The organism is Cronobacter turicensis, assembly GCF_041222865.1.
GTDB classification, from domain to species: Bacteria; Pseudomonadota; Gammaproteobacteria; order Enterobacterales; family Enterobacteriaceae; genus Cronobacter; species Cronobacter turicensis.
The window spans coordinates 1,779,022-1,894,364 of sequence record NZ_CP165997.1 but is presented as its reverse complement, the minus strand read 5'-3'; the positions used below and the strand labels follow the sequence as shown (position 1 = coordinate 1,894,364).

101 protein-coding genes, 2 tRNA genes, 3 other RNA genes and 1 pseudogene (1 of these 107 running past the window's edge) are annotated in these 115,343 nt (G+C 58.2%); 49 read left to right on the top strand and 58 right to left on the bottom strand.

The genetic code is table 11. From position 1 onward, the window contains the following. A protein-coding gene (ompW, locus tag AB8W27_RS09110; protein WP_007761963.1) for an outer membrane protein OmpW crosses the window boundary here: on the bottom strand, positions 1 to 572 show its 5' portion. The gene continues 61 nt to the left of window position 1, outside the view; 572 of the gene's 633 nt are visible here — the first part of the coding sequence; the start codon lies at positions 570 to 572; its stop codon lies off the left edge, out of view. 282 nt (positions 573 to 854) lie between these two features. Here ompW and AB8W27_RS09105 point away from each other — a divergent pair, with 282 nt between their 5' ends. From AB8W27_RS09105 to yciA, 5 genes are all read left to right on the top strand, one after another. Then, a complete protein-coding gene (locus AB8W27_RS09105) occupies positions 855 to 1,262 on the top strand; it encodes a YkgJ family cysteine cluster protein (RefSeq protein WP_041923623.1) in 408 nt (135 codons plus the stop codon). 24 nt (positions 1,263 to 1,286) lie between these two features. Continuing rightward, a complete protein-coding gene (locus tag AB8W27_RS09100; protein WP_015741466.1) occupies positions 1,287 to 2,030 on the top strand; it encodes a YciC family protein in 744 nt (247 codons plus the stop codon). Between the two features lie 52 nt (positions 2,031 to 2,082). Continuing rightward, on the top strand, positions 2,083 to 2,619 hold the full coding sequence (locus AB8W27_RS09095; protein WP_007761970.1) for a septation protein A: 537 nt from the start codon (positions 2,083 to 2,085) through the stop codon (positions 2,617 to 2,619). Positions 2,620 to 2,861: 242 nt separating this feature from the next. Beyond that, positions 2,862 to 5,051, top strand: a complete 2,190-nt coding sequence (locus tag AB8W27_RS09090; RefSeq protein ID WP_041923624.1) for a TonB-dependent siderophore receptor — start codon at positions 2,862 to 2,864, stop codon at positions 5,049 to 5,051. Between the two features lie 163 nt (positions 5,052 to 5,214). Then, positions 5,215 to 5,616, top strand: a complete 402-nt coding sequence (yciA, locus tag AB8W27_RS09085; RefSeq protein WP_015741468.1) for an acyl-CoA thioester hydrolase YciA — start codon at positions 5,215 to 5,217, stop codon at positions 5,614 to 5,616. 50 nt (positions 5,617 to 5,666) lie between these two features. On the opposite strand, the gene tonB is transcribed toward yciA, so the two are convergent. Beyond that, entirely contained in the window at positions 5,667 to 6,410 is a 744-nt protein-coding gene (tonB, locus tag AB8W27_RS09080; protein WP_015741469.1) for a TonB system transport protein TonB, read from the bottom strand. 214 nt (positions 6,411 to 6,624) lie between these two features. Here tonB and AB8W27_RS09075 point away from each other — a divergent pair, with 214 nt between their 5' ends. Next, positions 6,625 to 6,921: a YciI family protein gene (locus tag AB8W27_RS09075; protein WP_007698412.1), complete on the top strand. Its 297-nt coding sequence runs from the start codon at positions 6,625 to 6,627 to the stop codon at positions 6,919 to 6,921. An 84-nt stretch (positions 6,922 to 7,005) separates the two neighbouring features. On the opposite strand, the gene AB8W27_RS09070 is transcribed toward AB8W27_RS09075, so the two are convergent. Together AB8W27_RS09070 and AB8W27_RS09065 are read right to left on the bottom strand one after the other, a co-directional pair. Further along, positions 7,006 to 7,275 carry a hypothetical protein gene (locus tag AB8W27_RS09070; protein WP_007761991.1) on the bottom strand — a complete coding sequence of 90 codons (270 nt, stop codon included), beginning with the start codon at positions 7,273 to 7,275 and terminating at the stop codon, positions 7,006 to 7,008. Between the two features lie 498 nt (positions 7,276 to 7,773). After that, a complete protein-coding gene (locus AB8W27_RS09065) occupies positions 7,774 to 7,947 on the bottom strand; it encodes a YciY family protein (protein WP_100207185.1) in 174 nt (57 codons plus the stop codon). Positions 7,948 to 8,091: 144 nt separating this feature from the next. Here AB8W27_RS09065 and cls point away from each other — a divergent pair, with 144 nt between their 5' ends. Together cls and AB8W27_RS09055 are read left to right on the top strand one after the other, a co-directional pair. Beyond that, entirely contained in the window at positions 8,092 to 9,552 is a 1,461-nt protein-coding gene (gene cls / locus AB8W27_RS09060) for a cardiolipin synthase (protein WP_015741472.1), read from the top strand. A gap of 34 nt (positions 9,553 to 9,586) precedes the next feature. Beyond that, positions 9,587 to 9,916 (top strand): HI1450 family dsDNA-mimic protein, encoded by a 330-nt coding sequence (locus tag AB8W27_RS09055; protein ID WP_015741473.1) that lies wholly within the window; start codon positions 9,587 to 9,589, stop codon positions 9,914 to 9,916. 26 nt (positions 9,917 to 9,942) lie between these two features. On the opposite strand, the gene AB8W27_RS09050 is transcribed toward AB8W27_RS09055, so the two are convergent. The 6 genes from AB8W27_RS09050 to oppA form a co-directional block, all read right to left on the bottom strand. Further along, on the bottom strand, positions 9,943 to 10,782 hold the full coding sequence (locus tag AB8W27_RS09050) for an ion transporter (RefSeq protein ID WP_041923625.1): 840 nt from the start codon (positions 10,780 to 10,782) through the stop codon (positions 9,943 to 9,945). A 46-nt stretch (positions 10,783 to 10,828) separates the two neighbouring features. Continuing rightward, positions 10,829 to 11,833 (bottom strand): murein tripeptide/oligopeptide ABC transporter ATP binding protein OppF, encoded by a 1,005-nt coding sequence (oppF, locus tag AB8W27_RS09045; protein WP_015741475.1) that lies wholly within the window; start codon positions 11,831 to 11,833, stop codon positions 10,829 to 10,831. Next, complete coding sequence (locus AB8W27_RS09040; protein ID WP_041923626.1) at positions 11,830 to 12,843, bottom strand: ABC transporter ATP-binding protein; 1,014 nt, start codon at positions 12,841 to 12,843, stop codon at positions 11,830 to 11,832. The genes oppF and AB8W27_RS09040 overlap by 4 nt, the downstream gene beginning before the upstream one ends. Positions 12,844 to 12,854: 11 nt before the next feature. Further along, positions 12,855 to 13,763, bottom strand: coding sequence for an oligopeptide ABC transporter permease OppC (gene oppC, locus AB8W27_RS09035; protein WP_007762018.1), 909 nt, complete (start codon positions 13,761 to 13,763; stop codon positions 12,855 to 12,857). Between the two features lie 14 nt (positions 13,764 to 13,777). Beyond that, a complete protein-coding gene (oppB, locus tag AB8W27_RS09030) occupies positions 13,778 to 14,698 on the bottom strand; it encodes an oligopeptide ABC transporter permease OppB (protein WP_007673995.1) in 921 nt (306 codons plus the stop codon). An 83-nt stretch (positions 14,699 to 14,781) separates the two neighbouring features. Then, on the bottom strand, positions 14,782 to 16,410 hold the full coding sequence (gene oppA, locus AB8W27_RS09025; RefSeq protein WP_041923627.1) for an oligopeptide ABC transporter substrate-binding protein OppA: 1,629 nt from the start codon (positions 16,408 to 16,410) through the stop codon (positions 14,782 to 14,784). 301 nt (positions 16,411 to 16,711) lie between these two features. On the opposite strand from oppA, the gene AB8W27_RS09020 reads away from it, so the two are divergent. Then, positions 16,712 to 16,915, top strand: coding sequence for a hypothetical protein (locus tag AB8W27_RS09020; RefSeq protein ID WP_015741479.1), 204 nt, complete (start codon positions 16,712 to 16,714; stop codon positions 16,913 to 16,915). A gap of 286 nt (positions 16,916 to 17,201) precedes the next feature. Here AB8W27_RS09020 and AB8W27_RS09015 read toward each other — a convergent pair whose 3' ends face one another. Next, positions 17,202 to 17,840, bottom strand: a complete 639-nt coding sequence (locus tag AB8W27_RS09015; protein WP_007762025.1) for a YchE family NAAT transporter — start codon at positions 17,838 to 17,840, stop codon at positions 17,202 to 17,204. Between the two features lie 480 nt (positions 17,841 to 18,320). On the opposite strand from AB8W27_RS09015, the gene adhE reads away from it, so the two are divergent. Then, complete coding sequence (gene adhE / locus AB8W27_RS09010; protein ID WP_015741481.1) at positions 18,321 to 20,999, top strand: bifunctional acetaldehyde-CoA/alcohol dehydrogenase; 2,679 nt, start codon at positions 18,321 to 18,323, stop codon at positions 20,997 to 20,999. A 283-nt stretch (positions 21,000 to 21,282) separates the two neighbouring features. Here the strand turns inward: adhE and tdk are convergent, their stop codons facing one another. Further along, the gene (tdk, locus tag AB8W27_RS09005) at positions 21,283 to 21,888 is read right to left on the bottom strand and encodes a thymidine kinase (RefSeq protein WP_015741482.1); all 606 of its coding nucleotides are present in this window, start codon (positions 21,886 to 21,888) and stop codon (positions 21,283 to 21,285) included. A 540-nt stretch (positions 21,889 to 22,428) separates the two neighbouring features. Between tdk and hns the strand changes: the two genes are divergently transcribed. After that, entirely contained in the window at positions 22,429 to 22,842 is a 414-nt protein-coding gene (hns, locus tag AB8W27_RS09000) for a histone-like nucleoid-structuring protein H-NS (RefSeq protein WP_007679581.1), read from the top strand. A gap of 112 nt (positions 22,843 to 22,954) precedes the next feature. Here hns and AB8W27_RS08995 read toward each other — a convergent pair whose 3' ends face one another. The 4 genes from AB8W27_RS08995 to rssB form a co-directional block, all read right to left on the bottom strand. After that, entirely contained in the window at positions 22,955 to 23,968 is a 1,014-nt protein-coding gene (locus AB8W27_RS08995) for an NAD-dependent epimerase (protein ID WP_015741483.1), read from the bottom strand. Between the two features lie 14 nt (positions 23,969 to 23,982). Further along, a complete protein-coding gene (locus tag AB8W27_RS08990) occupies positions 23,983 to 25,323 on the bottom strand; it encodes a UDP-glucose/GDP-mannose dehydrogenase family protein (protein ID WP_015741484.1) in 1,341 nt (446 codons plus the stop codon). A 21-nt stretch (positions 25,324 to 25,344) separates the two neighbouring features. Continuing rightward, positions 25,345 to 26,253: a UTP--glucose-1-phosphate uridylyltransferase GalU gene (galU, locus tag AB8W27_RS08985; RefSeq protein WP_007762037.1), complete on the bottom strand. Its 909-nt coding sequence runs from the start codon at positions 26,251 to 26,253 to the stop codon at positions 25,345 to 25,347. Between the two features lie 201 nt (positions 26,254 to 26,454). Then, positions 26,455 to 27,468, bottom strand: a complete 1,014-nt coding sequence (gene rssB, locus AB8W27_RS08980; protein ID WP_015741486.1) for a two-component system response regulator RssB — start codon at positions 27,466 to 27,468, stop codon at positions 26,455 to 26,457. Between the two features lie 355 nt (positions 27,469 to 27,823). Here rssB and AB8W27_RS08975 point away from each other — a divergent pair, with 355 nt between their 5' ends. The 7 genes from AB8W27_RS08975 to AB8W27_RS08945 all read left to right on the top strand — a co-directional run bounded on the left by AB8W27_RS08975 (position 27,824) and on the right by AB8W27_RS08945 (position 30,069). Further along, positions 27,824 to 28,282, top strand: coding sequence for a YchJ family protein (locus AB8W27_RS08975; protein ID WP_071820297.1), 459 nt, complete (start codon positions 27,824 to 27,826; stop codon positions 28,280 to 28,282). 51 nt (positions 28,283 to 28,333) lie between these two features. Next, positions 28,334 to 29,176, top strand: a complete 843-nt coding sequence (gene purU, locus AB8W27_RS08970; RefSeq protein ID WP_015741488.1) for a formyltetrahydrofolate deformylase — start codon at positions 28,334 to 28,336, stop codon at positions 29,174 to 29,176. Positions 29,177 to 29,342: 166 nt separating this feature from the next. Further along, a non-coding RNA gene (locus AB8W27_RS08965) (RtT sRNA) lies at positions 29,343 to 29,487 on the top strand. 26 nt (positions 29,488 to 29,513) lie between these two features. Next, positions 29,514 to 29,598 (top strand) — tRNA-Tyr (locus AB8W27_RS08960). Positions 29,599 to 29,642: 44 nt separating this feature from the next. Further along, positions 29,643 to 29,773: non-coding RNA, RtT sRNA (locus tag AB8W27_RS08955), on the top strand. A gap of 36 nt (positions 29,774 to 29,809) precedes the next feature. Further along, positions 29,810 to 29,894 (top strand) — tRNA-Tyr (locus AB8W27_RS08950). Between the two features lie 44 nt (positions 29,895 to 29,938). Beyond that, positions 29,939 to 30,069, top strand: a non-coding RNA gene (locus AB8W27_RS08945) — RtT sRNA. Positions 30,070 to 30,460: 391 nt separating this feature from the next. Here the strand turns inward: AB8W27_RS08945 and AB8W27_RS08940 are convergent. Then, a complete protein-coding gene (locus tag AB8W27_RS08940; RefSeq protein ID WP_015741489.1) occupies positions 30,461 to 31,915 on the bottom strand; it encodes an MFS transporter in 1,455 nt (484 codons plus the stop codon). 103 nt (positions 31,916 to 32,018) lie between these two features. Between AB8W27_RS08940 and AB8W27_RS08935 the strand changes: the two genes are divergently transcribed. Beyond that, complete coding sequence (locus AB8W27_RS08935) at positions 32,019 to 32,816, top strand: helix-turn-helix transcriptional regulator (RefSeq protein ID WP_015741490.1); 798 nt, start codon at positions 32,019 to 32,021, stop codon at positions 32,814 to 32,816. 75 nt (positions 32,817 to 32,891) lie between these two features. Here AB8W27_RS08935 and AB8W27_RS08930 read toward each other — a convergent pair whose 3' ends face one another. After that, positions 32,892 to 33,662: an SDR family oxidoreductase gene (locus AB8W27_RS08930; RefSeq protein ID WP_015741491.1), complete on the bottom strand. Its 771-nt coding sequence runs from the start codon at positions 33,660 to 33,662 to the stop codon at positions 32,892 to 32,894. A gap of 94 nt (positions 33,663 to 33,756) precedes the next feature. Here AB8W27_RS08930 and AB8W27_RS08925 point away from each other — a divergent pair, with 94 nt between their 5' ends. Continuing rightward, entirely contained in the window at positions 33,757 to 34,701 is a 945-nt protein-coding gene (locus tag AB8W27_RS08925) for an AraC family transcriptional regulator (protein WP_041923629.1), read from the top strand. A 28-nt stretch (positions 34,702 to 34,729) separates the two neighbouring features. On the opposite strand, the gene AB8W27_RS08920 is transcribed toward AB8W27_RS08925, so the two are convergent. The 6 genes from AB8W27_RS08920 to AB8W27_RS08895 all read right to left on the bottom strand — a co-directional run bounded on the left by AB8W27_RS08920 (position 34,730) and on the right by AB8W27_RS08895 (position 44,431). Beyond that, on the bottom strand, positions 34,730 to 35,620 hold the full coding sequence (locus AB8W27_RS08920; protein ID WP_015741493.1) for an oxidoreductase: 891 nt from the start codon (positions 35,618 to 35,620) through the stop codon (positions 34,730 to 34,732). A gap of 339 nt (positions 35,621 to 35,959) precedes the next feature. Further along, positions 35,960 to 36,637, bottom strand: a complete 678-nt coding sequence (gene narI, locus AB8W27_RS08915; RefSeq protein WP_041923630.1) for a respiratory nitrate reductase subunit gamma — start codon at positions 36,635 to 36,637, stop codon at positions 35,960 to 35,962. Then, the gene (gene narJ, locus AB8W27_RS08910; protein WP_015741495.1) at positions 36,637 to 37,347 is read right to left on the bottom strand and encodes a nitrate reductase molybdenum cofactor assembly chaperone; all 711 of its coding nucleotides are present in this window, start codon (positions 37,345 to 37,347) and stop codon (positions 36,637 to 36,639) included. The genes narI and narJ overlap by 1 nt, the downstream gene beginning before the upstream one ends. After that, the gene (gene narH / locus AB8W27_RS08905; RefSeq protein WP_015741496.1) at positions 37,344 to 38,879 is read right to left on the bottom strand and encodes a nitrate reductase subunit beta; all 1,536 of its coding nucleotides are present in this window, start codon (positions 38,877 to 38,879) and stop codon (positions 37,344 to 37,346) included. Before narH ends, narJ begins: the two co-directional genes overlap by 4 nt. Next, a complete protein-coding gene (locus tag AB8W27_RS08900; protein ID WP_015741497.1) occupies positions 38,876 to 42,622 on the bottom strand; it encodes a nitrate reductase subunit alpha in 3,747 nt (1,248 codons plus the stop codon). Before AB8W27_RS08900 ends, narH begins: the two co-directional genes overlap by 4 nt. Positions 42,623 to 43,039: 417 nt before the next feature. Next, positions 43,040 to 44,431 (bottom strand): NarK family nitrate/nitrite MFS transporter, encoded by a 1,392-nt coding sequence (locus AB8W27_RS08895; protein WP_105538684.1) that lies wholly within the window; start codon positions 44,429 to 44,431, stop codon positions 43,040 to 43,042. A 312-nt stretch (positions 44,432 to 44,743) separates the two neighbouring features. On the opposite strand from AB8W27_RS08895, the gene narX reads away from it, so the two are divergent. Both narX and narL read left to right on the top strand, forming a co-directional pair. Next, entirely contained in the window at positions 44,744 to 46,552 is a 1,809-nt protein-coding gene (narX, locus tag AB8W27_RS08890; RefSeq protein ID WP_041923632.1) for a nitrate/nitrite two-component system sensor histidine kinase NarX, read from the top strand. Beyond that, entirely contained in the window at positions 46,545 to 47,195 is a 651-nt protein-coding gene (gene narL, locus AB8W27_RS08885; RefSeq protein WP_007698510.1) for a two-component system response regulator NarL, read from the top strand. The genes narX and narL overlap by 8 nt, the downstream gene beginning before the upstream one ends. Here the strand turns inward: narL and AB8W27_RS08880 are convergent. Further along, positions 47,192 to 48,607 carry a YchO/YchP family invasin gene (locus AB8W27_RS08880; protein ID WP_282913963.1) on the bottom strand — a complete coding sequence of 472 codons (1,416 nt, stop codon included), beginning with the start codon at positions 48,605 to 48,607 and terminating at the stop codon, positions 47,192 to 47,194. The two genes, narL and AB8W27_RS08880, sit on opposite strands and share 4 nt — an antisense overlap. 178 nt (positions 48,608 to 48,785) lie before the next feature. Between AB8W27_RS08880 and AB8W27_RS08875 the strand changes: the two genes are divergently transcribed. Continuing rightward, positions 48,786 to 49,340: a YbhB/YbcL family Raf kinase inhibitor-like protein gene (locus AB8W27_RS08875; protein ID WP_041923634.1), complete on the top strand. Its 555-nt coding sequence runs from the start codon at positions 48,786 to 48,788 to the stop codon at positions 49,338 to 49,340. On the opposite strand, the gene AB8W27_RS08870 is transcribed toward AB8W27_RS08875, so the two are convergent. The 6 genes from AB8W27_RS08870 to AB8W27_RS08845 all read right to left on the bottom strand — a co-directional run bounded on the left by AB8W27_RS08870 (position 49,236) and on the right by AB8W27_RS08845 (position 60,744). Then, a complete protein-coding gene (locus AB8W27_RS08870) occupies positions 49,236 to 51,938 on the bottom strand; it encodes a nitrate reductase (protein WP_015741503.1) in 2,703 nt (900 codons plus the stop codon). The genes AB8W27_RS08875 and AB8W27_RS08870 overlap by 105 nt on opposite strands. Next, complete coding sequence (gene nirB, locus AB8W27_RS08865) at positions 51,935 to 56,002, bottom strand: nitrite reductase large subunit NirB (protein ID WP_015741504.1); 4,068 nt, start codon at positions 56,000 to 56,002, stop codon at positions 51,935 to 51,937. The genes AB8W27_RS08870 and nirB overlap by 4 nt, the downstream gene beginning before the upstream one ends. 9 nt (positions 56,003 to 56,011) lie before the next feature. Beyond that, on the bottom strand, positions 56,012 to 56,800 hold the full coding sequence (locus AB8W27_RS08860; RefSeq protein ID WP_015741505.1) for an ABC transporter ATP-binding protein: 789 nt from the start codon (positions 56,798 to 56,800) through the stop codon (positions 56,012 to 56,014). 9 nt (positions 56,801 to 56,809) lie between these two features. After that, a complete protein-coding gene (gene ntrB, locus AB8W27_RS08855; RefSeq protein ID WP_015741506.1) occupies positions 56,810 to 57,691 on the bottom strand; it encodes a nitrate ABC transporter permease in 882 nt (293 codons plus the stop codon). Positions 57,692 to 57,700: 9 nt separating this feature from the next. Further along, the gene (locus AB8W27_RS08850; protein WP_041923635.1) at positions 57,701 to 58,951 is read right to left on the bottom strand and encodes a CmpA/NrtA family ABC transporter substrate-binding protein; all 1,251 of its coding nucleotides are present in this window, start codon (positions 58,949 to 58,951) and stop codon (positions 57,701 to 57,703) included. 587 nt (positions 58,952 to 59,538) lie between these two features. Next, the gene (locus AB8W27_RS08845) at positions 59,539 to 60,744 is read right to left on the bottom strand and encodes a nitrate regulatory protein (RefSeq protein WP_015741508.1); all 1,206 of its coding nucleotides are present in this window, start codon (positions 60,742 to 60,744) and stop codon (positions 59,539 to 59,541) included. Between the two features lie 71 nt (positions 60,745 to 60,815). Between AB8W27_RS08845 and AB8W27_RS08840 the strand changes: the two genes are divergently transcribed. The 3 genes from AB8W27_RS08840 (at position 60,816) to AB8W27_RS08830 (ending at position 63,561) form a co-directional block, all read left to right on the top strand. Continuing rightward, entirely contained in the window at positions 60,816 to 61,169 is a 354-nt protein-coding gene (locus AB8W27_RS08840) for a DsrE/DsrF/TusD sulfur relay family protein (protein ID WP_015741509.1), read from the top strand. 148 nt (positions 61,170 to 61,317) lie between these two features. Next, positions 61,318 to 63,105 carry a methyl-accepting chemotaxis protein gene (locus AB8W27_RS08835; RefSeq protein ID WP_015741510.1) on the top strand — a complete coding sequence of 596 codons (1,788 nt, stop codon included), beginning with the start codon at positions 61,318 to 61,320 and terminating at the stop codon, positions 63,103 to 63,105. A 210-nt stretch (positions 63,106 to 63,315) separates the two neighbouring features. Then, positions 63,316 to 63,561 carry a DUF1883 domain-containing protein gene (locus tag AB8W27_RS08830; RefSeq protein WP_007698561.1) on the top strand — a complete coding sequence of 82 codons (246 nt, stop codon included), beginning with the start codon at positions 63,316 to 63,318 and terminating at the stop codon, positions 63,559 to 63,561. A gap of 30 nt (positions 63,562 to 63,591) precedes the next feature. Here AB8W27_RS08830 and AB8W27_RS08825 read toward each other — a convergent pair whose 3' ends face one another. Continuing rightward, entirely contained in the window at positions 63,592 to 64,290 is a 699-nt protein-coding gene (locus AB8W27_RS08825; protein ID WP_015741511.1) for a gamma-glutamylcyclotransferase, read from the bottom strand. Positions 64,291 to 64,507: 217 nt separating this feature from the next. Next, positions 64,508 to 64,738: a putative cation transport regulator ChaB gene (gene chaB, locus AB8W27_RS08820; RefSeq protein ID WP_004388054.1), complete on the bottom strand. Its 231-nt coding sequence runs from the start codon at positions 64,736 to 64,738 to the stop codon at positions 64,508 to 64,510. Between the two features lie 272 nt (positions 64,739 to 65,010). Between chaB and chaA the strand changes: the two genes are divergently transcribed. Continuing rightward, a complete protein-coding gene (chaA, locus tag AB8W27_RS08815) occupies positions 65,011 to 66,108 on the top strand; it encodes a sodium-potassium/proton antiporter ChaA (protein WP_015741512.1) in 1,098 nt (365 codons plus the stop codon). 147 nt (positions 66,109 to 66,255) lie between these two features. Here the strand turns inward: chaA and kdsA are convergent, their stop codons facing one another. Genes kdsA through hemA form a run of 6 tightly spaced genes read right to left on the bottom strand, consistent with a single transcriptional unit; the run spans position 66,256 to position 71,577 of the window. Next, entirely contained in the window at positions 66,256 to 67,110 is an 855-nt protein-coding gene (gene kdsA / locus AB8W27_RS08810; RefSeq protein WP_015741513.1) for a 3-deoxy-8-phosphooctulonate synthase, read from the bottom strand. A 40-nt stretch (positions 67,111 to 67,150) separates the two neighbouring features. Next, positions 67,151 to 67,960, bottom strand: a complete 810-nt coding sequence (gene sirB1 / locus AB8W27_RS08805) for an invasion regulator SirB1 (protein WP_015741514.1) — start codon at positions 67,958 to 67,960, stop codon at positions 67,151 to 67,153. Beyond that, the gene (gene sirB2, locus AB8W27_RS08800) at positions 67,957 to 68,352 is read right to left on the bottom strand and encodes an invasion regulator SirB2 (protein ID WP_007762110.1); all 396 of its coding nucleotides are present in this window, start codon (positions 68,350 to 68,352) and stop codon (positions 67,957 to 67,959) included. Before sirB2 ends, sirB1 begins: the two co-directional genes overlap by 4 nt. A gap of 6 nt (positions 68,353 to 68,358) precedes the next feature. After that, positions 68,359 to 69,201, bottom strand: coding sequence for a peptide chain release factor N(5)-glutamine methyltransferase (gene prmC / locus AB8W27_RS08795; protein ID WP_015741515.1), 843 nt, complete (start codon positions 69,199 to 69,201; stop codon positions 68,359 to 68,361). Continuing rightward, on the bottom strand, positions 69,201 to 70,283 hold the full coding sequence (gene prfA, locus AB8W27_RS08790) for a peptide chain release factor 1 (protein ID WP_007762113.1): 1,083 nt from the start codon (positions 70,281 to 70,283) through the stop codon (positions 69,201 to 69,203). The genes prmC and prfA overlap by 1 nt, the downstream gene beginning before the upstream one ends. A 37-nt stretch (positions 70,284 to 70,320) precedes the next feature. After that, positions 70,321 to 71,577: a glutamyl-tRNA reductase gene (gene hemA, locus AB8W27_RS08785; RefSeq protein WP_041924179.1), complete on the bottom strand. Its 1,257-nt coding sequence runs from the start codon at positions 71,575 to 71,577 to the stop codon at positions 70,321 to 70,323. Positions 71,578 to 71,776: 199 nt separating this feature from the next. Between hemA and lolB the strand changes: the two genes are divergently transcribed. The 4 genes from lolB (at position 71,777) to dauA (ending at position 76,142) form a co-directional block, all read left to right on the top strand. Continuing rightward, a complete protein-coding gene (gene lolB / locus AB8W27_RS08780; RefSeq protein ID WP_007762116.1) occupies positions 71,777 to 72,400 on the top strand; it encodes a lipoprotein insertase outer membrane protein LolB in 624 nt (207 codons plus the stop codon). Further along, positions 72,397 to 73,266, top strand: a complete 870-nt coding sequence (gene ispE / locus AB8W27_RS08775; protein ID WP_041923636.1) for a 4-(cytidine 5'-diphospho)-2-C-methyl-D-erythritol kinase — start codon at positions 72,397 to 72,399, stop codon at positions 73,264 to 73,266. Before lolB ends, ispE begins: the two co-directional genes overlap by 4 nt. A gap of 127 nt (positions 73,267 to 73,393) precedes the next feature. Beyond that, entirely contained in the window at positions 73,394 to 74,341 is a 948-nt protein-coding gene (gene prs / locus AB8W27_RS08770; protein WP_007762118.1) for a ribose-phosphate diphosphokinase, read from the top strand. Between the two features lie 121 nt (positions 74,342 to 74,462). Then, on the top strand, positions 74,463 to 76,142 hold the full coding sequence (gene dauA, locus AB8W27_RS08765) for a C4-dicarboxylic acid transporter DauA (protein WP_015741519.1): 1,680 nt from the start codon (positions 74,463 to 74,465) through the stop codon (positions 76,140 to 76,142). Between the two features lies 1 nt (position 76,143). On the opposite strand, the gene AB8W27_RS08760 is transcribed toward dauA, so the two are convergent. After that, a complete protein-coding gene (locus AB8W27_RS08760; RefSeq protein WP_015741520.1) occupies positions 76,144 to 77,190 on the bottom strand; it encodes a MerR family transcriptional regulator in 1,047 nt (348 codons plus the stop codon). A gap of 117 nt (positions 77,191 to 77,307) precedes the next feature. After that, positions 77,308 to 77,579, bottom strand: a pseudogene (ychH, locus tag AB8W27_RS08755) (stress-induced protein YchH). Positions 77,580 to 77,846: 267 nt separating this feature from the next. On the opposite strand from ychH, the gene pth reads away from it, so the two are divergent. From pth to AB8W27_RS08740, 3 genes are all read left to right on the top strand, one after another. Beyond that, positions 77,847 to 78,431 (top strand): aminoacyl-tRNA hydrolase, encoded by a 585-nt coding sequence (gene pth, locus AB8W27_RS08750; protein WP_041923637.1) that lies wholly within the window; start codon positions 77,847 to 77,849, stop codon positions 78,429 to 78,431. A 139-nt stretch (positions 78,432 to 78,570) separates the two neighbouring features. Beyond that, entirely contained in the window at positions 78,571 to 79,662 is a 1,092-nt protein-coding gene (gene ychF, locus AB8W27_RS08745) for a redox-regulated ATPase YchF (RefSeq protein ID WP_007762127.1), read from the top strand. 220 nt (positions 79,663 to 79,882) lie between these two features. Continuing rightward, positions 79,883 to 80,551 (top strand): YecA family protein, encoded by a 669-nt coding sequence (locus tag AB8W27_RS08740; protein WP_015741523.1) that lies wholly within the window; start codon positions 79,883 to 79,885, stop codon positions 80,549 to 80,551. A 128-nt stretch (positions 80,552 to 80,679) separates the two neighbouring features. Here AB8W27_RS08740 and AB8W27_RS08735 read toward each other — a convergent pair whose 3' ends face one another. Both AB8W27_RS08735 and AB8W27_RS08730 read right to left on the bottom strand, forming a co-directional pair. After that, positions 80,680 to 81,462, bottom strand: a complete 783-nt coding sequence (locus tag AB8W27_RS08735) for a DUF3750 domain-containing protein (RefSeq protein WP_015741524.1) — start codon at positions 81,460 to 81,462, stop codon at positions 80,680 to 80,682. Between the two features lie 164 nt (positions 81,463 to 81,626). Continuing rightward, positions 81,627 to 82,214, bottom strand: a complete 588-nt coding sequence (locus tag AB8W27_RS08730; protein WP_041923638.1) for a TetR/AcrR family transcriptional regulator — start codon at positions 82,212 to 82,214, stop codon at positions 81,627 to 81,629. Between the two features lie 113 nt (positions 82,215 to 82,327). Between AB8W27_RS08730 and AB8W27_RS08725 the strand changes: the two genes are divergently transcribed. Continuing rightward, complete coding sequence (locus AB8W27_RS08725; protein ID WP_015741526.1) at positions 82,328 to 82,924, top strand: NAD(P)H-dependent oxidoreductase; 597 nt, start codon at positions 82,328 to 82,330, stop codon at positions 82,922 to 82,924. A 159-nt stretch (positions 82,925 to 83,083) separates the two neighbouring features. Here AB8W27_RS08725 and AB8W27_RS08720 read toward each other — a convergent pair whose 3' ends face one another. Both AB8W27_RS08720 and AB8W27_RS08715 read right to left on the bottom strand, forming a co-directional pair. Continuing rightward, complete coding sequence (locus tag AB8W27_RS08720; RefSeq protein ID WP_041923639.1) at positions 83,084 to 83,791, bottom strand: phage antirepressor KilAC domain-containing protein; 708 nt, start codon at positions 83,789 to 83,791, stop codon at positions 83,084 to 83,086. A 255-nt stretch (positions 83,792 to 84,046) separates the two neighbouring features. Further along, entirely contained in the window at positions 84,047 to 84,526 is a 480-nt protein-coding gene (locus AB8W27_RS08715; protein ID WP_015741528.1) for a carboxymuconolactone decarboxylase family protein, read from the bottom strand. Positions 84,527 to 84,650: 124 nt separating this feature from the next. Between AB8W27_RS08715 and AB8W27_RS08710 the strand changes: the two genes are divergently transcribed. Continuing rightward, entirely contained in the window at positions 84,651 to 86,048 is a 1,398-nt protein-coding gene (locus AB8W27_RS08710; protein WP_041923640.1) for a PLP-dependent aminotransferase family protein, read from the top strand. 3 nt (positions 86,049 to 86,051) lie between these two features. Here AB8W27_RS08710 and AB8W27_RS08705 read toward each other — a convergent pair whose 3' ends face one another. Genes AB8W27_RS08705 through AB8W27_RS08690 form a run of 4 tightly spaced genes read right to left on the bottom strand, consistent with a single transcriptional unit; the run spans position 86,052 to position 89,945 of the window. Next, entirely contained in the window at positions 86,052 to 86,903 is an 852-nt protein-coding gene (locus AB8W27_RS08705; RefSeq protein ID WP_369833010.1) for an ABC transporter permease, read from the bottom strand. Between the two features lie 5 nt (positions 86,904 to 86,908). Further along, positions 86,909 to 87,742, bottom strand: a complete 834-nt coding sequence (locus AB8W27_RS08700) for an ABC transporter permease (RefSeq protein WP_041923641.1) — start codon at positions 87,740 to 87,742, stop codon at positions 86,909 to 86,911. Between the two features lie 56 nt (positions 87,743 to 87,798). Beyond that, the gene (locus AB8W27_RS08695; RefSeq protein ID WP_015741532.1) at positions 87,799 to 88,944 is read right to left on the bottom strand and encodes an extracellular solute-binding protein; all 1,146 of its coding nucleotides are present in this window, start codon (positions 88,942 to 88,944) and stop codon (positions 87,799 to 87,801) included. Positions 88,945 to 88,973: 29 nt separating this feature from the next. After that, positions 88,974 to 89,945, bottom strand: coding sequence for an ABC transporter ATP-binding protein (locus AB8W27_RS08690; protein ID WP_041923642.1), 972 nt, complete (start codon positions 89,943 to 89,945; stop codon positions 88,974 to 88,976). Between the two features lie 153 nt (positions 89,946 to 90,098). Between AB8W27_RS08690 and AB8W27_RS08685 the strand changes: the two genes are divergently transcribed. From AB8W27_RS08685 to AB8W27_RS08670, 4 genes are all read left to right on the top strand, one after another. Further along, the gene (locus AB8W27_RS08685; RefSeq protein ID WP_015741534.1) at positions 90,099 to 90,836 is read left to right on the top strand and encodes an MBL fold metallo-hydrolase; all 738 of its coding nucleotides are present in this window, start codon (positions 90,099 to 90,101) and stop codon (positions 90,834 to 90,836) included. Beyond that, complete coding sequence (locus tag AB8W27_RS08680; RefSeq protein WP_041923643.1) at positions 90,833 to 91,852, top strand: LacI family DNA-binding transcriptional regulator; 1,020 nt, start codon at positions 90,833 to 90,835, stop codon at positions 91,850 to 91,852. The genes AB8W27_RS08685 and AB8W27_RS08680 overlap by 4 nt, the downstream gene beginning before the upstream one ends. Before the next feature lie 132 nt (positions 91,853 to 91,984). Further along, complete coding sequence (locus tag AB8W27_RS08675; RefSeq protein ID WP_015741536.1) at positions 91,985 to 93,886, top strand: alpha,alpha-trehalase; 1,902 nt, start codon at positions 91,985 to 91,987, stop codon at positions 93,884 to 93,886. A 195-nt stretch (positions 93,887 to 94,081) separates the two neighbouring features. Next, entirely contained in the window at positions 94,082 to 96,199 is a 2,118-nt protein-coding gene (locus AB8W27_RS08670) for a TonB-dependent siderophore receptor (RefSeq protein WP_041923644.1), read from the top strand. A 72-nt stretch (positions 96,200 to 96,271) separates the two neighbouring features. Here AB8W27_RS08670 and AB8W27_RS08665 read toward each other — a convergent pair whose 3' ends face one another. Further along, positions 96,272 to 96,526 (bottom strand): GlsB/YeaQ/YmgE family stress response membrane protein, encoded by a 255-nt coding sequence (locus AB8W27_RS08665; protein WP_007698637.1) that lies wholly within the window; start codon positions 96,524 to 96,526, stop codon positions 96,272 to 96,274. A 217-nt stretch (positions 96,527 to 96,743) separates the two neighbouring features. On the opposite strand from AB8W27_RS08665, the gene AB8W27_RS08660 reads away from it, so the two are divergent. Next, positions 96,744 to 97,475: a flagellar brake protein gene (locus tag AB8W27_RS08660; RefSeq protein WP_015741539.1), complete on the top strand. Its 732-nt coding sequence runs from the start codon at positions 96,744 to 96,746 to the stop codon at positions 97,473 to 97,475. Here AB8W27_RS08660 and emtA read toward each other — a convergent pair whose 3' ends face one another. Continuing rightward, entirely contained in the window at positions 97,476 to 98,087 is a 612-nt protein-coding gene (gene emtA / locus AB8W27_RS08655) for a membrane-bound lytic murein transglycosylase EmtA (protein WP_041923645.1), read from the bottom strand. Between the two features lie 129 nt (positions 98,088 to 98,216). On the opposite strand from emtA, the gene ldcA reads away from it, so the two are divergent. Further along, positions 98,217 to 99,155, top strand: coding sequence for a muramoyltetrapeptide carboxypeptidase (ldcA, locus tag AB8W27_RS08650; protein WP_041923646.1), 939 nt, complete (start codon positions 98,217 to 98,219; stop codon positions 99,153 to 99,155). Positions 99,156 to 99,303: 148 nt separating this feature from the next. On the opposite strand, the gene AB8W27_RS08645 is transcribed toward ldcA, so the two are convergent. Then, entirely contained in the window at positions 99,304 to 99,840 is a 537-nt protein-coding gene (locus AB8W27_RS08645; protein WP_015741542.1) for a hypothetical protein, read from the bottom strand. Between the two features lie 141 nt (positions 99,841 to 99,981). After that, positions 99,982 to 100,461 (bottom strand): GNAT family N-acetyltransferase, encoded by a 480-nt coding sequence (locus tag AB8W27_RS08640; protein WP_041923647.1) that lies wholly within the window; start codon positions 100,459 to 100,461, stop codon positions 99,982 to 99,984. Between the two features lie 871 nt (positions 100,462 to 101,332). Between AB8W27_RS08640 and AB8W27_RS08635 the strand changes: the two genes are divergently transcribed. Then, positions 101,333 to 102,883, top strand: a complete 1,551-nt coding sequence (locus tag AB8W27_RS08635) for a methyl-accepting chemotaxis protein (protein WP_015741544.1) — start codon at positions 101,333 to 101,335, stop codon at positions 102,881 to 102,883. 64 nt (positions 102,884 to 102,947) lie between these two features. On the opposite strand, the gene AB8W27_RS08630 is transcribed toward AB8W27_RS08635, so the two are convergent. Both AB8W27_RS08630 and AB8W27_RS08625 read right to left on the bottom strand, forming a co-directional pair. Continuing rightward, entirely contained in the window at positions 102,948 to 103,241 is a 294-nt protein-coding gene (locus AB8W27_RS08630; RefSeq protein ID WP_015741545.1) for a DUF1330 domain-containing protein, read from the bottom strand. Between the two features lie 55 nt (positions 103,242 to 103,296). Continuing rightward, the gene (locus AB8W27_RS08625) at positions 103,297 to 104,355 is read right to left on the bottom strand and encodes an aldo/keto reductase (protein WP_015741546.1); all 1,059 of its coding nucleotides are present in this window, start codon (positions 104,353 to 104,355) and stop codon (positions 103,297 to 103,299) included. Positions 104,356 to 104,481: 126 nt separating this feature from the next. Here AB8W27_RS08625 and AB8W27_RS08620 point away from each other — a divergent pair, with 126 nt between their 5' ends. Next, positions 104,482 to 105,387 (top strand): LysR substrate-binding domain-containing protein, encoded by a 906-nt coding sequence (locus AB8W27_RS08620; protein WP_015741547.1) that lies wholly within the window; start codon positions 104,482 to 104,484, stop codon positions 105,385 to 105,387. Positions 105,388 to 105,650: 263 nt separating this feature from the next. Beyond that, on the top strand, positions 105,651 to 107,381 hold the full coding sequence (locus AB8W27_RS08615; RefSeq protein ID WP_015741548.1) for a potassium/proton antiporter: 1,731 nt from the start codon (positions 105,651 to 105,653) through the stop codon (positions 107,379 to 107,381). Between the two features lie 72 nt (positions 107,382 to 107,453). Here the strand turns inward: AB8W27_RS08615 and dadX are convergent, their stop codons facing one another. Further along, positions 107,454 to 108,524 (bottom strand): catabolic alanine racemase DadX, encoded by a 1,071-nt coding sequence (gene dadX / locus AB8W27_RS08610; RefSeq protein ID WP_015741549.1) that lies wholly within the window; start codon positions 108,522 to 108,524, stop codon positions 107,454 to 107,456. Between the two features lie 12 nt (positions 108,525 to 108,536). Further along, entirely contained in the window at positions 108,537 to 109,835 is a 1,299-nt protein-coding gene (locus tag AB8W27_RS08605) for a D-amino acid dehydrogenase (protein WP_041923648.1), read from the bottom strand. Between the two features lie 323 nt (positions 109,836 to 110,158). On the opposite strand from AB8W27_RS08605, the gene AB8W27_RS08600 reads away from it, so the two are divergent. Further along, a complete protein-coding gene (locus AB8W27_RS08600; RefSeq protein WP_032807413.1) occupies positions 110,159 to 111,694 on the top strand; it encodes a SpoVR family protein in 1,536 nt (511 codons plus the stop codon). A gap of 61 nt (positions 111,695 to 111,755) precedes the next feature. On the opposite strand, the gene fadR is transcribed toward AB8W27_RS08600, so the two are convergent. Further along, complete coding sequence (fadR, locus tag AB8W27_RS08595; RefSeq protein ID WP_007762197.1) at positions 111,756 to 112,475, bottom strand: fatty acid metabolism transcriptional regulator FadR; 720 nt, start codon at positions 112,473 to 112,475, stop codon at positions 111,756 to 111,758. A 210-nt stretch (positions 112,476 to 112,685) separates the two neighbouring features. On the opposite strand from fadR, the gene nhaB reads away from it, so the two are divergent. The 3 genes from nhaB to AB8W27_RS08580 all read left to right on the top strand — a co-directional run bounded on the left by nhaB (position 112,686) and on the right by AB8W27_RS08580 (position 115,159). Then, complete coding sequence (gene nhaB, locus AB8W27_RS08590; protein WP_015741552.1) at positions 112,686 to 114,248, top strand: sodium/proton antiporter NhaB; 1,563 nt, start codon at positions 112,686 to 112,688, stop codon at positions 114,246 to 114,248. Between the two features lie 135 nt (positions 114,249 to 114,383). Continuing rightward, positions 114,384 to 114,917 (top strand): disulfide bond formation protein DsbB, encoded by a 534-nt coding sequence (gene dsbB / locus AB8W27_RS08585; protein ID WP_015741553.1) that lies wholly within the window; start codon positions 114,384 to 114,386, stop codon positions 114,915 to 114,917. Between the two features lie 152 nt (positions 114,918 to 115,069). Continuing rightward, positions 115,070 to 115,159: a hypothetical protein gene (locus AB8W27_RS08580; protein WP_085958866.1), complete on the top strand. Its 90-nt coding sequence runs from the start codon at positions 115,070 to 115,072 to the stop codon at positions 115,157 to 115,159. Positions 115,160 to 115,343 lie beyond the last annotated feature (184 nt).

Here is a 115,343-nt window from a genome sequence, read left to right as displayed (position 1 = left end):
TGCTGCTGACCGTTCGCTTTGAATTTCACGGTAGTGTCGATATCCATGTACCAGACGGACATGTTAATCAGCCAGTCTTTATTCACCATGTAATCCAGACCCACCTGACCTGCCGCGCCCCAGGAATCGTCAACGCTCAAATCGCTTAAGCCGCTTTTTTTACCGGTATCGTTAAAATCTTCGTCAAAGAAGGTGGTGTAGTTAATACCCGCACCGATATAAGGACGCACTTTGCTTTGCGAATCGCCAAAATACCACTGCGCCATTAAGGTGGGCGGCAGTTGGTGCACGGTCGCGAGATCGCCCGTCGGCCCGAGGCCCACTTTATGACGGAACGGCGTCGCCGCCAGCAGTTCCACGCCAATATTGTCGGTCGCCATATACGTAAAGGTCAGGCCGAGCTGCGTGTTGTTGTTGACCTTAAAGCCGCCCATACCCAGCACGTTGTCCGAGCCCTCTGACGGACGCACGGTCGCCGTACCCGCGCGCATAAAGAAATCACCAGCTTCATGCGCAGACGCCATACCCGAAAAACAACCCGCTAACGCCACCGCCACGATGAGTTTTTTCATTCCCGTTTCCCTTTTGTGGTTTTATTTGCCGGGTGAATATACTCACTACGAGTTAAGAAGTGATCCAACATAGATCACATTCGCGCTGCTAATTTAACATTCATTGATCTGAATTAATTTTTGCCAGCCTTGCATCGTCGATGAAATTGATTTCAGGTCAATTTTTCCCTTTCCGCAGCCCCAAAATATATCTCGCATGCCCTCTTGCAAGTCCTTCCAGGCGGGAATAATTTAGTTTCTTCACAATTTTGAAACGATACGTTGTTTAGTTGCAGGTGAATGATGAGCGATCTCAATCCGTGCATGACGTGCGGTGCCTGTTGTGCTTATTTTCGTGTCTCTTTTTACTGGGCCGAGGCGGATGACGCGGGCGGCCTTGTCCCGGCGGCGCTTACCGAACCGCTCACCCCTTTTCTGCGCTGCATGAGCGGCACCAACCAGAAACAGTGCCGCTGCGTGGCGCTGGAAGGTACGCCCGGCGAGGCGGTGCGCTGCACAGTGTATGAAAACCGGCCGTCGCCGTGTCGTGAGTTCGCCATGTCCGGCGAAGGCGGCGTGATTAACGAGGCGTGCAATCGCGCCCGCGCCCGCTACGGCCTGCCGCCGCTTCCTGACAATTCCTTACCTGCCGCGCCGCTTTACAGCGCTGCCACTGCGCCATCATCCAGGGTACAATTGCCGGCGGAATAATATCTGCCAACCCAAGGAGAGTGCATGTCTATCACGGCAAAATCCGTTTACCGTGACACGGGTAATTTTTTCCGCAATCAGCTGGTCACCATCCTGCTGATTGCGCTGCTTTGCGCCTTTATTTCCATGATCCTCGGCCACGCTTTTACGCCTGGCGCGGATCAACTGGCGATTCTTAGCGAGGGCGACGCGATGAGCAACAGCGCCAGCCTGTTCGAACTGGTGCAAAATATGACGCCGGAGCAGCAGCAGGTCCTGCTGAAAGCGTCGGCGGCGTCGACCTTTTCCGGCATGTTCGGCAATACGTTGCTGGTGGGCGGCGTGCTGCTGCTCATTCAGGCGGTGTCCGCCGGGCAGAACGTCAGCGCGCTGCGCGCCATCGGCGCCTCAGCCCCGCTGCTGCCGCGCCTGTTTATCCTTATTTTCCTGACAACCTTCCTGGTGCAAATGGGGATTTTGCTGGTGGTAGTGCCGGGCGTGATCCTCGCGATTCTGCTCTCGCTGGCGCCGGTGATGATGGCGCAGGATAAAGCCGGGATATTTGGCGCGATGCGCAACAGTATGCGTCTGGCGTGGCGCAATATGCGCCTGGTCGCCCCTGCGGTACTGGTATGGTTACTGGCCCGCACCGCCCTGCTGCTGTTTGCGCCCGCCTTTGCCGCGCTGACGCCGCAAATCGGCGCCGTGGTCGCGGGTACGCTGAGCAACCTGCTGACCGCGCTGCTCCTTATTTATCTATTCCGGTTGTATATGCTTATCCGGGAATAACCCTTCTGCCCGCGGCGATAGTCGCTCGCGGGCCTTCTTACGGAACCGATGTATGAAGCAGTTACTCGATTTTTTGCCGCTGATCGTCTTTTTTGTCTTTTATAAATTACATGACATTTTCTGGGCGACCGGGGCGCTGATCGTCGCTACCGCGCTGGCGGTGATTTTTAGCTGGTACAAATACCGCAAGGTCGAAAAAATGACCCTGGTGACTTTTGTGCTGGTCGCGGTGTTCGGCGGGCTGACTATCTATTTCCACAATGCGGAATTCATCAAGTGGAAAGTCACCATCATTTACGCGCTGTTTGCGGGTGCGCTGCTGATTGGCCAGTGGGTAATGAAAAAGCCGCTGATCCAGAGCATGCTGGGCAAAGAGATAACGCTGCCGCCACACGCCTGGTCCCGGCTTAACATCGCCTGGGCGCTCTTTTTCATCTTCTGCGGTCTGCTGAATATCTACGTCGCGTTCTGGCTTCCGGAAGCGGTATGGATGAATTTCAAAGTGTTCGCTATTCCCGGCCTGACGCTGGTCTTTACGCTGCTGAGCGGCGTTTACATCTACCGTCATATGCCGCAAGAAGAGAAGTAATCCTCCTGCTGTTTTGCTGAAAAAACGCCCCTGCGGTTAGCGCCCGGGGGCGTTTTTTTATGCGCGATTTCCCCCTCGCTCTAGTTATCCCACTTTTTTGTAAGCCATTACAGTCACATGCGCAATGATGAAGCAATTGTGGAGAAATCATGGAGAATTCCAGCTTTATATTGTAATGATAATTATTATCATTATCATGCGGACCAATGATTACATTTCTACACATAATGGAATAATTGATAATGTTTGAAAAAAAGCACGGGATTCGCACACCGCTGGCGCTGGCGGTAGCCTCACTTCTCGGTAGCGGCGCGACAGCGGCGCAGGCGGCTGACGTGGACGACGGCGATGTCATGGTGGTTCAGGCGACGGCTGAACAGGCGCTGAAACAGCAGCCCGGCGTCTCCATTATTACGGCGGATGACATCGAGAAAGATCCGCCGGTAAACGACCTTTCAGACATTATTCGTAAAATGCCCGGCGTCAACCTGACCGGCAACAGCGCCAGCGGCAGTCGCGGCAACAACCGCCAGATTGACATTCGCGGCATGGGCCCGGAAAACACGTTGATTCTGGTCAACGGCGTCCCGGTCAGCTCACGCAACGCGGTACGCTACAGCTGGCGCGGCGAGCGCGACACGCGCGGCGACACCAACTGGGTGCCTGCGGAAATGGTTGAGCGCATCGAAGTGCTGCGCGGCCCGGCGGCCGCGCGTTACGGCAGCGGCGCCGCGGGCGGTGTGGTAAATATCATCACCAAACGCCCGACCCGTGACTGGCACGGCTCCCTTTCGCTTTTCACCAACCAGCCGGAAAATGACAAAGAAGGCGCCACCCGACGCGCTAACTTCAGCCTGAGCGGCCCGCTGGCGGGCGATGCGCTGACGATGCGCCTGTACGGCAATTTCAACAAAACCGACGCTGACGATGACGATATCAATACCGCGCAGAACGGCTCTTACGCCGCCGGACGCGAAGGCGTGCGCAATAAAGACATCAACAGCGTTATCTCCTGGAAAATGACGCCGGAGCAGATCCTCGATTTTGAATATGGCTACAGCCGCCAGGGCAATATCTACGCAGGCGACACGCAGAACAGCAACAGTAACGCCAGCCCGAACGGTCTCATTCCTTTGCTTTACGGCCACGAAACCAACCGGATGTATCGCCAGAGCTATGGCATTACCCATAACGGCATCTGGGACTGGGGCCAGTCGAAAACCGGCTTCTATTATGAGAAAACCAATAATACCCGTCTTCAGGAGGGCACCACTGGCCGCGTCGAAGGCATGATAACCAATGAGAAATACACTACCAGCCGCCTGGAAAACTATCGCGCCAGCAGCGAAATCAACGTGCCGCTGACGTGGCTTGTGGATCAAACCGTCACGCTCGGCGCCGAATGGGATCGTGAGGAGCTTGACGATCCGGCCTCCATGCAGTCCACCAATGCCAGTAACATCACCATTGGCGATATTTCCGGCGACGCCGCCTCGCGCAGCAGTAAAAACAGCGCCACCACGGGCGCGGTCTGGCTTGAAGATAATATCGACGTGCTGCCCGGCACCGCCGTTATTCCGGGGCTGCGTTACGATCACCACAACCAGTTTGGCGGCAACTGGAGCCCGAGCCTGAACCTGTCTCAGGAGCTTGGCGATAACGTGAAGCTGAAAGCCGGTATCGCGCGCGCGTTTAAAGCGCCAAACCTGTATCAGTCAAGCAAAGGCTATTTGCTCGCCACGCGCGGAAACGGCTGCCCGATTGGCGTGAGCGGCAGTTGCTATCTCCTTGGCAATGACGAGCTCAAGCCGGAAATCAGCATCAATAAAGAGATTGGGCTGGAATACACCCAGGATAGTTTTGACGCGGGCCTGACCTGGTTCCGTAATGACTACCGCAACAAAATCGTCTCCGGCGAGCGCGTGGTGGGATTTGCGTCTAACGGCAACAATATTCTGCGCTGGGAAAACGGCGGTAAAGCTGTGGTGGAAGGTCTTGAAGGCAACCTGACCATTCCGGTAATGAAAGACACGCTGAGCTGGCGCACCAACGCGACGTATATGATTAAGTCGGAGATGAAAAAGAACGGCAACCCGCTGTCGGTTATCCCGAAATATACCGTTAATACGATGCTCGACTGGCAGGTGAATGACAAATTCTCCACCAACCTGAACTGGACCTTCTACGGCCGCCAGAAACCGCGCCAGGCCGCTGAAATTCGTGTTGAAGGCGACGGCAATCTTTCCCGTAAAGAAGTGGGCGCCTATTCCATCGTCGGCGTGGGCGTTAACTATGCGCTGACGAAAGATCTGCGCCTGAACGGCGGAGTCAGCAATCTGTTCGACAAAACGCTGTACCGCGAAAACGAAGGCGCCTCCACGTATAACGAACCGGGCCGCGCGTACTACGCCGGTGTAACGATGTCGTTCTGATAAATGCAGGGGGAGGTTCGCGCCTCCCCTTTCACCACAGCAAGATAGCCCCGCTTTCCCCGTTTTTTCCAGCCTTTACCCGCCCGCAACCGATGTTATTATACCGTCGCTTCGCGCTCTTCGGGCGCAAGCCATTCACTGATAACACTAGCTGAGAAGCCCCATGACGACAGAGCAAACCACGCCTCAAGGTGAACTGGTTTTACGTACCCTGGCGATGCCCGCCGATACCAACGCCAATGGCGATATTTTTGGCGGCTGGCTGATGGCCCAGATGGACATTGGCGGCGCGATCCTTGCCAAAGAGATAGCCCATGGCCGCGTGGTGACGGTACGCGTTGACGGCATGACGTTCCTGCGCCCGGTCGCGGTTGGCGATGTGGTGTGCTGTTATGCCCGTTGCGTGAAGCGCGGCAATACATCGGTGACGATTAATATTGAAGTGTGGGTGAAGAAGGTTTCTTCCGAGCCGCTTGGCCAGCGCTACCGCGCGACCGAGGCGCTGTTCATTTATGTTGCGGTCGATGACAACGGCAAACCGCGCCCGCTGCCGCCTGTGGCGTGACGACGTAAAAAAGCCAGAGACAATGCTCTGGCTTTTTTTCACATGCAGCGTTACTGCATGGTGGCGCCGCCATTGATGCGGAACACGATATTCACAATCAGGCCCGTGCCGGGCTTACCGGCTTCGTAGCGCCATTTGCGCATCGCCTGTTTCACTTCGCGCTCAAACATATTGGCGGGTTTAGCGGACAGGATCTGTACATTTTCCACGCTGCCATCCGCCGCCACATCAAACTTCACGCGCACCTGCCCTTCCATACGCAGCGCATAGGCGCGCGCCGGGTATTGCGGCTGGTTGCGGCTTAACGCGCGCGGGCCAGCGGGCGCGACATTCGCAGGCGCGGCCGGTGCCGGGCGCGACGCCGTCGCGGTAGTGCGCGTCGGCGTATTATTCTCAAACGGCGACGCCGGGCGAGGTTCGGCCGGTTTCACTTCCCGCTTCGCGGGCTCCTCCACCTTTTTCACCGGTTTAGGTTTCGGCTTAGGCTTCGGTTTCGGCTTCGGTTTTTCGATAACAACCGGCGCCGCTTTCGGCGGCTCCGGCACCACCTCGGGTTCCGGCTCAGGCTCTGCCACAGGCTCCGGCGGCGGCGTTACGACTTCAGGCTTCGGCGGCTCCAGCGATTCAGGCGCGACCATCGTTACTGAAATCGGCTGCGATGGCGCAGGCATTTCAACCACCTGATTTGCCGAGGTATAAAGCACGGCCGCCGCCACGATGGCGCCGTGGATCGCGACGGACAGTAGCGTCGGCCACGGAAAACGGCGAGGCATATCAAGGGTCATGGAAGTCATAGTCGTTTCACTGAATGAATGAGAGCTTAATTTTAAATGCAAATAGCAATCATATTCAACAAGTCAGCCCGGTTCCGTGCGGTTTCTCTGGCGAGTCGCTGAAAAAACCCGCTTGAATGTTAAGGATTTAACAGCCCGTTCAACTTTGCGTTGCACACCTGCTGGCTTTCACCTACCGTTATTTACCTTGCCGTTTCATAAAAAGGAGTGCGACATGCTTTATGTCATTTACGCGGAAGATGTGGCTGATTCACTGGACAAGCGTCAGTCGGTGCGCCCTGCGCATCTGGCGCGTTTGCAGCTGTTACGGGATGAGGGTCGTCTGCTGACCGCAGGGCCAATGCCTGCGGTTGACAGCAACGATCCGGGTGCGGCGGGTTTTACCGGCTCAACGGTAATTGCGGAGTTCGCCTCGCTGGAGGAGGCGCAGGCCTGGGCTGAGGCAGACCCGTACATCGCCGCGGGCGTTTATAAAACCGTCGCGGTGAAGCCTTATAAAAAAGTATTCTGACCGCGGCCGACAGGCTGCGTAGTGCAAAGGGCATTAACCTTCGGTGTGCCCTTTTTTTGCGCGGTCATTTTACCTGATAGCGTGTTACTTGCCGCCCTGCACCAGTTGCAGCACCGTTGCCGGGGCGTGGTTTCGTGCGCTATGACATTTATGGGACGTCACGAACTGACGCGCCGCCTCGCAGGCGGAGACGCTCTCAGGCAGGCGCTGGCTGACGGTCACGGCCTCTTTAGCAAAGCCGAAAATTCCACTCGTTAATGTTCTGTCTTCAACGGTTCTGGGTCTTGCGCCGCAGGCTCCCTTGCGTAACAAAAATTTATGGATTTCTGTCAGAAATTCCTCTTGCTTAGTCATAAACGCTCCAGCAGTCACGGATGTAAGTTGTACCTGTAGGAATACAAGCTGTCGATAACCTTAATCTACCCTGGCCTGACCAGAAACAATCGCCGGAAATAACATTAAAAATGCTTCATTTTACATAAGAGCAATTATCACCGGCGGGAATACACCATATATTACAAATTGTGAATTTACGTTAAGTTTCGAAAAGTATTTTAAACTCATGATTTAAATAATGTTCTTTTGGTTTACTCAGCATATTCCCAGATTAAAAATATTTAAAATTCTCACTTTCAGGCTGTCGATTTCTTATACCAGAATATTCCTAATTTTATTTAAATCCATTAGCGCGACGCGGGAAGTCGCGTCGTCAAATTTATCTTATTGCCATGAAGAGTAATGAGGTGAAAAAAGGAGGAATTTGCCGTAATTCGCGCGGCGAAAATGCAGGTGAAAACAGGGGCCGTTGCGGGGGTATTTCGGGGCACCGCAGGCGGTGCCCTTTCACTACGTTTAGCGATCGTGGATGGCGAACAGCAACGAATTGCGCTGACGATTCACAAGACATTTTCTGATAGCGTGAATTCGCATATTGCGTCGGGATTGTGCTTCCAGCCAGCGAGCTTTACGCCGTTGAGACTGCCGCTGCATGCGCCAGCGCCCAACTTCGGTTCTACTACGCCTCATTTCTGATACTCTTGACTGAAACAGAACCGTCATTATAGCCCCTTCCCGCCCGCAGACCAGCCCTTTTCTGACAGGTTCTGATTGGAGCGCGACAGGGTTGTGCGTAAACTCTTAACGATACGCTTTTTAAAGGATTTTTAAACTATGACCACCTTCTACACGGTAGTGAGTTGGCTGATCATTCTGGGATACTGGCTACTCATCGCAGGCGTCACGTTACGTATTCTGATGAAACGCCGCGCCGTCCCTTCCGCCATGGCCTGGCTGCTGGTCATTTATATTCTGCCGCTGGTCGGGATAGTCGCGTATCTGTCGGTCGGCGAGCTGCATCTGGGCAAACGCCGCGCCGAGCGCGCCCGCGCCATGTGGCCCTCGACGGCCAAATGGCTTAGCGATCTTAAAGCCTGTAAACATATCTTCGCCGAAGAAAACAGCGCGGTGGCGAGCGCCCTGTTTCAGCTATGCGAGCGCCGTCAGGGCATCGCAGGCGTTAAAGGCAATCAGCTGCAACTGCTGACCTCCTCCGACGACGTGATGCAGGCGCTGATCCGCGATATCCAGCTCTCCCGCCATAATATCGAGATGGTCTTTTATATCTGGCAGCCCGGCGGGATGGCCGATCAGGTCGCGGAATCGCTGATGGCGGCGGCCCGGCGCGGCGTGCACTGCCGCCTGATGCTGGACTCCGCAGGTAGCGTCGCGTTCTTTCGCAGCCCCTGGGCGGGCATGATGCGTAACGCAGGCATCGAAGTGGTTGAGGCGCTGAAGGTCAACCTGATGCGTGTATTCCTGCGCCGTATGGACCTGCGCCAGCACCGCAAAATGATCATGATCGACAACTATATTGCCTACACCGGCAGTATGAATATGGTCGACCCGCGCTTTTTCAAACAGGACGCGGGCGTCGGCCAGTGGGTGGATCTGATGGCGCGCATGGAAGGCCCCGTCGCCACCGCGATGGGCATCGTCTACTCCTGCGACTGGGAGATTGAAACCGGCAAACGCCTGCTGCCGCCCCCGCCGGATGCCAATATCATGCCGTTTGAGCAGGCCAGCGGGCACACGATCCATACCATCGCCTCCGGGCCGGGCTTCCCGGAAGATCTCATTCACCAGGCACTGCTGACCTCGGTGTATGCGGCGCGCGAATATCTGATTATGACCACGCCCTACTTCGTGCCAAGCGACGACCTGTTGCACGCCATCTGTACGGCGGCGCAGCGCGGCGTGGATGTCAGCATTATTCTGCCGCGTAAAAATGACTCCGTGCTGGTAGGCTGGGCGAGCCGCGCCTTCTTCAGCGAGCTGCTGGCGGCGGGCGTGAAGATTTATCAGTTTGAAGGCGGGCTGCTGCATACCAAAAGCGTGCTGGTCGATGGCGAGCTGAGCCTGGTCGGCACCGTCAATCTGGATATGCGCAGTCTGTGGCTTAACTTTGAAATTACGCTGGTCATTGACGACGCCGGTTTTGGCGCCGATCTGGCCGAGGTGCAGGATGATTATATCTCCCGCTCGCGCCTGCTGGATGCACGCCTGTGGGTGAAACGTCCATTCTGGCAGCGTGTGGTGGAGCGACTGTTTTACTTCTTCAGCCCGTTGCTGTAAAACGTGCCCAACATCATTTACTGGGGTAGTCACGATGGAAATGGATCTGAATAACCGCCTGACGGAAGACGAAACGCTCGAACAGGCTTACGATATTTTTCTGGAGCTGGCGCCGGATAATCTCGACCCGGCCGATATCATTCTGTTTAATTTACAGTTTGAAGAGCGCGGCGGCGCGGAGTTGTTCGATCCGTCTGAAGAGTGGCTTTCGCATGTCGATTACGATCTGAACCCGGATTTCTTCTCGGAAGTGGTTATCGGCCTTGCGGAGAATGACGGCGACGAAATTACCGACGTCTTCGCCCGCGTGCTGCTGTGCCGCGAAAAAGACCACAAGCTGTGCCATATTCTGTGGCGTGAGTAATCGCCAGCGGCGCGGCTTTCGCCGCGCTATGGCTTCCTGCCCGTCACTTTCACTCCGCACGCCTGACAATAATTCGCCTGCTTTTGATATTTCGCGCCGCAGGCCGGGCAGCGCTGCGCCTCTTTTTTCTCCGCCAGCGCGTTGGTCATTTGCGAGGTAATAATGCCGGTCGGAATGGCAATCACCGAATAGCCAATCAGAATGAGCAGCGAGGCCACCGCGCGCCCGCCTGCGGTATGCGGCGTGATATCTCCGTAACCGACCGTCGTCACCGTCACCACCGCCCAGTAGACCGACGTGCCCAGCGTATTGAAACCGCTCGCCGCGCCTTCGATGCCATACATCAGCGCGCCCGCAATCACCATGACGATGGAAATAAACGCATAGAACGCGATGAGCTGATGACGCGCATTGACTATCGCCTGCCAGAGCACGCTGGTGGACGACATCATGCGCAGCAGCTTCAGGATCCTCAACACACGCACAGCGCGTAAGGCTCGCCAGATAAAGAGATAGTTAATGCCCAGTTCCGGCCAGAGCCACAACACGTAGAGCGGGAGCACGGTCGCCAGATCGATAAGGCCCCAGAAGCTCAGCGCATAGCGCGCCGGATTCGGCCAGACCAGCAGGCGCAGCAGATATTCCACCGTAAAGACGCCCGTAATGCCTATCTCCAGCAGGACGAAGATATGCCATTCGTCATAAGAGAGATGATACTGCGTGCCGATGCCGGACTCGATAAAAACGACAATGACGCTGAAGAGCGCGAACAGCCCGCACAACGCTTCAAAGCGTCGGCCGCTGCGTTGATGCTGATCGAAAAGGAAGTGGTAGGCGCGCTGACGATATTCGGTTATCCGTGACACGTTGTCCTCGCAAAAGAAAAGGGCTGGCACCTGCCAGCCCTTGCGATTATAACGGGTCCACCTTCAGACAGGAAACCGCATGGCGGAAACTGCCTTCCAGCACCGGACGCGTCTGGGCGCATTCCGGGCCGGCCATCGGGCAACGTGTGCGGAAAACGCAGCCCGACGGTGGATTGATAGGCGACGGCAGCTCGCCCTCAAGCAACTGAATGGTTTTATTCTTTTCGAGATCCGGGTCCGGGATTGGCACCGCCGACATCAGCGCGCGGGTATAAGGGTGCAGCGGATGATGATAAACCTCATCGTAGGTGCCAAGCTCCACGGCATGCCCCAGATACATCACCAGAACGCGATCGGAAATGTGCTTCACCACGGCGAGATCGTGGGCGATAAAAATCAGCGACAGTCCCATTTCACGCTGCAGTTTCTGCAGCAGGTTCACCACCTGCGCCTGAATGGATACGTCGAGCGCGGAGACCGGTTCGTCGCAGATAATCAGCTTCGGCTCAAGGATCAGCGCGCGGGCGATGCCGATACGCTGGCACTGGCCGCCGGAAAACTCATGCGGATAGCGGTTAACCAGGTTTGGCAGCAGGCCCACTTTCATCATCATCGCTTTGACGCGGTCACGCACTTCCTGACGCGGCATTTTCGGATGATAGGTGCGCAGCGGCTCGGCGATGATATCGCCAATCGTCATACGCGGGTTCAGTGACGCCAGCGGATCCTGGAAAATCATCTGGATGTCGCTGCGTACATCGCGCCACTCTTCCTGCTTCATGCCCAGCAGATCTTTGCCAAGCCACGCCACGCGGCCGCTGGTGGCTTTCACCAGACCAATAATCGCGCGCGCGAACGTGGATTTTCCGCAGCCGGATTCCCCTACCACGCCCAGCGTTTCGCCCTCATACAGGCGCAGCGTGACGCCGTCGACCGCTTTTAACGTTTTGGACGGCTGCCAGAACCACTGTTTGCCGTCTTTAATGTCGAAATGCACCTTGAGATCGGCCACTTCGAGCAGAACTTTTCTCTCTTCAGCTACGGTGCTCATTTCAGCTCCTCCACCGGTTTAAAGCAGGCGCGCAGGCGGCCAGGGGCGAACGCTTCCAGCGGCGGCGTCGTGCTGCAAATTTCCATCGCGTGCGGACAGCGCGGCTGGAACGGACACCCTTTCGGCAGTCGCAGCAGGTTCGGCGGGTTACCCGGAATAGTGAGCAGAGATTCGCCTTCCGCGTCGAGGCGCGGGACGGCGTTGAGCAGACCGATGGAATACGGGTGCGCCGGATCGTAGAACACGTCGCGCGCTGCGCCATATTCCATGGTGCGGCCCGCATACATCACCAGCACTTTATTACAGATGCCCGCGACCACGCCGAGGTCGTGGGTGATCATAATAATAGCGGTGTTGAATTCACGCTTAAGCTCATTCAGCAGCGTCATGATCTGCGCCTGAACGGTCACGTCGAGCGCGGTGGTCGGCTCATCGGCAATCAGGAGCTTAGGACGACACAGCAGCGCCATGGCGATCATCACGCGCTGGCGCATACCGCCGGAGAATTCATGCGGATACATGCGCATGCGCTTACGCGCTTCCGGCATTTTAACCGCGTCCAGCATTCGGACCGATTCCTCAAACGCTTCGGCTTTGCTCATGCTCTTATGCAGCATCAACACTTCCATCAGCTGCTCGCCAACACGCATATACGGGTTCAGCGAGGTCATCGGATCCTGGAAAATCATCGAAATCTGCTCGGCGCGCAGGCGGTTTAACTCGCGCTCCGGCAGGTTGAGGATTTCACGGCCGTTGAACTTCGCCGACCCGCCGATGCGGCCGTTGGCGGCAAGCAGGCCCATCAGCGCGAACGCCGTCTGAGATTTGCCGGAGCCGGATTCGCCGACGATGCCAAGCGTTTCCCCGGCGCGCAGGCTGAAGTTCAGGTCGTTGACGGCGGTGACATCGCCATCCGGAGTTTCAAATGTGACGCGTAAATCTTTAACGTCAAGCAGCGTCGCTTGAGACGCCGCGGTCTGTTGCGGCGCAGAGAGTTCAATGGTGCTCATGGCGGCACTCCTTAACGATCTTTCGGGTCGAGGGCATCACGCAGGCCATCGCCGATAAAGTTAAAACAAAACAGGGTGACCACCAGGAAACCCGCCGGGAAGAGCAGCAGCCAGGGCGATACTTCCATCGAGTTGGCGCCATCGCTCAGCAGCGCGCCCCAGGAGCTAAGCGGCTCCTGCGTACCGAGGCCGAGGAAGCTTAAGAAAGATTCAAAAAGGATCATGCTTGGCACCAGCAGGGAGGCGTAAACCACCACCACGCCCAGCACGTTTGGTACGATATGACGCACCACGATATTTGCCGTCGACACGCCGCCCACCTGGGCTGCCTCGATGAACTCTTTACGTTTCAGGCTCAGCGTCTGACCGCGAACGATACGCGCCATATCAAGCCAGGAAACCATCCCGATAGCGACGAAAATCAGCAGGATATTTTGACCAAAAAAGGTCACCAGCAGAATCACGAAGAACATGAACGGGAAGGAGTTGAGGATCTCCAGCAGACGCATCATGACCGAATCCACTTTGCCGCCGAGATAGCCGGAAAGCGAACCGTAAAGCGTGCCGACAATCACCGCCACCAGCGCCGCCGCGACGCCGACCATCAGCGAGATACGCCCGCCAATCGCGACGCGCACCAGCAGATCGCGCCCGGAAGAGTCGGTGCCGAACCAGTGGCCGGATTCGGTATCCGGCGGGCTCGACATCATGCCCCAGTCGGTATCGAAGTAACTGAACTGCGACAGCATCGGCGCAAGGGTCACGAACAGCGCAATCAGCACCAGAACAATCAAACTCGCGACCGCCGCGCGGTTATGCATAAAGCGACGGCGGGCGTCCTGCCACAGGCTACGTCCTTCTACTTCCAGTTTTTCACTGAAGTTTTCCAGCGCCTCGCTGTTTTTCTTACTCAACATCATGGCGTGCTCCAGTGTCAGTAACGAATTTTCGGATCGATAACGGCATACAGCACATCGACGATCGCGTTAAACAGAATGGTCAGCGCGCCGACCAGAATCGTCAGGCTCAGTACCAGCGAGTAGTCGCGGTTCAGCGCGCCGTTCACGAACAGCTGGCCGATGCCCGGCAGGCCGTAGATGGTTTCGATTACCATCGAACCGGTGATGATCCCGACAAATGCCGGCCCCAGATAGGAGAGCACCGGCAGCAGCGCAGGCTTCAGCGCGTGACGCAGTATAATGCGGCGCATCGGCAGCCCTTTGGCGCGGGCGGTACGAATAAAGTTGGAGTGCAACACTTCGATCATCGAACCGCGGGTGATACGCGCGATACTGGCGATGTAAGCCAGCGACAGCGCGACCATCGGCAGGATCATGAATTTCAGCGCCCCGCCGTTCCAGCCGCCGCCCGGCAACCAGTGCAGCGTAATGGCAAAGATCATGACCAGCAGCGGCGCGACCACGAAGCTCGGTATGACCACGCCCGTCATCGCCACCCCCATGACGGCGAAATCCCATTTCGTGTTTTGCTTGAGCGCGGCCATAACACCTGCCGCTACGCCTAAAATAACGGCCAGTAAAAACGCCGCAGCCCCTAATTTCGCAGAAACCGGGAAACTGGAAGCCACCAGATCGTTAACCGAATAGTCCTTATATTTAAAGGACGGACCGAAATCACCTTTCGCCAGTTGCTTCAGATAATTGAAGTACTGGGTCATGATGGGGTCATTAAGATGATATTTTGCCTCGATATTCGCCATCACTTCCGGCGGCAAATTACGTTCGCCGGTAAAAGGACTCCCCGGCGCGAGACGCATCATAAAGAAGGAAATAGTAATAAGGATAAACAGCGTCGGAATCGCTTCCAGACAGCGACGTAAAATAAATTTCAACATTGCCCGTACCTTCTGGCGTGTGCCTTTGACTCACGGAAAAATAAGACACAGTGGGGCAGAAGATCCTGCCCCACGAATTGCCATTAATGTTTGATAATATACAGGTTTTTAACGTAGACATTATCCAGCGGGTCTTTACCGGTATAACCACCTACCCACGGTTTCACCAGACGGGCGTTCACGTAGTAATAGACCGGCACGATGACGGAATCTTTATCCAGTTGCTGCTCCGCTTTATTGTAGAGTTCGCTGCGCTGGCTTTCGTCGCTCACCTGCAGCGTTTCCTGCATCACTTTATCGAACGCTTCGCTCTTGTAATGCGAGGTATTGTTTGAGCTGTTGGACAGCATGGTGTTCAGGAAGGACGTCGGTTCGTTGTAATCCGCACACCAGCCCGCACGCGCCACGTCAAAGTTGCCCTGATGACGGGTATCCAGGAAGGTTTTCCACTCCTGGTTTTCCAGTTTCACGTTCACGCCCAGGTTTTTCTTCCAGATGGACGCAGCCGCAATCGCCAGTTTTTTGTGCAGATCGGAGGTGTTGTAAAGCAGATCGAATGTCAGCGGCTTGTCGGCGGTATAGCCCGCTTCGGCCAGCAGTTTTTTCGCTTCGGCGTTACGTTGTTCCTGGGTCATTTTGAACCAGGCCGGTTCGGTGAATTTCGCACCGTCGGTGTAAGGCGGGGTGTAACCATAGGCTGGCAGGTCGCCCTGGTTTTTCACTTTATGGACGATGATATCGCGATCCAGACCCAGCTTCAGCGCGGTACGTACGCGCGGATCGTTAAACGGCGCTTTCTGGTTGTTGATTTCGTAATAGTAAGTGCACAGATACGGGTCGACGTGCACTTCTTTCGGGATCTCTTTTTTCAGCTTCTGGAACAGTTCAATCGGCATGTTGTTATAGGTCATGTCGATTTCGCCGCTGCGGTAGCGGTTAACGTCGGTGACTTCAGAAGAGATAGGCAGATAGGTCACTTCGTTGATAACGGTTTTCGCGTTATCCCAGTAGTTGGTGTTGCGCTCAAGCACGATGCGCTCGTTCACCACCCAGGATTTCAGTTTGTACGCGCCGTTAGACACGATGTTCACCGGCTGGGTCCATTTCTCGCCAAATTTCTCAACGGTGGCTTTAGGCACCGGAGACATTGAAGAGTGCACCAGCAGTTTGTAGAAATACGGGACCGGCTCGCTGAGGGTCACTTCCAGCGTATGGTCGTCGATCGCTTTTACGCCAAGATCGGTGGCAGGTTTTTTACCGGCGATGATGTCGTCGATATTGGTAATATGACCGTATTGCAGATAGCTTTCATACGGAGAAGCGGTTTTCGGGTCAGCCAGGCGCTGCCAGCTGTAGACGAAATCCTGTGCCGTAACCGGCTCGCCGTTGGACCATTTGGCGTCTTTACGCAGATGGAAGGTCCAGACTTTAAAATCTTTGTTTTCCCACTTTTCGGCAACGCCCGCGCTCGGGTGGCCTTCCACATCCGTTACCAGCAGGCCTTCGAACAGGTCGCGGTTGATGTTGGACTCAGGCACGCCTTCAATTTTATGCGGGTCAAGCGACTGCACTTCTGAACCGTTGTTGCGCACCAGCGTTTGTTTTTCCGCCAGTTGCACACCCGCAGGAATATTCGCAGCCATTGCGTTTCCCGCGATTAGCGCAGAAAGAATTCCCGCTGCTACCAGACTTTTTTTTGTGATGATGGACATTGTGTTGGTACTCCACTCATTATTATTACTGACGAAAGTCAGCCCGTTCTCCCCTGATGGGGACCTGTGCAGCGCAGGAGCTTTCGCGTCCGCCAGGTGGTTTTTCTTTTTTACTACGTGCTATCACCGACTTTATTTATCACGGCTGCTCTCTGGCAGCCTGGCGTCGATTCTTTTGCTGCCCTTCCCTGTTTAAGGACAGTCTCTTTTCGCGCTACCTGTTGAGAGAAAGCGCTTTCATACGAAAATCATTCTCGTCTGCTGATAATTCGCAGGCAAATGTTTTGCCGGAAAGTATCAAATGCGTGAATTGTGCGCCAATACAATTTACAAATTTGTTAACCGCTTCTCTTTTGTCGCGAAAGATGTCGTCGCGGCAACCCATCAAGAAACCGCGATTTTTGCCTTTTTTACAATTATTATCAGTCAGTTAACCCAATTCTACGCTGAAGGTGCGGCGTGTCACTTCGCTCACAGCGCATCACAACATAAAATTAACAATTGAACAAAAATTAGCACATTTATCTGCAGTGGTGATGAATTTACTAATATCATTTCGTTAAACCCGCATCAATACTCAAAGTATCATGTGATAAAAATAACAGACTGATTGCTTTATTTATGAACGCACAAGAGGTTACTGATACTGTAATTCATTGTTTTAATAATGCTTTGCGAGATATCAGATAAAGTTATGAAGAAAAAAGCGTGATGAGGAAGGTTATAGGAAATGCTAATACTAAAAGAAAAAAGCGAAGCTTCCGCTCCGCTTTTCTTAAGAAATAAAATGACTAACTTACCAGGCCCGGAAAGAGCGCTTTAATCCCCGTCACAATAAATTCAATGCCCAGGGCCATCAGCAACAGGCCCATGATACGGGTGATGACGTTGATGCCAGTCTGACCCAGCAGACGAACCAGCCATGGCGCCAGGCGGAACACGCCCCAGCAACAGGCGGCGAAAAGCGCAATCGCTAGGGTAAAGCCCAGCATATACTGCCAGCTGTGAAAGCGAGTGCCCCAGACGATCGTCGAGCTAATAGCCCCTGGCCCCGCCATGAGCGGCAACGCCAGCGGCACCACGCCAATGCTTTCGCGAATCGCGGTTTCTGACTTCTCCTGCTTATTCTGTTTATCCTCGCCGAGTTTTCCGCTAATCATCGACATCGCGATGGTAACGACCAGAATCCCGCCTGCGATCCGGAAGGAGTCAATCGAGATGCCGAACACCTGCAAGATGGCGTCGCCCAAAAAAAGTGACGTCCAGAGAATAATGGCGACCGAGAGGTTGGCAGTCAGGTTGGTTTTATTGCGCGCGGCCGCCGTCTGATAGCTGGTCATACTAATAAAGACAGGAATGATGCCCACCGGGTTTACCAGCGCGAACAAACCGATAAAAAATTTAAAAAATGTAGGCAAATCAAACAGCATAGAATTCAAGGGAAGCTCCGCAGATTGGTAGGGCGACGGCGTGCGTAATGTAATCCAAAACCCCAGGCTACGCTACGGCATTACACCTTTATACATTCCTGATCTCGCGCCCGTTTGACCGCGTCGACCTGTGTTATTATTTTGTTGAGTTTATGGCAGTTTTCATTTCCACAACTGTAGCAAATATATTAATCACCGCTGAATTGCCGTCATAAGGCCTGCTGAAAGGAGTCAGCATCGGGTTAAATTGATTTAGATCACGCTTTTGATAACCAGAAGTGAGTATCTTGATGATGCCGCCAGGGAGTAAAACATTTTCCAGAAAAATGTATTCAGGTAAGGCTCTTTTAGTAAATCAGCGGGGGTTTAGGGTCGTCGTACTGGTAAACCTGTCTGTAACGCACGCTGTTTGGGGCTGACTATACTGTGGTTTCGAGCAGATGATTTACTAAAAGAGTTTAACATTATCAGGAGAGCATTATGGCTGTTACTAATGTCGCTGAACTAAACGCCCTCGTAGAGCGCGTCAAGAAAGCCCAGCGTGAATATGCCAACTTCACCCAAGAACAGGTTGACAAAATCTTCCGCGCCGCCGCTCTGGCCGCTGCAGATGCTCGAATCCCCCTCGCTAAAATGGCCGTTGCCGAATCCGGAATGGGTATCGTCGAAGATAAAGTGATCAAAAACCACTTTGCTTCTGAATATATCTACAACGCCTATAAAGATGAGAAGACCTGCGGCATCCTCGATGAAGATGATACCTTCGGTACTATCACCATCGCTGAACCTATCGGTATTATCTGCGGTATCGTTCCGACGACTAACCCGACCTCTACCGCCATTTTTAAATCGCTGATCAGCCTCAAAACCCGTAACGCGATCATTTTCTCCCCGCATCCACGTGCGAAAGACGCAACCAATAAAGCTGCGGATATCGTACTGCAAGCGGCTATCGCAGCCGGCGCGCCGAAAGATCTGATCGGCTGGATTGACCAGCCTTCCGTTGAGCTGTCTAACGCGCTCATGCATCACCCGGATATCAACCTGATCCTGGCCACCGGTGGCCCAGGCATGGTGAAAGCAGCATACAGCTCCGGTAAACCGGCTATCGGTGTAGGCGCCGGTAACACCCCGGTGGTTATCGACGAAACTGCCGATATCAAACGTGCGGTCGCGTCTATCCTGATGTCCAAAACCTTCGACAACGGCGTTATCTGTGCATCAGAACAGTCCGTCATTGTTGTCGACTCTGCTTATGACGCGGTGCGCGAACGTTTTGCGAGCCACGGCGGCTACCTGCTGCAGGGCGCTGAACTGAAAGCCGTTCAAAATATCATCCTGAAAAATGGCGGTCTGAACGCAGCTATCGTTGGTCAACCGGCCGTTAAAATCGCGGAAATGGCAGGCATTACTGTGCCGTCCAGCACCAAGATTCTGATTGGTGAAGTTTCTCTGGTTGATGAAAGCGAGCCGTTCGCTCACGAGAAACTCTCCCCTACTCTTGCAATGTACCGCGCGAAAGATTTTGAAGATGCGGTAGAAAAAGCGGAAAAACTGGTAGCGATGGGCGGTATCGGTCACACCTCCTGCCTGTATACCGATCAGGATAACCAGCCAGCTCGCGTCTCCTTCTTCGGCGACAAAATGAAAACCGCGCGTATCCTTATCAACACGCCGGCTTCTCAGGGTGGTATCGGGGATCTCTACAACTTCAAGCTGGCACCGTCTCTGACGCTGGGTTGCGGCTCATGGGGTGGTAACTCCATCTCTGAAAACGTTGGTCCGAAACACCTGATCAACAAGAAAACCGTTGCTAAGCGAGCTGAAAACATGTTGTGGCATAAACTTCCGAAATCTATCTACTTCCGTCGCGGCTCACTGCCGATTGCGCTGGATGAAGTGATTACTGATGGTCACAAACGCGCCATGATCGTGACTGACCGCTTCCTGTTTAACAACGGCTACGCCGATCAGATCACCTCTGTGCTGAAAGCTGCTGGCGTTGAAACTGAAGTGTTCTTTGAAGTCGAAGCTGACCCGACCCTGAGCGTAGTTCGCAAAGGCGCCGAGCTGATGAACTCCTTTAAACCGGACGTTATCATCGCGCTGGGCGGCGGCTCCCCGATGGATGCTGCGAAAATCATGTGGGTCATGTATGAGCACCCGGAAACCCACTTCGAAGAACTGGCGCTGCGCTTTATGGATATCCGTAAACGTATCTACAAGTTCCCGAAAATGGGCGTGAAAGCGAAAATGATCGCTGTTACCACCACCTCCGGTACCGGTTCTGAAGTGACCCCGTTTGCGGTGGTTACCGACGACGAAACCGGCCAGAAATATCCGCTGGCGGACTACGCGCTGACCCCGGATATGGCGATTGTCGACGCCAACCTGGTGATGGATATGCCGAAATCGCTCTGCGCGTTCGGTGGTCTGGATGCGGTAACCCACGCGCTGGAAGCTTACGTTTCTGTACTGGCGTCTGAATTCTCCGATGGCCAGGCGCTGCAGGCTCTGAAACTGCTGAAAGAAAACCTGCCGGCGTCCTACCATGAAGGTTCGAAAAACCCGGTTGCGCGTGAACGTGTTCACAGTGCCGCGACCATCGCCGGTATCGCGTTTGCGAACGCCTTCCTGGGCGTGTGCCACTCCATGGCGCATAAACTGGGTTCGCAGTTCCATATTCCGCACGGTCTGGCGAACGCCCTGCTGATCTCCAACGTTATCCGCTATAACGCGAACGATAACCCGACCAAGCAGACCGCTTTCAGCCAGTACGACCGTCCGCAAGCGCGCCGTCGTTATGCTGAAGTTGCCGACCACCTGGGTCTCTCTGCTCCGGGCGACCGTACCGCCGCGAAAATTGAGAAACTGCTGGCATGGCTGGAAAGCATCAAAGCAGAGCTGGGTATTCCGAAATCTATCCGCGAAGCAGGCGTTCAGGAAGCTGACTTCCTGGCCAATGTCGATAAGCTGTCTGAAGATGCCTTCGATGACCAGTGTACTGGCGCTAACCCGCGCTATCCGCTGATTTCCGAGCTGAAACAGATCCTGCTGGATAGCTTCTACGGCCGTGAGTACAAAGAAGGCGTTGAAACAGTTCAGGCCGAAGCCGCACCTGCTGTAAAAGCTGACAAAAAAGCGAAGAAAACCGTTTAAGATTATTATCTGAACGTAAAAACCCGCCGCCTGGCGGGTTTTTTTTGCCCTGCGAAAATCAGTCAGGCGCGCTGCGCAGCGCGCGTATCAGAAACGCGGCTAATCAATGCCGCACAACCTGTCCTTTGTAGCACCTCAGCTTTTATATACCCACGCAGCCTGATATACGTCGTACCGACCTGTAGACCACTACGCGAACACGCCAGCCTCTACTCCATAAAAAAGCCTCAGCGCGTCTCTGAGGCTTTTTCTGACAGGGTCCCAGGGGAATAACGTTAACGTGTTAATGCCCCTGTACGGCCTTTAAAGAGCCCTTCTCAAGCGCTTCTTTATAATGCTTACGACACACCGACACATAACGTTCATTCCCGCCAATGACGACTTGTTCACCTTCATTATAAGGCCGGCCTTCATGGTCAAGACGAAGCACCATGCCCGCCTTACGACCGCAAAAACAGACGGTTTTCAGTTCCACCAGTTTATCCGACCACGCCAGCAGATACTGACTGCCTCCAAAGAGTTCGCCACGAAAATCAGTACGCAGGCCATAACAGAGCACGGGAATATCCAGCTTATCGACCACTTCAGACAGCGCATAAACCTGCTCACGCGTTAAAAACTGGCTTTCATCCACCAGTACGCAATGAACCGGGGCCTCCTGGTGGGCGTCGCGAATATCTTCGAATAAAGATGTCTGAGCATTATAAAGCCGCGCGGGCGAGGATAATCCTATACGGGAACTCACCTTCCCGGCGCCAAAACGATCGTCAATTTCCGCCGTATAAACCAGCGTGCGCATTCCCCTTTCCTGGTAGTTATATGACGACTGGAGTAATGCTGTCGATTTACCAGCATTCATTGCTGAATAGTAAAAATAAAGTTGCGCCATCTGCTCGATAACCCTGGCTAAAGTGTTGATACGTTGCCGCCAGTGTATCATATTCTCTGCGCCAGGCATCCCGCCGCCCAGACCCGGCGCAGACATATCTTATATAGTGATACGCGAAAGGAACAACGCTCCACACTTTGAAACAAATTGCCTCTCATATTGTGGATAAAGTGTGGAGAGAGCAGCCATTTTAGCCAGTTAATCAAATAGGCATTGCTTGCTGACTATTCTAATAAAAGCCTGTCCTGGGCTACTGGAGGAACCACTAATACATAGGCAGGATATTTTTCTGGACCGATAATAATCCCTTAAAAAATGGTGTTTCTCTGGAGAATTGGAGCCTGACGCCGCGCAGGACGGCGCATTTTACCCCATCAACTTTGTGCGTCAGTTCAAGAAAAATTTAAGTGTCGCTTTTTTAAATGCGCACAAATAATCCGATATTTTGACTTCCTTACATTTCGGCCTATTGCAGAACTGAATTTAAGGCTCTATTATTACCTCAACACACCACCCCATTATAAGTTTGAGATTACTACAATGAGCGAAGCACTTAAAATTCTGAACAACATCCGTACTCTTCGTGCACAGGCGAGAGAATGTACTCTGGAAACTCTGGAAGAGATGCTGGAGAAATTAGAAGTGGTTGTAAATGAGCGCCGTGAAGAAGAAAGCGCCGCCGCTGCGGAAATCGAAGAACGTACCCGTAAATTACAGCAGTACCGTGAAATGCTGATTGCTGACGGTATTGACCCGAATGAATTGCTGAACAGCATGTCTGCCGCTAAAACCGGTACTAAAGCTAAACGTGCTGCACGCCCGGCTAAATATCGTTATACCGACGAAAACGGCGAAAGCAAAACCTGGACTGGCCAGGGCCGTACGCCTGCTGTGATCAAAAAAGCGATCGACGAGCAGGGTAAACAGCTGGACGATTTCCTGATCAAGGATTAATTCCGTTCAGGCAGTGCTTTTGGTGCTGTAAAAAATCCCGCCTCGGCGGGATTTTTGTTTTTTAGGCCTCTCACAGTAAGCAAGAGGCGCTCAGCGGCAATAGCTGCAGGGTTTACCCTTCAACGTTATAAAACCCTTTATACCACTCTACAAAGCGTTTAACGCCCTCTTCTACCGAGGTCTGCGGCTTAAAGCCAATAACTTTATACAGCGCGGACGTATCAGCACTCGTTTCGAGCACATCACCCGGCTGCATCGGCAGCATATTTTTCTGCGCTTCTTTGCCAAGGGCTTTTTCGAGAGCGGAAATATAATCCATTAACGCAACGGGAGAACTGTTGCCGATATTATAAACACGATATGGTGCTGAGCTGGTGGCCGGAGAGCCGTTTTCCACCGTCCATTGCGGATCAGCCTGCGGAATGACATCCTGCAAACGGACAATCGCCTCAGCAATATCGTCGATATAAGTAAAATCGCGTCGCATCTGGCCGTGATTATAAACGTCAATGCTGCTGCCTTTGACAATTGCCTGGGTAAATTTAAACAACGCCATATCCGGACGACCCCAGGGGCCATATACGGTGAAAAAGCGCAGCCCTGTTGTCGGCAGACCATACAAATGCGAATAAGTATGCGACATCAGCTCATTGGCTTTTTTCGTAGCCGCATATAAAGAGACCGGATGATCGACAGAATCGTCGGTGGAAAAAGGCATTTTACGGTTCAGCCCGTAAACGGAACTGGAAGACGCGTATAATAAATGCTCAACTTTATGGTGACGACACCCTTCCAGCACGTTTAAATGCCCCGTCAGGTTGGCATCCGCATAAGCGTGAGGATTTTCCAGCGAATAACGCACGCCTGCCTGCGCAGCCAGATGAATGACGCGTTGCGGCTGGTGCTGAGCAAATAACGTTTCCATCGCCTGGCGATCTGCCAGATCAATTTTTTCGAAATGAAAGGCGCTATGTTGTTTAAGAAGATTGAGGCGGGCGAGTTTGAGGTTGACGTCATAATAATCATTCAGGTTATCGATACCGATAACCTGGTGACCGGCTGCCAGCAGACGTTCGCTAACATGAAAACCAATAAAGCCTGCTGCGCCGGTAACCAGAAATTTCATACGATCCTCATTAATTATGCAATGTTAATGGACGCTCCACGGCCGATTGCATAATAAACAAAGCCGCGTTTGCTGAGCCTTGCCGGATCATACAGGTTACGGCCATCAAAGATAACCGGTTCTTTCAGGGAATTTTTGATGAAATCAAAATCCGGCGCGCGGAATGCCTGCCACTCGGTGCAGATAATCAACGCGTCCGCGCCCTGCAGCGCCGCTTCTTTAGTGCCCATCAAACGCAGATCTGCACGATGACCGTAAATACGCTGGGTTTCATCCATCGCTTCCGGATCGTAAGCCTGGACGGTCGCGCCATGTTTCCACAGCTCTTCCATCAGCACGCGGCTGGAGGCTTCGCGCATGTCATCGGTATTCGGTTTGAAAGAGAGACCCCACAGCGCGAAGGTTTTGCCTTCCAGATTTTCGCCGAAATGACGGCGGATAAACTCCGGCAGCTTCATCTTCTGATCGTTGTTGACGTCTTCTACCGCTTTCAGCAGACGCGGCACATAACCGATATGCTCAGAGGTACGGATCAGCGCCTGAACGTCTTTCGGGAAGCAAGAGCCGCCGTAGCCGCAGCCTGGATAAATAAAGTGATAGCCGATACGGGGATCGGAGCCGATACCCTGGCGCACTTTCTCGATATCCGCACCCAGGCGTTCCGCCAGGTTTGAGATCTCGTTCATAAAGCTGATTTTGGTCGCCAGCATGCAGTTGGCGGCATATTTGGTCAGCTCGGCGCTACGAATATCCATCAGGATCATACGATCGTGATTGCGGTTGAACGGCTCATAGAGCTCGCGCAGCAGTTCGACAACATCATCGTTGTCGGTACCCACCACGATACGCTCAGGACGCATGCAGTCAGCGACTGCCGCCCCTTCTTTGAGGAATTCCGGGTTGGAAACCACATCGAACGGGAAATCCGCGCCGCGCGCTTTCAGCGTTTCGCTCATCACCTGACGCACTTTATCGGCGGTACCGACCGGAACGGTGGATTTATCCAGCACGACTTTATGGCTGGTCATATGCTGAGCGATAGTGCGCGCCACAGCCGTGACATATTTCAGGTCAGCTGAGCCATCTTCATCCGGCGGCGTACCCACGGCGATAAACTGCATTACGCCGTGGTTAACCCCTTCCGCAGCGTCGGTGCTGAAATGCAGACGCCCTTCTTCGTAGTTTTTCTTCACCAGCGGCGTCAGGCCGGGCTCATAGATCGGGATAATCCCTTTCTTCAGGTTTTCAACCTTGTTGGCGTCAACGTCGATACACATGACGTCATGCCCAACTTCCGCCAGCACAGCGGCCTGTACCAGCCCTACGTAGCCAATACCAAATACGGTTACTTTCATTACGTTGTCCCGGGTGATTAATTACTTCTTGTCGCCGACGGTGTCGTTAAGCCAGGTTTTGAACTCTTCACCCAGCGTATTGTGGCGAATTCCGTATTCCACGAAGGCCTGCATGTAACCCAGTTTGTTGCCGCAGTCGTGGCTTTTGCCTTTCATGTGGTAGGCCTCGACGGTTTCTTTATCCATCAGCATCGCGATGGAGTCGGTCAGCTGGATCTCATCACCCGCTCCCGGAGGGGTTTTCGCCAGCAGAGGCCAGATGTCAGCGCCAAGCACGTAACGGCCGACAACCGCGAGGTTAGACGGCGCCACATCGGCTTTCGGTTTCTCAACGATGCCAACCATCGGCACGCTGTCGCCTGCCTGCAGCTGCGCGCCCTGGCAATCCACCACGCCGTACGCGGTCACGTCAGCCACCGGCTCAACCATGATTTGGCTGCGGCCTGTTTCGTCGAAACGCTTAATCATTTCCGCCAGGTTGTCCTGGGAGAGATCGGATTCAAACTCATCGAGGATAACGTCCGGCAGGATCACGGCCACCGGCTCGTTGCCGACCACCGGATGCGCGCACATTACCGCGTGACCCAGGCCTTTCGCGAGACCCTGACGCACCTGCATGATAGTCACGTGCGGCGGGCAGATGGACTGTACTTCTTCCAGCAGCTGGCGCTTAACGCGTTTTTCCAGCATCGCTTCAAGTTCAAAGCTGGTATCGAAGTGGTTTTCGATGGAGTTTTTTGAGGAGTGAGTGACCAGAACAATCTCAGTAATGCCAGCGGCAATACACTCATTAACGACATACTGAATTAACGGTTTATCCACCAGCGGCAGCATCTCTTTTGGAATCGCCTTCGTGGCCGGCAACATCCTGGTTCCTAATCCCGCAACCGGGATTACTGCTTTTTTCACTTTCGAATTAATGGCAGCCATTGAATATTCTCCTGGACTGTTCAAGTTTCACACTTGTTCGTCAATTAAAAACGCGTTCGAGTATATCAGTTAAAAAATGGGGAAAGAGTCTGAATACCCTTGTGTCATGGCAATTTAGGACAAATACGAAGAAAACTGACGCGATATTACCACCTGCGCAGATAGCCAAGAAAAGCTATCTGCATCAGATAAATCAAATGCTCATTCTGCAGACAACATGAGTCTTAAACGACCGCCAGCGCCCCAGACCTGACACTGCCAGGACTCGCAGCGCTGGCTGATTTGATTTAAGTAAGTATTGCCCAAAGTGCCCAAAGGAACACCGTTGCTGAGCTGAATTTGGTTATCTCCGGTATTTAACGTTGCGTTAAGACCGGCGGAGACTAATATGAGATTTTTTAATTCGCTGTGGTAATAACCCACCAGCAAAGGAAACTGTCCGTACAAATTCGCCTGGCGCAACAATTGATTTACCTGCTTAAGTAAAGCCCCAAGCTCAGGTAAACGCTGACGCTGTTGTGACAGTTGTTCCTGAAGTAATCCATTAAACAGCGCGCGTAATAACAGCGCGGCCAGCACGCCGTTGTCGCCGGCGCGCGTAACGTCGAGACAATAAAACGCCAGGTCGTTGTCGGAAATGGGCGCAATATCGAGCACCAGCCCCAGTTCGTCGGCGGCAACCAGCTGGCGATAATTGACGCGGCAGTGCGACATCACCTGTTGCACCGGCGGCTGTAACTCTTTGAGCAACTTCGCGGCGGCGTGAGGGTTGTTCACCAGCGCATCCCAGTCCTGAAACAGGCGCTCTTCTTCCTCGACGCGCGAGTTGAACATAGTGGGATAGAGACACGCGTAAACGGTTTCACGCAGCCGGTTAAAATCTTTGACGGGTTTTAGCAGCACATCCTGCACGCCAAGACGCAGCGCTTTGGCGATATCAGACATATTGTCGGTCGCGGAAATGACCAGAATGGGGATTTGATTGCCGTCGTTGCGCAGACGCTCAATGAGCTTCAGTCCATTCATTCGCGGCATTTCCAGATCGCAGATCAGCAGATCTGCCGCGGCGTCGTGCATTTTCTCCAGCGCGTCAACGCCATCTTCAGCAAGATGCGTCTCTGCGCCCAGCGATGAAAGCCATGCGTCAAGCATTGAACGAAAAACGGCTTCATCTTCAACGATGAGGATCTGTTTGCCGGCTAATGGTTGCGTCATCTCTCCCCCCCTGAATGACTTGTTGCCAAGTTTGGCATGCTGAGGCGGGCTGTGCCTGTCAGAATTGCCCGAAGAATGTCAACGCAACAGGAAGAAACATAACGCTTTTGCGCCTGGTGCAATGAAGCGGGGGTAATCGTGCCCTGTGACCAAAAGATAAACTGCAGCATGTGGATACTTTATTTTATACCTTTATGTAAGGCTAAGCCTTGCTGTGTGTTGGTTCGCCCCGGCATCAGGCGCCACGGGCGTAAAAGTCTGCATATCAGCGGCGGCGTGGCATCAAGGCCGTCGCTCGGTTAACATAGTGCCGCTGTGGCGTTTAACGCCTTAATTTTGTCCTCAAGGAGAAATCGTGTCGCAACTTTGTCCTTGCGGTAGCGCTCTGGAGTATAGCCTATGTTGCCAGCCTTATCTTTCTGGTAACAAGAGCGCAGCCCTCGCATCACAACTTATGCGCTCCCGATACTGCGCTTTCGTGATGAAAAATGCGCAATATCTGATAAAGACCTGGCATCCCGCCTGTGAGGCAGACCGCTTCCGCGCCGATATCGAAGCGGGCTTCGCTCATACGCAGTGGCTTGGCCTGACGATATTTGAAGAAGCGCCGGGTCATACCGAAAGCGAAGCGTACGTCAGTTTCGTGGCGCGTTTCCAGGAAAATGGCAAATCCGGCGCGATTATCGAGCGTTCGCGTTTTCTGAACGAAGAGGGCCGCTGGTACTATATCGACGGCACCCGCCCGGTGTTTGGACGCAACGATCCATGCCCCTGCGGCTCCGGGAAAAAATTTAAAAAGTGTTGCGGGCAATAACACCGCTGACTGACAACACACTGGCAAACCATCAACAGGATCACCCCTGCAATGCAAGCATTACAACGTAAAGTACTGCGCACCATCTGTCCGGATCAGAAAGGGCTCATCGCGCGCATCACCAATATTTGCTACAAGCACGAGCTGAATATCGTGCAGAACAATGAATTCGTCGATCACCGCACCGGCCGCTTCTTTATGCGCACCGAACTGGAAGGCATTTTCAACGACGCCACACTGCTGGCCGATCTCGACAGCGCGCTGCCTGCGGGCTCCGTACGCGAGCTGAATCCGGCCGGACGTCGCCGCATCGTCATTCTGGTGACCAAAGAAGCGCACTGCCTCGGCGATTTACTGATGAAAGCCAATTACGGCGGTCTGGATGTCGACATCGCTGCGGTTATCGGCAACCACGAGACGTTACGTTCGCTGGTTGAGCGTTTCGACATTCCGTTTGAGCTGGTCAGTCACGAGGGCCTCACCCGCGAGGCGCACGATAAGCTGATGGCGGACGCCATCGAGGCGCATCAGCCGGATTACGTCGTGCTGGCGAAGTATATGCGTGTCCTGACGCCGGATTTTGTCGCCCGCTTCCCGAACAAGATTATCAACATTCACCACTCGTTCCTGCCGGCGTTTATCGGCGCGCGTCCTTATCATCAGGCGTACGAGCGCGGCGTGAAAATTATCGGCGCGACCGCGCACTATGTGAATGATAATCTGGATGAAGGTCCGATCATCATGCAGGACGTGATTCATGTGGATCACACGTATACCGCGGAAGATATGATGCGCGCGGGCCGCGACGTTGAGAAAAATGTTCTCAGCCGCGCGTTGTACCAGGTACTGGCCCAGCGCGTGTTTGTTTACGGCAACCGCACGATTATTCTGTAAGCCATTGCCCGTTTCTGTTTAGCTTTAAAACGTTACGGGCAAAAAGTACGCAAACAATCGTTATTGGCTAACGGAAGACTTTACAGGGGCGCGACATTTGATATGATGCGCCCCGCTTCCCGCAGTGGAGGCAGGCCAGTAAAAAGCATTACCCCGTGGTGGGGTTTCCGAGCGTACATCAGGGAGCTGACTGCAAATCTGCCGTCATCGACTTCGAAGGTTCGACTCGAGCGTAGTGAGAGAACGTTGCCGAAGGCAACGGCCCGAAGGGTGAGTCGCGAAGCGACGAATAATCCTTCCTTACAACGTCAATGCGAAGTAAAGCGTTTTACCCCGTGGTGGGGTTCCCGAGCGGCCAAAGGGAGCAGACTGTAAATCTGCCGTCATCGACTTCGAAGGTTCGAATCCTTCCCCCACCACCATCTTCAACCACAGCACTGTGGTTACCCAGTTAAGTTGACCTGAAGGGAAAACTTACCGGGGAAGGGTGAGAACCTTTGATAAGGTTCGAGTCGAGCGACAGCGAGACAACGTTGCCGAAGGCAACGGCCCGAAGGGTGAGGAGCGGAGCGACGAATAATCCTTCACCCACCACCCTCTCACGCAGTATCTCTACAATATGAATTACCCCGTGGTGGGGTTCCCGAGCGGCCAAAGGGAGCAGACTGTAAATCTGCCGTCACAGACTTCGAAGGTTCGAATCCTTCCCCCACCACCATCTCCTTTGAATACCCCTCACGCTGATACACTCTCCCGTTTCCCTATAGCATTGACCGGGGAAGGATGAGAAGCTTCGACAAGGTTCGAGTCGAGCGACAGCGAGACAACGTTGCCGCAGGCAACGGCCCGAAGGGTGAGGAGCGGAGCGACGAATAATCCTTCCCCCACCACCATCTCCTTTGAATACTCCTCTCGCTGATACACTCTCCCGTTCCCATATGTTATTGACCGGGGAAGGATGAGAAGCTTCGACAAGGTTCGAGGCGAGCGACTGAGAAATCGCATTTCACGCCATCTGCTTTCGGTGGATGCGCTTCGCTTATCCACCCTACATTTATTTGCCACGTCCTGTATGCCATTGACCGGCGAAGAATGAGATCCTTCGACTAAGGTTCGGGACGAGCGACAGAGAAATCGCATTTCGCATCATCGGCTTTCGGTGGATGCGCTTCGCTTATCCACCCTACATTTACTTCCCATATGCCATTGACCGGCGAAGGATGATGCTTCCGGCATCCGCTGATACCGGAAAGGCAAACCACAACTGTCAGTGATGACGCGCGATCAGCATGTTGCCCGCTGCGTTTTTACCAGAATCAGCAACAGCAGGCAGGTAGCGACAGCCGCTCCGAGGTTGTACAGCATCCCGGACACAAACGCAGAGGCATACTGTCCGGCTTGTGGCAGAGACGTCGCCTCTGAAAGCGCGCCATGAAACAGGATGCCAACAACAGCGACGCCCAGCGCCGCGCCAACCTGCTGCACGGTCGATATCACGCCGGATGCCATGCCCGATTCCGCTTCGTCGACGAAACCCAGCACCAGGTTCAGTAAGGGCGTCATAATGTAACCCTGACCGGCGCCGATCATCATCAGCGCCGGGATCAGCGTCGCGAGTTTAAGCTCAGCGCCAGATATTCCGACCTGCGCCATTAACACCCCGATAAAAACCGCATAGATGAGGCCGCCCCAAAACAGGGTCCGGGTTCCCTTTCTCGCCACCAGACGCGGCGCCGCCAGCGATGCGAGCACAAACCCCACGCTACAGGGCGCAAACAGGCTGCCCGCAAGGAAAGGATCCAGCCCCAATCCCGTCTGCGCGAGTAAGGCAAAGCAGAGGAAAAATGAACTGGAGGTCGAGTAGACCAGCAGCACCAGTAACGTGCCCAGCGCAAACTGGCGCTTCGACATCAGACGCATATCAACCAGCAGCCACTTCCCTGCTCTGCGGCGTCGTTCCTGTTGCCGGTAAAAAAGCGCGAGCAACACCAGCGCCACACCCGGTGACCACAAGCTCCACGCAGGCCAGCCCTGCACCGCCCCCTCAATTAGCGGAACCAGTAACAGCGTCAGCCCGATGCTGACCAGCACCACGCCCATCCAGTCCAGCTGAGGCCTCTGCGGGGCGGTGGATTCGGGAATAGCGCGTGCCGCGAGAATGGCGATCGCCCCCACCGGTATATTGATGAGAAAAATGTTACGCCAGCTCAGCCCGAACAGATCGACATGTACCAGCCAACCGCCCAACACCTGACCGGCAATCGCGGCCAGGCCCAGCGTCATCCCCAGCAGGCCAAAGGCTCTGCGTCTGTCATTGCCCTCAAAATTAACCCGAATGGAGGCATACACCTGCGGGAACAGCAGCGCTGCCGCCAGCCCCTGCAAGACACGGGCGCTAATAAGATAACCGATGCCGGGCGCCAGGCCGCAACACGCTGATGCCAGGGTAAAGCCCGCCATACCGACAATGAACAGCTGGCGGCGGCCAAAGCGGTCGCCCAGCCGCCCGCCAGTAATCAGCAACACGCCAAAAGCGAGTTCATATCCGGCGACGACGAGACTAATCTGGGCGAAATCCGCGCGCAGACCACTCTGAATGCCGGGAATGGCGACATTGACGACAAACAGATCGAAAATGGTGACGAACCCCGCGAGGAGGAGTACGGACAAGCCTGTCCACGGCGGCGCGGCGCGGGAGGCGCGTTTGGTCGGCATCGTAAAGGAGTGGGGTAATTTCATATCGCGTATCCATTGTCAGAAGAATATGCGACGATTCTCACCGTCCTTTTAAACCATTACAATTTAACAGTTTATGCTATTACTAAAAGCAATGAGATAAGCGATGCGAACACTGAATCGAACGCGTACCGATCTGGCCGCCTTTTTAAGGACGCAGCGGGAGCGCCTGTCACCCGCCGATGTCGGCCTTCCCAGCGGAACGCGGCGCCGGACGCCAGGGCTTCGGCGTGAAGAGGTCGCGGCGCTGGCGGGCGTCGGCCTTACCTGGTACACCTGGCTTGAACAGGGCCGGGATATCGGGGTGTCGTCCACCTTTCTGGATAATCTGGCCAGGGTGCTGAAACTGGATGCCGCCGAACGTCGCCACCTGTTTATGCTGGCGCATGAGCGCCCACCGGCCGAGCCAGGTAAAACCTGGTGCGTGCTGCCCCCCCTGGTGCGACGCCTGATGCATGATCTGCCACACCCCGCGTTTGTGCTCAATCTGCGCTGGGACGTTCTGGGTTTTAACGCCTCCGCCGATGCGCTGTTTCATTTCGCGCGCCACCAACCCGAGCGGCGTAACCTTCTCTGGCTCCTGTTCACCGATCCCGCCCTTCGGATGCGGGTGGTTGACTGGGAGGAACAGGCCCCGCTGATGCTCTCAAGTTTTCGCCGGGACTTCACGCGCGCCAGCCAAAGTACGGATATTCAGGAACTGGTCGATGAACTGGAACATGTCTCGCCAGAGTTCAAAACCTGGTGGCGACAACATCATGTTCACGCGCCATGCAACGGCGTTCGCCGTTTGCTGATAGAAGAAAACCCCGTGCCGTTCGAATTTACGTCTCTGACCGTGGATGAAGACCGGCATCTGAGGCTGGTGGTCTATGCGCGACAACACGAAGCGACGACTCCGTGAGCCGTAAGCGCGCTCGCCGCGTGGCTACGAAACAGAGAGAGGGGCTCCCCTCTCTTCAGAGCTTCACCTGGACTATCAGTAAGCAAACGGGGAATGTTGCTGTGCTTCTGTAAGAAATTGCCGGGCATCTTCACCCGCAGCGGTGTACAGCGGCGCGTTTTGATCGCGAGCGACGGCAAAAATGGCATTCGCCACATCGTCTGCGTGCGTCACCGGCGAGTCGGCATTGCCCGCCTGGCGGATAAACTCATTCACCATCTCGCCGTACACCCGATCGTCCTGTCCGCCAAAATACGCCCGCGCATTCTCGCCAAACTTCGTTTCGGGCGAGCGCCCCGGTAACACCACATGCACGCGAATACCAAAAGGCCGGGCTTCGATGGCCAGTGACTCGCTCCAGGCATTCAGCGCCGCTTTACTGGCACGATAAACCCCAATCAGCGGCATCGCTTTGGTGGTGACGGACGACGAAACATTAATGATCACCCCTGATTTTTTCTCTCTCATCAGCGGGAGAAACGCCTGGGTTAATAACAGCGTGCCCAGAACATTGGTGTTCATTAATTGTTGCGCGGTGGCCAGCGGCGTCAGTTCAACGGGCACCGGCGCGCCGACGCCTGCATTATTCACCAGCAGATCAATCGCGCCCGCTTTTTTCACCACCTCATTAATGCTCGCCTGCGACGTGATATCCAGCGGCAAAATAGTCAGCTTATCGCTTTCAGGAAAAAGCGACGGGTCTGGCGTTCGCATGGTGGCGATCACGTTCCAGCCTTTGGCTAAAAAAAGGGTGGCTGTTGCCAGCCCAAAACCTGAAGAGCATCCGGTAATCAGTGCAGTTGACATGGTTAATCCTCTCTGTTGGCAAGAGCGGTAATCATAGCCGCCGCCAGTTGGACAATATATAATCAAAAATCCACTTAACTTGAGAGAGCGTCCAGTGGCAGATCCCTTAACCGATATTGTTGCGTTACTCAATCCCAGGCCCACACGTGCAAAACTCGTTGAGGGAGCAGGTCAGTGGCGAATTCTCCGCGAGTCTGGCGGAGAGGCGTTTTACTGCGCCGTGCTGCAGGGCGAATGCCTGATGAGCGTTAACGGTAAAGCGCCGAGGCGACTGGTTGCCGGTGATTTCATTCTGATCCCCGCCACTTACGCCTTTGAGACCACCAGTGCGGGCGCCGCCCCTCCCGTTGACTTCTCGCAGCCCACCGTCCTTGGCGACGGACACGTGAGGATTGGCTCAACAACGGGGCCGGCTGAGCTTCTGATGAATGTGGGTCATTGTGAATTCGACACGCCGGACAAAGCGCTTATCGTCGCGTTACTCCCCAGTGAGATCCTGATACAAGGGCAACGCCGTTTTATCACGCTGTTTGAACTCCTGCTGGATGAAAGCCGGGCCCGGCGGCCGGGGCGTGACGTGGTCATGATGCATCTTTTGCAACTGTTGCTGGTGGAATCATTGCGAAGCGATCCGGCGCTGTCGAAAACCGCAGGTATCCTGCGAGGGTTACAACACGACAGGGTAGCCACCGCGCTGCATCTTATTCATGAAAAACCCGGCGCTGACTGGCAAATCGCGCAGCTCGCCCGTGAGTGCGCCATGTCCCGCTCCTCTTTTTTCGCCGTGTTCAGCGAGACCGTCGGCATGTCTCCCATGCAATACCTGTTCTTCTGGCGCATGTCGCTGGCCAGAAAAGCCCTGATAAGCGGCCAGGATAACATCGAACAGATTGCCTTGCGGACAGGCTACCAGTCGGCGAGCGCGTTTAGCGTCGCCTTCGCGAAACACGCCGGCATGCCGCCGGGTGAATTTCGCCGCCGGAGCAGAACAGCGCGGCCGGTTCAGCCCGCCCTGCACGAGGAGGAGCTATTGACCTGATGAGTACCGCGGATGACCGTATGGTTTTTTAGCCCGGCCCTTCGCTGGCGGCCGCCAGCAGCGGAACGACGATATCGCTGATGGGCGTGGGGATCCCGCATGCCGCCCCATAGCGCCGGATAACCCCGTTACGGATATCCCACTCCAGCGGGCGGTTAGCTTGTCTGTCGGCAAGGATAGACGTGCTTAAATCTGGCGGCGAGCGATGAAAACCCTCCACGATCGCCTGCACCACGCTGTCGTCCAGCATCGCGCCTTTCGCCCGGCCAACCGCGAGGCACTCGCGCAGATATGCCAGCGCCAGGCCGGTGATATCCGCGCGCGCAAACATCCCCGCGCGGCGATTGGCCAGCACCATCAGTCCTGCCAGCGCGTTTTGCAGCAATTTACGCCAGGCGATGGAGGTAAAATCCTCCGCCAGCTCAACGGCGCAGCGTGTGCCGTCGAGCGCGTCCACGACGCGTCGGGCTGCCGGGAGATCCGGCAGCGTCAGGCGCGGTTTCGCGCGTAGCCATACCGATGCATCCGGCTCGCGCTGCGCCGGGAACCACACCACCGACGCCAGCACCGTGGCACCGTTAACATACGGCGCCAGCAGGGCCGGTTGCTCCACCCCGTTTTGCAGCGCGCATACCACCGTACTTTCATCGCACAGCGCCGCCAGCCACCCGGCGCTGTCCGCAATCTGGGTGGTTTTCACCGCCACGAAGACCAGATCACACGGCGCGCTGATAGCGGCCGGATCGTTCAGGACCGGCCCCGGCACGATGATTTCGCCTTCGTCATCGCGCACAATTAACTGTGCATGCGCGGTGCGGCCGCAAAGCACTGGCGTGCGGCCCGCCTCATGGAGCGCCGCGGCAACCGTGGCGCCGATGGCCCCTGGCCCAACAAGGGCTATCGCAGGACGATGGGACATAGCGTGTTCTCCGTCGTTGAGTAATCTGTCAACCTGGCGCCAGTCAGAAAATGCCTGTTTTGCACGCGCCAGCGCTCATTTCACCATAGCCGGAAATAGCGCAAAAGATACCGGTTTTGTGTGGCATCTCAGACCACTGGCAATCGTCTTTTAACCGGCGTGCTTTTGATCATCAGCGTATTGCGCGGGGCGTCGTATGCAGGCGGCGCGTTAATACGGCTGGCGGTGGGGGGAAACATCGGGGAAGGAAAAAGCGGGCAACATCGTTACCCGCTGGCAAGGCCGTAAAAAAACGCCAGACCCGACGGGACTGGCGTTTGGTGTTGCGGAACAAAACGCTTAGCGACGCGCGCGTACCACCTGGTATCTGCGGGTCAGATATTCGACCGGCGCGCTCCAGACGTGCACCAGGCGGGTAAACGGGAACACCAGGAACAGCGTCATGCCCAGCACCAGATGCACGCGGTAGATAAACGCCACGCCATCAAGATGCTCAGCCGCGCCGCTGCGGAACGTCACAATACTCTGCGCCCAGCCCACCAGTTTCATCATCTCGCTGCCGTCCATATGCTGCGCGGAGAACGGAATGGTGATAAGGCCGAGCGAACACTGCGTCAGCAGCAGCGCCAGGATCAGAATATCAGCGCCGGTAGAGGTCGCGCGAACGCGCGGGCTGAACAGACGGCGTTTGAGCAGCAGCAGGCCGCCAATAAGCGTCATCGCGCCGAAGATCCCGCCTGCGATCATCGCCAGCTGCTGTTTCACGGCAATCGGCAGGAACGACTCATACATCCAGTGCGGGGTCAGCATCCCGAACAGGTGGCCGAAGAAAATGCCGAGAATACCGAAATGAAACAGGTTTGAGGCCATGTTCATCCCTTTACGGTCCAGCATCTGGCTGGAGGCGGCGCGCCAGGTGTACTGCCCATAGTCGTAACGCAGCCAGCTGCCCACCAGGAATACCGTACCGGCAATGTACGGGTAGATACTAAAGAAGAACATATTCAGGAAGTGCATTATTGCTGTCCTCCGGCAGAGATATTCAGATATTGCGGAGCGACCGCTCCGGCGAAGCGGCGCTGGTGCGCGGCGATGTCAGACTCGCCGCAGCCCTGGTCGGCGAAGAATTTCACCTGTTCTTCTTCCCAGACGGCGTCCAGCGCCTGCGGCGTGTCGTCGCGCGCCTCATCGGCGATTTTCTCGTGCACGTTGCGGGTATCCACCTGCGTATCGGAAAGCGCAATCAGCAGATCAAACAGCACCGCGTAGCGGCTTTCGCGCTGCTGAAGACGCGCGCCGAGCAGCGCCAGGATCGGCGCGATATCCCGCAGGCCGTTAATGGCGTCCTGCGCCGGAAGCTGCGCCAGGTACTCCAGATAGAGCGGCAGATGGTCCGGCAGCTCGCGGCTGTCCAGCATAAGTCCGGCGCGCTCATACTGCGCCAGCAGATCCACCATCGCCTGGCCGCGATCGCGCGATTCGCCATGCACATGCTCGAACAGCAGCAGCGAGGTGGCGCGGCCGCGGTCGAACAGCTCGCCGTAAGCCGCCTGCGCATCCAGCAAATCTTCCTGCAGCAGATCGCGGATAAAGACGCCCAGGTGATGGGCGTTTTGCAGCGATAAATGTTGCGTATCGGTCAGCGCGTCGAACAGCTCCTGCTGATGCTGCCACAGGGCAGCATCCGGATACTCCAGCAGGCGGGAGATAATCAGCAGCTCAGTCATTGGCGCGGCTCCGTTTTCACCGTCACGTCGATAGCGTCGATGCGGCGGCTGTTGAACAGGTTGAATTTGGTATCCGAACCGTGGCAGCCATCGCCAAAGCTGAAGCCGCAACCGTTACGTTCCGGGAATGCGTCGTGCGCCAGTTCACGGTGGCTTGACGGCACCACGAAGCGGTCTTCGTAGTTCGCAATCGCCAGATAACGGTACATCTCCTGCGCCTGCGCTTCGGTCAGCCCCACTTCTTCCAGCGCGCGGGTATCGTTAACGCCGTCAACGGTTTGCGCACGTTTGTAGTGACGCATCGCGAGCATACGTTTCAGCGCCAGCAGCACCGGGGCGGTATCGCCCGCGGTCAGCAGGTTCGCCAGGTACTGCACCGGAATGCGCAGGCTGTCGACATCCGGCAGAATGCCGTTGCGACCCAGCTCGCCCGCATCAGCGGCAGACTGAATCGGTGACAGAGGCGGCACGTACCAGACCATCGGTAACGTGCGGTATTCCGGGTGCAGCGGCAGCGCCAGCTTCCAGTCCATCGCCAGTTTCCACACCGGCGACTGCTGCGCCGCGTCAATCACGCTCTGCGGCACGCCATCTTTCAGCGCCTGTTCAATAACCGCCGGATCGTTCGGGTCGAGGAACACATCCAGCTGGCGCTGATAGAGATCGGTTTCGTGCTCGGTGCTTGCCGCCTGCTCGATGGCGTCTGCGTCATACAGCAGCACGCCGAGGTAACGGATGCGGCCCACGCAGGTTTCGGAACAGACCGTCGGCATCCCCGCTTCGATACGCGGATAGCAGAAGATGCACTTCTCGGATTTCCCGCTCTTCCAGTTGAAGTAGATTTTTTTGTACGGGCAACCGGTGATGCACATGCGCCAGCCGCGGCATTTGTCCTGGTCAATCAGCACAATGCCGTCTTCTTCGCGCTTGTAAATCGCGCCGCTCGGGCAGGTCGCCACGCACGCCGGGTTCAGGCAGTGCTCGCACAGGCGCGGCAGATACATCATGAAGGTGTTTTCGAACTGGCCGTACATCGCCTTCTGCATGTTCTCGAAGTTCTTGTCCTGCGAACGCTTTTCGAACTCGCCGCCCAGGATCTCCTCCCAGTTCGGGCCGGTTTCGATTTTGTTCATCCGCTGGCCGGTGATTTTCGAGCGCGGGCGGGCAATCGGCTGATGTTTGCCTTCCGGCGCGTTATGCAGATGCTGATAGTCGAAGTCGAACGGCTCGTAGTAATCGTCAATGCCCGGCAGATGCGGGTTGGCGAAAATTTTGCCGAGCAGCATCCCGCGGCCGCCCATGCGCGGCTGCAGTTTGCCGTTGATTTTGCGTATCCAGCCGCCCTTCCACTTCTCCTGGTTTTCCCAGTCGTTCGGGAAGCCGACGCCCGGCTTGCTTTCGACGTTGTTGAACCACGCGTACTCCATCCCTTCGCGGCTGGTCCAGACGTTTTTACAGGTCACCGAACAGGTGTGGCAGCCGATGCACTTATCAAGGTTCAGCACCATGCCGACTTGTGAACGAATTTTCATTTTACGCTCTCCTGTTTCTGGTCGTTGCCTTCGCCGTCCAACCAGTCAATGTTCTTCATCTTACGTACCACCACAAACTCATCGCGGTTAGAGCCGACGGTGCCGTAGTAGTTAAAGCCGTAGGCCAGTTGCGCATAGCCGCCAATCATGTGAGTCGGTTTCGGGCTGATGCGGGTTACCGAGTTATGAATACCGCCGCGCTGGCCGGTGATTTCCGAGCCCGGAATATTCACGATGCGTTCCTGCGCGTGGTACATCATGGTCATCCCGGCAGGCACGCGCTGGCTCACGACCGCACGGGCGGTCAGCGCGCCGTTGGCGTTAAACACTTCAATCCAGTCGTTATCCGCAATGCCGAGATCTTTCGCGTCGTCTTCGCTCATCCAGACAATCGGGCCGCCGCGCGACAGCGTCAGCATCAGCAGGTTGTCGCTGTAGGTGGAGTGAATGCCCCATTTCTGGTGCGGCGTCAGGAAGTTCAGCGCCTTCTCCGGATTGCCGTTGGATTTCTGCCCCATCACGGCTTTCACCGAACGGGTGTCAATCGGCGGACGATACACCAGCAGGCTCTCGCCGAAGTCGCGCATCCACGGATGATCCTGATAAAGCTGCTGACGGCCAGAGAGCGTACGCCACGGGATCAGCTCGTGAACGTTGGTATAACCGGCGTTGTAAGAAACATGCTCATCTTCAAGCCCTGACCAGGTGGGGCTGGAGATAATTTTGCGCGGCTGCGCCTGGATATCGCGGAAGCGAATCTTCTCGTCTTCTTTGTTCAGCGCCAGGTGCGTATGGTCGCGACCGGTGAATTCACTCAGCGCCGCCCAGGCTTTTACCGCCACCTGACCGTTGGTTTCCGGCGCGAGCGTTAAAATCATCTCGGCGGCGTCAATCGCGGTGTTCAGCATCGGCTGGCCTTTGGCCGGACCGTCCTGTTTGGTGTAGTTAAGCTTGCGCAGCAGATCCATTTCGCTCTGGGTGTTCCAGGCGATGCCCTTGCCGCCGTTGCCGATGGTGTCGAGCAGCGGGCCGATGGAGGTAAAGCGCTCATACGTCGCCGGGTAGTCGCGCTGTACCGCAATGATGTGCGGCGCGGTTTTGCCCGGGATCAGCTCGCATTCGCCTTTTTTCCAGTCTTTCACATCAAGCGGCTGCGCCAGTTCGGCGGCAGAGTCGTGCTGAATGGGCAGCGTGACGACGTCTGTTTCCACGCCGAGATGACCGACGCACAGTTCGGAGAATTTCTTCGCGATGCCTTTGTAAATATCCCAGTCGCTTTTGGATTCCCATGCCGGGTCAACCGCGGCGGAAAGCGGATGAATAAACGGATGCATATCCGAGGTATTCATATCGTCTTTCTCATACCAGGTGGCGGTCGGCAGCACGATATCGGAATAGAGACAGGTGCTGGAGAGACGGAAATCGAGCGTCACCACCAGATCCAGTTTGCCGTCGAGGCCGTTGTCCTGCCATTCGATCTCTTCCGGCTTCACGCCGCCCTGCTGGCCCAGATCTTTACCCTGAATGCCGTTCTCGGTGCCGAGCAGGTATTTGAGCATGTACTCATGCCCTTTACCGGAGGAGCCCAGCAGGTTGGAGCGCCAGACGAACAGGTTGCGCGGGTGGTTTTTGCCGTTTTCAGGCTCTTCGGCCGCGAAGCGAATGTCGCCCGATTTCAGCGCATTGACGGTGTAATCCACCGGGCTCATTCCGGCGGCGTCCGCCGCGGCTTTGATGCGCAGCGGGTTAGTGCCAAGCTGCGGCGCGGACGGCAGCCAGCCCATACGTTCTGCACGCACGTTAAAGTCGATCAGATGACCGCTGTAGCGTGATTTATCCGCGAGCGGCGACAGCAGATCGTCGGTCGTCAGGGATTCATAGCGCCACTGGCTGGAGTGGTTGTAGAAGAACGACGTGCTGTTCATATGACGCGGCGGACGGTTCCAGTCCAGCGCGAACGCCAGCGGCGTCCAGCCGGTTTGCGGACGCAGTTTCTCCTGGCCCACATAGTGCGCCCAGCCGCCGCCGCTCTGGCCGACGCAGCCGCAGAACACCAGCATATTGATAAGCCCACGGTAGTTCATGTCCATGTGATACCAGTGGTTCATACCGGCGCCGACGATGATCATCGAACGGCCATGCGTCTTGTCGGCGTTATCGGCAAACTCGCGGGCAGTACGAATAATCTGCGCGCGCGGCACGCCGGTCACCTGCTCGGCCCAGGCCGGGGTGTAGGCTTTCACGTCGTCGTAGCTTGCCGCGCAGTTGGCATCGCCAAGACCGCGATCCAGGCCGTAGTTGGCGAGCGTCAGGTCATAGACCGTCGCCACCAGCGCGCTGGAGCCGTCGGCAAGCTGCAGGCGTTTCACCGGCAGTTTATGCAGCAGGATGTTTTCAAGCTTCACGCTCTGGAAATGTTCGCTGCTTTCGCCGCCGAAGTACGGGAAGCCAACCTCTGCAACTTCGTCGTGGTGGCCCAGCAGCGAGAGGCGCAGTTCGGTCTCTTCGCCGGTCGTGCCATCGCGCTGTTCCAGGTTCCATTTGCCTTTTTCGCCCCAGCGGTAACCGATAGAGCCGTTCGGCGCCACCATGTCGCCATCGCGGTTATCGAATGCGACGGTTTTCCATTCCGGGTTATTTTCCTGGCCCAGGTTATCGACCAGATCCGAGGCGCGCAGCATGCGGCCTGCGGCGTAGAAGCCGTCGCGCGCTTCGAGCATCACCAGCATCGGCATGTCGGTGTAGCGGCGCACGTAGTCGGTGAAATACTGGCTCGGTTTGTCGAGGTGGAATTCACGCAGCATCACGTGGCCCATCGCCAGCGCCATCGCGCTGTCGGTGCCCTGTTTCGGCGCCAGCCATAAGTCGCACAGTTTGGCGATTTCGGCATAGTCCGGCGTGACGGCGACGGTTTTGGTGCCTTTATAGCGAACTTCAGTAAAGAAGTGGGCGTCCGGGGTACGGGTCTGCGGAACGTTAGAGCCCCAGGCGATGATGTAGCTGGAGTTATACCAGTCGGCGGATTCCGGCACGTCGGTCTGTTCGCCCCAGGTCATCGGCGAGGCGGGCGGCAGGTCGCAATACCAGTCGTAGAAGCTCAGGCAGGTACCGCCGATAAGCGACAGGTAACGCGCGCCGGAGGCATAAGAAACCATCGACATCGCCGGGATCGGCGAGAAGCCCGCGATGCGGTCCGGGCCGTAGGTTTTGGCGGTCCAGACGTTGGCGGCAGCGATAAGCTCATTCACTTCCTGCCAGGAGGAGCGGACAAAGCCGCCGCGTCCGCGCGCTTGTTTGTAGCTTTTCGCTTTTTCGCTGTCTTCCATGATGGACGCCCAGGCGTTCACCGGATCGCTATGCTGCGCTTTCGCTTCGCGCCACAGTTTGATCAGACGTTTGCGCATCAGCGGATATTTCAGGCGGTTGGCGCTGTAAAGATACCAGGAGTAGCTGGCGCCACGAGGGCAGCCGCGCGGCTCGTGGTTCGGCATATCGGGGCGGGTGCGCGGGTAGTCGGTCTGCTGGGTTTCCCAGGTGACGAGACCGTTTTTGACGTAAATCTTCCAGCTGCAGGAACCGGTGCAGTTAACGCCGTGGGTGGAGCGGACAATTTTGTCATGCTGCCAGCGTTGACGGTAACCCTCTTCCCAGTCCCGGTTCGTATCCAGAAGTTGTCCATGCCCATCGGCAAAGGTTTCGCCTTTCTGTTTGAAATAGCGGAACCTGTCCAGGAATTTACTCATCGGGGGTGTTCTCCTGTGTGGAGCCTGTTGGCTCTCTGGTCAAATCGACATTGGCTCAATGGACGGCACGGTAACGCGCGGATTAACCTTCAGAATTGACAACGATCAACGCGGCCTGGCTTAAAAAAAGCGCGCCATAACGCCGCTACCCCCAAAGGATGATCTGAATAAATCGACCAACCCATTGGATATATTATGTTTTTTACAAAATCGGCGTATTTTTAAGCGCTTTCGGTTAACCGTCGGGTATTAAGGGGTAGTCTGAAAGTGACTGCTCTCCCCGCCACGCTAATGTGCGGTTTTCCAGTGCGCCGCCCGCGCTGAAACGCCCGTGCAAACGTAAAGTATGTTGTAACTAACACAGGCATAAAAAAAGCGCGGCCAGGCCGCGCAAAGGATAACCAAAAGGTTAACCGGTTAGCGTGCTGATTTACGCCCGTAAACGAGCCAGGTCAGCACCACGCAAACAATGTAAAACACCAGGAAGACTTTCATCGCGCCAGCCGGTGAGCCGGTGAGCGCCAGCGACGTACCGAAGGCTTTCGGGATAAAGAACCCGCCGATAGCGCCGATGGCGGAGATAAACCCGAGCGCCGCCGCGGTGTCAGTCGCCGCTTCACGCATCGCCTGTTCATCGCTGCCGCCCGCCGCTTTTACGCGGTCCATCGTCAGCTTGCGGAAAATCACCGAAATCATCTGGAAGGTAGAACCACTGCCGAGCCCGGCGGTCAGGAACAGCGCCAGGAACACGCCGAAGAACGCGGCGAAGTTGCCGCCGACGCCGCCTGACGGCAGCGTGACGAACAGCAGCGCGCTGAATACCGCCATCAGAATGAAGTTCACCAGCGTCACGCGCGTCCCGCCGAGGCGGTCGGAAATCGCCCCACCGGCCGAGCGCGCCAGCGCGCCGAGCAGCGGTCCGAAGAAGGCGAAATGCATCACGTTCACCTGCGGGAACTGGGTTTTCGAGAGCATCGCAAAGCCCGCGGAGAAGCCGATAAACGAGCCGAAGGTCGCGAGATACAACAGGCTCATCATCCACAGGTGGCCGCGTTTAAGCACCGGCAGTTGCGCCCGGAAAGACGCTTTTGACGTCGCCAGATCGTTCATGCCAAACCAGGCCGCCAGCGTAAAGACGGCGAGGAACGGCACCCACACCCACGCGGCGTTTTCCAGATACAGCCGCGTGCCGTCATCCTGTACCACGCCTTCGCTGCCAAACGCGGCGAAAATGGAGAGCGAAATCGCAAGCGGCGCCACCAGCTGCATCACGCTGACGCCCAGGTTGCCGAGACCGCCGTTAATGCCGAGCGCCCCGCCCTGTTTCTGTTTCGGGAAGAAAAAGCTGATGTTCGCCATGCTGGAGGCGAAGTTCGCCCCGGCAAAGCCGCACAGCAGTGAAATGATAATAAACGTGCCAAACGACGTGGAGGTATCCTGCACCGCGAAACCCAGCCACACGCACGGAATAATCAAAATGCCAGTGCTGAACGCCGTCCAGCGACGGCCGCCGAAAATCGGCACCATAAAGGAGTACGGCACACGCAGCAGCGCGCCGGAGACCGACGGCAGCGCGGTCAGCATAAACAACTGATCGGTGGTAAAACGAAAACCTACCTTATTCAGATTGACCGCCACTGCGCTGAACAACATCCAGACGCAGAAAGCGAGCAGCAGACAAGGCACGGAGATCCACAGATTACGACGTGCGGTGTGCTGGCCGGTACGCTGCCAGAACTGATTATCCTCAGGTCGCCAGTCGGTAATCAACCCGCTTGTGGGACGTGCCGCAGCGGAAGAGTCACTCATAAACACCTCAAACATTAAGGGAATACTGCCGCCACGATAGAGCCTGGCCGCGCGCTTAAGTTGATGTAAATCAATGGATATTCTCTCTGTAATTTGAGCAAAAAATCGCCTTACCCCCCAGGGAGTAGGCGTAAGCGCTAAAAAAAGTGTGGTTTTTCAGGCGTCCCGCGTGTCTGTACGCGCCGGGTTTACAATGGGTGACATGAATGGCAATAAAGGAGTAATCCACAGTGGGTATGGGTATACTCCAGGGGATACCTGAGAATAAGTCCCACGCCTGTCCCGACGCCGTGTAAAGGAGCGCGCATCGCCATGCTGAAACGACGCTTTTCCCCGCTGACGCTTGCCAATCAACTGGCGATCATCGTCTTGCTGCTCGCCGGTCTCGGCATGGGCGGCATGGCGCTGGCGGGCTGGCTGGCCCAGGGCGTTCAGGGCAGCGCGCATGCCATTAACAAAGCAGGCTCGCTGCGCATGCAGAGCTACCGCCTGCTCGCCGCCGTGCCGGTTGGCACCGCCCGCGCGGAAATGTTCAGCGATATGGAGCGCACCGCCTGGAGCGATGAACTTCAGCAGGCGGCCGTGCGCGACGGGCAGCAGGCGGCGCTGCTGGCTATCCAGCGCTACTGGCGTCAGCATCTGGCGCCCGCGCTGCGCGACGCCCGTTCCCCGCAGGAAGTCAGCGCGCAGGTAGCGCAGTTTGTCGGCCAGATAGACGCGCTGGTCAGCGCGTTCGACAGCTCCACCGAGCACCGCATCGCCCGGATAGTGATGCTGCAACGCGGCATGGCGCTGCTGATGGGCCTGCTCCTCCTCTTCACCCTGCTCTGGCTGCGCCGTCGGCTATTGCGCCCGTGGCGTCAGCTGCTCGACATCGCCCACGCCGTCGCCCACCGCGATTTCAGCCAGCGCGCCAGCGTTTCGGGGCGCGATGAGATGGCCACACTTGGCCATGCGCTTAACAGCATGTCGGCGGAGCTTGCCGAGAGCTACGCGAGCCTTGAACAGCGCGTACAGGAGAAAACCGCCGGGCTTGAGCAGAAAAACCAGATCCTGTCGTTTTTGTGGGAGGCGAATCGCCGCCTGCACTCTGACGTGCCGCTGTGTGAGCGGCTGGCGCCGGTGCTGACGCGCCTGCAACATCTTACGCTGCTGCGTGATATCGCGCTGCGCGTCTATGAAGTGGATGACGAAGAGCACTATCAGGAATTTGTCTGGCAGCCGGACGAGCGCTGCGACGAAATCGGCTGCCATCTTTGCCCGCGCGACCTGTCTGCGCCGAGTGAAACCGGCACCACGCTGAAGTGGCGTCTGGGCGATTTGCACACGCAATACGGGCTTCTGCTGGCGACGCTGCCTGCAGGCTGCCACCTGAGCCGCGACCAGCAGCAGATGATCGACACGCTGATGGAGCAGCTCACCGCGACGCTGGCGCTGGAGCGTCAGCAGGAGCGCAAACAGCAGTTGCTGGTGATGGAAGAGCGCGCCGCCATCGCCCGCGAACTGCACGATTCCATCGCCCAGTCGCTCTCCTGTATGAAGATGCAGGTCAGCTGCCTGCAAATGCAGGGCGACGCGCTGCCGGAAGAGAGCCGCGAACTGCTCGGCCAGATCCGCCACGAACTCAACGCCTCCTGGCGACAGTTGCGCGAACTCCTCACCACATTCCGCCTGCAACTTAACGAGCCGGGCCTGAAAGCGGCGCTGGTGGCGAGCTGTCAGGAATTCAGCGCGCGGCTCGGCTTCCCGGTGGCGCTTGATTATCAGCTTCCGCCGCGGCTGGTGCCGTCGCATCAGGCGATCCATCTGGTGCAAATTGCGCGCGAGGCGTTAAATAATGCGCTCAAACACGCCGAGGCGAGCGCTATCCATGTCAGCGTCACGCTGCATCAGGGCCAGGTGCGGCTGTGCGTGGCCGATAATGGCCGCGGCCTGCCGGATAACGCCGGGCGCACCAATCATTACGGCTTAATTATTATGCGCGACCGCGCGCAGAGTTTGCGCGGCGACTGTCAGGTACGGCGACGGACAGAAGGCGGCACCGAAGTGGTGGTGACCTTTATTCCCGATGCGCCGTTCTCATCCGTACCCGCACTTCCAGAAGGAGAAGTTCATGAATAACCCGGAACCGGCAACCATTCTGCTGATAGACGATCACCCGATGCTGCGCAGCGGCGTAAAACAGTTGGTCAGCATGGCGCCCGCTATCACGGTGGTCGGCGAAGCCGGAAACGGCGAGCAAGGCATTGAAATGGCCGAAGCGCTCGACCCGGATCTGATCCTGCTTGATCTCAACATGCCCGGTATGAACGGCCTGGAAACGCTCGATAAGCTGCGCGAAAAAGCGCTGTCGGGCCGGGTGGTGGTGTTCAGCGTCTCCAACCATGAAGAAGACGTGGTCACGGCGCTCAAGCGCGGCGCGGACGGGTATCTGCTGAAAGATATGGAGCCGGAAGATCTGCTTAAGGCGCTGCAACAGGCGGCGGCAGGCGAAATGGTGTTAAGCGAAGCGTTAACGCCGGTGCTGGCGGCAAGCCTGCGCGCAAGCCGCGCCACATCAGGCCGCGATGTTTCCCAGCTCACGCCGCGCGAGCGCGACATTCTGAAACTCATCGCCCAGGGCCTGCCGAACAAAATGATCGCCCGTAAGCTCGATATCACCGAAAGCACCGTCAAAGTGCACGTGAAACATCTGCTGAAAAAAATGAAGCTTAAATCGCGCGTTGAAGCGGCGGTCTGGGTGCATCAGGAACGTATTTTCTAAGGCACGGGCGCCAGCAGTTCGTAACGCGGATCGTCCTGGGGCAGCGTCTGTACCGGCACCGACAGTTTCAGGGTTATCCAGTTCGACGTCACCCGCTGGCCCTGCTCATCTTCCACCGTCACCGACAGCCGCCAGCTGTTGCTGGCCCCCGGCGAGTTATCCCAGGCAGGCATAATCACCGTCCAGCCGTCGGCGCTGGTGCTGTCGATCGGCGGCGTCAGGCTCAGCGCCTGGGTGTCGCCCTGCCAGGAGAGCTGACGAATGCCGTGGCGGCTGCGCACCTGTAGCTTCAGCGCGACCGTCTCACCCGCGCTAAGATCCCAGGGCGGCGTCGCGAGGAATACCGACAGCGTCTTGCGCTGACGAAACTCCATGACCGGCACGTTAGTACGCTCCACGCGGTCATAACGACTGCCGCGCAGCGAACGCGAGGCCGCCACTTCATCGGGTGAGAGTTGCTTGTTCAGCGGCACCCCAAAACGATAATTGAGCTTCAGCCCTAAATCGTTCTGGCTCACGCCGCTCTCGCCCTGGCGGTGATGCGCGCTCACGGTGACGAGCGGCACCGGCGTATAGCTCAGCCCCACTTTCACCGCGACCGGATTGTGATAACCGGAGCCGCTGTCAAACAGCTCCACCTGATCGCCGAAATATTGCTCAAAGCTGACGCTGGTATTGATGTGCTGGTAAAACGGCAGATACGCCTGGGCGGTGACGTCGTAACCGCGCGCCATGCGCTGCTCCAGCAAGCCGGCGCGATGCTCCCAGCCGCCGAGCGGCTGATAGTAGTTGGCGGAAAGACGCAGATAGTCGCCCCACGCCTCTGCGCCAAACCCGGCGCGCGACGTATCGTCGTCAAACAGGCGATCGTAAAAGGTGTTATAGCCAAGCAGCCAGTGACCAGCCGTCCAGCGCTGGCCAATGCCCGCGTTGCCGACCAGCCCCTGATTTTGCTGGCTGACGCCGACCTGGCTCCAGGTGAGATAGCGGTTATTGTCCTGCCAGGGCGTAAACAGCGAGCCGCTGCTGCCGTTAAAATTCCCCTCTTCATCCACCAGCAGATCCACCGTGGCGTTGCCCCAGGGCGACAGCAGGCTTTCAGCCTCGCTGGTAATGCTGCTGCTGACCGCGTCACGCAGGCGGGTAAACGCGAAATGGCGCGCCTGCTGGCCGGGTGAAAGCGCGCTGTCGGTCTGGCTCGCTTCGCCAAAGGCTTTTAACACGTGGGCAAAATGCTTTTCCGCCGCGTTATTTTCAGGCGCGAGGCCGAGGTCGGGCAGGTTATCGCCATTTTCATCGAAGGGATTTTGCGCCTGGCGCACGTAGTCGTCGCTCTGGCTGGCCGGGAATGCCCGGACCGGCAACAGCGCGGCGGTAACAACAGAGGGGAGGACAACCAATAACCACCGCATCACGTGTGAATTTTTCTCTCCTGGGCCGGGTTTGCCGGAAAATGGATACATTTACACAGTATACCATATCGGGTTTGCCGCTCCCGACAAGCCCCGACGCCCCTTTTAAGGATAATCCGCAGCCCGTTTGCGCGCGGTGCGCTACGCTTAACGTTCCCACCCTGCGTGAGACACGCTGATGAAAAAATCGCTGCTCGCTTGCCTGTTTGCTGTTGCCGCTGTTAACGCCCTCGCCGCGGAGTCTGACGACGGTATCTTCATGTTGCAATCCCCGTCGTTCGCCGATAACGGCATGATGGAGAAAAAATTCGCCGGTAACGCGAAGCAAAATCCGAACTGCACGGGTGAGAATCAGTCGCCCGCGCTTATCTGGAGCCATGCGCCGCAGGGCACGACGCGTTTCGCGCTGATAGTTCACGATCCGGAAGGCGCGAAGGGGCTCGGCGTGACGCACCTGGTCGCCTATAACATTCCCGCTACCACCACCGGCCTTGCCGCCAATGCGCTGACCGACGGCAAAGGCTTCACCGCCGGGAAAAATACGCCGGGCACCCGCGCCTGGCACGGCCCCTGCCCGCCGCCCGGCAGCGGCGCGCACCATTACACTTTCACGCTTATCGCAACAGACTTACCGACCGATCTCCCGCCCGGCCTGACGCGCGATGAACTCTTCGCGAAGCTCAAAGGCCATGCGCTCGCCGCCACCGGCCTGATTGGCCGCTTCGGGCAGTGACGCCGTCTGCACCAGCAGCGCTTTGAGTTCCGGGATGCACGAGCCGCAGTTCGTGCCGCAGCGCAGGGTGTCGCCGAGCTTTCCGGGGCTGTCGCAGCCCGCGCTAATGGCGGTCCGGATAGCGTTTTCATCCACCCCAAAGCAGCTACAGATCGTGCGCCCCTTCGCGGGCGCATGGCGCGCGCCCTTTCCTGCCAGTAGCGCATGACGCGCGGCAGCGTTCGCAGGCGGAGCGGCGAATGCCGTCGCGATCGCCTCGGTCTCCACTGCCGGACGACGCGCCGCGCTGTAAAACGCCAGCATCAGCGCGCCGTCGCGCCACGCCAGCAGATGAAAAAACCCCTCGCCCTGCGCATACTGCATTTGCCAGCCTTCCCGCCCGGCCAGCTCGCGCAGCCAGCGCTGCGGCGACGCAACGCCCGCCAGCGTGAAGTGCAGACACCCGTCCAGCGCCCTGCGCCACCACAGCAGATCGGGCGCAAGCGGCGGCATCGTGCGGCAGAACAGCTCGCCCTGCCACCCGGTGCGGCGTTTATGCAGGCGCACGGCGGTCTGTTTGCTTTCCGGCTGGCCGGAATGCGGGCAGCAGACCGGCGCCACCAGCGTATTGACGCGCCCGTGGCTCGCGAATTGCGCGTTCCAGTGCATCGGGGCGAACAGCGCGCCTGGCGCCTGGGCGTCATTTAACGTCGCCCAGCCGACCATAAAACCTTGCGTGGACGCCACCTCCACCAGATCGCCTTCACGCACAGCGTGGCGCGCCGCATCGTCAGGATGCATGACCACCTGCGGCAGCGGCTGGTGCTGCATCAGCCGCGCCACGCGGCCGGTGCGGGTCATGGTGTGCCACTGATCGCGGATGCGCCCGGTATTGAGCCACAGCGGGTAGCGCGCGTCGGGCCGCGCCTGCGGCAGCGCCGGGGAGACCGCCACCATGTTGAGCCTCCCGCCGCGCCAGCCTGCGCCTGCTTCCAGCAGACGCGGCGTGCCCTGCGGCTGTTTGATTGTCACCGGCCACTGCACCGGCGCGAGCGCGTCATACGCCTCGCGGGTGAGAGAGGCCAGCGCGCTGATATCAAACGCCCGCGCGCCGTCGTTCTCAAAGCCCGACAGCGCCGCGTGCTCGCAGAAAATCTCGTGCGGGTGTTGCCAGCCAAACGCCTCGCCAAAGCCCAGGCGGCGCGCCATCTGCGCGACTATCCACCAGTCAGGACGCGCTTCGCCGGGCGCGGGCAGAAAGGCGCGCTGGCGCGAGATCCGCCGCTCTGAATTGGTGACCGTGCCGTTTTTCTCGCCCCAGCCCAGCGCCGGAAAACGAAAATGCGCAAAATTCGCCGTGTCGGTCTGCGCGGTAATGTCGGACACCATTACCAGTTCGCAGCGCGCCAGCGCCTGGCGCACCGCGTCGCTGTCCGGCAGCGACACCGCCGGGTTAGTGCCCATGATCCAGACGGCTTTCACCTCGCCGCGCCCGATGGCGTCAAACAGCTCCACCGCCATCAGGCCGGGCGTCTGCGCGATGCGCTCGCTGCCCCAGAACCTCCCGAGACGGGCAATATCCGCCGGATCAAAACCCATATGACAGGCGAGCTGGTTGGCAAGCCCGCCCACCTCGCGACCGCCCATCGCGTTCGGCTGACCGGTCAGCGAAAACGGCCCGCAGCCGGGCCGCCCGATGTTCCCGCTCGCCAGATGCGCGTTAATTATCGCGTTGCACTTGTCGCTGCCGCTGGACGACTGGTTAATGCCCATGGTGTAGAGCGTCATCGCTGTGGGCGCGCTCAAAAACCAGTCGTAAAAGCGCGCCACCTCGGTCTCCGTGAGCCCACAGAACTGCGCCACGCGCCCCACGCTCCACTCCCGCGCGGCCGCAAGCGCCTGCGCCTGGCCGTCGAAAGCCTCCGGCGCGAGCGAGTCCGAAAGCGCGTTCAGCAGCCCGACAAACAGCCCGGCGTCGCTGCCGGGCGCCAGCGCCAGGTGGAGATCGGCAATATCGCAGGTCGCGGTACGCCGCGGATCGATGACGACGATTTTCATCGTCGGGCGCGCCTGCTTCGCGGCCGCGATGCGCTGATACAGGACCGGATGCGCCCAGGCGGCGTTGGAGCCGACGAAAACCAGCAGATCGGTCTGCTCCAGATCCGCATAGCTGCACGGCACCGCGTCGGCGCCGAACGCCCGCTTGTAGCCCACCACGGCGGAAGACATGCAGAGCCGCGAGTTGGTATCGATATTCGCCGCGCCGATAAATCCCTTCATCAGCTTATTGGCGGCGTAGTAATCCTCGGTAAGCAGCTGCCCGGAGGCGTAAAACGCCACCGCCTGCGGGCCATGTTTATCGATAATCGCGCCAAGGCGCGAGGCCGCCGCGTCGAGCGCCGCCTCCCAGCTCGCCCGCTCGCCGTCGATTTCCGGGTACAGCAGCCGTCCGTCATGGCAGGTCGTCTCGCCCAGCGCCGCGCCTTTGACGCACAGCCGCCCAACATTCGCCGGATGATTTTCATCGCCGCGCACGCTCACCGCGCCGCTGTCGTCGCGCTGCGCCACCACCCCGCAGCCCACCCCGCAATAGGGGCAAGTGGTCTTAACGCCGTTCATGACGCCTGCGCCTGTAACAGCAGCGCCTGACCGGCCACCCACACCTTGCCGCCCTCCACTTTCACCGGCCAGGCGCGCACCGCCTCGGCGAGCCCCTCCGCGAGCCGTCCGTCGCGCAGCCGGATGCGCTGTTTGTAGAGCGGCGAAATCACCACCGGTTCGCCGCCAACGTCCCCCACCAGCCCGCGCGACAGCACGTTGGCGTCGCTGCCCGGCTCCAGATTGTCGAGCGCGTAGATACGATCGCCGAAGCGGAACAGCGCAATCTGCATCTCGCCAAGCCGCGCGCCGATACCCGCCTGCGGCGGAATATCATTCACGTCGCACACCGCCTGCCACGGGCGCTCCGGCGCGCGCGGCGTCAACGGCTGCACCACGTCCACCGGCTGCGGCTGGCCTCTGAGCTCGCGGCGCTGCACGGCTTCATCCGGTTTATCGCTGTTCACATACGAGCGGAACAGCGCCAGCCGGTCGGGGCTCGCCAGCGTGGTCTGCCATTCGCACTGGTAGCTTTCGACCACCTGCGCCATTTCGCGCTCCAGCTCCTCGCCAATCCCGAGCGAATCCTCAAGAATGACGTCGCGCAGATAATCAATGCCGCCTTCCAGGTTATCCATCCAGGTGCTGGTGCGTTGCAGGCGGTCGGCGGTGCGGATGTAAAACATCAGAAAGCGGTCGATGGTGCGCAGCAGCGTCTCCCGGTCGAGATCGCTTGCGAAGAGATCCGCGTGGCGCGGCTTCATGCCGCCGTTGCCGCAGACGTAGAGATTCCAGCCTTTGTCGGTGGCGATCACGCCCACATCCTTGCCCTGCGCCTCGGCGCATTCGCGGGTGCAGCCGGAGACCGCCATTTTAATTTTGTGCGGCGCGCGCAGCCCTTTGTAGCGGTTCTCAAGATCCACCGCGAGCCCGGTGGAGTCCTGCACGCCGTAGCGGCACCAGGTGGAGCCGACGCAGGATTTCACGGTACGCAGCGATTTCCCGTAGGCGTGGCCGGTTTCAAAGCCCGCCGCCACCAGCTCCGCCCAGATTGCCGGGAGCTGTTCAAGCCGCGCCCCGAAGAGATCGATGCGCTGGCCGCCGGTGATTTTGCTGTAGAGCTGATAGCGTTTGGCGATGTGCCCGATGGCGATAAGCCCATCCGGCGTCACCTCGCCCGCCGCCATCCGGGGTACTATCGAGTACGTGCCATCTTTCTGGATATTCGCGAAGTAACGATCGTTAGTGTCCTGGAGCGGCAGGTGCGCCGGTTTCAGCACATATTCGTTCCAGCACGACGCCAGCACCGAGCCCACCAGCGGTTTGCAGATTTCGCAGCCGTGGCCCTGGCCGTAGCGGCTGATAAGCTGGTCGAACGTGCGGATATGGTTGACGCGCACCAGGTGGTAGATCTCCTGGCGCGAATACGCAAAGTGCTCGCAGATATCTTTTTTGACCGTCACGCCCTGCTGTTCGAGCTGATACTCCATCACCTGTTTGACCAGCGCGCTACAGCCGCCGCAGCCGGTCGCCGCTTTGGTGCAGCGTTTCACCGCGCCCATATCGCCTGCGCCCCCCGACACCGCCGCGCAGATGTCCGCCTTGCTGACGTTATGACACGAACAGATCTGGGCGCTTTCCGGCAGCGCCGCCACGCCGAGCCCTTTCGCAGGCGTGCCGCTGCTGGCGGGCAGGATCAGCGTCTCCGGCTCGGCGGGGAGCGCCATGCCGTTGAGCATCATCTGTAGCAGCGTGGCGTATTCGCTACTGTCGCCCACCAGCACGCCGCCGAGCAGCGTTTTGCCGTCCGCCGAGACGACGATTTTCTTGTAGATCCGCTTCGGCCCGTGGGTCCACTGATAGCTCTGGCTGCCGGGCGTGCGCCCGTGCGCGTCGCCAAACGACGCCACCTCAACGCCGAGCAGCTTCAGTTTGGTGCTCATGTCCGCGCCCCGGAATGCGGCCGCTTCGCCCGCAAGCGTCGCCGCAGCGACCCGCGCCATCTGATACCCCGGCGCCACCAGCCCGAAAATTTTGTTCTCCCACAGCGCGCATTCGCCGATGGCGAAAATATGCGCGTCGCTGGTGCGGCACTGGTCGTCAATCACGATGCCGCCGCGCTCGCCGGTAGCAAGCCCCGCCGATGTCGCCAGACTGTCCTGCGGGCGAATGCCCGCCGAAAAGACAATCAGATCGGTATGCAGGCTGTCGCCGTCGGCAAACTGCATGGTCAGGCCGCCATGCTCTTCCACAATCGCCGTGGTGGATTTGCTGGTATGCACGCTGACGTCCAGCGCCTCGATTTTCTCGCGTAGCATCGCAGCGCCTGGCGCATCGAGCTGCACCGCCATCAGCCCCGGCGCAAACTCCACGACATGCGTTTTCAGCCCCAGTTGTTTAAGCGCGTTCGCCGCCTCAAGCCCCAGCAGACCGCCGCCCACCACCACGCCGCGCGTGGCGTGCTGCGCGCGTTCGCGGATGGCGTCGAGATCGTCAAGCGTGCGGTAGACGAAACAGCCCGGCAGGTCACGCCCCGGCACCGGCGGCACGAACGGCCAGGACCCGGTGGCGAGCACCAGCTGGTCGAAATGCGTTTCATGGCCCTGCGCGTCGCGCACGATCTGCCGCGCGCGCTCCACCGCCACAATCTGACAGCCGGTGCGCAGCTCAATGCCCGTCTGCGCAAAGAAATCGCCTTCCACCATGGAGAGCGACTGCGCGCTGCGTCCGGCGAAATACTCCGAGAGATGCACGCGATCGTAGGCCGCGTGGCGCTCTTCGCCAAAGACGATGATATGAAAGCGCTCATGCAGCCCGGCGCTGACGCACTGCTCCAGAAAATGATGCCCAACCATGCCGTGGCCCACGACCACCAGAGTTTGTTTTGTCATCGTGTCATATCCTGCAGCCGCGGGCTGCGTTTCATCGGTTTCATCAAACAGCAGCCCGGCGCTGGCGCGCAGCGGCTGCCCGAAGTGATTCATCAGCGCGCTGGCGCGGTCGGTATCGCCATACAGCAGCACGCTGGTGAGCCTGCCGTGCTCCATGATCAGACGGCGATAGTGGCGGGCTATTGGGTCAAGGCTTATCAGCGTCTGCGCCTGCGGGCCGGGCGTCACCACGCCCGCGCTGAAGACCGCGATACCGGCGACCTTGAGGCGCGTCCCTTTTTCTTCATAACCAAAGCGCGCCGTCTCGCCGCACAGCCTCGCCGCCAGCACGTCCGCCTGTTGCAGACAGGGCGCCACCAGCCCCCAGGTTTGCGCGTTGATTTCGCAGCACTCGCCGATGGCGCTCACCGCCGGGTACGAGGCGCAAAGCGCGTCATCAACGACAATGCCGCGCTGGCAAGCAAGCCCGGCGGCCTGCGCCAGCGCTATCGTCGGACGCACGCCGGTTGCGATCACCACCCGCTGCGCCGCAACGGTTTCGCCGTCGGCGAGCGTCACGTCATCTGAGGTAATGCGCGTAATGCCGCTGTCGGTCACCACGCGAATGCGGCGCGCGCGCAGGCTTTCGGCAAGCCACTCGCCCGCCTGCGCATCCAGCTGCTGTTCCATCAGCCACGGGTGACGATGCACCAGCGTCACCGCCGCGCCCTGCCGGGCGAGCGCTGCGGCGGCCTCCACGCCGAGCAGCCCGCCGCCCAGCACCACGGCCGGGCCAGGCGTGGCGAGAAGCGCCCCGACATCCGCCAGCGTGCGAAAGGCGCGCACGTGCGGCAGCTCGCTGCCTTCAATCGGCGGAATAAACGGCGTCGAGCCGGTGGCGAATACCAGTTCATCCCAGGGCAGCGTGCGCGCGGCAGTGGTCACAGTACGCGCGGTCAGATCCACCGCCAGCGCCCGCTCGCCGGTTAGCACTGTGACACCGTAACGCGTGTACCATGACGCGTCGTGAAGCTGCGTCTGCGCGGCGGTTTTTTCGCCTCCCAGCACCGGCGAGAGCAGGATGCGGTTATAGGCGGGCACCGGCTCGTCGCCGATAAGCGTGATGGCGAAGCGCTCCGGCGCGCGCGCCAGCAGTTGCTCCACCAGACGCACCGCCGCCATGCCGTTGCCGATAATCACCAGTCGTTGCGCCATCGCCGCTCCTTACGCCGCTTTCGGCTGCTTTTCGTAGAGGAAATGCAGGATCTGCTGGCGCAGCTGGTGATAGCGGCTGTCGTCGGCGAGCTGCACCCGGTTGCGCGGACGCGGCAGATCCACCTCCAGCGCCTCGCCCACCGTCGCCGCCGGGCCGTTGGTCATCATCAGCACGCGGTCGGAGAGCAGCACCGCCTCGTCCACGTCATGCGTAATCAGCACGATGGTGGTGTTGAGCTCCTGCTGGATATGCATCACCGCATCCTGCAGATGGGCGCGGGTGAGCGCGTCCAGCGCGCCGAACGGTTCATCCATCAGCAACACTTTGGGCTTCATCGCCAGCGCGCGGGCAATGCCGACGCGCTGCTTCATGCCGCCGGAGATCTCACCGGGGCGCTTGTTGAGCGCGTGCCCCATCTGCACCCGCTCCAGGTTGTGAATAATCCACTCCCGGCGCTGCGCCTTATCCATGGTTTTGCGAAATACCTGATCCACCGCCAGCGCCACGTTCTCAAAGCAGGTGAGCCAGGGCAGTAGCGAGTGGTTCTGAAACACCACGGCGCGCTCCGGACCCGGCCCCGCGATTTCGCGGTTATCGCACAGCAAGCCGCCCTCGCTCGGCAGCGTGATGCCCGCGATAAGATTGAGCAGCGTCGATTTGCCGCAGCCGGAGTGGCCGATAAGGCTCACGGTTTCGCCCGCGTTGATGTCGAAACTGACGTTCTGCAACGCCAGGAATTCGCCGCTGGCGGTGTTGAAGCGCTGGCTGACGTTCTGTACCTGAATGACGGGTTTCATGGTCGCTCCTTATTTGTCCTGCCAGCTGAAGCGGCGGGCGATAAGCATCAGCCCCTGCTCCAGCAGCAACCCCACCACGCCGATAATGACGATGGCGATGAGAATGTTTTCCACGTTGAGGTTGTTCCACTCGTTCCAGATCCAGAAGCCGATGCCGAGGCCGCCGGTGAGCATTTCGGCGGCGACAATCACCAGCCAGGCGATGCCGATCGAGAGCCTTACGCCGGTGAGCACCGCAGGCAGCACCGCCGGAAAGAGAATGCGGCGCATCACCGTCCATTCGGAGAGCTGTAATACCCGCGCCACGTTGAGGTAGTCGTCCGGAATGCGCTTCACCCCTTCGGCGGTATTAATGACCATCGGCCAGATTGAGCAGATAAAAATGGTCCAGCTGGAGGCGGGCTCGGCCTTCTGAAACAACAGCAGGCCGATGGGCAGCCAGGCGAGCGGGCTGACCGGACGCAGGAGCGCGATAAGCGGGTTGAACATCCGCCCGAGAAAGGTAAAGCGGCCAATCAGAAAGCCGAGCGGAATGCCCACCAGCGCTGCCAGCCCGAAGCCCACCGCCACGCGGCTGAGCGAGGCCAGCACATTCCAGCCGATGCCCTGATCGTTCGGCCCTTCGTTGTAGAACGGGTCGGCGAAAAGCGTCAGCGCCGAGTCGAGCGTGCTGAGCGGCGTCGGAAAGCCTTTGCTGCTGACGGCCGCGATTTGCCAGGCGATAACCAGCAGCGCCAGGCCCAGAATGGCTGGTACCACACGGGCCAGCAGCGCGTTCACCGTAGCCGCGAGAGGCGTGCGGCGTTTACGCACCGCCACGCGGGGCATCACTATCACTTCACCGGCGGGCTGTTCGGGCGCCGCGCTCACGGTCTGTTTAAGCTCTTTCATGGTTTCCCCTTAACGTTTCATGGCAAAACGGGCCGCATACGCGGCAGGATCGCGCCCGTCCCAGACGATGCCGTCCATCAGACGACTGGCGCGACGCGTTGACGCAGGCAGCGCGATGCCGCCCACCGCCTCTGCGGCCTGCTGGTAAATGTCGGTACGGTTGATGCGTGCGGCGATGGCCGCGTAGTCTGGGTCGGTTTTCAGCAGGCCCCAGCGGCGGAACTGCGTTAAGAACCACATGCCGTCGGAGTGCCAGGGGTAGCTCACTTCGCCGTCGCGGAAGAAGCGCATACCGTGCGGGTCCTGCCAGCGCTTTCCGGCGCCGTCGTCATACTCGCCGAGCATGCGCGGCGTGACGTATTGCGCTTTGGTGTTGAGGTATGCGCGTTTCGCCAGCACCAGGGCGGTTTCGCGGCGGTTATCGTCCGAGACGTCTATCCAGCGGGCGGCCTCCAGCACGGCGGCGGTGAGCGCGCGGGCGGTATTCGGGTTCTGCTCCACCCACAGGCGGCGTGTGCCGAGCACTTTTTCCGGATGATCCGGGAAGATGGACTGCGAGGTGGCGGCGGTAAACCCGATGCGGTCGTTGATGGCGCGGGCGTTCCACGGCTCGCCAACACAGAAGCCGACCATATTGCCGATGCGCATGTTCATCACCATTTGCGGCGGCGGCACCACCACGGTGCGCACATCGTTAAAGGGATGGATGCCCGCCGCCGCCAGCCAGTAGTACAGCCACATGGCGTGGGTGCCGGTCGGAAAGGTATGGGCGAAGGTGTAAGCGCCAGGCTCGCTTGCGGCGATCCGTTTTTTCAGCGCGTCGGGCGTGGTGATGCCTTTCTCCAGGAGATCGGCGCTGAGCGAAATCGCCTGGCCGTTCTGGTTGAGCGTCATCAGGTTCGCCATCGGCTGCGCCTTACCGGCGATGCCGAGCTCCAGCCCGTAGATCAGACCGTAGAGCGCATGGGCGGCGTCGAGCTCGCCGGAGACCAGTTTGTCGCGCACCGCCGCCCAGCTCGCCTCTTTGCTGGGCAGGATGCGAATGCCATATTTTTTATCGAAGCCTTTGAGGGCGGCCATAACCACCGGCGCGCAGTCGGTAAGCGGAATGAAACCGACGCGCACGGTCTCAAGCTCGGGTTTGTCCGAGCCCGCGGCCCACACGCTGCCCATCAGCCCCGGTAACAGCATTGCCCCGCCCAACGCGGCCCCGGCCTGCAACAGGCGGCGGCGGGAAAGAGAAAAGGATGAATCGCTCATGGCTGCTCCTGAAAATAAAAAAGGCGTCCGCCAATGTCCGAAGACATTGCAGGACGCCTTTATCCTTTCCGGTCTGCCCGCCGCCGTTGGCGAGCCGCCGGGAAATGTTTGTCAGGGTTTATTAAGCAAGAGGTGTGCCAGGTTTTAGGGTGAGTACCGTGGCGGGTGCGCTTCGCTTACCCGCCCTACACAGGAGATATGGTCAAATCCGGTGGTTTTGCTCCGGCTAAAAAAAATCGCCCCAACGGGGCGATTTTCCGCCGGGAGCCGGGATTGCAAAGGGGGCGGCGGCGAGCCCCCTTTGCACGTTCGCGTCAGGGGAGCGCTCATATAAAGGTGAGATTATGGCGAACGGAACATGTTCACCGGTCGTGTATATATCTCCCTCAGCCTGAAGGAAAAGATGTAATCCTGATGGTAGGTGCGCTGCGCTTACCCACCCTACGTCATCCGACGAATGCAGTTAGGTCTCTTTTGTAGGGCGGGTAAGCGCAGCGCAGCACCCGCCAGTGACATCGCCAAAACGCACCGCGCAACTCCCCCGCGCTGCCCCATTTCCATGCACAAAATGCCCGCTTGCTGTGCAGCTACTCCTTTGGGGTTACAGGCCAGAGCTGGGCGACCGCCAGCATCGCCTCGGCAATCTCCACCATCCGTTTGTTTTGATCCATCGCGAGCTTACGCAACTGGTGCCACGCCTGCTCCTCGCTGAGCTGCTGATGGCTTATCAGCAAGCTTTTGGCGCGATCGATAAGCTTGCGCTCCTCAAGATTCGCCTGCAGCGAGGCGAGCTGGCGCGTCAACGATTCCACCTCGCGGGCCTGCTGGCGCACCAGCGGCAGCAGATGACGCTCAAGCGCCGGGGTCTGCGGCTCGTCATGCAAAGGCGCGCGGCAGGCCAGCGCCGTTTCCGGCGCTTCGCTACTTGTCTCTTGCGCCAGCAGCCTGCAAGCCTCGGCAAGCAGCGCGGCAATCAGCGCCTCTTCGATATCGCGCAGCGCGTCCAGCCGTGTGGTTTGCAGCGCAAACCAGCGCACCGCCCGCGCGCGGTTGTCATCATCGGCCGGCAGCCGCGTACAGGCGAGACGCCGCAATTGCTCCAGCTCGCGCGTGGCTTCGCCGTCACGGTAGAAACGGTCGCGGATCCCGGCGCTGGCGAGCGATAAAAACGTCTCGAAACAGCGCTGCTGCCCGTCAATACGATCCGCCAGCCGCTGGCGCAGCGGCTCGCTAAACGCCCCCTGCGTAAAGCCGATAGCGCCGGTGGCGCGCTCCTGGCCTGCCAGCTCCTTGCCCTGCATAAAGCTGTAGAGCGCTGTCAGCGCGCGGGCAAGCGACGCTTCATCGACGCTTTCGCTCGCCTCCGGCACCAGATCCAGCAGATACCGGATAGTGAGATTAAAATGATCCATCGCCTCGCCGGGCTCCACCTCACGGGCGAGAATGCGCGCGCGAAGCGCAGGCAACTGCTCAAGCTGCCAGAGCGCGCAGGCCATGCGCCAGGAAAGCAGGCTGCCTGCGGCGGCGAGCGGCACAGGGACGGCGCGAAATTGCGCCGCGCGCTGGTCGGTTTCTGTCACGCAAAAGGCGCGTTCGCGCGCGAAAAGCTGCCCGCCGGAACAGAGCCAGATGTTGGACGCGCCGCGCTCGCGCTGTAGCATATGCACCAGATGGCTTATCTGGCTGACCCAGTCGCCGACGCCCGACCACGCCTCCAGTTGGCTGCGTTTTCTCTCCCGGGCGAAACGAAACCACGCCTGCGCGTCCTGCAAGGATGTCGCGGGTATTGCCATCGCTCATTCTCCTGTTATCGCCTTTACAGGAACCAAGCAATAACTATGCCGTCATGGCAAAGGAGTTCCGGATGCAAAAGATCGTGATTATCGCCAACGGCGCGGCTTACGGCAGCGAATCGCTGTTTAACAGCCTGCGTCTTGCCATCGCGCTGCGCGACCAGCCGCAGGCCCCCGCGCTGAAGCTGTTTTTGATGTCAGATGCCGTCACCGCAGGTCTGCGCGGCCAGAAGCCCGCCGAGGGGTATAACGTGCAGCAGATGCTGGAGATCCTCACCGCGCAGAACGTCCCGGTGAAGCTGTGCAAGACCTGCGCCGACGGACGCGGCGTGAGCGCGCTGCCGCTGATTGAGGGTGTGGAAATCGGCACGCTGGTGGAACTGGCCCAGTGGACGCTGGAGGCCGACAAAGTCCTGACCTTCTGATAATTACGCAGGTGTAATAATATTTTCTTATTCACCTGCGTTGCCCATCAAGTCCCTGCCCCGTGTGCCGATATTTTACTTAAAACCCATAACAACACGCTCGTCCCGACACACAACACTTACACAACACACAGCAGGGTATACGCCTATGTTAACGTCCATTCGCGCGCGCATCATCGCAGCCACCGCCGGCTGCCTGGTCGGTGCGCTGTTACTGAACACCATCATGAACTACCAGGTCACCCGGCTGGATAATCAGCAGGCGAGCCTGAATACGCTGCGCAGCACCAGCGCCAGCCATAACCTGGCGATCGGCGACTGGGTCAGCGGTAAAATCGCCATGATCCAGTCGCTGGATACCGTCGCGCTGGGCGCCGATCCGGTGCCGGTCTTTACGCAGATGGCGAAAGCGGGCGGCTTTATGAACGTCTACGTCGGTTACGCCGCCAAAACCGCGAAATTCTCTAACCCGGAAGGCGTGCCGGCGGATTACGATCCGACCATTCGCCCGTGGTATCAGCAGGCGGTGAAAGCCGATGCGCCGGTGGTTACCGCGCCTTATGTGGATGCCGGAACCGGCAAGCTGGTGGTGACATTCGCGGTGCCGGTGAAGCAAAACGGCGCGATTGCGGCGGTCGTCGCGGGCGATCTCTCCATGGACAGCGTTATCGCTAACGTGCGCAGCATTCACCCCACTGAAAACAGCAGCGGGCTGCTGGTAAACGACGACGGCACGCTGATTGCGGCGAAAGATCCTGCGCTGACGTCAAAGCCCTTTGATAAGGCAGTGTCGGGCGTCGCGTTCAGCGAACTGAAAGCGAGCGATACGGCGCTGGAAGGCGATATCGGCGGCGCGCAAAAAGCCTTGCTGGCGACGCCGGTGCCGGGCACCCAGTGGTATCTGGTCATCGCGCTGGATGAAAACGACGCGACGTCCGGCATGCGCGCCCTGCTCAACACCTCGGCTATTTCCGTGCTGGTGCTGCTGTTGATTACCGGCGCGCTGATGCATTTCCTGGTCACAAAGCTGTTAAAACGCCTGCTGATGATCCGCGACGCGCTGGTGGCTATCAGCAGCGGCACCAACGATCTTTCGCAGCGCCTGCCGGAAGATGGCCGTGACGAAGTGGCGCAGATAGCCCATGCCTTTAACGCCTTCTGCGACAAGCTCTCAGGCGTGATGGGCCAGCTGCGCGACGCCAGCGCCTCGGTGAAAGTGGCGGCGAATGAAATCGCGGCCGGGAACCAGGATCTCTCCGGGCGCACCGAGCAGGCTGCCTCCAGCTTGCGTGAGACGGCGAGCGCCGTCGAAGAGATAACCGCGTCGGTCGCCAACTCCACCGATGCGGCGGCGCAGGCCAACAGCCAGGCGCAGAGCGCGACGGATGCCGCCTCGCGCGGCGGTGAGGTGGTGTCCAGAGCTATCTCCACCATGCAGTTGATTGAAAGCGCCTCGGCGAAAATCGGCGATATCACCAGCGTCATCGACGGCATCGCTTTCCAGACCAATATCCTGGCGCTGAACGCCTCGGTGGAAGCCGCGCGCGCAGGCGAACAGGGCCGCGGCTTCGCGGTGGTGGCGGGCGAAGTGCGTAACCTCGCCAGCCGCAGCGCCCAGGCGGCGAAAGAGATTAAATCGCTTATCGACTCCACGACCCAGAGCGTCGCGACCGGCTCGCGCTACGTTCGCCTCGCGGGGGAATCGATGGAAGAGATAGTCAGCAGCATCAGCAATGTTTCCGGGATCATGCGTGAAATCACGGTCGCCACCAGCGAGCAGATGAAAGGCATCCAGGAGATTAACCACGCGGTGGTGCAACTCGATCAGATGGTGCAGCAGAACGCCGAGCTGGTGGTGCAGTCCGCCGCCGCCGCGGGCGCGTTGCAGGGCCAGGCGGGAGAACTCGCCCAGACCGCCGGCCATTTCCGCATTTAATCAGGCGCAGGCGCGCATTCAGACATTTTCCGCGCGCCTGCTCCCCGCTTTGGCGAACAATGTGATGAATATCGTATTGTGACCGCATTTTTTGATCAAAATCAGCATTCCCCGCCTCCCTCTTTGGTGTTATTTCCGACAGGTTTTGTGAACAGCCTCACGTACGAAAGGCTGTCCTGACAGGTTTTATCATTGACAGAGGGGTTAAAAATGGCGCGGGTAAAAGCAAGCCTGAAATTGTTTGGCGGAGACACGGTAGTGGTGCGCTGTTCAGCGAACTGCCACATCCATTTAATGAACGCCGGCGAGCGCGCTAAGCGTGCCGGTGCGGATATTCTGAGCGTGCAGAACCGCAACAGCGCGTATATCAGCGTGCCTTACAGCGGTCTCTGGGATGTGCTTATCGACAGTCACAGCCAGACGCTGGAGCACTCCATCAGCTACGTTCCGGCCTGACCATTCTCCCCGGCACCCGCCGGGGTTTTTTCAGGCGAAATGCGGTTGCAGATCGCCGCTCTCACCATCATCTTGCGCCTGACAGGCGCGCACTTCAGACGCAAGCGCATCCAGCGACGCTTCACACATGCCGAGCTTTTTCAGCTCCTGCTCCAGCGAGAAGAGATATTGCGCATTCGTGCCAAGCGGGCCGCTCGCGCGGGCGATAAGCGGCGCGATGGTCGCGGGACGGGTGTCGGCTTCATACAGCGGGTGGCTCGGGTCCATGATAAAGACCAGCGCGTGCACGGTGCGGCCATCATCGAGCGTGAGTTTGCACCAGCCGGGCAGGTAACAGCCGGTGATCATCTCGCGCTTCCACAGCAGCGTCAGTTCGGTTTCAAGCTCCGCCTCGGGCAGACGATACGCGACGCCAGTCGTGGCGCCGCCCTCTTTCAGCGCCAGCATGCGCCCTGGCTTGCAGGCGCTGCCGCGCCCGGCGGTGAGCCGCAGGCAGAACGCGCGGTGCCAGCCGCTGAGGGTCGCGGCGCAGCGCTCTTCAAACACCATTGCCGGGTTCCACATCAGGGACCCGTAACCAAAAATCCAGACCGGTTCGTTTTCAGGACGACAGGCGAGCGTGGCGGCCAGTGACGCCGCCCGCTGCTCTGGCGTCCACAGTAACGATTCCTCAATGGCTCCGAAAGCCGTCTTACAGTCTGCTGTCATTAAGAAATCACGTGTTAACACCTTCTACCTCCACCACGGCTGCTTCCCTGCGATTTTAAGCGCTTTCAGAATCTTTTTATCGCTCAATCAGAAAGCAATTACGGGGTGACGATAGGGGATTAACGCGCCGCTGACAAGACCGCAGCGGCGTTTTCGACCGACAAAAAACTTATCTGTCCCCGCGCCATACGCGGAGATAAAGATAAAGATGGAGAGGAATCAGGCGATTAACTAAGCATTATTTTTTCTTATGCCATTTGTCGTCATCGCCCTTTTCGTACTCATGTTTAACGGCGGCCCAGGCGACGCGATGCGCCGTCTCTTCCCGACTGGCATCGCCGCGCCGGTCGTCCTCGTCTTTATATTGATCCCAGGCGCTGTTGAACGCCTCTTTATAGATATCCTGCGCGTGCGCCGGGAGGACGTTACGCACGTTATCGGGTAAATCGGTTCTGGAGGAATAGGGCATCGCTACGCTCCTTTACTGGCCAAAAGATAAGTGTGGAACACAATCGGACAGCGCGCCAGCCGCAAGCGAAGCGTAAATGGTTTATTCACAATGCCCTGTTTGATAAATGGATTCTCAATAAAACTGCGATTTTTGGCTAACTTAATGAAAAATTAGCGCATAGCCGTAAAAATTCGTAAATAAACCCTCATGACAGCGCGTTTTTTGGTAGTTTTACGGTCAGCCTTCCTCCTCACTATAATGATAATGACCTGCTTCTCTGGAGAATTAACGTGACCAAAACGAGCCATGAGGCGGTGAAGACCCGCCATAAGGAGTCTTCTCTCATTTTCCCGGTATTAGCGCTGGCGGTGCTGGCGTTCTGGGGTTCCAGCCAGTCGCTGCCAGTGATTGTCGGCATCAACGCGCTGGCGCTGGTGGGGATCCTCAGCAGCGCGTTTAGCGTGGTGCGCCACGCGGATGTGCTGGCGCACCGCCTTGGCGAACCGTACGGGTCGCTGATTCTGAGCCTGTCAGTCGTTATCCTCGAAGTGAGCCTGATCTCAGCGTTAATGGCTACCGGCGACGCCGCGCCGACGCTGATGCGCGATACGCTTTATTCGATAATCATGATTGTTACCGGCGGTCTGGTGGGCGTGGCGCTGCTGCTGGGCGGGCGAAAATTCGCCACGCAGTATGTGAATCTCTTCGGTATTAAACAGTATCTGATTGCCCTCTTCCCGCTTGCGGTGATTGTGCTGGTCTTCCCGATGGCGCTGCCGGGCGGCAACTTCTCTACCGGGCAGTCGCTGCTGGTGGCGGCTATCTCGGCGGCGATGTACGGCGTGTTTTTGCTGATCCAGACCAAAACGCACCAGAGCCTGTTTGTCTACGAACATGAAGACGAAGGCGACGACCCGCACCACGGGAAACCGTCGGCGCACAGCAGCCTGTGGCACGCGGTCTGGCTGATTGTGCATCTGATTGCGGTGATAGCGGTCACCAAGATGAACGCCAACCCGCTGGAAGCGCTGTTAAGCCATCTTAACGCGCCGGTGTCGTTTACCGGTTTCCTGGTGGCGCTGCTTATTCTCTCGCCGGAAGGCCTGGGCGCGCTGAAAGCGGTGCTGAATAATCAGGTGCAGCGCGCGATGAATCTCTTTTTTGGCTCGGTGCTGGCGACCATTTCGCTGACGGTGCCGACAGTGACGATTATCGCGATTCTGACCGGCAACGATCTCCATTTCGCGCTCGGCGCGCCGGAGATGGTGGTGATGCTCGCAGCGTTGATGCTGTGCCAGATTTCGTTTTCCACCGGGCGCACGAATGTATTGAACGGCAGCGCGCATCTGGCGCTGTTCGCGGCCTATCTGATGACGATTTTCGCGTAGGGGTTATGGTGGGTGCGCTGCGCTTACCCATCCTACAATAAGAGGCTAAATATGTTTTCGTAGGGAGGGTAAGCGCAGCGCACCCGCCTCGTCACGCCCATAAAAAAACCCCGCATCGCGGGGTTTTTCTTTTTACGGTCGGGCCGATCAATTCTCGGTATCGAGTTCCGGGAAGCTTTTCACCAGATCGTCGATAGCTTTGATCTGCGTGAGGAACGCCTCAAGCTTCGCCAGCGGCAGCGCGGACGGGCCGTCGCATTTCGCGTGTTCCGGGTCCGGGTGCGCTTCGATAAACAGACCCGCGATGCCGGTCGCCATACCCGCGCGGGCAAGCTCCGTCACCTGGGCGCGACGACCGCTGGACGCAGCGCCGAACGGGTCGCGGCACTGCAGCGCGTGGGTCACGTCAAAAATCACCGGCGCGTTGCCAGACACTTTCTTCATCACGCCAAAGCCCAGCATGTCGACCACCAGGTTGTCATAACCAAAGTTGGTGCCGCGATCGCACAGGATCACCTGGTCGTTACCGCCCTCTTTGAATTTATCGACGATGTTGCCGATCTGGCCGGGGCTGATGAACTGCGGTTTCTTCACGTTGATAACCGCGCCGGTTTTCGCCATCGCTTCAACCAGATCGGTCTGGCGCGCCAGGAAGGCCGGTAACTGGATAACGTCCACCACATCCGCAACCGGCTGGGCCTGCTCGGCGGTGTGCACGTCGGTGATGATTTTCACGCCAAAGGTCTGTTTCAGCTCCTGGAAGATTTTCATCCCTTCTTCGAGGCCCGGGCCACGGTAGGAGTGAATGGACGAGCGGTTGGCTTTATCAAAAGACGCTTTGAAAACGTAAGGAATGCCGAGCTTCTGGGTCACCGTGACGTAGTGCTCACAGATGCGCATCGCCAGATCGCGCGATTCCAGCACGTTCATGCCGCCAAACAGGACGAACGGCAGATCGTTCGCTACGTTGATATCGCCAATGCTAACCACTTTTTGTTTCATATTATCGCCTTTATCCTGTGTAAATCGGTACACGCCGCGCTTAGTGCAGGGTAATCTGCTTGTGCGAAATAGAGTTAATCTGCGCCCGAATCATCTCGCTGATTGGATCTTCCGGGCACTGCTCCACAAAATAGCTTAAATCATTGAGCGCCACGTGCTCGCAGTCGAGCTGGGCGTAAATCAGTCCGCGGTCGCGGATTTCATACGGATCTTCCGGGTTGAACTCCAGCAGCGCTTCGCTGGCGCGCAGCGCAAGCTCCATCTGCCGCTCTTCCATCAGCGCCGATTTCAGCGTATCGAGCAGCTTGCGGATAACCAGGCTGTGTTCAGACTCTTCGAGATCGTCCATATAGAGTTCGGCCACCGGGCTGATGTTGCCTTTGAGCCACACTTCGAGCGTATGTTCATCCAGCGTTTCGCCGTTAAACGGATTGATGAGCCACATTTCGCCATCCATCCAGTCGGCGCGCAGGATGAGCTGCGTCGGGAAAATCACCGGCATCAGCGGAATATCAAGACGCCCGGCGATCCACAGCAGGATAGCCCCGAGAGAGACCGCGCTGCCCTGGCGCTTTTTCAGCACCTTATCCAGCCACAGCGCGTCAGACAGGCGGTAAACGCCGCGCGCGTCGCTAAAGCCCCACTCGCCGTAAAACAGCTCCAACAGGCGCTCAAGCTGCGTATCCTGATGCGAGCCTTCGCAGATCTCTTCGCGAGCCAGCCGCACCAGGCTTTCGAGCTGGTCGTAAACGTCCTGCGCCGGAAAATCGTCGCGGATATGCTGTGATACCAGAATCATGCCGTCACAGAGCGGCGCGTTGTTAAATTGGAAATCGGCCAACGACTTCATATCAACCCCAATAGCGGTATTTTGGTGGTGGCGAGTTTCACGATGATGTAGAGCACCACCAGCCCAAGCAGGAAAGCAATCCAGCGGACCTGCTGGCTGCGCGGGCGACGCCCGAGCGCGATAAAGCCTAAAACGATGTAGATGATAACGCCAAAGAGTTTTTCAGTCAGCCACGCGCCCTGCGGGGTGAACGGATAAAAATGCGTGATCAGCACCAGCGCCACGCCGCTGCCGAGCAATACGGTATCGTTGACGTGCGGCACAATGCGCACCCAGCGCTTTGAGGACATCGGCGAGCTGCGGTACTGCCACCAGTAGCGCAAAATAAACAGACTGATGGAAATGACCACCGTCAGAATATGTAAGTGTTTTACTGCAAAATAAGCGGCCATGCTGCCTTACTCCTGTGTGTTGCGATAGTGTCCCAGCGTCAGACGTTCATTACCGCCGTAATCGCGGCAGGTTTCAACACCCTGATAGCCCGCGCGCTCAAAAAGTTCGCGCACCGCCCCGCCCTGCTGCCAGCCATGCTCCAGCAATAACCCGCCGTTATCTTCAAGGAAATGCCGCGCCCCGACAATCAGCGTTTTAAGATCCGCCAGGCCGGCGTTTTCCGCCACCAGCGCGCTTTTCGGTTCGAAACGCACGTCGCCCTGCGTCAGATGCGGATCGTCGCCGTCAATATACGGCGGATTGCTGACGATAAGCGAAAAACGCACGTCCGTCAGCGCGGAAAACCAGTGGCTTTGCAAAACCGTGACGTTATCGATGCCGAGCCGCTGCGCGTTGCGTTTAGCAAGCTCGACGGCCTCGGGGATGACATCCAGCGCGGTGACGTGGCAGTCCGGCCGCTCGGAGGCGATCGCCAGCGCAATCGCGCCGGTGCCGGTGCCGAGATCGAGAATGCGGCACGCCGTCGCGGGCAGACGCGCCAGCGCCTGCTCCACCAGACATTCAGTATCGGGACGGGGGATAAGCGTTGCCGTGGACACTTCCAGCGGCAACGACCAGAATTCACGCTGGCCGATGAGATACGCCACCGGCTCGCCCGCGGCGCGGCGCGCCAGCAGAGTTTCGAGCCGCGCGAGTTCATCGTCAGTCAGCGCGGTTTCGCCGAAGGCGAGGATAAACGTGCGCGTCCTGCCGGTCACAAACCCCAGCAGGATCTCCGCATCGCGGCGTGGCGATTCGCTTTCAGTGAGACGATGGATGGCCTGTTTCAGCCACTGCTGATATTCCATTACTCCTGCTCAGCCAGCGCCGCCAGCTGATCGGCCTGATGCTCCTGGATAATCGGCTCAATGAGCGCGTCCAGCTTGCCTTCCATCACTTCGTCGAGACGGTAGAGCGTCAGGTTGATGCGGTGATCGGTCACGCGGCCCTGTGGGAAGTTATAGGTGCGGTTGCGATCAGAGCGATCGCCGCTGCCCAGCAGGTTGCGGCGCGTGGAGGCTTCCGCCTGCTGGCGTTTGGCCGCTTCCGCGGCATGGATGCGCGCGCCCAGCACCGCCAGCGCTTTGGCTTTGTTTTTATGCTGCGAACGCTCATCCTGGCACTCCACCACAATGCCGGTCGGCAGGTGGGTGATTCGAATGGCGGAATCGGTGGTGTTAACGTGCTGACCGCCCGCGCCGGAGGAGCGAAAGGTATCGATACGCAGATCCGCCGGATTGATGTCCGGCAGCTCGGCTTCCGGCAGCTCCGGCATCACCGCCACGGTGCAGGCGGAGGTATGAATACGGCCCTGAGATTCGGTCGCCGGGACGCGCTGTACGCGATGCCCGCCGGATTCAAACTTGAGCCGCCCGTAGACGCCCTCGCCGCTGATTTTGGCAATCACTTCTTTATAGCCGCCATGCTCGCCTTCGCTGGCGCTCATGATCTCCACACGCCAGCGGCGCGATTCAGCGTAACGGCTGTACATGCGGAACAGATCGCCTGCGAACAGCGCGGCTTCATCGCCGCCAGTGCCCGCGCGCACTTCCACGTAGGCATTACGTTCATCATCCGGATCTTTGGGCAGCAACAGTAACTGAAGCTCCTGCTCCAGCGCTTCGCCTTTCGCTTTGGCTTCCAGCAGCTCGTCCTGCGCCATATCGCGCATTTCCGGGTCGCTTAGCATCAGGCGCGCGGTTTCCATATCTTCCTGGACCTGGCGCCATTCAAGGAAACAGCGCGAAACGTCGCTCAGCTGGGCATATTCGCGCGACAGAGCGCGAAAACGCTCCTGATCGGCAAGCGTACCCGCATCGCCCAGCAGAGCCTGAACTTCTTCATGACGCTCCTGCAAGGCTTCCAGTTTGGCAACGATAGAAGGCTTCATAGGCGGTAGATCACCCTGTAATTAGAATTGTGTTGTGCTACTCCAGCCCGAGGCTGTTGCGCAGAATATGCAGGCGTTCATCATCCCCGTCACGGGCAGCCTGCTGAAGAGATTTGGTTGGGGTGTGGATCAGGCGGTTGGTCAGCTTGCGCGCCAGATCCTGCATGATGGCTTCGGCGTCGCCGCCGGTGCGCAGCGCCGCCAGGGCTTTGCTGGTGAGCTCTTCGCGCACCTGCTCGGCCTGGGCGCGATATTCACGGATGGTCTCGCTGACGCTCTGGGCGCGCAGCCAGGCCATAAATTCGCAGGCTTCCTGCTCGACGATAGACTCCGCCTGCACCGCTGCCGCTTTACGCTGCGCCAGGTTATGCTGGATGATGCTCTGGAGATCGTCGACGCTGTAGAGATAGGCGTTGGCAAGCTTGCCCACTTCCGGCTCGACATCGCGCGGTACGGCGATATCCACCAGCAGCATCGGCTGGTTGCGACGGGCCTTCAGCGCGCGCTCCATCATGCCTTTGCCGATAATCGGCAGCGGGCTTGCGGTGGAGCTAATGATGATATCCGCGTCTTTTAAACGTTCGTCGATATCGCCAAGCCCGATGACCTCCGCGCCGACTTCATCCGCCAGGCGCTGGGCGCGCTCACGGGTACGGTTGGCGATGATCATTTTCTGCACGTTGTGTTCACGCAGGTGACGGGCGGCAAGCTCGATGGTTTCGCCCGCGCCGACCAGCATCACGGTGACCGTTGAGAGCGATTCGAAAATCTGCCGCGCCAGCGTACAGGCGGCGAACGCCACCGACACGGCGCTGGCGCCGATATCGGTTTCGGTGCGTACGCGCTTGGCGACGGAGAAGGATTTCTGGAACATGCGTTCCAGCTCGCTGGCATTAGCATGGCCGCGGCCGGAATCGGCGAACGCTTTTTTCACCTGGCCTAAAATTTGGGGCTCGCCCAGCACCAGCGAATCGAGACCGCTGGCGACGCGCATCAGATGGCTGACAGCGTCGTTATCGTGGTGCCAGTAAAGGCTGTTGCGCACCTCTTCTTCATCAAGATGATGATAGTCGCACAGCCAGCGCACGAGTTTGTCGTGCAGGTTGTCTTGTTCCTCAACGCTGAGGTAAAGCTCGGTACGGTTGCACGTCGAGAGCACCACGCCGCCCTGCACCATCGGCTGCGACAGCAGGCTTTCCAGCGCCTGGTCGAGCGTATCCGGCGAAAACGTCACGCGTTCTCGCAGCGAAACAGGAGCCGTCTTGTGGTTGATGCCGAGAGCTAACAGGGTCATGGAGCGGGAATAGTACCAGCGTTGATAAGGTTTGCTGTGCGCATCATACAGGATGCGTAAGGTCAATAAAAGAGAACCGCCTCTTTTGGAGTAATAGGCAGTTTCATGATTTAAGACAACTAGACCATAGACGCCCTCAGCCCCTGACGCTAGCATGAAGGGTTATAACCTCAATCAACATCAAGGATTTGTTCCTGTTATGGCGATTTCTTCTGTGCGTTTTTGGTCTCTCGCCCCGCTGGCGAGCCTGGTGCTGACCGCCTGTGTCAGCCACGCCCCGCAAGGTCCTGGCAAAAGCCCCGACGCCCCCCAGTGGCGGCAGCATCAACAGCAGGTGCAAAACCTCGCTCAGTTCCAGACCCGCGGCGCCTTCGCCTATCTTTCCGATCAGCAGAAAGTCTACGCGCGTTTCTTCTGGCAGCAGACTGGCAAAGAAAACTATCGCCTGCTGCTCACCAATCCGCTCGGCAGCACCGAGCTTGAGCTGAACGCGAAGCCGGGTACGGTGGAACTGGTGGATAACAAGGGCAAGCACTACCAGGCAACGGACGCGGAAGAGATGATCGGCAAGCTGACCGGCATGCCGATTCCACTTAACAGCCTGCGCCAGTGGATTGTCGGCCTGCCGGGCGACGCGACCGATTACTCGCTCGACGATCAATATCGCTTACGCGAAGTGAACTACACCCAGAACGGCAAAACCTGGAAAGTGGTGTATGGCGGTTATGACACCAAAACCCAGCCCGCCATGCCGTCTAATCTGGAGCTGCGCGAAGGCGACCAGCGCATCAAGCTCAAAATGGATAACTGGATTGTTAAATAATGACCCGTTGGCCTTCTCCGGCGAAGCTTAATCTTTTCTTGTATATCACTGGCCGTCGTGACGACGGCTACCACAATTTACAGACGCTGTTTCAGTTTCTCGACTACGGCGACACGGTGCTGATCGCGCCGCGCCAGGACGGTCAGCTTCGGCTGGTGACGCCGGTCGACGGCGTGGCGGAAGACGACAATCTCATCGTGCGCGCAGCAAGGCTCCTCATGGAGAACGCCCGAAAGACCGGGCGGCTGCCGGAGGGCGCTGGCGCCGATCTGGGCGTGGAGAAGCGCTTACCGATGGGCGGCGGACTCGGCGGCGGTTCATCCAACGCCGCGACGGTTCTGGTGGCGCTCAACCATCTCTGGCAGACCGGCTTTAACGAAGATGAACTGGCGCGCTTTGGCGTGCAGCTCGGCGCTGACGTGCCAGTGTTTACGCGCGGCCGCGCCGCCTTCGCCGAAGGGGTGGGCGAACTGCTGACGCCCGCCAGCCCGGCCGAGAAATGGTATCTGGTGGCGCACCCGGGCGTGAGCATTCCGACGCCGGTAATTTTCGGCGATCCGGAGCTCACGCGCGATACGCCCGTCCGGTCAATGGAAACGTTGCTGAAATGTGAATTTCACAACGATTGCGAGCATATCGCAAGAAAACGTTTTCGTGAGGTTGATGCCGCGCTTTCCTGGCTGTTAGAATACGCGCCGTCGCGCCTGACCGGCACCGGAGCTTGTGTGTTTGCTGAATTTGACACCGAATCCGAGGCCCGCCGGGTGCTTAAGAAAGCCCCGGAATGGTTGAAGGGTTTTGTTGCGCGAGGCGTTAACCACTCCCCGTTACAGCAAGCCATCGCCGGGCAAACTGAGTCCTGGTGACAACGTCACCCCTGTTCCAGACGTTGCGCCATGCTCTTTAAATACACCGCCTGGATGGCGAACCTGCTTCCTGTCGCGTTTTGCGGCGCCGCCATCCACCACTGGACGCATGCCTGAGGTTCTTCTCGTGCCTGATATGAAGCTTTTTGCTGGTAACGCCACCCCGGAACTAGCACAACGTATTGCCAACCGCCTGTACACTTCCCTCGGCGACGCTGCTGTCGGTCGCTTTAGCGACGGCGAAGTCAGCGTACAAATTAATGAAAATGTACGCGGTGGTGATATTTTCATCATCCAGTCCACTTGTGCCCCCACCAACGACAACCTGATGGAATTGGTTGTGATGGTCGACGCCCTGCGCCGCGCTTCCGCAGGTCGTATTACCGCCGTTATTCCTTACTTTGGTTATGCTCGTCAGGATCGTCGCGTGCGTTCCGCGCGTGTGCCTATTACCGCGAAAGTGGTGGCGGATTTCCTGTCCAGCGTAGGGGTTGACCGCGTTCTCACTGTGGACCTGCACGCAGAACAGATTCAGGGCTTCTTCGATGTGCCGGTAGATAACGTCTTCGGCAGCCCGATTCTGCTGGAAGATATGCTGCAGCAGAACCTGGATAACCCGATTGTGGTTTCTCCGGACATCGGCGGCGTCGTGCGCGCCCGCGCCATCGCTAAACTGCTCAACGATACCGACATGGCTATCATCGACAAACGTCGTCCGCGCGCTAACGTCTCTCAGGTGATGCACATCATCGGTGACGTCGCAGGCCGCGACTGCGTGCTGGTTGATGACATGATCGATACCGGCGGCACGCTGTGCAAAGCGGCTGAAGCGCTGAAAGAGCGCGGCGCAAAACGCGTTTTCGCCTACGCCACGCACCCGATCTTCTCCGGTAACGCGGTGAACAACCTGCGCAACTCCGTGATTGATGAAGTGGTGGTTTGCGACACCATTCCGCTGGCTGACGAGATCAAAGCGCTGCCGAACGTTCGCACGCTGACCCTCTCCGGTATGCTGGCCGAAGCGATTCGTCGTATCAGCAACGAAGAATCTATCTCCGCCATGTTCGAACATTAATCGGACTGTGCTTAAAAACCCGCCCCGGCGGGTTTTTTTATTCTTTTGTTTTATTTGTATGATTTATGTATTCGCCGTCTTATATTTATTTACATGATGGTGAACTCATGGATGAAGTATCGTGAACACACAGTATCTCTCGCAAATTCTTCCTCTCCGCGCGCTGGTGGATGCCTGCTGGCGTGAAAAATATACCGTTTCCCGGCTGAGCCGCGACCTGATTGCCGGCATCACCGTCGGCATTATCGCCATCCCGCTTGCCATGGCGCTGGCTATCGGCAGCGGCGTGCCGCCGCAGTATGGTCTTTATACCTCTGCGATTGCAGGCATTGTCATCGCGCTGAGCGGCGGCTCGCGCTACAGCGTCTCGGGGCCAACCGCCGCGTTCGTGGTTATTCTGTACCCCGTCGCCCAACAGTTCGGGCTTTCAGGGCTGCTGGTGGCGACGCTGCTCTCCGGCGTCTTTCTGGTGCTGTTCGGCCTGGCGCGCTTCGGGCGGTTGATCGAATACATTCCGCTGCCGGTCACGCTGGGCTTTACCTCCGGGATCGGCATCACCATCGCCACCATGCAGATCAAAGATTTCTTCGGCCTGGAAATCGCCCATATGCCGGAGCATTACCTGCCGAAAGTAGCGGCGCTGGCGGTGGCCCTGCCCGGTCTGAATCCTGGCGATGCGGCGATCGGCATCGTTACGCTGGGCACACTGATTATCTGGCCGCGTCTGGGCATTCGTCTGCCGGGGCATTTACCCGCGCTGCTGGCGGGCTGTGCGGTGATGGGCATCGTCCATCTGCTGGGCGGCAATGTCGCGACCATCGGATCGCGTTTTCACTATTTGCTGGCGGACGGCACCCAGGGCAGCGGTATCCCGCCGCTGTTGCCGCAGCTGGTGCTCCCCTGGGATCTGCCCGGGTCTTCGTTTACGCTGAGCCTTGATGCGCTGCGCGCGCTACTGCCCGCTGCGTTTTCCATGGCGGTGCTGGGCGCTATCGAATCCCTGCTCTGCGCGGTGGTGCTGGACGGCATGACCGGCACGCGCCACAACGCCAACAGCGAACTTATCGGCCAGGGCCTGGGGAATCTGGTGGCGCCTTTCTTTGGCGGCATTACCGCCACCGCCGCCATTGCCCGTTCGGCGGCGAACGTGCGCGCGGGCGCGACGTCGCCTGTCGCCGCGGTGTTTCATGCGCTGCTGGTACTGTTAGCGTTACTGGCGCTGGCCCCGCTGCTCTCCTGGCTTCCGCTCTCGGCGATGGCGGCCCTGCTGCTGATGGTGGCGTGGAATATGAGCGAGGCGCATAAGGTGATTGGCCTGCTGCGCCGCGCGCCGAAGGATGACATCGTCGTGATGCTTATCTGCATGTCGCTGACGGTGCTGTTTGACATGGTGATTGCCATTAGCGTCGGGGTGGTGCTGGCTTCCCTGCTGTTTATGCGCCGGGTGGCGCGCATGACGCGGCTCGCGCCGCTGAATGTCGTCGTACCGGACGATGTTCTGGCCGTGCGGGTGACCGGGCCGCTGTTCTTCGCTGCCGCGGAAGGCGTCTTTACGCCGCTGCTGGCGCAGGCGGCAGGCAAACGCGTTATCGTGATGCAGTGGGACGCGGTGCCGGTGCTGGATGCGGGCGGCCTCGACGCCCTGCAACGTTTTATTGAACGTCTGCCGGAAGGCTGCGAGCTGCGCATCTGCCATCTCGAATTCCAGCCGCTGCGCACGCTGGCGCGGGCAGGCGTTCAGCCCATCCCTGGGCGTCTTGCTTTCTTCCCCGATCGCGACGCCGCGTTAGCCGCGCCGTAAATCAACGTGCAGGCGCAGTTCCCTGCGCCTGCATCAATGCGCCAAACGCCTGTTGCAGCCAGCCGAGCGTTTCCGGCGTCATCCAGGTGCCTTTGGAAAGATGTGGCTCCCGCATCATCGCCTCCCGAAACTTCTGTTGCGTCTGCGGGTTATCGCCTGCAAACGAGGAAAACAGCGTCAGCCAGTGCAGCGCTATCCCGCGCGCCTCTTCGCTTGATGGCGAGAGCGGCGTCTTCACCGCGGCGTGCAGCTTCGCCACCAGCGGCGGCCACTCCATCATGCGATCGAAATAGTGCTCGCGGGTAAAAGCGAACTCCTCAGGCGTTAAATAACGCTGGTAAATCGCCAGTTTGCTTTCGGCAAACGCGTGCGTTATCCAGTCGATTATCGCGGGCGTAATGCCGGTTTTGTCGCGCATGGCAGGTTCGGCGGCATGCATTTCATTAAGGCGGGTCAGAAACGCCGGATTGCCCGCGGTATCCCGCTCCAGCGTTTCCATCCAGCGTGTAGCGAGCGCCTGCGCAGCCGGGTCGCTGACCGGTATGCCTTTCAATACCGCGTCATTCGCCTCACGGATAAGCGCGGCCCACTGCGCCTCGCGCTCGGCACTCTCCTGCGCAAACGGCAGCTGCTTCAGCTCGTCGTGCGAAAACCATTTCTCATACATCGTCATCAACTCCAGTGTCTTAAGCCATTCCTGAAGATCCGGCTCATCGCCTGCCAGAAGTCCTTCACGTAGCGCCACCAGCCGGTCGCGCAGCATCGCGGTACGCGTAAGCTGGGCGTTAAGCTGGGTGATTTGCGTGTCGATGACTTCCGGCAGCGTCATGCTGCCGCTCTCCAGGCACTCCCGCACCTGCGCCAGACTCAGCCCCATCCGCGTCAACGCCTGAATATGATGCAGGCGTTGAATATCGTCGCGGTTATAGAGCCGGTAGCCGGCGGCCGTGCGGCCGGAGGGAATGAGCAGCCCGAGGCTTTCATAATGATGCAGCGTGCGAACCGTCAGACCGGCCCGTTTCGCGAGTTCACCTACCTGCAGCAACATAACGCCTCTCCTCTTCCCTTGCGAAGCCCACGGTGAGCCCTGACGTAACGTAAGGGTCAAGAGCGTACCATAAAAAAAGCTCCCGACCGGCGGGAGCTTTTTTCACAGCGTTTAGCATTAACTGGAGTGATGATTGCGCTTACAGCGTTTGTCATAGTGGCGCACCCACCAGTAGCGGTCGCACACCTGTTCGTGCCCCCGATGCGGGCGCCCGCCAGCCACAGTACGGCGCCAACAAAAATACTTAATATCGCGCCATGCGCGAAAAACTGCGGCAGGTTAAGTTGCGGCAGCTGGTTAAGAACGGAGTAAGCGACGCCGACAACCATAACCACTAACCCCAGGCCCATCAGAAAATTGCCGAGCAACGACGCGTTTTTGCGTTTCATAGTTACCTCCGGAATGGTGGGCGGGAAAGTATCCCTGCGATTTATGTGTAAAGTATAGGCAACGCTTATGTATGAGGGTTGCGCCGGGGATCACATTTATGAACATTCTGAGGACGAAACTTTACAAATAAGCCAATGAATTGAATGAAAATCTAATGATTCATGTCAGTGATTATTGATTTTCATTAAGCGGAGCGACGTGGTTTTGTGATCTGCGCGACACCACAGTAAACTACGCCGCAAACAGAGGTATTCAGGAACAGTAACGTGACGATTAAACTGATTGTGGGGCTGGCGAATCCGGGCGCGGAATATGCCGCCACTCGCCATAACGCGGGCGCATGGTATGTGGATCTGCTGGCGGATCGCTTTCGCGCGCCGCTGAAAGAGGAAGCCAAGTTTTTCGGCTATACCTCGCGCATCAACATTAATGGCAACGATGTGCGTCTGCTGGTGCCCACCACATTTATGAACCTGAGCGGCAAAGCCGTGGCGGCGATGGCCACGTTTTACCGCATCGCGCCGGATGAAATCCTGGTCGCGCATGATGAGCTCGATCTCCCGCCAGGCGTGGCGAAATTTAAGTTAGGCGGCGGTCATGGCGGGCATAACGGCCTGAAAGACATCATCAGCAAGCTGGGTAATAACCCCAATTTTCACCGTTTACGCCTCGGTATCGGTCATCCGGGCGATAAAAACAAAGTTGTCGGGTTTGTGCTCGGCAAACCGCCGGTCAGCGAGCAAAAGCTGATTGACGACGCCGTGGACGAAGCGGCGCGCTGCACCGAAATCTGGCTGCAGGATGGCTTAACCAAAGCCACCAATCGACTGCACAGTTTTAAAGCGCAATAAACCGCGCGGCGGCGCGTCGCGAGGGCGATTTCTCCCCCGTTGCGCGCCTGTTACGTGTATAATAGCCAAATAACATCATTTCTCATCATCGGGTTAATTTTAACCCCGTGATAAACAAGCAATTAAGGTAATGTAAACCATGGGATTCAAATGCGGTATCGTCGGCTTGCCGAACGTCGGTAAATCCACTCTGTTCAATGCGCTGACCAAAGCAGGTATTGAGGCGGCGAACTTCCCGTTCTGTACCATTGAGCCGAACACCGGCGTCGTGCCTATGCCCGATCCGCGTCTGGATAAAATCGCCGAGATCGTGAAGCCGCAGCGTATTCTGCCGACCACGATGGAATTCGTGGATATCGCCGGTCTGGTGAAAGGCGCGTCCAAAGGCGAAGGCCTGGGCAACCAGTTTCTGACCAACATTCGTGAAACCGAAGCCATCGGCCACGTGGTGCGCTGCTTCGAAAACGACAACATCATTCACGTCGCGGGCAAAGTAAACCCGGCGGAAGATATTGATACTATAAATACCGAGCTGGCGCTCTCCGATCTCGACGCCTGCGAGCGCGCCATTCACCGTATCTCCAAGAAAGCGAAAGGCGGCGATAAAGACGCCAAAGCTGAGCTGGCCGTGCTGGAAAAATGCCTGCCGCAACTTGAGAACGCCGGTATGCTGCGCGCGCTGGATCTGAGCAAAGAAGAGAAAGAGCTCATTAAATACCTGAGCTTCCTGACGCTTAAACCGACCATGTACATCGCGAACGTCAACGAAGACGGTTTCGAGAACAACCCGTTCCTGGACCAGGTGCGTGAGATTGCCGAGAAAGAAGGCTCTGTCGTGGTGCCGGTGTGCGCCGCGGTGGAATCCGATATCGCTGAGCTCGACGACGAAGATCGCGACGAGTTCATGAAGGAGCTGGGTCTGGAAGAGCCGGGCCTGAACCGCGTCATCCGCGCGGGCTACTCCCTGCTGAACCTGCAAACCTACTTCACCGCTGGCGTGAAAGAAGTGCGTGCCTGGACCATCCCGGTCGGCGCGACTGCCCCGCAGGCGGCCGGTAAGATCCATACCGATTTCGAGAAAGGCTTTATCCGCGCGCAAACCATCGCCTATGACGATTTCATTACCTACAAAGGCGAACAGGGTGCGAAAGAAGCGGGCAAAATGCGCGCCGAAGGGAAAGAATACATTGTGAAAGACGGCGACATCATGAACTTCCTGTTCAACGTCTAATCCTCTTTCACCTTATGAGGCGGTATTCCCCCTCATGAGATAGCGTTATTAAAATCCACGCTCCGGCGTGGATTTTTCTTTTTATATCGATGTTTCTGAAGTATTGAGATCGACGCTGTTCCCGCCAATAAACCTGCTGCGGCCAGATTTATGGCTAACATCAGGTCATAAGCGTGTACACTGCCGCGGTCGTAAACGTAAGTGCCCAGGAGGAAACAGTATGAAAGAAGGCCCGCTGACCGAGAAAGAGCTGCAATGGCTTGACGAGATGCTGGAAAAATATGGCAGCGAGGATTCGATTGTGGATGTCGCCGAGCTGGATGGTCTGCTGACCGCCGTGCTTTCCGGCCCGAGAACCATTGAGCCGAGCGAATGGCTGGTGGCGCTCTGGGGCGGACAAAACCACATTCCGCGCTGGAGCAACGAGCGTGAGATGAACCGTTTTATGGAGCTGTGCTTCCAGCATATGAACGATATCGCCGATCGCCTCGCGGAGTTTCCCGATCAGTTCGATCCGCTGTTTGGCGTGCGCGAGACCGAAGGCCAGGATTTCACCGTCGTTGAAGAGTGGTGCTTTGGCTATCTGCGCGGCGTGGGGCTAAGCGACTGGTCGTCGCTGCCGGAAGATTTACAGCCCGCGCTGGACGCCATCGCCCTGCACGGCAAGGAAGAGAACTTCGCGCAGCTGGAGGCGCTTTCCCCGGAAGAGATGGAAGCGCGTTTTGCCGCGATCCGCCCTGCCGCGCTGGCGCTCCACGATTACTGGATTGCGCAGCCGCAAGCGGTGCCTGAGCCGCAGCAGCCGATCGTTGCCGAGCAAAAACCGGGGCGCAACGATCCCTGTTTTTGCGGCAGCGGTAAAAAATACAAGCAGTGCTGCCTGCACTGAACACTATGCGCCTGCGGGCGCATTTTTTTACGGGCGCGGCGAAAGCATCATCGGCGATTTCGCGATAAGCCATCGCTTACGGGACGGATAAGCCTGATAAAAAAGTAATGGAACGGTTTGTCTATTATTTATTCGTCGCCTTCCCTGTTCTTCTGCAAATTATCCCTTCCCACCCCGCCAATAAAGGGCAGTCGAAGTTTAAGCGGCGACACATCCACGCCCATACTCAGCCCCAGGATGTTGACCTCAACCCCTTCTTCCACACCCAGTGTGATCCCTGCAACGCCCAGGACAGAAACCTGAACGCCGCGTCCTGACGGCGGTAAGCCAACAACATGGCGCAGCGAGCGGAAATCCTTACCGATAGCGTTGGCGGGCATATCCAGCTTTAGCGCCGGGACTTCCCGGCCAATATGAGCGATAAACGTATTACTGTTTGGGCCAGGCCAGACGCGATAGGTCTCTGGCCACGGCCAGGAGGCGATAGCCGCTTCAATCTGCGGGATCATGGCTTCGGCTTTCGCCCCACGATGATCGGCCAGCAGGCGGGGTTTCGATCCGTACCAGTAGCCGTCCGGCGCGTTCTGGTTGCGTCTCACTTTCTTACCCGCGCCCCAGCTAATCACTTCATAGCGGTTATAGTGCGTTTCCCCGGCGCGCTTATAGATTATCCACGGATGCACCGCTACCACGCCTTTCCAGCCCCAGGTCGGGGCGGCGTAAACCTGTACCACCGCCAGCCCGGCGTTTTTCCGGGGATCGGGGGCCAGTCCGGCGGAATCGCTGCGGGCAGCCCACCATCCTCGCTGCGCCTGCGGATCGTGGTGATATAACGTCCGTCCGACGCTCGCGGCAAGCGACAGCAGGGTGATACAAAGAAAACTCAATGAAAGCGTTTTGATAAGCAACATGCGGGGCCAGTTACGGTTAAAAATACGTCATGACATGACGCTATCCTAACGCTGTGTTTATATCCAGCATAGCCCGTTTTGTGCTACGGATGGCACAACAAGCCAGACGACTGGCGAGTGAAAATGTCCTGCAGTGACAGGGCGCTATTTCCATCACTTGCGGCTTATTTCCTCTCCACCATCCCGACAATCGCGTCGCGCAATTCCGCTTTCGCCTGGTCGGCATCAATCGCGCCAATCGTCACGGCCCAGGAGAGCCCTTCGGCGGCGCCGAACATCGCCCACAGCGCGGCGTCGCGCAGCGCGTTATCCGCCCGTAGCGGCGCAAACAGCGCGCGGCATTTTGCAATGAAATCGACCGCGTAATCCTGGCGCAGCTTTTCAAGCTCCGGCGTGCCGGTGAGCGCCGCCATCACGTTCGGCATTTCGCGCCCCTGTAACAACGCGCATTCGATATAGGCATCGGCGATCACGGCGGCAAGCGGCGTCAGTTCAGGTGGGGTGCGCGCGATAGCCTCGTCCATTTTGCGGTTCTGGCGCACTTCATACTCATGATAAAGCGCCGCCAGCAGGCCAGAGCGGCTGGTGAAATGATCGTAAACCACCGGCTTAGTGACGCCCGCCCGTTCCGCCAGTCTGCCGAGCGTCAGCGCCTCGGTGCCTTCTTCACGAATAATCAGCCAGGCCACTTCGGTCAACTGGGTGTGACGCGCCTCGCGGCTCAACCGCTGGCGCGTGCGGTTTTCGGTCATACGTATTCTCCTTGACAGCATTACCTACTAAAAGTAACTTACTAAGGGTAGGTTACCTTTGGTATATCAGATTACGTCTGTCATCGCCTGATGGCAACGCAGGAGGAGTGAATATGCACGCATTAATCGTCGTTTCCCATCCGTTAGCGTCATCCCTGACCCACCGCGTAGCGCACGCGCTGGCTGAAGGTATTACCAGTACCCACAGCGAAAACAGCGCCGACATCGCCGATCTCACCCGCGAGGGCTTTAACCCGGTCTTCAACGAGAGCGACTACGCGGCGTTTATGAAAACCGCGCCGCTGCCGCCGGACGTCGCCCGCGAGCAGGCGCGCATCGATAACGCCGACGCGCTGGTGCTGGTCTTTCCGGTGTACTGGTGGTCAATGCCGGGCCTGCTGAAAGGCTGGATCGATCGCGTGTTCGCGAACGGCTGGGCGTATGAAGAGAGCCCGGAAGGGAAGGTAGTCAAAAAACTGGGACATTTGCCAGTGCACCTGGTGAGCATCGGCGGCGCGGATCGCAAAACCTACGATAAACATGGTTATCACCAGGCCTGGGACGCGCAAATTGTCCACGGGATTTTTGATTACTGCGGCGCGCCGGTTGTGACGAACGAGACGCTGTTTCTGCCGGATCTCAGCACGCCGGACGTCGCCCTGGAACAGGCGCGCGCGCTGGGCGCGAGAATTTTTACCGCGCCAGTGTAACGCGCATCAGACATGGTGGTTTGCAGAACGGTTCAGTGGGGAAAACAAAGCGGGAGAAAACTGTCCCGGCGCGTCGCGTTTATGCCGTCTGCGCCTGCGGATAATCACAGGCGGAAAGCGTAAGGAAACGCCGCCGGGCGTTCACAGCGCGCCGGGCCGTCAGGCCGCGGCGCCGTTGGTCTGTGCGGCGAGGTGCGCGGCCCAGAGGCTCGCCACCCATTTCACGCCGCGTGCCGTAAAGCGCGGCTGGGCGAACGTATGCAGGTTTTCGCCCACGCCTGAGCGCAGCGTAAAGTAACCGGCCTGCAGGTGGTGATGCTGCGGCACCAGCGTCCCATTGGCGCGCTGCATAATATTGCGCTCCAGCAGGAACTGGCGGAATTCCGGCTCCTTCACCTTCAGCATTTTACACAGCTGGCGAAAGCCAAGCGACTCTTCGACCTGTACGAAACGGTCGAAAAACTCGGCTTTAGGGGCGAAGAGAGCCAGCTGCTGCTCCGCCCGCTGACGCTTTTCATACTGCTCGGCCCAGGCGCGCGCGGCGGCGGCCGGGTTGGTAAAGTCCGGCAGGCTGGCGTTACGCTCGCGCTCCTGCCAGCGATCGAGCATTTCGGCGGTAAACGCAGGCGAAATGCGCGCCACCGTGAGCAACGAGTCGCGTTTATTCAACAAGAACTCCTGACGCATCTCCCCTTCCCGCTCGTACAGATTAATGCCGATGGGCTGGGACAGACGCTGCGCCGTTTCCAGGCTTTTAATCATGCGCTTCACTTCACTGTGGGCAATACCTGTCAACGTCGCGATTTCACGGCTGCTCATTGTGACCGATTGATCCTGAGCATTAAGATTTTCCAGCGGAATCATCATAGGTTTCACCACTCATTCACTGACTCAATTACAACAACACCTGGTGCTTTGTAGAAATAGTATACAGTGACCTGGTTAAATATCCAGTAGATTTTTTAAGCGGTTTTACTTAAGTTTCAGGCGAGACGCGGCCTGAGACGTGTGGTCTGCTATGTGATTAAAAATTAAGCCCTTCCCGCTAACCCTCCGCGATGCCCGCCACCAGCGCCCATAAAAAAAGCCCGCCAGTGCGGGCTTTTCAGACGTCAAAAAAGGTTATTCGAGCCCGGCGCGCTCCAGACCAAACGCCGCGTCCTGGCTGCCGGGCGCCATTTGCGACACCAGTTGCAGACGGTTCCAGCTATTGATAATGGCAATGGCAAAAGCAATCTCCGCGATCTCCGTTTCGGAGAAATGCGCGCGCGCTTCATGGTAGAGCGCATCGTTGATGCCTTCCTGGCCAATGTGTGTCATCGCTTCCGTTAAGGCCAGCGCCGCTTTCTCCGGCGCGCTAAACAGCGGCGATTCGCGCCACACCGGCAGATGATACAGACGCAGTTCGCGCTCGCCCGCCATCTTCGCCTCTTTCACGTGCATATCGACACAAAACGCGCAGCCGTTAAGCTGCGAGGCGCGAAGATCAATGAGGTGTTTGAGCGCAGGCGCCAGGCTGCTTTTTTTCAGCGCCGCGCTGGCGTTCATCAGGGTGTTGACCAGCGCCGGAGCGGCCTGGTAATGGTTTACGCGCGTACTCATGGAAACTCCTTACATCACAAGAGAAAGCACCCCGCGCGATGCGGAATGCGTCAGATTCTTCTCGTCTATCATACGGGCCCATGACATAGTAAAAAGGGTCAAAAAACGTTTAATGAGGCAGGACATGAAGCCAGGCTATCGCGAGATTTACCAGCGCTACCGCCAGAATATCCACGACGGGCTTCTGAAGCCGGGCGATCGCGTGCCGTCGATCCGCGTGCTGGCGCAGGAATTACAGGTGGCGAAGAAAACCGTGGAGGCGGCCTACGCGGTGCTGGTGGGCGAAGGGTATCTGGTGAGCCGCGGCCCGCAGGGCACGCTGGTGAATCCGGCGCTCACGGTGCCTGCGCAGTTGGCGCAGACAGCGCCCGCGGTAACGGGTGATGACGACGCTCTGCTGGCGTCTGACGAACATGACGGATTTCTGCGCCCCGGACTTCCCTCGCTGGATCAATTTCCTTATAAAAAGTGGCTGTTGCTGAGCGCGAGAGCGACGCGCGCCATGCGCCCGGAAGAGATGGTGAACCCGCCGGTCGCGGGTTACGCGCCGCTGCGGGCCGCTATCGCGAGTTACCTGACCCTGTCACGCGGCGTGGCGTGCACAGCCGACGATATTTTTATCACGAACGGCTATCGCGGCAATCTGCTGCTCACTGTGCAGGCGCTGCTGGGCCGTGAAGGAAGCGTGGCGATGGAAGACCCGGCTTATTTCCTGGGCCAGCGATTACTGAAAACGCTCACGCCGCATCTCTACGCCGTGCCGGTGGATAACGAGGGCTTACAGGTGGATTATCTGCAACGCCACCACCCGGACGCGCGGCTCGCGATTGTCACGCCGACGCACCACAGCCCGCTTGGCGTGTCGCTGTCGCTGCCGCGTAAACAGCAATTGCTGGCGTGGGCGTCGCGCCATCACGCATGGATTGTGGAAGATGATTACGACGGCGAATTTCACTTCACCCGCAACGTGCTGCCGTCCCTTAAAAGCCTCGACACCGACGATCGCGTGATTTACATCGGCACCTTCAGTAAAACCATTATGCCGTCGGTGCGCATCGGCTATCTGGTGATGCCGCGCGCGGCGCGGCACGCGTTTCTGCAGAGCGGCGCGCTGCTGACGGGCGGTCAGCCGTTGCTGATGCAAAAGATCCTTGCGGCGTTTCTCACCGGAGGCGAGTTCTATACGCACCTGCGGAAAATGCGCGCGCTTTACCAGCAGCGGCGCGCGATGGCTATCACGGCGCTGCACGCCGTTTACCCCGGCGTGTTTGAGACCCCGCTGGAGGATGGCGGGATGCACGTGGTGGCGTATCTGAAAACCGCGACCTGCGACGAGGCGCTTGCCCGCCTCTGGCAGCAGCGCCAGTTGCACGTAAGCGCGCTGTCGCCCTGGTACCGGCGACCCGACAAACGCTATGGGCTGATTATCGGCTACGCCAGTCTGCGTTCGGCAGAAGAAGCCGCCGCCCTCTTCACGCGCGCCCGCCATGCGACGCAGACGCTGCTCGGCGCAGATGCATAAAGGCTACTTGCCGAGCTTTGAAAGCATCTCCGGGCGCATGAATTTATTCACCACCAGCATAAACACCACCGACGGCACCAGCAGGATCAGCGCGGTAATGGATGAGATCTGGTAGTTGCCGGACATACTGGCGTTATAAAGCAGCAGCGGCAGCGTGCTGATATCCGGCGCGCCGACGAAAAACGCGCCGGTAAACTCATCCAGCGATTCCAGAAACACAAAAATACTGGCGGCGATAATACCGGGCGCCGCCTGGGGCAGCACGATGCGAAAAAAGGTATACGTCGCGCTCGCGCCGAGGTTGCGCGCGGCGCGGGCGAGCAGCGGATCGACGCTGCTGAAGGCCGCCACGCTTATCCAGATGGCGTACATCATGCCGTGAACGCTGTGCACCAGCACCACGCCCGTCACCGTCCCGTTCAGCCCCCACTCATAAAAAAGCCGCGCCACGTTCATGTAGACCGTGAGCCCCGGAAACGCCTGCGGGATCAGAAACAGCAGCATAAAGAAGAAACGCAGCGGCATTCCCCGGCGCGAGAGCGCGTAGCCGGCGGGCACCGCCACCGCCAGACACACCGCCACGGTGAGCAGCGCGACGCCGATACTGGTGAGCAGCGAGCCGGAGACATCGCTGTACGGGCTGAATACCTGCGACCAGTATTTCATCCCCCACTGCGCAGGCAGCGCGTGCGGAAAGTACCAGCTCTCGGCCACCGACCAGATAAGCAGGTTCAGCACCGGGCCGAGCAGGATAAGCATCAGCAAAACCAGCAGCAGCGTCTGCCAGAAGAGGCCTGCGCGAAACGGCGTCAGGCGCGCGCGCCGCACCGGGGCCACGAGCGTATTGTCAGCCATCGGGCTCATGCGTGGGCTCCTTTTTCTTTAAGCGTATGGCGCAGGTAAAACCACGACAGCAGCGCGCATATCAGGTACGAAATAACGCCCAGCGCGTTCGCCACGTGGTAATCGCCGTAGGAACTGACGCGGAACGCCATATCGACGGTCATCATGGTGGGCGTGCCGGTGCCTATCATCAGCGGCACCGACAGCACCGAGAGCATCGTGACGGTGGAGAGCACCAGCGCCACGCCAAGCGTCGGCAAGGCCTGCGGCAACAGCACCTGCAACAGGATCCTTGTTCGCGAGGCGCCGAAATTTTTCGCCGCCTGGATCTGCGCCGGCTCCACCGAGGCCATCGCCCCGCAGGTCAGTAGAGTCACAAACGCCATTTGTTTCCAGACGAACGTAATAAGGATGCCTTTCCAGCCAAGCCACGAGACGGTTTCCAGCGGCATGAAAAGCCCGCTTGCCACCAGCGCGTTATTCATCAGGCCGTTTTTGGCGAGAAATGTGCGCATCATCTGCGCCGTCACGATAAACGGAATAAACAGCGGCAACCGGTAGAGCAGCCCGAAAGCGCGCGCCAGCCCGCGGTATGGCGAGAGCACAATCACGCCGGAGAGCGCCACGGCAATCAGCGCCAGCACGGCCACCGAGACCAGCACAATCACCAGCGAGAACAGAATGTCCTGCGAGTAGAGGTCAACGACTTTGGTAAAGTGCGCCAGCGTGAACGCCGGGGCATCGGTGATAAACGCCGAGGCCAGCGAAAAGCCCAGCGGGTATAAAAACAGCACGGCGGTCAGCAGCGCGGCAGGCGCCACCAGCAGGCCGTAACGAAGGGAGTGTTTCATCGGCAATTCCGCATAGTCACCGGAAAGCGCCCGACGTGGCCGCCGGGCGCGGGGGATCAGTTTGATACCTGGCTTTCGTAGCCTTCTTTGATGTCGTCAAAGTACGGCGCTATCGGGAAGCTTTTGCCATAACGGGCCAGCGTCTGCGGCGAAATTTCAGCAAACAGTTTCTGCCAGGTCGGCGCGTCGAGCTGCGCTTTGACATACTGCGCGTCGATGCCCGGATACCAGTTGAACTGCTTCACAATGCCCTGCGCCTGCACCTCGGGGCTGGTCGCGAGCGCGATGAATTCTCTGGCGAGTTTTGCCTGCGCCGCTTTGGCGGGCACGACGTAATACATCGGCTGGCCCGGCATTCCCGGCGCAATCAGCGCGAGCTTCATTGACGGCGGCACTTTGCCCTGATCTTTCCAGCTGTAAAACATATCCACCCACACCGGGCCCATGGCGATTTCACCACGGCTTAGCATGTCGAGCGTCCCGGCGTTGCCCGGCGTAAAGGTCACGTTCTGGTTAAAGGCTTTGAGTTTTTCGAACGCGGGCGCCCAGCTTTTCTCGACGCTTTTATCGTACGGCTGCGCGCTGAGACGCGCCGCGTCGGTGCCGTAAGCGTAGATCCAGCCCACCACGAAGCTCACGCCAGACATGCCGTTTTTGATGCCGTTATAGCCAAACGCCTTCGGGTTTTTCTGCGCCCACTGCACCAGTTCGTCATAAGAGGCAGGCGGCGTTTTCACCAGCTCGCTGTTATACGCCAGCGCTGTCTGGCTCAGGAACATCGGCATTACATAGCCGTCCACGTTAACGCCAAGCGCAGTGCGCGCGCTCTCCTGGGAGACCATTTTCCCGGTGGGGATCTGGTCGCGAAACGCGGCCAGCAGCCCTTTTTGCACCAGCTCTCCGCCCGCTTTCTGGTGCACCACCGCCACATCCATATCCCACTGCGCAGCCCCGCTCTGCTGCTGCGCGGTCAGTTTTTCGATAATTTTGTTCGAGCCCGCGTCCCCTGGCCCCGTGCCGACTACACGAATGGTGACGTCCGGATGGGTCGCCTCAAAACGGGGCGCCAGGAACGTTTTGACGTAATCGACCATATTCTGGTCGCCCGCCGTCGCCACGTTCAGTACCGTTTCCGCCTGCGCGCTGGCCGCCGTCCCGAACGAAAGCGCCGCCATAAGCGCAAGAGTGGTTTTCGCAAACATGAGATATCCCCGACTGTGTGAGTAAAAAATTACGAATGAAAACGGTGCAGCGCCTGCGCCGGAACATGCAGCGCGACGGCGGCGTTGACGGGCCAGCACTGCGGGCTGTCCGCCTGAATTAACTGCTGACTGACCCGCACGCTGTGCCGGTACTGATGGCCCATAAACGCGCTCTGCTCAATAACGCCGTCAAGCGTCAGTCCGGCGCACGACGCAGCCGCTTGCCCGGCGCTTATCGTCACGTCGCTGCTTCGAAAGCACACCATCTCCGCCTGCGTCTGCAGGCGGTTGGTCGCGCCCATGAAGTCGGCTACGAACGGCGTCGCCGGCTGCTGCCAGATGGCCTGCGGCGTGCCGGTCTGCTCAATGCGCCCCTGGTTCAGCACCGCCACGCGATCCGCCATGACCAGCGCCTCTTCCTGATCGTGGGTGACGATGAGCGAGGTAAAGCCGAGTTGCTGTTGCAGGGTTTTGATTTCGTGGCGCACGCTGAGACGCACGCGGGCGTCGAGGTTGGAAAGCGGCTCGTCGAGCACCAGGACATCCGGCTCCACCGCCAGCGCCCGGGCCAGCGCCACGCGCTGCCGCTGGCCGCCCGAAAGCGCGCTGATTTTGCGTTCTTCAAAGCCGGATAATTTCACCAGCGCCAGCATTTTTTGAATGCGAGCCTGAATATCGGCCTTCGGTAATTTACGCACCGTTAATCCAAAACCGATATTTTGCGCCACCGTTAAATGCGGCCATAAGGCGTAACTCTGAAAGACCATAATAATATTGCGCCGCTCCGGCGGCAGCGCGGTAATATTTCTGCCGCCCAGGAGAATATCGCCGCTATTCACCTCAGCAAATCCGCACAGCGCATTTAACAGCGTGGTCTTCCCACAGCCTGAGGGGCCGAGCAGCGCGATCATCTCGCCGCGATCCACCGGTAAATCAATCCCATGCAGTACGGTATTGTCGCCGTAGCGCAGCGTTAATTGCGATATCTGTAAATAACTCATTCTTTCCACCTGCGTTCCGGCGCGTTTTTTTATCAATGAACACGTGTTCATTGCGCTGTAAAAAAATTGCAACCTCGCCCCGACATGATAGGCGCCTACTTTGTCGCGCCTTTGTGACAATTTAATTAAGTGAGCGATAAAACAGGTGAGAAAATGATTATCGATGTGCTCGGCAGCGGCAGCGCTTTCGCCACGCAGCAAAATACCTCCGCGATATTAATTAAGGGCGACGGGCAGTGGCTGGTTGACTGCGGCCCGACCATTCCGCGCGCGCTCTGGCAGCGACAGACCGATATTAACGCCATCAATGTCATCTGGTTTACCCATGTGCATCCGGACCACTGCGCGGGGCTGGCCCCGCTGCTGAACCAGTGGAAAAGCGTCGGGCGCGTGAAGCCGCTCACCATTTACTGCCAGCCCGACCAGCGCGCGGTGTTGCAGCAGCAGGCGCTGCTGGCGGTCTGGCCGCAGACGACGTTCTGTTTTGCCATCGACTGGCGGGATATCACCGGCGACATGGCGTGGCGCGACTGGCGCATCCGCAGCGCGCCGACCCAGCATGAGATCCCGTGCCGGGCGCTGCGCATCGATGCGGACGGCGCGGCGCTGTTCTACAGCGGCGACGGCAGGCCGACGCCCGACAGCCTGGCGCTGATGGCGGGCGCGACGCTCGCGTTTCAGGAGTGCGCCTCCTGGCAGGCGCTGGACGATGACGCCTCCCACGGCGATTTCCCCTCCTGCCTGACGGTGTGCGAATGCCTGCGGCTGCCCGCGCTGGGGCTTTATCACTGCCGGGAAGCGGATATTCCGGCTATTCGCGACGCCTGCGCGCGCCATCCGGCGCTGTTTTTCGTTGAAGAGGGTCAGCAATACACGCTGGCGCGCCCATGAAGCCGCGCCAGCCGCGGGGGACCGTCACGGCGCAGGATGTCGCCGCGCGGGCGGGCGTCTCGCGCGCCGTGGTCTCCCGCGCGTTCAGCGACAGCGGCAGCATTTCGCCGGACGCCAAAACGCGGGTGCTGGCCGCCGCCGCTGAGCTCGGGTATCAGGTCAATTTTCTGGCGCAAGGGCTGAACCGCCAGCGCAGCCAGCTTATCGGCGTGGTGGTCGCGCGCATCGGCGATCCGTTTCGCAGCGCGCTGCTGGAGGCGCTGCTTAATGCCATTTCACGGCGCGGTTATCAGGCGCTGGTGACGGAGATTTCCGACGCGAACGGCCTTGAAACAACCCTGCGCCGCTTTATGCAGTACCGCGTTTCTGGCGTGGTGGTGACCTCCGGCCAGCCGCCGGAGGCTATCGTCAAGGAGTGCGTACAGCATCAGATCCCGGTGGTGGGCATCAACCGCCCGCCTGCCTGCGCCACGGTGGATACGGTCTGCTCTGACAACGCGCAAGGCGCGGCGCTTGCCGCCGTTCAGTTGCGTAATGCGGGTTGTCAGCGCTTCGGCTGGCTTAACTATCAACACTCGACCTGGGCCGGACAGCAGCGCGGCGCGGCGTTTCTGACAGCGCTTGGCGCGCGCGGCGTCAGCGTGGAGACGCACGTGACGACGCTTCACGCGCCGCAGGAGGGCTACGAGGGCGGGCTGGCGGCGGCGCTCGACGCGCGCGCATTGCCGGACGGCATTTTCTGCGCCAACGCGCAGCTCGCCTGCGGCTTTCTCGATGGTATGCGGCGGCTGGGGAAAAGCGCGCCGCGGGATTTTCATCTGATCGGGTTCGATAACACGCCGCAAACGGCCTGGGAGGCTTACCAGCTCACCACGCTCGATCAGGATGTGACGACGCTTGCCGCGCGGGCGCTGACGACGCTTGCCGAACGCGCCCGGCATCCGGATGGCCCGGCGCGCATCGAACGGGTGCCCGTGACGCTTATACACCGGCGCACGTCGCCACGGCAGAGTTAAACCACGGCTGAACCGGAGGCGAAAAACAGAAATATCCCCTTTACCCACTCTCGAAACGGGAATATTCGTCTAAGGTTTTCATATGGTTGATTCGCAGTGGTGTGCGCTGCGCCCCTTAAGGAGAATTCATTGATGTCACAATCCGTCACGCGCCGTCCCCGGACGCTGTTTTTCGCCATTCAGGTCGCCCTTAGCGGCGCGCTGCTGGCTTTCTCCACCCTGCCCGCCAGCGCGGAAGATGCGCCGGGCGCCGAGCGCACCGCGCCGCAGCCGCCGGACCAGCTTCTCGGCCCGCTGTTTACGGATGTGCAGAGCGCGAAGCTGTTCCCCGATCAGAAGACCTTCGCCGACGCGGTGCCGAACAGCGATCCGCTGATGATCCTGGCCGATTACCGTATGCAGCGTAACCAGTCAGGCTTTGACCTGCGCCATTTCGTTGAGCTGAATTTTACCCTGCCGCAGAAAGGCGAAGCCTATGTTCCGCCCGCCGGACAGAGCCTGCGCGAGCATATCGACGGCCTGTGGCCGGTGCTGACCCGCTCGACGGATTCCGCCAGCAAATGGGATTCCCTGCTGCCGCTGCCGAAGCCTTATGTGGTGCCGGGCGGGCGTTTCCGCGAGGTCTACTACTGGGACACCTACTTCACCATGCTGGGGCTCGCCGAGAGCAACCACTGGGATAAAGTGCAGGATATGGTCGATAACTTCGCCCATGAAATCGACGCCTGGGGCCATATCCCGAACGGCAACCGTAGCTACTACTTAAGCCGTTCCCAGCCGCCGTTCTTTTCTTTCATGGTGGAACTGCTGGCCACCCATGACGGCGGCGACGAGACGCTGAAAAAATATCTGCCGCAGTTGCAGAAAGAGTACGCGTACTGGATGGAAGGCAGCGAAAATCTGGCGCCTGGCGATGCCCACGAGCGCGTGGTGAAACTGAAAGATGGCGCGGTGCTGAACCGCTACTGGGACGATCGCGCCGCGCCGCGTACCGAATCCTGGCTCGATGACGTGACCACCGCCAAAAATAACCCGGATCGCCCGGCCACCGATATCTACCGCGATCTGCGCGCGGGCGCGGCGTCCGGCTGGGATTTCAGCTCGCGCTGGATGGATAACCCGCAACAGCTCGGCTCTATCCGTACCACCAGCATCGTGCCGGTGGATCTCAACGCCCTGCTGTTCCAGATGGAGAAAACCCTGGCGCGCGCCAGCAAAGCCGCTGGCGACAGCGCAGGCGCCGCCCGCTATGAATCGCTCGCGAGCCAGCGTCAGCAGGCGATAGAAACCCATCTGTGGAACGCGAAACATGGCTGGTATGCGGATTACGATCTGAAAACCAATAAAGTGCGCGATCAGCTGACCGCTGCGGCGTTGTACCCGTTGTATGTGAAAGCAGCGGCGCAGGATCGCGCCGAGAAAGTGGCGGCCGCGACCCGCGCGCAGCTGCTGAAACCGGGCGGCATTGTCACTACCACCGAGAAGACCGGCCAGCAGTGGGATGCGCCGAACGGCTGGGCGCCGCTGCAATGGGTCGCCACCGAAGGTCTGATGAATTACGGGCAGAAAGATCTGGCGATGGACGTCACCTGGCGGTTCCTGACCAACGTTCAGCATACCTATAATCGCGAGCAGAAACTGGTGGAGAAATATGACGTCTCCTCTACCGGTACGGGCGGCGGCGGCGGCGGTGAATACCCGCTCCAGGACGGCTTCGGCTGGACCAACGGCGTGACGCTGAAAATGCTCGACCTGCTGTGCGGTACTGAAAAACCGTGCGACAACGTGCCGCAGAACCGTCCGGGGAGCGAGCGCGCGCCACAGCAGCAGGAAGGGAAAATGTTGAGTAAACCGGCAGAGGCGGCTGCACCGGCGAAAGCGGAAACCTCTGCGCCAGCAAAAACGGAAACGCCAGCACCGGCCAGCGAAAAAGCGCCTGCTGAAGCCGCGCCTGCCGCGCCGGAAAAATCCGGCACGCAACCGGCACCGGCTCCGGCTCCGGCTCCGGCTCCGGCTCCGGCTCCGGCACAGTAACGCCATTCCTCAACGACACTGCCCTCTCACGAGGGCAGTTTTTACTTCTGCCGCGTCATCCCCTCCCGAATATATCTTCCCCGCCAATTCTGTTAGTTGTATCTTTTGTTGTTAACGATAATAATTCGCATTCTTTATTACATCTCGTTACGTCCCTGTCACGCAGGGAGCAGCTGGCAACCAGAGAAGATAACAATGACCATGGCTTTAACCCTGAAACGCTCCGCAGCGCTGTGCGCGCTGGCGCTGGCCGCGCCTCACGCCACGTTCGCCGAAGAGACTATCACCGTAAGCGCCGCTCCCGCGCAAACCGCCGCCTCGCCCACCGAAGGCTATACGGTAAAAAGCAGTACGGGCGCGACCAAAACCGATCAGCCGCTGATCACCACCGCGCAGTCAGTTTCCGTGGTCACCCGCCAGCAGATGGAGGATCAGGGGGCCAGCACCTTTACGCAGGCGCTCAACTACACGCCTGGCGTCTTCTCTAATGTTGGCGGCGGCGCGACCCGCTTTGACGCGCTGGCGCTACGCGGTTTTCACGGCGGCGACGTGGACAATATCTTCCTCGACGGCATGCGGCTTATGAGCGACGGGGGCAGCCATAACGTGCTGCAAATCGATCCGTGGTTTATTGAGCGCGTGGATATTATCAAAGGCCCGTCTTCCGCCCTTTACGGCCAGACCATTCCGGGCGGGCTGGTGAATCTCACCGCTAAGCGTCCGCAGTTCGATTCCGAAGGTCACTTCCGTCTCTCCGCCGGTACGCAGAATACGAAAAGCGCGGCGTTTGATTACACGGACGCGATTAACGATCAGTGGGCCTATCGCATTATCGGTATCACCCGCAACACCGATACGCAGTACGACAACACGCGCGAGGAGCGCTACGCCATTTCGCCTTCTCTGCTCTGGCAGCCGGACAGCGATACCAGCCTGCTGCTGCGCGCCTATCTGCAAAAAGATCCGTCCGGCGGTTATCACGGCTCGTCGCCCGCCGAAGGCTCGCTCTACGCCCACAATGGCCGCAAAGTCAGCCCGAGCTATAACGAAGGCGATCCGGGCGATGGTTATCAGCGCCGCGAGCAGATTTACAGCGCGGAGTTTGATCACCGCTTTAACGAGACCTGGTCAGTACACTCCAGCGGCAGTTATACCCACAGCAACGCCTCGCTGGCTCAGGTTTACCAGAATGGCTGGATTGGCGACACCAACACCCTTTCCCGCGGTTATGTCGGGTATCAGGAGTCGCTGAACGCCTGGTCAACCGACAACCGTTTGCAGGCCGATTTCGCCACGGGCGAGGTGAATCACACGGCCGTGCTGGGGGCGGAATATCATCGCTTCCGTAATGACATTCAGGGCGCTTATGGCACCGCCGCGCCGTATAACCCGTTCACCGGCTATACACCGCAGACCGGTCACGTCATCACCTCGACCAACGACTTTAACCGTCGTTACTACCAGACCGGCGTCTATTTGCAGGATGAGATGACCTGGAATCGCTGGCACGCCACGCTTTCCGGGCGTTATGACCGTATTGTGGCGAAACAGGTCAGCGACACTGCGGGTACGACGATTCGCCGCTCGGATGACCACGTGGGCGGTCGCGCCTCGCTGCTCTACGCCTTTGAAAACGGCCTGTCGCCGTATATCAGCTACAGCCAGGCGATTACGCCGTCGATTCTGTATGACGCGCGCGGCGATATGCTGAAGCCGAGCACCTCTGAACAGTATGAAGGCGGCCTGAAATATCAGCCGCCGGGCACGTCGGATATGTACACCATTGCCCTCTACGATCTGAAGCAGAAAGATGTCTCCCAGCGCGATGAGAACATCGCCACCTCCAGCTACCAGGCGGTCGGCAACGTGAAATCGCAGGGCGTGGAGATTGAAGCGCGCAACCAGTTGACGCCGCGTCTGAGCACCATTGCGGGCTACACCTGGAATCGCGTGCGTTTTGAAGATTCTCTCGGCGGGAAAGATGGCAATACGCCGCTGCTGACGCCGGATCAGATGGCGTCGTTCTGGGCGCATTATCAGTTTGATTACGGTATCAGCGCGGGCGCGGGCGTGCGTTACATCGGCAAACAGTGGGCGGACGACCAGGACACCCGCCGCGTCGCTTCCGTAACGCTGGTGGATGCGATGGTGAAAGCCGATCTCGGCGCGTGGAACAGCGCGCTGAAAGGCGCATTTGTACAGGTGACGGCCAATAACCTGACCGATCGCGACTATATCTCCGGCTGCTATACCACTAACTGCTACTGGGGCGCGGAGCGGAGCGTGACCGCTACAGTCGGCTACGATTTCTGATTCAGACGTAAAAAAACGGCCCCGCGGGGCCGTTTTCTCTGGCTGATTCAGACGGTCCGCAGGGACCGTTTTTTAATCCCTGCGTAGCATGCGGAAAATCAGCAACACCACAATGGCGCCGACCACCGCCACCAGGAAGCTCGGCAGGTTAAAGCCCGTCACACTGCCGCCAATCCCGAAGAACGTCGCCAGCCAGCCGCCGACCACCGCACCGACAATACCGAGCACGCAGGTCAGAATAAAACCGCCGCCGTCACGGCCCGGCATGATCAGTTTGGCGATGATGCCCGCAATAAGTCCAAATACGATCCATGACAAAATACCCATAGTCTCCACCCTCTTGGTTAAGTCTCACTGAATGGTCTGGCGCAAAGCGCGACAAACCGAAGTGGTTCAAGTATAGGTAATAAAAAAACATTCTTCCGGTAAGCTCGGATTATCCTCATACTGAAATAAATATATTTTAGGATAAATCTTAAGTTTCGGACGAGCGGGCCGATAACCGTCCACATCTCTCTGTCAGTCATCTGAGGAATCACGCGACGTGAGCAATTACAGTGAGCAGTTTCTGAAGCAAAATCCGCTGGCCGTGCTGGGGATTTTACGCGACTTGCAAAAAAGCCAGGCGCCGATCCGCCTCTCCTGGGGTGGCTGGCAGTTTATCAGCCGTATTCTTGAGGCGTCGCCGGAACAGCTGGTGCTGGATTTCGGCAGCCAGACGGGCGAAAACCAGGCCGTGCAAAAAGCGAAAAATATCCAGTTCAGCGCTGAAGCCCAGGGCGCGAAGGTGGAGTTTAATCTGCCTGCGCTGAACGTCGGGGAGTTTCAGGATCTGCCTGCCTTTGTCGCCCCGCTGCCGGAAGCCGTCTGGTTTGTGCAGCGCCGCGAGCATTTTCGCATCACGGCGCCGGTGCAGCCGCAATTTTACAGCCTGGCGCGGATGCCGGACGGCAAACTGTTTCGCGGCCGCCTGCAGGATCTGTCGCTCGGCGGCATGGGAACGCTGCTGGAAGGCGCTTTGCCGGAAGGGCTGGAAGCGGGTATGCAGTTCTCGCCGCTGGAGCTTGATCTGCTGGAGTGGGGAAAATTTCGCGTCGACGCGCAGCTGTTAACCATCAGCGAGCGCAAAGTGGTGGACAGTAAAAACGAGACCATCGCCACGCCGCGCCTGAGCTTTCGCTTCTTAAACGTAAGCCCGGGCACTGAGCGCGAGCTCCAGCGCATTATCTTCGCGCTGGAGCGTATCGCCCGGGAAAAAGCCAGCCGGGTGCGCTGATTACATGGCGTTCATCGCCTGCTGCACTTTCCAGATATAACGCGGGGCCTGCGGCGCCGGATGATTTTTCGCGACATGTTCGACAAATTCATCCGGGCTCAGGTCGTTAATCTTCTCAATCGCCGCTTTGCGATCGGAGGAGAAGGTGCGCAGCAGCGCGCCCGCGCCATTCACATAAGAGACCACCAGCGCATACTGCATGGTTTCCGGCGCTTCGATGCCTTTCAGCACGCCGTGCTCAAGAATGCTTAAATACGCAGTGCCGAGCGAAATGTTGCGCTCCGGGTTTTTCAGCTCGTTGGATGTCGGCTGACCGCTCCAGCCCATATAACGGTAGACTTCGCGCCCGGCGGTGGACGCTTTAATCTGCATCAGGCCAACGGCGTTGGATTTACTCACGAGAGTCGGGTTGCCGCCGGACTCCACCGCGATAATCGCCGTCACCAGACGCGGGCTCACGCCCCAGGCGTTGCCGGCTTTTTCGGTAATCGGCATCCACTGCATTGCGCGTTTCACCGGCACCTCTGGGTTCCAGGGCGGGTTTTTATAATCCGGCGTGGAAGAACACCCGGCGAGGAACACCACTAACCACATCAACCATCTTAATTTCACGCAACTTTCCTTTCGATATCAGTGCTAAACGACGCATCACGCCGGGAGGCCGCGCAGGCATCCGGATGACAACCGCTAAGGTTAGCGGCATGATAGCGGTTTCGCCTGGTATGTCAGCAAGGATTTGTTATGGTCTCTGTTCATCTCATCGCCCCGTCGGGTTACTGCATTAATCAGGACGCCGCCTGGCGCGGGGTGCGCCGTCTGGAAGATGCCGGAATAACGGTAAAAAATCAGCAGGTTATCACACGCCGGATGCAGCGTTTCGCCGGGTGTGACGATGAGCGTCTTGGCGATTTACAGACCTTAAGCGCATTGTCTGAAAATACCCCGATCGTGATGCCGGTACGCGGCGGCTACGGGATGACACGCCTGCTGGAGCGCTTTGATCCGCAGCCCTTAATCGCCCGCCAGCGGGAAAATCCGCTGCTGATTTGCGGCCACAGCGATTTCACGGCGCTACAGATGCTCCTGCTGGCCCGCAGCAATACGGTGACGTTCAGCGGGCCGATGCTGGCCGGTAATTTCGGCGCGCCGGAGATGAACGATTTTACCTGGCGACACTTCTGGCAGGCGCTGACCGAACCGCAATTTACGCTGGCGTGGCGCAGCGACGGCGCGCCCTGCGAAACCGCAGGCACCGTCTGGGGCGGTAATCTGGCGATGCTGGCGTCCATCACCGGTACGCCGTGGATGCCGGTCATTGAGGGCGGCATTCTGGTGGTGGAAGACATCAATGAACACCCGTTCCGCGTTGAACGTATGTTACTGCAACTGCACGCCGCCGGAATTCTGGCGCGCCAGAAAGCGCTTATCCTGGGGAGCTTCACCGCCGCCGCCGTCAACGATTACGACGACGGTTATAATCTTGAGAGCGTTGCCGCCCTTCTGCGCGAGCGGCTCGCGATCCCGGTGCTGACCGGCCTTGCGTTCGGCCATGAGCAGGAGACCGTCACGCTGCCGCTCGGCGCGCATGGCGAACTGCGCCACGATGGCGAACGCGCGCAGCTGCGCCTCAGCGGTCATCCGGTGTTGCCTGTTGCGGCGGCAAAGGGGTTTATGAGGTGAAGGCTACGCCTGAGCAACCAGACTGCTCAGGGTAAAATGGTGAGCGTGCTGTTTAAGCGGGCCCTGGCGCGGAAAGCGGACGCTGGCCCTGCTGCTATTTTATAAAACAGGGCGCATTAACCTGTTGCTGCCAACTGTGTCATACGCCTTATTTTGCAGGTACCGGGTATCTCAACGCTATCTCAGGCGCATCAGCTAAATGTCTGCCTGAGCGGGCCATCAAGTATCCGGCAATCTCTTCGGCGCTGAGATCAACCTCTGACATTTCAGGGTCCTGGAACCAGCTATCCGGCCAAAAAATCAAATCGGATGGATTAGCGTCAAAATTGCTCTCAAGTAATGAAATCGCGAAGTCTTGTTCAGACTCTTTGCCCTCACATTCACAGATGAACGTGATGGTTTGAATTAACTCGGCCCAGGTAAAGTCCGGGTAAAATTTCGACAGATTAAAGGCCATCCGGGTAAAATTACTGGCGCTGGTCCAGGAGGAAAAGTCTCTGAAATCAGAAAACGTGCAGGGGCACGCCACCGGCTTATTCCATTCGGCCATCATGTTTAACAACATGGGATCATCCTGATCAGCGCCTTCATCAATTTTAGCAAGGATCATTTCCGCTTTTTTTGACAGCGCATTAATGGTTTTATTGCTGACGTTGGTCGGTCTCATCCTTTCCGGCAATGGCATGGTTTGGATCCTTGTAAAATTAAATGCCCTCTGGCGCTCACCTCGGGCAGAAAGACAGACGTATAAGAAAACGGGATATCAGCGGAACGCTTCAGCTTTCACTTACAAGCAATATGCCCCAATACGTTCGCCCGCCTGCCCTTATTCACGTTTGATACTCTTGCTCATATTGATGCCCGTCACTCCAAACCCGCTGGCCTCGTAGACATGGCGTGCTCGCGCATTATCGCCTGCCACGCGAAGCCTGATCTGCTCAACACCCCTGGCCCGCATTTCATCCTCAAACGCCCGAAGCGCGTCTTTACCCAGTCCCCGCCCCTGGCAGGCGGTGAAAATATGAAAATCATAAATGAAAACGGTTTGCATACCGGGATCGGGTTTATACCAGAGGTAACCCGTATGCTTGTGGTTGCTCTCATCTTGCACCAGCAGACACAACAATACATGGCCCGGTGTATTCACGCCTTCGGGAAGCGTGGCGGCAATCTCCTGTTTTGCGCTTGTCAGCGCCTCTTCCTCAGAAAGCCGATAGTTGGCGGCAATTTCTTGCGCATAATCCGTAATGAAATACTCCAGATAAGCGGGATATTCCTCCTCACGCATAGGGCGAAACGTCAGCATGGGTGCTCCTTTTTTTCTCAGCAGAGCGGTCGCATCGTTTTCTCAGAGCAACCGCCGTCTTTCGTTATCGGTTGTCACAATAAAGCTTCCCGCTAACGCTGTCAGCATAAAAGTCCCCGGCCGGGGCTTCGGTATGCGCGACAAGCAGCCCCTCTTAATGCTTCGTGGCTCGCCGTAAAAAATGGATAAATCAAACCTTACATTCTCGTAGGGGGCATTCTCTGCCATGAAAGTAATCCATAATGAAAGCAAACATGTTATTGAATTTATTATTTTTAGCCGTGTCGTTTAATAGCGCTGCATTAACTCAATTGTTTTACTCATCTGTAGTCATCAGCTAATGAGGATCATCATGATTCAGTTCTTATTTAAATCTCTCATCACAAACGGAATATTTATGCGCCAACGCAGTTGAATCTGACGAGTATATATCTCTGCCGTACTGTTTGCCGGTAATGGCCAGGCCAGTTGCTGTACGCGGACGGTAACTGGCAGCGCGTTACAGCGCGGCGCACAGGAGATGAACTCACTTCATCGTCGCCTGAGGCTGGCCGCGTGAGGAAACGGCGCCTCCCCCGTTTTGCACAGTCAGGGAGAAGATTACCGTCTGATGTCGCTGGCTCGTAAAGGCTCTCCTTTCATTTTTGGGGCCGCAGAAACGCCGCAACGAATAGACTCTGACAGCGGCGCCTGCCTTTATCGTGAGCTATCCATTTGAAAACAGCCACAAAACAAAAAAGCCTGAAAGGATATATTCTCCGCCTCCCCTGCTTTTATCAATTTTAGTTAAAGCCAGAAAAAGCCATGCCGATAACTTATCTGTTTACGGCGCTTCACGCGGCTCTGTCACCTTATTCAGGACGAGGTTTAAATGTTCAGGAATTTACCTATCACGAAAAAGTTCTTTTTTGCCTTTGGCGCTGTTTTAGCTTTGCTGCTGTTATTATGTGCAACGTTCTACAATAACTTTTCCAGCATCGTTAATACCAACGCATGGAACATTCATAGCTGGCGCGTCATTGATAAAAGCCGTGGCCTTACTCAAAGTCTGGTGAATATGGAGACCGGTCTGCGCGGCTATGCCATTAATGGTAAAGAGGAAATGCTGGCTCCGTGGAATGCAGGCAAAGAGGATTTCGGTAAACTCTTGCAGGAAACGAAAGGCTTAACGGCGGATAACGCTGCTCAGCAGACGCGCCTGAATAATTTGCTTAAACAGGAGCAAGAGTGGCGGGATAAGTTTGTCACTGAACTGCTGGAAAACCGTCGCGCGCTTAATGCCGGAACAATGACGCAGGCAGATTTCAATGCCGCCTTTGAAGCCAACACGGGCAAGCTGCAGATGGATCAAATGCGTAAAACCATTGATGACATCGTCAACGACGAAAAAAATCTGCTCGGCGAACGCCAGCATTCTGTCGACTCCGTTGAAACGAAGACCCAGCTGACCCTGTTTATCGGCGCGCTATTAGGTGTCCTCGTCGCTTCCGCTTTAGGCTATGTCCTTGCCCGCTCCATTACCCTTCCGCTTGGGGAAGCGGTAAAAGCGGCCCAGGCGATTGCCGCAGGCGATCTTTCTACCCGTCTGGTGGCGCATTCAAAAGATGAAACCGGTGTGTTGATCGACACCCTTACCGCCATGCAGGAGCAGCTCAAAAAGGTGGTCGCTGATATTCAGACCGCCGCGTCCTCTATCGACAACGCCTCTAAAGAAGTCGCGATGGGCAATACCGATCTCTCTGCGCGAACGGAACAGCAGGCCGCCTCGCTGGAAGAGACCTCAGCCAGCATGGAGCAACTGACGGCGACCGTAAGGCAAAACGCCTCTAACGCGCAAAGCGCCAGCAGCCTGGCGTCCGATGCGTCCGAGGTCGCGAAACAGGGCGGCGACGTGGTGGATAAAGTCGTCGTCACCATGGCGGCCATTTTTGACAGTTCAAAAAGCGTGGTCGATATTATCGGCACCATTGAAAGCATTGCTTTCCAGACCAATATTCTGGCGCTCAACGCCGCGGTGGAAGCGGCTCGCGCTGGCGAGCAGGGCCGCGGTTTCGCCGTGGTGGCAAGCGAAGTCCGCGCGCTCGCGCAGCGCAGTTCGACCGCGGCAAAAGAGATTAAAGCGCTGATTGAAACGTCGAATTACCGCATATCGGAGGGCACCGATCTGGTCGCGCAGGCGGGCAAAACCATGACCGGGATCGTCACGGCGATCGGCAACGTCTCGACAATTATGTCTGAGATCTATACCGCCTCCGGCGAGCAGGTTAACGGTATTGAGCATGTGGGCATCGCTATCAATCAGATGGATGAAGTGACCCAGCAAAACGCCGCGCTGGTTCAGGAGGCGGCGGCCGCGGCCGCGTCGCTGGAAGATCAGGCGGCGCAGCTAAACCGCTCGACGGCGATTTTTAAACTCGCCTGATACACGCAACGGGATAAGGTTGATGTCCGCTTCCTTCACGAAGCGGACATCAACGCTCAGCAGATCAAACTTCCGGCCCTTCCACTAACACCAGCGTACCGCTCGCCGCTTTGGCGCGCATTGCTCTGGCGGCCTGATACGCCGGGCTTTCATAAAAGCGCTTTGCGTCGTCAAACGAATCAAATTCCAGAACGATATGTTTTTCATGCGTTTCGCCCTCCAGGTTTTCATACTGCCCTGACCAGGCCACGATTTTCGGGTTAAAGGGCTGCATGGCTTGCGCGGCGGCCTCAGCATAGTCCGCGTAGGCAGCCGGATCGGTGATGGTGACGTGAGCCACCAGATAGCCTTTTTTCATTTTCCTTTCCTTATCAACAGTGGATTTTACGCACGCGCATCAAGCGCCTGACGGGTTAGAGATTCTCTGCATGGATGCCCGCGGGTTGTGGGTAGCGCTGGGCCTCCTGTCGCGCAATCATCCATGCCGGGTAATGCGGCGGCAGCGCGCTTACCGTATCAAGACGCGCCAGTTCTTCGGCGCTAAGCGTAATGTTGCTCGCGCCAAGATTATCGGTGAGCTGCTTCCGCCGTTTTACCCCGATAATGACGCTGGTGACCGCAGGGCGGGCAAGGAGCCAGGCGAGCGCTATCTGGCTGACCGATACCGAACGCGCCTGTGCGATAACCCGCATTTCGGCGACGCATTGCCAGGCCAGGCCGCGGTCGACAGGCGGGAAATCGAAGGTGCTGCGGCGCGCATCGCTCGCTTCGGGGGCGCCCGGCCCGAATTTGCCGGACAGCAAGCCGCCCGCGAGCGGTGACCAGACGAGAAGCCCCAGATTTTCCTCGCTGACCAGCGGCGCCAGTTCGCGCTCAATGTCGCGGCTGGCAATGGAATAATAGGCCTGCAATGTTTCAAAGCGCGTGGCATGAAGCGCCTCGCTCAGGCCCAGCGCTTTACCGAGGCGGCCAGCGGCCCAGTTGGAGACGCCGACATAGCGAACCAGGCCCTGACGGGTCAAATCGTCAAGCGCGCGCAGCGTCTCCTCTACCGGCGTGACGCTGTCGCTGGCGTGGATCTGGTATAAATCGATATGGTCGACCTGCAACCGCTCCAGGCTCCTTTGCACGGAATCCATAATGTGCCCGCGCGACGCGCCCCGATCGTTAGGCCCTTTCCCCATCACGCCGCCCGTTTTGGTCGCGAGAATAATGTCGCTGCGCGCCACGCCGAGTGCTTTCAGCGCAATGCCTGTAATGCGCTCCGACTGGCCGAAGGAGTAAATATCAGCGGTATCAATAAAATTAATGCCGCCCGCCAGCGCCTGCGCGATAAGCTGGTTGGCCTCTTCCTGCGCGACCGCGCCGATGGAAGACCACACGCCCGCGTCGGCGTTACCGCCGAGCGTCATCGTGCCGAGGCACAGTTCTGACACGAACATGCCTGTCCGTCCGAGTTGTTTATATTTCACACAATGATCCTTTTTGCATGAGCGCCTGACGCTCTGGTTGTCCGTCGGTGTGAAAGCAGTCTATTAAGTATTAATATCGGTATAAATACGCCGAAAAAGAACACACTGTTGCTTGCGAGAATAACAATGAGAAACCTTGAGCCGCTGATGATTTTTGCGCGCGTGGCGGAAATGAAGAGCTTTACGCAGGCTGCGGAAAGCTTAGGGATCCAGAAAGGCCGCGCCTCCGTGGTGGTGCGCGAGCTTGAACAGGAGATAGGCGCCACGCTTCTGAACCGGACCACGCGTACCGTGCAACTGACGGAAGAAGGACGGGCGTTTTATACCCGCGCGCGCGATCTGCTCGCGGAAGCCGACGAGCTGAAATCCATGTTTTCTCAGAGTGAGACGGCGCTTCGCGGGCGCTTACGGGTCGATATGCCGGCAGTGTTAGCGGAAAACGTGGTGATCCCTGCCCTGCCGCAGCTGCTGGACGCCCACCCGGAACTCGAACTGGAGCTTTCCAGCACCGATCGCCGGGTCGATCTGATTCAGGAAGGATTTGACTGCGTGATCCGCCTTGGGCCTGTCGTTGATGAAACGCTGGTTGCCCGGCCGCTCGGAAAATTACGCATGGTTAATGCCGCAAGCCCGGACTATCTGGCGCGCGTCGGCGTCCCGCAGACGCTGGAGGATCTTACCCGCCAGGGGCACCGGATGGTGCATTATGTGCGCCGTTTTGGCTCAAAGCCGTATGGCTGGGAGTATCCGACGAAAGAGGGTTATGCCTCGCTGATGCTGCCGGGCGCGGTAAGCGTCAACAGCGTACAGGCGTATCACCGGGCGGGACTGGCGGGCCTGGGCCTGATTCAGGGCGGCTATTCCACCCTCGCGCCTTATATGGCGCGCGGCGCGCTGGTGGAAGTGTTGCCTGAGCTCCGTCCCGAGCCGCTGGATGCGGCTTTTGTCATTGCGCACCGGCGCAATTTATCCCAGCGCGTCAGAGTCTTCATGCGCTGGACGGAAGAGATCCTGCAACCGTACTTTGCGTGATGCCAGTCAGCGTGACAGCGGGCCAGACGCGTTGAGACGCCCGGCAGACGTAAGACAAATCCCGAACTGTCGATGAACATCGCATCCCGGCTTAAAACGTTGCGAAATGCTAACCGGCGGATCGGCGCCCTCTGTTACCCTGAAGTTAACGATCCACTCGGAAACACCCGGAAAAGGTCATTCACCGTGCTAATTAAACCGATTGATTCATAATTAGTATGTTAAGTTTTTAAAAAACCCATCAGCAGAGGAGAGTGCGCACGTTGGACGCCGGGACGATAATTAGTCTTTTTATTCTGGGTTCGGTACTGGTCACCTGCAGTATCCTGTTAAGTTCATTCTCGTCACGTCTTGGTATCCCCATTCTGGTGATTTTCCTGGCTATCGGCATGCTTGCGGGCGTGGATGGCGTGGGCGGAATTCCGTTTGACAACTACCCTTTCGCGTATCTGATAAGTAACCTGGCGCTGGCCGTGATCCTGCTTGATGGCGGGATGCGCACCCAGGCAAGCTCCTTCAGAGTCGCTCTCGGGCCTGCGCTGTCGCTCGCGACCGTCGGGGTGCTTATCACCTCGGGCCTCACCGGCATGGCCGCCGCGTGGCTGTTTCATCTGGACATCATGGAAGGGCTGCTGATTGGCGCGATAGTCGGCTCTACCGACGCTGCGGCGGTCTTCTCGCTGCTCGGCGGCAAAGGCCTGAACGAGCGCGTCAGTTCTACGCTTGAGATTGAGTCCGGCAGTAACGATCCGATGGCGGTGTTTCTCACCATCACGCTGATTTCAATGATTCAGGAACATGAGACCGCGCTGAGCTGGATGTTCCTGGTGCACATTATTCAGCAGTTCGGGCTCGGGATACTCATTGGCCTGGGCGGCGGCTGGCTGCTTTTAAAAACCATCAACCGTATTCCACTGCCTTCCGGGCTCTACCCGCTGCTGGCGTTAAGCGGCGGCATCATGGTCTTCTCGGTGACGACGGCGCTGGATGGCAGCGGCATTCTGGCGGTTTACCTTTGCGGCTTTGTGCTCGGTAATAAACCGATCCGTAACCGCTACGGTATTCAGCAAACCTTTGACGGCCTGGCCTGGCTTGCGCAGATCGGCATGTTCCTGGTGCTCGGCCTGCTGGTGACACCGTCACATTTGCTGCCTATCGCCATCCCGGCGCTGTTGCTGTCGCTGTGGATGATTTTCATTGCCCGACCGCTCTCTATCTTTACCGGGCTGCTGCCGTTTCGTGGGTTTAGCCTGCGCGAGCGTGTGTTTATCAGCTGGGTGGGCCTGCGCGGCGCGGTGCCGATTATCCTCGCCGTTTTCCCGATGATGGCCGGGCTTCCACGCGCGAATCTGTTCTTCGACGTGGCGTTCTTCGTGGTGCTGGTGTCGCTGCTCTTCCAGGGCACGACGCTCGGCTGGGCCGCGAAAAAGGCCAAAGTGGTGGTGCCGGAAGTGGGTCGCCCGCAGTCGCGCGTGGGGCTGGATATTCACCCGGAAAACCCGTGGGAGCAGTTTGTCTACCAGCTGAGCGCTGATAAATGGTGCGTCGGCGCGGCGCTGCGCGACCTGCATATGCCAAAAGAGACGCGCATCGCAGCGCTGTTTCGTGAAAATCAGCTGATGCACCCGACCGGCAGTACCCGCCTGCGTGAAGGCGATGTGCTGTGCGTGATTGGCCGCGAGCGCGACCTGCCTGCGCTTGGCAAGCTGTTCAGCCAGTCACCGCCGGTGGCGCTCGACCAGCGGTTCTTCGGCGATTTTATCCTCGAAGCGGACGCGAAATTCTCCGATGTAGCGTTTATCTACGGGCTGGATGACCAGTCGGCGGTGGATCAAAACCGCACCATCGGCGAGGTGGTGCTGGCGCTGATTGGCGCCGCGCCTGTCGTGGGCGATCAGGTGGATTTTGCGGGCATGACGTGGACGGTGGCGGAAAAAGAAAACAACCAGATCCGCCGCATCGGCCTGAAAGTGGCCGACGACGACGACGAATAACAGCCTGCTGCAATATATAAAAGCAAAAGGGAAACCCATGGGTTTCCCTTTTTTATGGCCTTCGTTACGCCTTTAGCGTGTGCTGACCGGCACGCGCGGCGCCAGCGCGCACATCAGCTCATACCCGACCGTGCCGCAGGCCGCGGCGACATCGTCAATTTTAATCTCGTTGCCCCACAGCTCCACCGGACTGCCGATGCCCGCTTGCGGGCAAGGCGTGAGATCGACCGTCAGCATGTCCATCGAGACGGTGCCGATAATCCCGGTGCGCACGCCGTCCACCAGCACCGGCGCGCCGTCCGGCGCGTGACGCGGATAACCGTCGGCATAACCGCACGCCACAATCCCGATACGCTGCTCGCCCATGGCGCGGTAACGGCTGCCGTAGCCGACGGTATCGCCCGGCTTCAGGGTCTGCACGCCGATAATCTCGCTTTTCAGCGTCATCACCGGTTGCAGGCCGCTGGTGGCGATATCGCGCCACTGCCCGCTCGGCGACGCGCCGTAGAGCACGATGCCGGGGCGCACCCAGTCGAAATGCGCCTGCGGGTGCCAGAGCGCGGCGGCGGAGTTAGAGAGCGAGCGCGGCGCGTCGATGCCTTCCGCCGCCTGCTCAATGCGCACCATCGCCGCGTCGATGCCGTCCGGACGGTCGGCGTCGGCAAAGTGCGCCATCAGGGTTATCTGCCCTACGTTGGCGATCGCTTTCAGTTGCTGCCAGATGCTGTGCACCCGCTCCGGCGTGAAGCCCAGGCGATTCATGCCGCTGTTGATTTTGAGATAGACATCCAGCGGGGCGTTTAGCTTCGCCCCGGCCAGCGCCTTTAACTGCCAGTTGCTGTGTACGCTGGTGGTGAGCCGGTATTTATCGAACAGCGGCAGTTCATCGGCGTGAAAAAAGCCTTCCAGCATCAGGATCGGGCCTTTCCAGCCGCGCTCGCGCAGCAGAATCGCCTCTTCGAGATTGAGCATCGCAAACCCGTCGGTGGCGCCCAGCGCCGACCAGACGCGGTCGAGCCCGTGGCCGTAGGCGTTCGCCTTGACCACCGACCAGACGCGCGACCGGGGAGCTGCGCGACGCACCACTTCCAGGTTGTGACGCAGAGCCTGCAAATCCAGGCTCGCCTGTATCGGACGAGACATGCGGGTTCCTTATCAGAGGTGCGCGCCGTGCAGGCGGTGGGAAGACGACGGCGTAAAGCCGGGCGCGTAACGGGCGACCGACAGGTCCTCGAACGGAATCGCGGGCGTGCGACCGGAGATAATATCGCTCAAAAGCTGGCCGGAGCCGCAGGCCATCGTCCAGCCGAGCGTGCCGTGGCCGGTATTGAGCCACAGGTTTTTAAATTCGGTGCGCCCCACCACCGGCGTGCCGTCCGGCGTCATCGGGCGCAGGCCGGTCCAGAATTTCGCCTGTTCGATATGCCCGCCGCGCGGGTAGAGATCGCGCACCACCATTTCCAGCGTCTCCTGACGCGGCTTCAGCAACTCGGTGTTAAAACCGACGATTTCAGCCATACCGCCGACGCGGATACGGTCATCAAAGCGCGTAATGGCGATTTTATAAGTTTCATCGAGCACCGTGGAAACCGGCGCGCCGGTTTCATCGGCAATCGGAATAGTGAGCGAATAGCCCTTCAGCGGGTAGACCGGAATATCCACGATACCTTTGAGCATGGCGGTGGAATAAGAGCCGAACGCCATTACATAGCCATCCGCCTTAATGATTTCCTCACCGCATTTCACGCCGTAAATTCGCTGGCCTTCAGAAAGCAGTCGGTCCACCGGCGTGTTGTAACGGAATACCACGCCCGCCGCTTCCGCCATCTGCGCAAGGCGCGTGGTGAAAAGCTGGCAGTCGCCGGTTTCGTCGTTCGGCAGTTGCAGCCCGCCGGTGAGCTTATGCGCCACTTCCGCCAGCGCCGGTTCAACCTGCGCCAGTTCAGCGGCTTTCAGCAGGCGGAACGGGACGCCTTCGCTCTCCAGCACCGCGATATCACGGGAGGCGTTTTCATACTGCTGTTCGGTGCGGAACAGTTGCAGCGTCCCGCCCTGGCGACCCTCATACTGGATGCCGGTAGATTCGCGCAGCGCTTTTAAGCAGTCGCGGCTGTATTCCGCGAGCCGCACCATGCGGCCTTTATTCTGCATGTAGTGGCGGGTGTCGCAGTTGCGCAGCATCTGCCACATCCATTTAAGCTGAAAATGCGTGCCGTCAAGGCTGATGGCCAGCGGCGCGTGACGCTGGAACATCCACTTGATGGCTTTTAGCGGCACGCCGGGCGCGGCCCAGGGCGCGGCATAACCGGGCGAGATCTGGCCGGCGTTGGCGGCGCTGGTCTCCAGCGCCGGGCCCGGCTCGCGATCGATAACCGTCACTTCGTGCCCCGCCTGACGTAAATACCAGGCGCTGGCGACACCGACAACTCCACTCCCCAGCACGACTACATGCATGTCCTCTTCCTTCTCAGGCTAAAGAATAATTAACTGATTACAAATTGATAACCCAGAAGAAAATATTATTCAACATATGGCTTTTTTATGGTGAAGCCACTCACAACTTTCCCCGCCACAAAGGGGATAGCGCTTTCAGGATCTCCTGCTTCCCTTCCCTACCCGGCAAAATAAAATTCTGTTGAGACCGCCGTTTACCGACAGGCAGGCTCAGGAAATCGCGCAGAAAAAATTTTTGCCGTGGCGCTGATAAGTCGGGGGTGATCTATGCTTGACATTAAGGCTCTCCCCGGATGAGAGCCGCTAACAATGAGGGCGCGCTGATGGCTACCGTAACTGATTCCCTGAAAAAGGATACCCAACGTCTGAGCGACGGGCCGGACTGGACATTTGAGCTACTGGATGTCTATCTCGCTGAAATCGATCGCGTGGCGAAACTCTACCGGCTGGACACTTACCCGCATCAGATTGAGATAATTACCTCCGAACAGATGATGGACGCTTACTCCAGCGTCGGGATGCCGATTAACTACCCGCACTGGTCGTTCGGTAAAAAGTTCATCGAGACTGAGCGGCTCTATAAGCATGGTCAGCAGGGTCTCGCCTACGAGATTGTGATTAACTCCAATCCGTGTATCGCGTATCTGATGGAAGAGAACACCATCACCATGCAGGCGCTGGTGATGGCGCACGCCTGTTACGGTCACAACTCATTTTTCAAAAATAATTACCTGTTCCGCAGCTGGACCGACGCCAGCTCGATTGTCGACTACCTGATTTTCGCGCGCCACTACATTACCGAATGCGAAGAGCGCTACGGCGTTGATGAAGTCGAAAAGCTGCTGGATTCGTGCCATGCGTTGATGAACTACGGCGTCGACCGTTACAAACGCCCGCAGAAAATCTCGCTCCAGGAAGAGAAAGCGCGCCAGAAAAGCCGCGAAGAGTATCTGCAAAGCCAGGTCAATATGCTGTGGCGCACGCTGCCAAGACGCGAAGAGGAGAAAGCCGTCGAGGCGCATCACCGCTTCCCGGCCGAGCCGCAGGAAAACCTGCTCTATTTTATGGAGAAAAACGCCCCGCTGCTGGAGTCGTGGCAGCGCGAGATCCTGCGTATCGTGCGTAAGGTGAGCCAGTATTTCTACCCGCAGAAACAGACCCAGGTCATGAATGAAGGCTGGGCGACGTTCTGGCACTACACCATCCTGAACCATCTCTACGATGAAGGGAAAGTGACCGATCGCTTTATGCTGGAGTTTCTGCACAGTCACACCAACGTGGTGTTCCAGCCGCCCTACAACAGCCAGTGGTACAGCGGCATCAATCCGTATGCGCTCGGTTTCGCCATGTTCCAGGATATTAAACGTATCTGTCAGAACCCGACCGAAGAAGACCGCCACTGGTTCCCGGATATCGCAGGCTCCGACTGGCTGCAAACGCTGCATTTCGCGATGCGCGATTTCAAAGACGAAAGCTTTATCAGCCAGTTCCTGTCGCCGAAAGTGATGCGCGATTTCCGCCTCTTTACGGTGCTGGATGACGATCGCAACAACTATCTGGAAATCGAGGCGATCCATAACGAAGAGGGCTACCGGGCGATTCGCAACGAGTTGTCGGCTCAGTACAACCTGAGCAACCTGGAGCCGAACATTCAGGTGTGGAACGTCAACCTGCGCGGCGACCGCGCGCTGACGCTGCGCTACATTCCGCAACACCGCGCGCCGCTCGATAAGGGCCGCCGCGAAGTGCTGAAACATGTGCATCGCCTGTGGGGTTTCGACGTGTTGCTGGAGCAGCAAAATGAAGACGGCAGCGTGGAGCTGCTGGAGCGCTGCCCGCCGCGTATCAACACGCTCTGACGCCCGCAGCAACAAAAAAGGCTTCCCGAAGGAAGCCTTTTTTATGCCTGCGCGCCGTCCATTACCGGCTGTGCATCGCCAGATCGCCCGGCAGGTTTTTCTGCATCCGGTGCCAGATCTCGCCGCTCTCGCGCCCGTAAGTACGCACCACGTCGTAGACCTGATCGTGCTGCCCTTCGCGCGAAAGCGTGCCGAGCTTATGGTAAAAGCCCAGCGCCAGACTGCGCGCTTCCGGGTTCGAGAAATAGTGGCGGCCGATGCGGGTGTAGAGCCCTTTCATGCCGTTGAGGATAAGCCCGTAAATCGGATTGCCGGAGGCAAACGCCAGACCGCGGAAAATGTTGTAGTCCAGCTCCGCGAAAGCGTCAGCGTGATCTTCGACTTCATCCGCCGTTGCGAGCACTTCACGTGCGCGTTCCGGATGCATACGCAGCGCGGTGCGAATAAAAATCGTCGCGATGTTGGTGCGCACGGACAACAGATTGTCGATAAGTTGCGGCACGCTTTCGTGATCGAGACGCGCCAGCGTTTCGAGAATATTGAGGCCCGAGGTTTCCCAGAAGTTGTTTACTTTCGTTGGCTTACCGTGCTGGATAGTCAGCCAGCCGTCGCGCGCCAGGCGCTGTAATACTTCGCGCAGGGTGGTGCGCGTCACACCAATCAGTTCAGAGAGTTCGCGTTCAGCAGGCAGAATAGATCCCGGAGGGAAGCGGTTATTCCAGATGCTTTCAACAATGTACTCTTCCGCGAAACCCGCCGGGCTCTGCGCCTTAATTACCATAATGAGCTTCCAATACACCTAAGATGCAAAATTCACTCATCATACCAGACGCGCCGGGGCGCAGATAGCATGACGAAATGTAAAAAAAGGGATCGTGGTTCGGTTTTTAACAATCCCCACCGGCCCGCCATACGCGCCCGCGGCTTGATCGCCGCACCACTGCCGGGTACCCTGACATGTTAACGAAAAATAACCGTAAAGGATCATGGCATGGAAATTTCATATGGCCGGGCGTTGTATCGTAACTTTTTAGGACAATCTCCGGACTGGTACAAGCTTTGTTTACTTGGCTTTTTGATTATTAATCCTCTGGTTTTCTGGGTAAGCCCCTTCGCGGCGGGCTGGCTGCTGGTGATTGAGTTCATCTTCACGCTGGCGATGGCGCTGAAGTGCTACCCCCTGCTGCCGGGCGGGCTGCTGGCGGTAGAGGCGCTGTTTATCGGCATGACCAGCGCCGAGCATGTGCGTGAAGAGGTGGCGAATAACCTCGCCGTGGTGCTGCTGCTGATTTTCATGGTGGCGGGCATCTACTTTATGAAGCAGTTGCTGCTACTGATTTTTACCCGTCTGCTGCTGGGCATCCGTTCTAAAGCCCTGCTCTCGCTGGCGTTCTGTTTTGCGGCGGCGTTTCTCTCCGCCTTCCTCGACGCGCTGACGGTGGTCGCCGTCGTCATCAGCGTGGCGGTAGGCTTTTACGGCATCTACCATCGCGTCGCGTCTAATGGTGAAGAGGGACAAGAGCTGGTGGACGACGCTCAGCTCGATGAAGAACGTCGCGCCACGCTTGAGCGCTTTCGCGCGTTTCTGCGCAGCCTGATGATGCATGCGGGTGTCGGCACCGCGCTTGGCGGCGTGATGACGATGGTCGGCGAGCCGCAGAACCTGATTATCGCCCACGCGGCCGACTGGGGCTTCGGAGACTTCCTGCTGCGCGTCGCGCCCGTGAGCGTGCCGGTGTTTATCTGCGGCATCCTTATCTGCATCCTGGTGGAAAAAACCAAATCCTTCGGGTACGGCGAACCGTTGCCGGAGCCGGTGCGTAAGATCCTGCGTGAGTATGACGACAAGAGCCGCCAGAAGCGCACCCGTCAGGACACCATGAAGCTGATTATTCAGGGCCTGATCGGCGTGTGGCTGATTGCCGCGCTGGCGCTGCATCTGGCGGAAGTGGGTCTGATTGGCCTGTCGGTGATTATTCTCGCCTGCTCGCTGTGCGGCGTAACCGATGAGCACGCTATCGGCAAAGCCTTTACCGAAGCGCTGCCTTTCACCGCCCTGCTGACGGTGTTCTTCGCCATTGTGGCGGTGATTATCGACCAGCATCTGTTCGCGCCGATTATCGCGTATGTGCTGGAAGCCACGCCGCATAATCAGCTGTCGCTGTTCTATCTCTTTAACGGCCTGCTGTCGTCCATTTCCGATAACGTATTTGTCGGCACGGTCTATATCAACGAAGCGAAAAGCGCGCTGCAACAGGGCGTTATCGACACTAAGCAGTTTGAAATGCTGGCGGTGGCCATTAACACCGGCACCAATCTGCCGTCCGTCGCTACCCCGAACGGCCAGGCGGCGTTTCTGTTCCTGCTGACCTCCGCGCTGGCGCCGCTGATTCGTCTCTCTTATGGCCGTATGGTCTGGATGGCGCTGCCGTATACGGTGGTGCTGACGCTGGTGGGCCTGGCCTGCGTGCAGTACACGCTGGTGCCGCTCACCGACTGGCTGTTGCAGAGTGGCTGGGTCAGCACCCCCGGCGTGACGGCGCTGCTGCATTAACCGCAAATTGGGCCCCGGGGCCCGATTTTTTGTTTATGCGCATAGGTTTAATGGGTTATTTTTGATGTCGCTAGTGGCGTCAAACAGGTTTTCGTTTACACTGCCGGTTCAACGCAGATTGCAGAGATAATCATTATGTTGCGATATTTAAACCAGTGTTCGCGTGGGCGCGGCGCATGGCTGTTGCTGGCGCTCACCGCTTTCGCGCTGGAAATGGTGGCGCTGTGGTTCCAGCATGTCATGATGCTGAAGCCGTGCGTGTTATGTATTTATGAACGTTGCGCGCTGTTTGGCGTCATGGGCGCAGGGCTGGTGGGAGCCATTGCACCGAAAACCCCGTTACGTTTTGTGGCGATGGGTATCTGGATTTACAGCGCCTGGAAGGGCCTGATGCTCGCGTGGGAACACACGACTATCCAGCTGCACCCCTCACCGTTTGTCACCTGCGATTTCGCGGCGCGCTTCCCGTCCTGGCTGCCGCTCGATAAGTGGCTGCCGCAGGTATTTGTCGCCAGCGGCGACTGCGCCGAGCGCCAGTGGTCATTCCTGACCCTGGAGATGCCGCAGTGGCTGGTCGGCATTTTCGCCGCCTATCTGCTGGTCGCCCTGCTGGTGCTGATCGCGCAAGCATTCAAACCGAAAAAACGCGATCTCTTCGGCCGTTACTGAGCCAGTCTCTTTAGCGGCGCACCACGCCCACCGCGCTCCGGCCGGTGGGCGTTTTTTTTAGGCCACGCGCAGACATTCCCTGTGCCGCCTGGCTTGTTCCGGGCTGGAGCACCTATACTGACAGGGTGTTTGATTAACGACAGGAGAACGTGATGAATAAGTATCCACTTAACGTCGAAAAAGACGATCCGAACGAAGCGCCGGAATCTGGCGATAAAAGACCCAGTCCGAATCAGAAGTAATCATAAGGTCGCTCAGGCGGCCTTTTTTTAACCCGTTTTTTTACAATTGCTGGATTATCGACCAAAAACCGCTTACGTAACTTTACGCTTAAAAACAAAGCCTTAATTACCACTACAATAGATATAGACTATTGGTTCAATCACTATAAAAAGGTGAATTGTATCAAGCAGACAGATGTGTTAT

Coding starts and splice junctions, on each gene's coding strand:
- AB8W27_RS09105 (WP_041923623.1), top strand. CDS start 855: ATGAGCGATCTCAATCCGTGCATGACGTGCGGTGCCTGTTGTGCTTAT.
- AB8W27_RS09100 (WP_015741466.1), top strand. CDS start 1,287: ATGTCTATCACGGCAAAATCCGTTTACCGTGACACGGGTAATTTTTTC.
- AB8W27_RS09095 (WP_007761970.1), top strand. CDS start 2,083: ATGAAGCAGTTACTCGATTTTTTGCCGCTGATCGTCTTTTTTGTCTTT.
- AB8W27_RS09090 (WP_041923624.1), top strand. CDS start 2,862: ATGTTTGAAAAAAAGCACGGGATTCGCACACCGCTGGCGCTGGCGGTA.
- yciA (WP_015741468.1), top strand. CDS start 5,215: ATGACGACAGAGCAAACCACGCCTCAAGGTGAACTGGTTTTACGTACC.
- tonB (WP_015741469.1), bottom strand. CDS start 6,410: ATGACTTCCATGACCCTTGATATGCCTCGCCGTTTTCCGTGGCCGACG.
- AB8W27_RS09075 (WP_007698412.1), top strand. CDS start 6,625: ATGCTTTATGTCATTTACGCGGAAGATGTGGCTGATTCACTGGACAAG.
- AB8W27_RS09070 (WP_007761991.1), bottom strand. CDS start 7,275: ATGACTAAGCAAGAGGAATTTCTGACAGAAATCCATAAATTTTTGTTA.
- AB8W27_RS09065 (WP_100207185.1), bottom strand. CDS start 7,947: ATGAGGCGTAGTAGAACCGAAGTTGGGCGCTGGCGCATGCAGCGGCAG.
- cls (WP_015741472.1), top strand. CDS start 8,092: ATGACCACCTTCTACACGGTAGTGAGTTGGCTGATCATTCTGGGATAC.
- AB8W27_RS09055 (WP_015741473.1), top strand. CDS start 9,587: ATGGAAATGGATCTGAATAACCGCCTGACGGAAGACGAAACGCTCGAA.
- oppF (WP_015741475.1), bottom strand. CDS start 11,833: ATGAGCACCGTAGCTGAAGAGAGAAAAGTTCTGCTCGAAGTGGCCGAT.
- AB8W27_RS09040 (WP_041923626.1), bottom strand. CDS start 12,843: ATGAGCACCATTGAACTCTCTGCGCCGCAACAGACCGCGGCGTCTCAA.
- oppC (WP_007762018.1), bottom strand. CDS start 13,763: ATGATGTTGAGTAAGAAAAACAGCGAGGCGCTGGAAAACTTCAGTGAA.
- oppB (WP_007673995.1), bottom strand. CDS start 14,698: ATGTTGAAATTTATTTTACGTCGCTGTCTGGAAGCGATTCCGACGCTG.
- oppA (WP_041923627.1), bottom strand. CDS start 16,410: ATGTCCATCATCACAAAAAAAAGTCTGGTAGCAGCGGGAATTCTTTCT.
- AB8W27_RS09020 (WP_015741479.1), top strand. CDS start 16,712: ATGCGTGAATTGTGCGCCAATACAATTTACAAATTTGTTAACCGCTTC.
- AB8W27_RS09015 (WP_007762025.1), bottom strand. CDS start 17,840: ATGCTGTTTGATTTGCCTACATTTTTTAAATTTTTTATCGGTTTGTTC.
- adhE (WP_015741481.1), top strand. CDS start 18,321: ATGGCTGTTACTAATGTCGCTGAACTAAACGCCCTCGTAGAGCGCGTC.
- tdk (WP_015741482.1), bottom strand. CDS start 21,888: ATGGCGCAACTTTATTTTTACTATTCAGCAATGAATGCTGGTAAATCG.
- hns (WP_007679581.1), top strand. CDS start 22,429: ATGAGCGAAGCACTTAAAATTCTGAACAACATCCGTACTCTTCGTGCA.
- AB8W27_RS08995 (WP_015741483.1), bottom strand. CDS start 23,968: ATGAAATTTCTGGTTACCGGCGCAGCAGGCTTTATTGGTTTTCATGTT.
- AB8W27_RS08990 (WP_015741484.1), bottom strand. CDS start 25,323: ATGAAAGTAACCGTATTTGGTATTGGCTACGTAGGGCTGGTACAGGCC.
- galU (WP_007762037.1), bottom strand. CDS start 26,253: ATGGCTGCCATTAATTCGAAAGTGAAAAAAGCAGTAATCCCGGTTGCG.
- rssB (WP_015741486.1), bottom strand. CDS start 27,468: ATGACGCAACCATTAGCCGGCAAACAGATCCTCATCGTTGAAGATGAA.
- purU (WP_015741488.1), top strand. CDS start 28,334: ATGCAAGCATTACAACGTAAAGTACTGCGCACCATCTGTCCGGATCAG.
- AB8W27_RS08940 (WP_015741489.1), bottom strand. CDS start 31,915: ATGAAATTACCCCACTCCTTTACGATGCCGACCAAACGCGCCTCCCGC.
- AB8W27_RS08935 (WP_015741490.1), top strand. CDS start 32,019: ATGCGAACACTGAATCGAACGCGTACCGATCTGGCCGCCTTTTTAAGG.
- AB8W27_RS08930 (WP_015741491.1), bottom strand. CDS start 33,662: ATGTCAACTGCACTGATTACCGGATGCTCTTCAGGTTTTGGGCTGGCA.
- AB8W27_RS08920 (WP_015741493.1), bottom strand. CDS start 35,620: ATGTCCCATCGTCCTGCGATAGCCCTTGTTGGGCCAGGGGCCATCGGC.
- narI (WP_041923630.1), bottom strand. CDS start 36,637: ATGCACTTCCTGAATATGTTCTTCTTTAGTATCTACCCGTACATTGCC.
- narJ (WP_015741495.1), bottom strand. CDS start 37,347: ATGACTGAGCTGCTGATTATCTCCCGCCTGCTGGAGTATCCGGATGCT.
- narH (WP_015741496.1), bottom strand. CDS start 38,879: ATGAAAATTCGTTCACAAGTCGGCATGGTGCTGAACCTTGATAAGTGC.
- AB8W27_RS08900 (WP_015741497.1), bottom strand. CDS start 42,622: ATGAGTAAATTCCTGGACAGGTTCCGCTATTTCAAACAGAAAGGCGAA.
- AB8W27_RS08895 (WP_105538684.1), bottom strand. CDS start 44,431: ATGAGTGACTCTTCCGCTGCGGCACGTCCCACAAGCGGGTTGATTACC.
- narX (WP_041923632.1), top strand. CDS start 44,744: ATGCTGAAACGACGCTTTTCCCCGCTGACGCTTGCCAATCAACTGGCG.
- narL (WP_007698510.1), top strand. CDS start 46,545: ATGAATAACCCGGAACCGGCAACCATTCTGCTGATAGACGATCACCCG.
- AB8W27_RS08880 (WP_282913963.1), bottom strand. CDS start 48,607: ATGCGGTGGTTATTGGTTGTCCTCCCCTCTGTTGTTACCGCCGCGCTG.
- AB8W27_RS08875 (WP_041923634.1), top strand. CDS start 48,786: ATGAAAAAATCGCTGCTCGCTTGCCTGTTTGCTGTTGCCGCTGTTAAC.
- AB8W27_RS08870 (WP_015741503.1), bottom strand. CDS start 51,938: ATGAACGGCGTTAAGACCACTTGCCCCTATTGCGGGGTGGGCTGCGGG.
- nirB (WP_015741504.1), bottom strand. CDS start 56,002: ATGGCGCAACGACTGGTGATTATCGGCAACGGCATGGCGGCGGTGCGT.
- AB8W27_RS08860 (WP_015741505.1), bottom strand. CDS start 56,800: ATGAAACCCGTCATTCAGGTACAGAACGTCAGCCAGCGCTTCAACACC.
- ntrB (WP_015741506.1), bottom strand. CDS start 57,691: ATGAAAGAGCTTAAACAGACCGTGAGCGCGGCGCCCGAACAGCCCGCC.
- AB8W27_RS08850 (WP_041923635.1), bottom strand. CDS start 58,951: ATGAGCGATTCATCCTTTTCTCTTTCCCGCCGCCGCCTGTTGCAGGCC.
- AB8W27_RS08845 (WP_015741508.1), bottom strand. CDS start 60,744: ATGGCAATACCCGCGACATCCTTGCAGGACGCGCAGGCGTGGTTTCGT.
- AB8W27_RS08840 (WP_015741509.1), top strand. CDS start 60,816: ATGCAAAAGATCGTGATTATCGCCAACGGCGCGGCTTACGGCAGCGAA.
- AB8W27_RS08835 (WP_015741510.1), top strand. CDS start 61,318: ATGTTAACGTCCATTCGCGCGCGCATCATCGCAGCCACCGCCGGCTGC.
- AB8W27_RS08830 (WP_007698561.1), top strand. CDS start 63,316: ATGGCGCGGGTAAAAGCAAGCCTGAAATTGTTTGGCGGAGACACGGTA.
- chaB (WP_004388054.1), bottom strand. CDS start 64,738: ATGCCCTATTCCTCCAGAACCGATTTACCCGATAACGTGCGTAACGTC.
- kdsA (WP_015741513.1), bottom strand. CDS start 67,110: ATGAAACAAAAAGTGGTTAGCATTGGCGATATCAACGTAGCGAACGAT.
- sirB1 (WP_015741514.1), bottom strand. CDS start 67,960: ATGAAGTCGTTGGCCGATTTCCAATTTAACAACGCGCCGCTCTGTGAC.
- sirB2 (WP_007762110.1), bottom strand. CDS start 68,352: ATGGCCGCTTATTTTGCAGTAAAACACTTACATATTCTGACGGTGGTC.
- prmC (WP_015741515.1), bottom strand. CDS start 69,201: ATGGAATATCAGCAGTGGCTGAAACAGGCCATCCATCGTCTCACTGAA.
- prfA (WP_007762113.1), bottom strand. CDS start 70,283: ATGAAGCCTTCTATCGTTGCCAAACTGGAAGCCTTGCAGGAGCGTCAT.
- hemA (WP_041924179.1), bottom strand. CDS start 71,577: ATGACCCTGTTAGCTCTCGGCATCAACCACAAGACGGCTCCTGTTTCG.
- lolB (WP_007762116.1), top strand. CDS start 71,777: ATGGCGATTTCTTCTGTGCGTTTTTGGTCTCTCGCCCCGCTGGCGAGC.
- AB8W27_RS08760 (WP_015741520.1), bottom strand. CDS start 77,190: ATGTTGCTGCAGGTAGGTGAACTCGCGAAACGGGCCGGTCTGACGGTT.
- ychF (WP_007762127.1), top strand. CDS start 78,571: ATGGGATTCAAATGCGGTATCGTCGGCTTGCCGAACGTCGGTAAATCC.
- AB8W27_RS08740 (WP_015741523.1), top strand. CDS start 79,883: ATGAAAGAAGGCCCGCTGACCGAGAAAGAGCTGCAATGGCTTGACGAG.
- AB8W27_RS08735 (WP_015741524.1), bottom strand. CDS start 81,462: ATGTTGCTTATCAAAACGCTTTCATTGAGTTTTCTTTGTATCACCCTG.
- AB8W27_RS08730 (WP_041923638.1), bottom strand. CDS start 82,214: ATGACCGAAAACCGCACGCGCCAGCGGTTGAGCCGCGAGGCGCGTCAC.
- AB8W27_RS08725 (WP_015741526.1), top strand. CDS start 82,328: ATGCACGCATTAATCGTCGTTTCCCATCCGTTAGCGTCATCCCTGACC.
- AB8W27_RS08720 (WP_041923639.1), bottom strand. CDS start 83,791: ATGATGATTCCGCTGGAAAATCTTAATGCTCAGGATCAATCGGTCACA.
- AB8W27_RS08715 (WP_015741528.1), bottom strand. CDS start 84,526: ATGAGTACGCGCGTAAACCATTACCAGGCCGCTCCGGCGCTGGTCAAC.
- AB8W27_RS08710 (WP_041923640.1), top strand. CDS start 84,651: ATGAAGCCAGGCTATCGCGAGATTTACCAGCGCTACCGCCAGAATATC.
- AB8W27_RS08705 (WP_369833010.1), bottom strand. CDS start 86,903: ATGGCTGACAATACGCTCGTGGCCCCGGTGCGGCGCGCGCGCCTGACG.
- AB8W27_RS08700 (WP_041923641.1), bottom strand. CDS start 87,742: ATGAAACACTCCCTTCGTTACGGCCTGCTGGTGGCGCCTGCCGCGCTG.
- AB8W27_RS08695 (WP_015741532.1), bottom strand. CDS start 88,944: ATGTTTGCGAAAACCACTCTTGCGCTTATGGCGGCGCTTTCGTTCGGG.
- AB8W27_RS08690 (WP_041923642.1), bottom strand. CDS start 89,945: ATGAGTTATTTACAGATATCGCAATTAACGCTGCGCTACGGCGACAAT.
- AB8W27_RS08685 (WP_015741534.1), top strand. CDS start 90,099: ATGATTATCGATGTGCTCGGCAGCGGCAGCGCTTTCGCCACGCAGCAA.
- AB8W27_RS08680 (WP_041923643.1), top strand. CDS start 90,833: ATGAAGCCGCGCCAGCCGCGGGGGACCGTCACGGCGCAGGATGTCGCC.
- AB8W27_RS08675 (WP_015741536.1), top strand. CDS start 91,985: ATGTCACAATCCGTCACGCGCCGTCCCCGGACGCTGTTTTTCGCCATT.
- AB8W27_RS08670 (WP_041923644.1), top strand. CDS start 94,082: ATGACCATGGCTTTAACCCTGAAACGCTCCGCAGCGCTGTGCGCGCTG.
- AB8W27_RS08665 (WP_007698637.1), bottom strand. CDS start 96,526: ATGGGTATTTTGTCATGGATCGTATTTGGACTTATTGCGGGCATCATC.
- ldcA (WP_041923646.1), top strand. CDS start 98,217: ATGGTCTCTGTTCATCTCATCGCCCCGTCGGGTTACTGCATTAATCAG.
- AB8W27_RS08645 (WP_015741542.1), bottom strand. CDS start 99,840: ATGCCATTGCCGGAAAGGATGAGACCGACCAACGTCAGCAATAAAACC.
- AB8W27_RS08640 (WP_041923647.1), bottom strand. CDS start 100,461: ATGCTGACGTTTCGCCCTATGCGTGAGGAGGAATATCCCGCTTATCTG.
- AB8W27_RS08635 (WP_015741544.1), top strand. CDS start 101,333: ATGTTCAGGAATTTACCTATCACGAAAAAGTTCTTTTTTGCCTTTGGC.
- AB8W27_RS08630 (WP_015741545.1), bottom strand. CDS start 103,241: ATGAAAAAAGGCTATCTGGTGGCTCACGTCACCATCACCGATCCGGCT.
- AB8W27_RS08620 (WP_015741547.1), top strand. CDS start 104,482: ATGAGAAACCTTGAGCCGCTGATGATTTTTGCGCGCGTGGCGGAAATG.
- dadX (WP_015741549.1), bottom strand. CDS start 108,524: ATGTCTCGTCCGATACAGGCGAGCCTGGATTTGCAGGCTCTGCGTCAC.
- AB8W27_RS08605 (WP_041923648.1), bottom strand. CDS start 109,835: ATGCATGTAGTCGTGCTGGGGAGTGGAGTTGTCGGTGTCGCCAGCGCC.
- AB8W27_RS08600 (WP_032807413.1), top strand. CDS start 110,159: ATGGCTACCGTAACTGATTCCCTGAAAAAGGATACCCAACGTCTGAGC.
- fadR (WP_007762197.1), bottom strand. CDS start 112,475: ATGGTAATTAAGGCGCAGAGCCCGGCGGGTTTCGCGGAAGAGTACATT.
- nhaB (WP_015741552.1), top strand. CDS start 112,686: ATGGAAATTTCATATGGCCGGGCGTTGTATCGTAACTTTTTAGGACAA.
- dsbB (WP_015741553.1), top strand. CDS start 114,384: ATGTTGCGATATTTAAACCAGTGTTCGCGTGGGCGCGGCGCATGGCTG.
- AB8W27_RS08580 (WP_085958866.1), top strand. CDS start 115,070: ATGAATAAGTATCCACTTAACGTCGAAAAAGACGATCCGAACGAAGCG.